Genomic DNA, 112,371 nt, shown 5'->3' with positions numbered 1-112,371 from the left:
GTGGACGGCGCTGTGCGAGCGCGCCGGGGTGAAGGACGCCCGGATCCACGACCTGCGGCACACGGCGGCGACGTGGCTGTACGAGGAGGGGATGGAGCTGAAGGACATCCAGCACGCGCTCCGCCACAGCCGTCTCCAGACGACGTCGGAGGTCTACACGCACTTCACGAAGAAGACCCAGGCGCGCACGGCGACCGTCATGGACGGCGCGCTCAAGCGGCTGAACCTGCCGGGAGTGTGATGCCCGCCCCCATCGGTGTTGACCACGACGAGCATCCACGAACCATCACGGTTGCTACACCCGTTGCTACACCTGAGGCGCTACACTGACCCACAGGGGCAGGACACAAGAAAGTGCCCCCGACCGCTTTCGCAGGTCAAGGGCACTTTCTCCACTGTCTCAAGGTGGTGCACTCGGGAGGACTCGAACCCCCAACCTTCTGATCCGTAGTCAGATGCTCTATCCATTGAGCTACGAGTGCAGGTTGTTCAGTTGTGTGTCGCCCGGTTGGCCTGGCCTCCCTGGCGACGTCTCCGACTCTATCACGGTGCCGGAGGGCCTCGAACCGTTGTGTGCGTGTGCGACCCGTCATGCCGGTCCGTGTCCCCGGTCGCCCCGCGAGGGGCCGGCGGCCCCGGCGCGAGGCGCGTCGGGGCCGCCGGAACGGAAGGGTCGGGCGCGGTGGTCAGCACCCTCCGCCGAGGACCACCCCGTCGACGCGGGAGACGCCGGCGTCGCGCTGTTCGCCCACGCGCCGGTTGACCTCCTCGGGGGCCACGGACTCGCCCTGCTGGTGGTACACCCAGTCGACGTCCTGCACGTAGGTGCTCGGGCCGCCGACGTGGCCGGTCATGTCGATGAACCACTGGTTGAAGTTGATCGACATCGGCGACGACGGGTAGTACTTGCCGCTGTGCTCGGCCACCAGGTGCGTGTCCACGTAGTAGCGGACCACGCCGCCCTCCACCTGGATCACCAGGTCGCGCCAGCCCTCGAAGGAGCGGTTCACCACGTCGCTGACGTTGTCCGCCACCCAGGGATCGCGCTGGTAGGTGTGGTACGAGGTCAGGTACATGGCCTCCGCGGGGGCGCCCCATCCCGAGTTGGGCAGGTACTCGAAGTCGAGCTCGCTGTAGTCCGGGTCGTTGTCGTAGGCCAGCGGGGTGATCGTGTAGAAGGTCTGGAGCACGGTGTCGCCGTCCTGGCCGGAGACCGGGGCGTCGGCGAACCTGACCATGGCGGCGTAGGTGCCCTCGTGGAACTTCTCCTCGCCGAAGGCCAGCTCGGCCTGGCTCGTGCCCGCGGGGGTGCCGTCCGTGGTCGAGGTCAGGCGCAGGACGGAGTTGCCGCCCTCCTGGGCGAAGGAGACGTTGTCGGCGTCCCAGGAGGCGCCGGGCACGCCGGGGCCGCCGTCCCAGCTGCGCACGTTCCAGCCCTGTGCGCGCAGGGCCGGGTCGGTGTGGTCGCCGTAGTCGAAGTCGTCGAAGAACAGGCCGCACGGGGCGGACGCCGTGGACGTCCGCTCGGAGACGGTCTCCACCTGGACGGGGGAGCCCGTCGCGCAGGCCGTGAGGGGGAGTGTGACGGCGCAGGCCAGGGCGATGCCGCCGAAGCGGAGGGGGACGGGCACGGGGGGACTCCTCGGATTCGTGTGGAGGGACCGGGCCGGGGGCGGCCCGGGACGGGACGGGCGGTCAGAGCGGGGCCGGCGTCACGTCGGGGGACACCGGGGGTGGTCCCGGACGCAGGAGGCGAAGCCGTGGGCCCTGCCGTCCTCGGTGTTCCCGTGGAGGACCGCCGCGCAGCGGTCGGCGGTCTCGCGCCGGTGGAACGCCGCGGACGCGGCGACCGGGTGCGCGACGCCGTGGGCGCCGGCCCGGTCGCCGCCGCCGTCGCGGGAACGGCCGACCGTGGCGGGCGGGGTGCCGCCGACGGCGACGGGGGAGCTCCCGCCGGGGAGCGGTCGTCGGTCGATCATGGGGGAGGCCTCACCGGAGGGGCTGTGGAGACGGGCCCAATCTGTCGATCGTGAATCCGCCGCGTCAACCCGGTACGGCGGCCCTTTCGGAGGGTTGCAGTGTCGTCACTGGTGATGACGTTGCCGTGTGGCTGATGTCATAGGACGGTCGGCCGGGTCGTCCCGGACCTCCTCGGCGGCCCGCGCGTTCGGGGCCCCGGCCCGGAACCGGGAGCGTGCCGCGTCCCGATAGTACGCATATGTACATGGAAGTGTTCGCCGGGTCGAGAATCCACGTGCCGGTCGCCCGGCCCGTGCCCGTGTGGGCGCTTCTCGTCCTCTCCCTGACGGGCGGGCTGATCCTCGGTGTGGCCACCATGTCCGCCCGGCTCCTGCTGCCCGGTGCGCCGGGGTGGATCGCGAACCCCGGGACGGTGTGCGCCGTGTGGGCGGCGGCCGCCTTCGCGGTGGGCGCGGTCGGCTGCGGGCACCGCTGGTGGACGTGCGCCCTCGCGGGCGGTCTCACCCAGGCGGGCGCGGTGGCCGGCTGCCACGTCGGCGCCGCGATCCTGCTGTTCGGCGGCCAGATCCTCCACGCGCCCCTGGTGTGGGGAGCGGTCGGGCTGGTCCACGGACCCCTCCTCGGCGTCGCCGGGGCCTGGTGGTGCGGCAGCTCGGGCTGGTGGCGGGCGGGCGCGGGAGCCCTGCTCGGCGCCGCGCTGGGGGCCGCGGGCGCCTTCGAGCTCCTCCACCGGGCGGACCTCCCGTCCGCGCCCGGCACGGCCTGGGCACAGGTGCTGCTCGGGTTGGCGGCGCCCCTCCTCCTGCCGGGCGGCGGGGCGGACCGGCTGCGGTCGCTGGCGGTGCTCGCCGCGCTCGTCCCGCTGGGCGCGGGCCTCCACCTGCTGGCGGGCGCGGCGGCCGCCCCGGTGTGAGGGGGCCGGGCCGCGTCGACGCCCCGGGGCCGGGCGGCGTACCGCCCGGCCCCGGGGCGGCAGGTCAGGAGGAGACGGCCTCCTCGACGGAGGCCGCCCACAGGGAGACGGCCGTGTCGACCTGGTCGCCGTCGACGATCAGCGGCGGGATCATCCGCACGACGTTGCCCGCAGGGCCGCAGGTGAGCAGCAGGAGCCCGTTCCGCGAGGCCGCCTGCTGGGCGCGCAGCGCCGTCGCGGCGTCGGGCGAGCCGTCCGGGGCGGTGAACTCGTTGGCGAGCATCAGCCCCCGGCCGCGCACGTCGCCGATCACCGCGTGGGCCCCGGCCACCTTCTCCAGGCCCTGGCGCAGCCTCTCGCCCATGCGGGCGGAGTTCTCCACCAGGCCCTCCTCCTGGATCACGTCCAGGGTGGCGAGGGCGGCCGCGCAGGACACCGCGTTGCCCCCGTAGGTGCCGCCCTGGGAGCCGGGCCACGCCTTCTCCATGATCTGGGCGGGCGCCGCGATGGCCGACAGCGGGAACCCGCTGGCCAGCCCCTTGGCGGTGATGACGATGTCGGGGCGGATGCCCGAGGGCTCGTGGCCCCAGAACGTCCCGGTCCGGCCGAACCCGGTCTGCACCTCGTCGGCGACCAGCAGGAACCCGTGCTTGTCGGCGCGCTCACGCAGCCCCTGCAGGAACGCGTCCGGTACGGGCACGTAGCCGCCCTCGCCGAGCACGGGCTCGATGAACACCGCCGCCGTGTCCTGCGGGGAGGTCACCGTCGTGAACAGGTAGTCCAGCTCGCGCAGGGCGTGGGCGACCGCGTCGGACTCGGACAGGCCCTGCCGGTAGGCGTACGGGAAGGGGGACACGACCACGCCGGGCACCAGCGGGCCGATGCCGGCGCGGATCTTGACCCCGGACGTGGTCAGGGAGGCGGCCCCCATGGTGCGGCCGTGGAACGAGCCCTGGAAGACGACGGCGTTCTGCCGGCCGGTCGCCTGGCGGGCCAGCCGGAGCGCGGCCTCGACGGCCTCGCTCCCGGAGTTCACGTAGAACAGGCGGTCGACGCCCTCGGGCAGGACCTCGCCGAGGCGCTCGGTGAGTCGCAGCAGGGGGCGGTGCATCACGGTGGTGTACTGGCCGTGGATGAGGGTCGCCACCTGCTCCTGCGCGGCGGCGACGACCCGGGGGTGGCAGTGCCCGGTGCTGGTCACACCGATGCCCGCGGTGAAGTCGAGATAGCGGCGGTCGTCCTCGTCGTAGATGTAGACACCCTCTCCTCGCGCCGCGACTACGGGTGTCGCCTGCTTGAGGACCGGGGAGAGCTCCGCCATGCGTGGCCTCGATTCCGTGGTTCGGGTTCCGTAGGATTGTTGACAATCGACACTGCTATGGAAACATCCGTGCAGTGGCGGTGTCCAGTGGGCGCACGTCGGGCAGTTCTGACCACAGGCCGACCGAAACGGGTGGGCCCGTCGACCGGGGAGTAGTGAACATGTCGGACCAGGAAGCACGGGTCGTCGCGCAGGTGGACAAGAGGCTCTTCGTCGGAGGGGCGTGGCGCGACGCGGACTCCGGGGCCACCTTCGAGGTGGAGGACCCCTCGACCCGCGAGGTGCTCTGCGAGGTCGCGGACGCCGGGAAGGAGGACGCCCTCGCCGCGCTCGACGCGGCGCACCGGGCCCAGCCCTCCTGGGCGCGGACGGCGCCCAGGGAGCGCAGCGAGATCCTGTACCGGGCGTACGGGCTCCTCATGGAGCGCCAGGAGGACCTCGCCGTCCTGATGACCCTGGAGATGGGCAAGCCGCTGGCCGAGGCCAAGGGGGAGATCGCCTACGCGGCGGAGTTCTTCCGCTGGTTCGCGGAGGAGGCCGTCCGCATCGAGGGCGGGTTCTCCACGTCACCCGACGGCAAGGCGCGCTTCCTCATCATGCGGCAGCCCGTCGGGCCCTGCATGCTCATCACCCCGTGGAACTTCCCCATGGCGATGGGCACGCGCAAGATCGGGCCCGCCATCGCGGCCGGGTGCACGATGGTCCTCAAGCCCGCCCACCAGACCCCCCTGTCGGCCCTCGCCCTCGCGGGCGTCCTGACCGAGGCCGGGCTGCCGGAGGGGGTTCTCAGCGTCCTCCCCACCACGGACCCCGGAGCGGTCACCGAGCCCCTGCTGGGCGACGGCCGCATCCGCAAGCTCTCCTTCACGGGTTCGACCGCCGTGGGCAGGAAGCTCCTGGAGCAGAGCGCCGGGCAGGTCCTGCGCACGTCCATGGAGCTGGGCGGCAACGCGCCCTTCCTCGTCTTCGACGACGCCGACCTGGACGCGGCCGTCGATGGGGCGATGCTCGCCAAGATGCGCAACATCGGCGAGGCGTGCACGGCCGCCAACCGCGTCTACGCGCAGTCGGGGATCGCCGAGGAGTTCTCGGAGCGCCTCAGCGCCCGCATGGGCGCGCTGCGCATGGGGCGGGGGGTGGACGAGGGCGTCGACGTGGGCCCGCTCATCGACGACAAGGCCCGCGACAAGGTGCAGCGCCTGGTGGACGACGCGGTCGGACGCGGTGCGAGCGTGCTGGTCGGCGGCGGCCCCGGCGACGGTCCCGGGCACTTCTACCGGCCGACCGTGCTCGCGAACGTCCCCTTCGCCAGCGAGCTGTCCACGACGGAGATCTTCGGTCCGGTGGCCCCGGTGCTCACCTTCGAGACCGAGGAGGAGGTGGTCCGGGCCGCCAACGACACCGAGTTCGGCCTGGTCAGCTACCTCTACACCCGGGACCTCAACCGGGCGCTGCGGGTCAGCGAGGCGTTGGAGACCGGCATGGTCGGCCTCAACCAGGGAGTGGTCTCCAACCCGGCCGCGCCCTTCGGCGGGGTGAAGCACTCCGGCCTGGGCCGCGAGGGCGGCCGCGTGGGCATCGACGAGTTCCTGGACACCAAGTACGTGGGCATCGGCGGCCTCTGACCGGGCGGGGTCCCGCGTCCTGCGCGCGGGACGCGGGGCTCCGGCCGGTGGGCCGCTCGACGCAGCGGGAGGCAGCACGGCGGACGCGAGCCCGGAAGGGCCCGTGGAACACGTCCTAGACCCCGGCCCCCGGCGCGGCCTCCGGCGGCGACGGGAAACCGTCGTGGATGCGCTGGACCGTGTCCACCATGTGCGACTCGATCAGCGCGAGCAGCCGGTCCTCGGCGCCGTCGGCGATGGCGTCGAGGATGCGGTGGTGCTCCTCCAGGAGTTCGCCCGGCTCGGGGTAGACGTGCTGCATCACCGTCAGGCACATGCGGGTCTCCACCAGCAGGGTCTGCGACATGCGCTCCAGGCGGCTGTTGCCCGCACAGCTCACGAGGGTCTGGTGGAACGCCTGGTCCGCGTCGCTCATCGCGTTCCGGTCGCCCCCCGCGGCAGCCCGGGCGAGCCGTTCCACGGCCGGGGTGAGGCGGGCGACCGCCTCACCCCGGTTGCCCCGCATGATCAGCTCGCACGCGGTCCGCTCGACCGCGAGCCTGGCCACGTAGACGTCCCGGACGTCGGCCTGGGTGAGCTCCCGCACGAACAGGCCCCTGTGCCGTTCGCTGCGCAGCAGCCCCTCCTGGACGAGCCGCTGCATCGCCTCGCGCAGGGGGCCGCGGCTCACGCCCAGCTGTCCGGCCAGCTCCGCCTCGCCGAGCTGGTCCCCCGGGGCGAGGGAGCCGTACATGATCGCGGACCGGAGCTGGTCGGCGATCAGTTCGGCGGTGGAGCGACGTGGGACGGGGCTGAGTCGGCCAGGGGCGGGCATGGGCCGCCCTCCTCTCGAGAAACGGGACACAGGGGATGTTGTCGGGCGACGAGGTCGAGGCTAACGGGCCGGCAGGGCGCTCCTGACCGCCCCGGCGCCCACCCGGAACAGGGTTCCGGGCCCGCTCGGCCGCACGGTGTCCGCCCCGGCGAGCCGGAGCCCCTCCCACACGCTCACCTGGTTGGCGGTGAGCACGGTCTTGCCGAGCAGCGCCTCCATGGGCTCGATGAGGTGGGCGCTGTGCAGGGCGGTGTCCGGCACCAGGACGGCGTCGGCACGCGTGTGGTCGTTGGAGATGACGAAGTCCACGGCGTCGTCCGGGCCCAGCCGGCCGACCTCCGCGGCGGTCGCGATGCCGTGGCTGGCCAGGGAGAGCACCGTCACCCCGGCCTCCGTGAGGAACTCCACGAACCGCTGGGCGACGTCGTCGGGGTAGGTGGCGGCGATCGCCACCCTGGAGATCCGCAGCTGGCTCAGGGCGTGCACGAACGCGAAGGACGTGCTCGAGGACGGCACCCCGGCGGCCCGGCGCACCCCCTCGACCTGCTTCCCGGCGCCCTCCCAGCCGAAGACGAAGCTCCCGCTCGTGCACGCCCACACCGCGGAGTCCACCTCCATCGCGGCCAGTTCGCGGGCGCCCTCGGCGAGCACGTCCTCGCCGCCGACGTCGAGCAGGGCGTCGACGCGGTGCGCGTCCTCACGCATGAGGGTGTGCACCAGCGGCAGCTCGACGTCCCCTCCGAGCAGCTCCTCGAAGGCCTTGTAGTCGTCCTCGGCGCTGAATCCGGGATAGAGGAATCCGACGCGTGTCATGGGCTCTCCTTCCTGTGCGGTCGGCCCGGGCGTGTCATGCCGCGCTCGGCGCGGCCACGTCGATCAGGCTCTGTCCCCGGGCCACGGCCTGCCGGTTCGCGGCCTTCATCACCGCCCACATGGTCACCTGGTTGGCGGCGATCACCGGTTTGCCGAGCTCGCGTTCGAGCGGTGCGATGATGTCGTAGGTGAGCACGTTGGTGCAGCTGATGAAGACCGCCTGGGCGTCGGGGCGGTCCACCGCGTGCACCGCCCGGGACACCTCCTCGTAGGTGACCTTCCAGATGTGGCTGAGCAGGCCGAGGCCGACGCTGGAGGTCACCCCGACCGAGTGCTCGGCGAGGTAGGCCAGGAGCCGGTCGGTCACGCTGTCCACGTAGGGCGTGACGACGGCGATCCGGTCGGCCCCGAGCGCGTCGAGGGCCTGGATGAGGGCCCCGGAGGTGGTGACGGCGGCGGGCGCCCCGGCGTCCACCATGGTCCGGTGGAGGCGCCGCTGCCCCTCCGCCCCGTGCACGAAGCTCCCGGAGGCGCAGGCGTAGCCGATGGCCAGCGGTTCGGGGGCGAGCAGGGCCCTGACGGCCGGGTCGACGTTCTCCTCGCGGGACAGGGCCGCGGCCTGGTCGACCGTCACGGGCACGTGGACGTACGGCAGCCGTGTGACGTGCAGTGAGACGTCGTCCGGCGTCCAGCGCCACAGTTCGCGGTCGAGCGCGAAGTCGTAGGGCGCGATGACGCCGACCCCCGACTGCCATGGCGTCCGCGTGGTCGCGGCCAGTTCGACGACGCCGTGCTCGGCGCCGGTGCCGCTCGTGTGGTTCCCCTCGGTACGCATCGGTCACTCACCTCCCGGGATGTGTTGTCGTGTCTTCTCGGATGCGCGGGTCGCGCCGGGTCGGGGGGCCGTGCGGCCCCGCGGAGCGCTCAGCGCTCCAGTCGTTCGTACAGGAGCCGTTCGCCGACGCTTCCGGAGCGCCAGACGTCGTTGCAGGCCTCGGCCATGGCGGGCAGGTTCTCGACGACGGTGGCGAACACGTTGCCGGGCACCCAGCCGACGTCGCCGTTGAGCAGGAGGTTGTTGCGGCCGTAGAACAGTGCGAGGTCGATGACGCCGGGCAGGTCGCCGATCCCCTTGTCCTCCTTGAACGCGCGGTCGAGCATGCCGCCGTCGAAGGAGAAGTAGACGATGTCGCCGGGGATCGGTGTGACGGTGGGGTTCTCCTGGCCGGGCTCGACCTCGGCGAACCTCGGCACCATCGTGTAGACCTCGTTGCGCGCGTACTTGGCGTGCTGGACGGCGTCTCCCTGGGGGAGGGCGTTCCACACGGCCTCGCAGGTGCGCGGCGCGTCCTTGTCGAGGAGTTCGGCCACGCAGGAGACCCCGCGGGCGGGCAGGGTGACGGTCATGTACCTGGGCAATGGGTGAGTCCCTTCGGCGTCTGCCCGGGCCGTCGGCCGGGTACCGGCTGGAACGCTCCGGACAACAGGACTGTTGATTGTCGACAATCTTACGATCAACAAGACCGGCGCGGCAATAGATCCGACTGGTGCGGATGGGGCACGCCTGGTGGGATGTGATGTGAGAGGGGTCGGTATCCGATGGGAACGACTGCTTTGTGGATTGTTGACAATCCTATGTCGGCTCCCTAGCGTTTCCCGTGCAGGGCGATCCTCCCCACCGCAGAAGACCTCTCTGAACCATTGCCGCCGACCGGAGAGCGCACGCCCGTGAACAGTTCCGTCCCTTCCGCGCCCCACCGACCGAGGCTCCTCGTCCTGCACGGGGGCGTCCTGCCGCCCGGACACGCGCGGGTGGACGGCGACCCCCGCCTGGAGGGGGTCGACTACGCCACCGCCGAGGAGCTCCCGGCCAAGCTGCCCGGAGCGCGGGCGCTGCTCGTGTGGGACCTGTTCACGGAGGCACTCGCCTCCGCCTGGGCCGGGGCCGACTCCCTGGAGTGGGTCCACGCGGCGACCACCGGCGTGGACAACCTGATGTTCCCCGGCCTGGTCGACAGCGGCGTCGTGGTCACGAACTCGCGCGGGATCTTCGACGAGCACATCGCCGAGTACGTGCTCGGCCAGGTGATCGCCTTCGCCAAGGACTTCCACCGGACCTGGGACCTCCAGCGCGAGCACCGCTGGGAGCACCGCGAGACCGAGCGCGTGTCGGGCAGCCGCGCCCTCGTGGTCGGCACCGGCCCGATCGGCCGCCACATCGCCCGCAAGCTCTCGGCGGTCGGCATGGACGTGCGCGCCTCCGGCAGCCGCGCCCGCGAGGGCGATCCCGACTTCGGCGCCGTCGTCGAGTCCAGCCTGGCCGAGAGCGGCGCGGACGGCGGCCCCACCCTGCTGGGCGAGCTGCCCCGCGCCGACTACGTGGTGATCGCGGCGCCGCTCACCGACGCCACCCGGGGCCTGGTCGACCGGCGCTTCCTGGGGCTGATGAAGCCCTCGGCCCGACTGGTCAACGTGGCGCGCGGCCCCATCGTGGTGGAGTCCGACCTCGCCGCGGCCCTCGACACCGGGGTCATCGCCGGAGCCGCGCTGGACGTGTTCCGGCGCGAACCGCTCAAGGCGGTCTCCCCGCTCTGGGGACTGCCCGGCTCGGTCGTCTCCCCGCACATGTCCGGCGACGTCGTCGGCTGGCGCGACGACCTCATGGACCTGTTCCTCGACAACCTCGACCGCTACCTCGACGGACGAGAGCTGCTCAACGTCGTCGACAAGAGCCGTGGCTACGTGCCCGGCTGACCCGCATGTGGTGTGACTTGGGAGGCTGAAGTGACGATCCGTTCCGACCGGGCCGAGACCGACGACGCTGGAGCGGAATCCGGGGCTCCGGGGGGAGGGGCCTCGCCCGCCCCCGGGCCGGCCGCCGCGCGCGGCGGCTCCCCGTCCCCGGCCGACCTGTCCGCCGAACAGCTCCTCGAGGCCTACGCCTCCGGGGAGCTCTCCCCGGTGGAGGCCGTCGACGCCGTCCTGGAGCGCATCGAGCGGGACAACCCGGCCCTCAACGCGTTCTGCCTCGTCAGGCCGGAGGAGGCGCGCGAGGCCGCCGCCGCGTCCGCGGAGCGGTGGCGCCGCGGACGGCCGGAGGGGGCGCTGGACGGCGTGCCCACGTCGGTCAAGGACATCCACCTCACCCGGGGCTGGCCCACGCTCAAGGGCTCGGTCACCAGCCCCCAGGACGGGCCGTGGGAGGAGGACTCCCCGGTGGTCGCGCGCCTGCGTGACAACGGGGCCGTGTTCGTCGGCAAGACGACCACCCCCGAACTCGCCTGGAAGGGCGTCACCGACAGCCCCCTCACCGGGGTCACCCGCAACCCGTGGGACCTGTCCACCACCCCGGGCGGCTCCAGCGGCGGTTCCGCCGCCGCCGTCGCGGCGGGGATGGGGCCGCTGGCCACCGGCACGGACGGGGGCGGCTCGATCCGCATCCCGGCGAGCTTCAGCGGGATCTGCGGCATCAAGCCCACCTGGGGGCTGGTCCCCCACTACCCGGCCAGCCCGTTCGGGTCGCTCGCCCACACGGGCCCGATGGCCCGCACGGTGGGCGACACGGCGCTGATGCTGGAGGTCGTGTCCGGCTTCGACGCGCGCGACTGGATGGCGATGCCGACCCCGGAGCCCGGCCTGGGCGACGTGCGCCGCAGCACCGACCCCGCGGAGCTGGTGCGGGGCATGAGGATCGCGTACAGCCCGACCCTGGACGGACTGGACGTGGACCCCGAGGTGGCGCGGGCGGTCGCCGGCGCCGCCGCGGTGTTCGAGTCGCTGGGCGCCCGGGTGGAGGAGGCCGACCCCGGCCTCCCCGGGTCCCTGGACGAGTTCCACGTGCTCTGGTACTCGGGGGCCGCGAAGGCCACGGAGAAGCTCACCGAACGGCAGCGCGACCTCCTCGACCCGGGGCTGCGCGGCATCGTCGAGGAGGGCCTGACCTACTCGGCGCAGGACTACCTCACCGCGATGGCGCTGCGCATGGAGATGGGCGCGCGGATGGGGCGCTTCCACGCCTCCTACGACCTCCTGCTCACGCCGGCCACGCCGATCGCGGCGTTCGAGGCGGGCCTGGAGTCGCCGCCGCACCTGGCGGGGGAGCGGTGGACGTCCTGGGCGGGGTTCAGCTACCCGTTCAACATGACGCAGCAGCCCGCCGCGAGCGTGCCGTGCGGGTTCACGGGGTCGGGACTGCCCGTGGGGCTCCAGGTGGTCGGACCCCGCCACTCCGACGCCCGCGTGCTGGCGGCGTGCCGCGCGTTCGAGCTCGCCCGGCCCTGGGCCGGCCGGAGGCCGTGAGAGCGCGCCCGGAACGGTCCCGGGAGCGGGCCGCGGGGACGCGGCGGCCACCATGTCGCCGAATCTCCGCGGCCGTGGGCGCACCGGTCTTGAACAGGTGCTTTGTTCCACGAGCGGGATGAAATATCCCTTTCCGGGACCTTTGCCCGGGGAGTTCAGTGCCTAAGGGCCCGCGCGAGGGCCCCCTCAGGTATTACCGTCTTCCTCGGAGCGGTGTCCGACGAACGGTGGCGCAGGGATGGGGATGGGTCGATGACGGGCGGTGGAGCCGAGGGTGCTCGGAAGCGGATCAGGGTGTTCCTGGTGGACGACCACGAGGTGGTCCGCCGCGGCGTCGCCGCCCTCCTGGAGACCGAGGAGGACATGTCCGTCGTCGGCGAGGCCGGAACCGCCGAGCAGGCGCTGGCACGCATCCCGGTCGTCGTCCCCGACGTCGCCGTCCTCGACGTGCGGCTCCCCGGCGGATCGGGCGTGCAGGTCTGCCGCGAGATCCGGTCGGACCACCCGGAGATCGCCTGTCTGATGCTGACCTCGTTCGCGGACGAGGACGCCCTGTACGACGCGGTCATGGCCGGGGCGGCGGGATACGTCCTCAAGCAGATCCACGGCGCGGACCTGGTCGGCGCCGTGCGCACCGTCGCCTCGGGCGGCTCGCTGCTGGACTCCGGCAGCACCGGCGCGATGCTCGAACGGCTGCGCGGGGCCCAGGCGGAGCCGGACCCCCTGGCCGAGCTCACCCCGCAGGAGCGGCAGATCCTCGACCTCATCGGCGAGGGCATGACCAACCGGCAGATCGGCGAGCGCCTGTACCTCGCCGAGAAGACCGTCAAGAACTACGTGTCCGCCCTGCTCTCCAAGCTGGACCTGAAGCGCCGCACCCAGGCCGCCGTCCTGGTCGCCGAGCTGAGGGGCCGGCGCTACTAGGGCGTGTTCCGCGGACACCCGCCCTGCTGCGCGTCGCCCCGGCACGCCCCTCGCGGCGTTCTCCTCTGTCGACAGGACCCCGCCCTGACTCCTTCTTCGGCCTTGCGATGAACGCACCGGATGCGCCGCTCGCGACGGGCAGCATCCACGGAACACGCCCTGGGGCGTGGTCCGCGGGTGCTTTCGGCGGGCTCGGCGCTCGCGCCGATCGCCGCGAGCGGTCGCCGCGCCCTCTCCCGTGGGGCGGCGGGCGGCGAAGGCCGGCCCGGGGCCGGCTGTCCGGGCGGGGTCGGCGCGGAGAGAGGCAGCCCTGCGGACGCGGGCCCGGAACGGCCCGCGGACCACGGTCCCGGGGCGTGGTCCGTGCCGCCCCGGGCCGGGGCGGCGCCCCCGGGCCCCGGACGGGTCAGAACTCTTCCGGGGGCAGTGCGCCGCCGGGGACCGGCACCCGCCACACCAGCACGGTCCCACCGGTCTCACCGCGCTCGGCCGTGAACCCGCCGCCCAGTGCCCGGGCCCTCTGGTCCAGGTTGCGCAGCCCGCTCCGCCGCCCCTCCGGGGGCAGGCCGACGCCGTTGTCGGTCACCGTCAGGGTGAGCGCGGCGGCCCCGCCGGCGGCCGGGTCCTCCTCGACCGCCACCGAGACGTGGACCTCCGTGGCTCCCGCGTGCCTCGCCACGTTGGTCAGCCCCTCGCCGAGCACCGCCAGCAGGTGCTCCCCCACGTCGTCCGGCACGGACGCGTCGATCGGCCCGTCCAGGCTCACCCCCGGGTGGCACCCCAGGCTGTGGGCGGTGTTCTCCGCCAGTCTCAGGATGCGCCCGCGCAACGAGGTGTCGCGGCGGCTCGGCGGGTTCTGCAGCGCGAAGATCGTCGAACGGATCTCCCGGATGGTGCCGTCGAGCTCGTCGACGGTGCGCCGCACCCGCTCCTCCACCTCGGGGGAGGCGATCAGCCGCATCGTGCTCATCAGCGTCATCGCCGACGCGAACAGGCGCTGGATCACCACGTCGTGCAGGTCCTTGGCGATCCGGTCGCGCTCCTCCAGCACCACCAGGCGCTCGGTGTCCCTCCGCGCCTCGGCGAGTTCGAGGGCGACCCCGGCCTGGACCGAGAACGAGTGCAGCATGCGGCGTATGGTCGCGGTGAACGGGGGCCGGTCGGACAGCTTGCCCAGCAGCAGCACCCCGCGCGTGTGGCCGGGGGTCCCCAGCGGAACCAGCAGGCCCGGGCCGTAGCCGCGGTGGGTGAGCATCGGGCAGTTCGCGTGGCGCAGGTCCGGGACGGTCCTCGCCTCCCCCGTCTCGTAGACCGCCCCGCACGCGGAGTCGTGGATCTCGACGGGCGTCCCCAGGATCTCCTGCGCGATGGGGCCGTCCGCGATCTCCGCGAACAGGTGGCCGCGGGCGCGCGGGTCGGGCAGCATCACCACGGCCGTGTCCGCCCCGCCGATCTCCCGGGCCTGGGCGGCCAGGTGGGCGAGGACCTCCTCGGTGTCGGCCCCCGAGAGCAGGCGCGTGGTGATCTCCGTGGAGGCCTCCAGCCACCGCTCGCGCAGCCGCGCCTCCTCGTAGAGGCGCGCGTTCTCGATGGCGACCCCGGCCGCCGTGGCCAGGGCGGAGACCATCGCCTCGTCCTCCTCGTCGAACTCCCCGCCGTTGGCCTTCTCGGTGAGGTACAGGTTGCCGAACACCTCGTCCCGCACCTGGATGGGCACGCCGAGGAAGCTCGCCATCTGAGGGTGCCCCTCGGGGAAGCCGCCGAACTCGGGATGGTCCCGCAGGTCCGCGAGGCGCAGCGCGGCGCGCTGGTGCAGAGGGGCGGCCAGGACCCCTCGGCCGTGCGGGAACCGGTTGATCCGCTCGGCCTGCTCCTTGCTGAGGCCGACCGGGATGAACTCGCTGAACCCGCCCTCCTCGTCGACCACGCCGAGGCCGGCGTACCGGGCCCCGGCGAGCTGCGCCGCGGCCTCGGTGAGCCTGCGCAGGACGGTGGCCAGGTCCAGGTCGCCGCCGATGGACAGGACCGCCTGGAGCAGCGAGCGCACCCGCCCCTGGGCGGACAGCCGGGAGTCCAGGGAGTGCACCTCGGTCAGCAGGTCGTCCAGGCTCCGGGCGGACAGGGGGTGGCTCTGGGGGCTCTCGGTCATGTGTTCGTCAACCTCCGCAGAGCCGGTCGGACGGTCTCTGTTGGCAATGCGCGCTTTTCCTCGGGCGTTATGTGTGAATTGTCGTTGGTTTTTCCCCGCTTTGCCACATCTGGCTGATCAGAAGCCTGTTCGGGAGGGTGGGAATTCCTGTGGATTCGGGGCTCCGGTCGTGTAATTCATGCTAACGTCGCGGTCAGTCGACGCACGAAGGTCTTGCCGACCTCGCGTCCGACGGCCCGGACCGTGCCGCCCCCGGCACCGCTCCCGGCACCGGCCCGCCCTCGCGCGTCGGCCCCCGAGTCCCACGGTGGAAGGAACCCCGGTGACTGGAATCCACGGCTCCACGAGCGCCTCAGGCGCCCGTACCGCCGTGCTTCCCGCGCCGGTCCGGCGGGCGCTGCTGCTCGCCGCCCTCCTCTGCGGCCTCATGGTCGCCACCTGGACGGCGGCGTCCGACGCGGCGCGGGCGGACGAGCACTCCCTGGCCACCACCCTGGTCTACCAGGCCGGAACCACCGCCGAGGCGCATACCGGGGAGTACGTCCCGATCGCGCCGACCGGGCTCCGCGCGCCGCTGGCCGGAACCGTCGCCGCGCTCGGGGAGGGCACCGCGCAGGTGGTGTCCGACGCCTCCGCGGCGGTCGCCCCCGGAGCGCAGGACGGGGGAGCCGACGTCGCCCGGCAGGTCCGCGACACCGTCGACGTGGTCACGGACCCCGTGGAGCGGCGCCTCCAGGAGGAGGCCGTGCCGACGCCCCCGGCGGACGGGCAGCGGCCCGGGGCCGGTTCCGACGGCGGAGCCCGCGGCGGGACGGCCGAAGCCGTCGAGGACGACGGCGTGCCCCCGGTGCACGAGGTCCACCCGCCGTCCCTGTCCGCCCACCCGGTCCCCGGGACGGGACAGGACGCCGACCGTGCCGACGGGGCGCCCGCCGCACCCGTCGGGCACGACGCCCCGTCGACCTCCGCCGCTGCCGCCGCGCCCTCCGCCCCCGGTGGGGCGGGCACACCCGGCGGCGCACTCGTCGCGGGCTACCTGACCGCGCACGGGGCCCCGGCCCCGTCCCCCGGCCTGTTCCAGGCCGCCCGGCACGTCCTGCGCTCGGCGCCCGCCGAGTCCGCCGACGAGCCGACCTTCTCGCCCGACTAGCGGCGCGACCCCACGTCCGGCACGTCCGGCGACCTTCCTCTCGGCACGCCCCTCCCAGCCCCGGGCCGCTCCCGCGTCATCACGGTGAGCGACGAACCCGGCACTCTCTGGGGGTTGACGTGAGCCACGCTTCCCGACAGCGGGGTTCACGTCAGCCGTCGGCCAGCCAGACCCACGACTGACGACCGGCAGAGCGCCGCGCGCCCTCCAGGCGCGCCGGGCTCCCCGGCCGGAGAGCTCGAACCGCACGGCGCCCCTCCCCCGCGGGGGAGCGGGGCCACGGACGGCGGGACACGACACCCGCCCCGCCGTCCCCCTGACAACCGCGCACCACCTCGGAAGGACTCACACATGTTCACCACCGCCCGCACCACCGCCAAGACCCTGCTGGTGGCCGCCGGCACCGCCGGCTTCGTCGCCCTCGGGGCCGGAGTCGCCGGGGCGGACACCCTCGGCGGCGTCACGGACGGACTCCAGCTCGGCGACCTGGGCAGCCGGGTGCCCGCACAGCTGACCGAGGGCGTCTCGACCCCCCTGGGCGACCTGGTCAAGGTCCAGCCCGGGAAGATCTCCGCCCAGCCCGACGTCCAGCAGCAGTCCGCCCCCCGGCAGGCCGACCCCCGGGACGTGGTCGGACACGTCGTCGGAGACAACGTCTCGGCGCCCCTGGAGGGGGACGAGAAGAACTCCGCGAACGTCGGCCCGCTCGACCTGGGCGCCGCGACCGGGTCCCTTCCGCTGAGCCAGGGCTCGGACCCGGTGGCCGACCTGGTCGGAGGACTCGGCGTCCTGGAGGGGCTGGGCCTGGGCGGCGGCACCCAGCCGCAGAGCCACGGGGCCTCGACGCTGCCCGTCCGGGGACCGGCGGAGACGGTCGGCGCGGCCGTCTCCGAGGTCGGTGCGACCGCGGAGCAGGGCGTCCACGAGGTCGGGAGCGGCCTGAACGCCCTCGACGCCCCCCTCCCGGGCCGGGGGGCGACCCTCCCCATGGCCGCCTCGGACTCCCCGACCGGCCCCTTCAGCGGTGAGAACACCGACCTGACCGGCGGCAAGGCCGACCTGATCACCGACCTGGTCCTGTCCGACGACGTGGTGCTGCCCATGGCCGGGACGGAGGCGACCGGCGGCGCGGCCGAGGCCCTGCCCGTCGACCTGGCGGGCACCGCCGACCTGGCGGCCTCCACCCTGCCGCAGACCGCGCTGTCCGCGGGCGACCTGGGCCTGCCCGAACTGCCCGCCCCCGGCGAGGTGCTGCCCCTCGCCGCCCCCGAGACGACCGACGCCGTGACCGGCCTGGTCCGCGAGGACGCGCTGGGCAACGACCTGGTCGGGGTGCGGGGCCTGCCCGAGCTGGGGCAGCCGACCTTCGACGCCGGCCAGGTGACCGGCCTGCTGCCCTCCGGGGCCGTCTGACCTCCTCCGGAACGTGCGCCCGCCGGTCGTGGCGGGCGCACAGGGCCTCGGGCGGCGCGCGGGACCGTCCCGCCGACCGAGGCGCCGACGGGACTGTGGGGGTTCCGCGGCGCGTACCGGCGGGACAGGGCGTGTCCCCGCCGCACGAGGTGCCGACCGTGGCCCCGGACGCTCACCGTCCGGGGCCACGCCCCGTCCGGGGCGGGGCCCGCGGGAGCGCCCCGGACGGGGGCGGAGGGGAACGTGCCCGGGGCGCGGAACCGCCCCGCGGCGGGGCCGGCCCCGCGTCCCACGAGCGGAGCGGCCCCCGGGCCGGTGCGGACCGTGCGTCCCACCGGCCCGGGGGCCGCTTCCCGCCGTCCGCCCGGTCCGTCCCCACGCGGAGGCGGACCGGACGGGTTCCTACTCCTCTTCCTCGCCGGTGCCGAAGCCCAGGCCGTCGGCGCACGGGTTGGACGTGGCGTCACGCCCCCCGCCGGGCCGGGCCGACTCGGCGGCGTCCGGGGCGTCGCTCGCCGAGGCCGCGTCCACGGGGGTGGGCGAGGAGTCCGGCGGTTCCTGCGGCGCGGGCGCGTCGTCGGCCGCGAGCAGGGCGGGCAGGGGCCGGTCCTCCCGTACCGCGGCGAACAGCTCCGCGGACTCCTGCTCGTGCCACATCACCCGGTTGGGGTCGAAGGGCGCCTGGTACCAGGGCACGGTGTGGAACTCGATGTCGGACAGGTCCGCGTCGGCCATGGTGACGGCGATCGAGAGCATCCGGTCGAGCGTGAGCTCCTGGTCCGTGGCGCTGTGCTGTGCCACCGCCTGGAGGATGCCGTTGAGCTTGGTCGGGCTGGTCATGACGTCGCTGCTGGTCACCTGGTCGGCCAGGGCGGCGAGGAACATCTGCTGCCGGTCGATGCGGCCGATGTCGCCGCCGTCGCCGATCTCGTAGCGGGCGCGGACGAAGGACAGGGCCTGGTCGCCGTTGAGCGTCTGCTGTCCCGCGTCGAGGTCGAGCCGGGACCGGCGGTCGCTCATCGGCTCGGGGATGCAGATGTCGACGCCGCCGATGGCGTCGACGACGTCCCGGAAGCTCATGAAGCTCAGGTGCACGAAGTGGTCGATGCGGATGTCGGTCAGCGACTCGATGGTGCGGACCACGCACGGCGGGCCGCCGTGGTACATGGCCGCGTTGACCATCCCGAAGTAGCCGTACGTGCCCTCGGTGTTGCCGTAGGCGTCGCACTGGGGCAGTTCGACCAGTGAGTCCCGGGGGAAGCTGATCACGGAGACCCGGTTCTCGGGGGAGATGTGGGCCAGCATGATCGAGTCCGAGCGCTCGCCCTCGAACTCCTGGCTGTACGCGGTGGAGCCCTCCTCGTAGCCGTCGGAACCCATGAAGAGGATGTTGACGGCGTCGCTGATCTTGTCGGGCCGGTCCTCCTCCTTGAGCGCCGTGTCCAGGTCGTGCCGGACCATGCCCGAGCGCAGGAAGTGGTAGTAGCCGTAGGCCGAGGCGACCCCGGCCACCAGGAGGACGGCGAGGACGGCCGCGGTCCACACGGCGATCCGGCGGCCCCGGCGGCGCCCGCGCGGGCCGGGGGGAGGGGAGGGCGCGGTCTCCGCGCCGTCCTCGCCGGCGCCTCCGCCCTCGCCGGCGCCTCCGCCGTCAGGGGCACCGTCGCCGTCCGGGGCGGCGGGGGCCCCGGCTCCGCCGGACCCCTCCGATGCTTCCGGGGCCTCCGCGCCCGCCTCGGCGGCGGGAGCCCCGGAGACGCCCTCGTCGCCGGAGCGCACGTCGCCCCCCGGTCTGCCCGGGGCCGGGTCGGCGGACGCCGGCGCGTTCACCCCGTCGTCGCCGGCCTCCCCGGTCCCGTCCGCTCCGGGCAGACCGGCCGCGGAGGGCTCCGCTCCGGGGCCGGGGTCCGAGCCGGGTGTCTTCTCGGGTGTCTCGTCTGGGGTCTTGTCCGCGCCGGGACCGGCGGAGGAATTCTCGTCAGCGGGCATCGTTGCAATCTCGGTGAGTTCGGACAGCGGGACGTGCCAACGGTCGGACAGGGGACCGAAAGGCCACGAGTCCGTGTCTGGGGGAGGGCGGAGGTCGCGCGGGACACTGGGGCGGGTGGTCGAGCGGCCCGGGGCAGCCCGGACGTCCGGGTGCGGCCCACGGGGCATCGGCCGGACCGTGGGAGGGACGCGGCCGACGACACGGAAACCCGCGTGTGGCAGAGATCCTAGGTGAAGTTCTCTTCGTTTGCGCGCTCGGGATGTCCGCGAGCGGGGCTACTGACCACAATTGCGCAGCACAATTCCTTCGTCGGGTGATGGCCTGCTGGCGCCTTGCGCCCGACTTTCTCATCTGTGCCCGCAAGAATCACTTCTGACCCGCCGTGTACACGGAGGATCAGAGCCTCACGGTGGGATCACACGCAACGAACCGGCTTCTTCGGTCAGTCGTCCCAGAAGGTGCTTTCCTTCTCGGATCCCTCCGCGGCGTCGGCGGATCGGCCGCCCTTGGCGGCGGACTTCGCGGCGGGCTTGGCCGCGGGCTTGGCGGGGGTCGCCTTGGCGGGCTTCCGCGCCGCCGGCTTGGCGCCCGTGTGCCGGGGCCGCGCGGTCACGGCGCTCTTGGCGATGGGCTCGACGGGGCGCGGCGTCTCACCGGAGTGGATGCTCAGCGCCTCCTCCTCGACGGTCAGCATCCTGCGCACGGGGTCGGGGACCTCCGGCAGCCGCTCGGAGCGCAGGTGCGCGCCCAGCACCTCCAGGGCGTGGTCGCACAGCAGCTGTCTGGCCCGTTCGGCCTTGACCCCGCTGAGCTCCTCGATCTCGGGGAGGTTGCGCTCGCGGAGCAGGCGGATGACGTCGCGCAGCCGTTCGCGGGTCTTGCGGTCGGTCATCGACATGACCGTCAGCTCGGCCTCGGCGACGAAGCCCTCCTGGCGGCCGTCGGAGTCGCGCTCGGCGATGAACGCGCTGGTCAGGCTCCGCGCGGAGGAGCGGGAGGAGGTGCGGATGTCGTTGCGCCTGATGTGGCGGGCCTGGAGGCCGGTCACGACGACACTGGTGGCCAGGCTGATTCCGGCTCCCAGCAGGATCAACGCGAGCGGGTTCTCGAGAAGCACGGGAAGGACCTTTCCGGGCGGGGGTCCGCACGGGGTGCGGTCACGGGGCGGTGACTGGGGATGTGCGGGGGCGGGGACCGGTGCTGGGCGACTATTCGCCACATCGGGGGTGATTGTCAAGTGCGAACGCGGGGCGGACGCCCGCCGCCGAGAGCGTCGTCGCAGGTCATGCCGGTGATCGCAGGGTTGGGTGGGGTCGGGCGGGAGGGGCCGGGCGGTGCGGGACCGCAGGGCCCCTCCTTCGGAATGCCCGGTCGCGCGGAGGGCGACACCCTCCGTCCACAGCCTGTGGACAGAGCCCCGCGATCCGGTGTCACCCGGCCAGGAGCTTGTTCACCGACTCCGGCGACAGGATCTCCTCGGTGACCATCGCCGCGCAGCCGCGCACGCCGGCGTCGTCCCACAGGGAGCTGGCCACGACCCGCAACTGCCGGGTGGCCAGGGCCGTGCACTGCTGGAACACCACCTCGCGCACGCCCGCGACCAGGTGGTCGTAGGCCTCCGACAGGTCCCCGCCCAGCACGATCACCTCGGGGTTGAGCAGGTTCACGGCGCCGGCGAGCGCCTCGCCGAGCCGCCGTCCGGCCTCCCTGACGAGGGTCACGGCCACGGGGTCGCCGCCGACGGCCAGGGCCACCAGGTCCTTGAGCGTGTCGGCCCGCCGCCCCCGCTCCGCCGCGAGCTCCAGGAGCCGCCGACCGCCGGCGACCGCCTCCAGGCAGTCGGTGTTGCCGCAGCGGCAGGGCAGGCCCCCGCCGTCGCGCACGGGGATGTGGCCGATCTCCCCGGCGGCGCCCAGGGAGCCGCGCAGCAGGCGCCCCCCCGACAGCAGTCCGGCGCCGATCCCGGTGGAGGCCTTCACGAAGACCATGTCGTCGGGGTGGCCGTGCCCGCCGGCGATGTGCTCGCCCAGGGCCATCACGTTGACGTCGTTGTCGACCGTCACCGGGACCGGGAAGCGCTCGGCGACCAGCGGGGCCAGCGCCACCCCCGCCCACTTGCCCAGGAAGGGTCGGTCGTCGGCGCGCCCCGCGTGGAACTCGACCGTGCCGGGCAGGCCGATGCCCACGCCCCGCACGTCGGCGGGCCCGCGGTCGAGGGAGGCGAGCTGCTCGGACCACACGTCGAGCAGCCAGGGGAGGGTCGCGTCGGGCCCCTTCTCCATGTCGGGGGAGCCGGGCGTCCGGACGAGGACGTCCCCGTTGAGGTCGCACACGGCCGCCTGGCTGCGGGCCATGCCGAGGGCGCTGGTGAGGATCAGCCCGCTGCCGGCGTTGAACTCCAGGAGGGTGGGGGGCCGGCCGCCGCTGGAGACGGCTCCGGTCCCCTCCGTGACGAGGCCGCTCCCGATCAGCTCGGTGACGCGCAGGGCCACGGAGGGGCGGGACAGGCCCGTGACCCGGGCGATCTCGGACCGGCTGGTCGCGGCGCCGGAGCGGATCAGCTCCAGGATGTGGCCGCTGGTGGCAGCAGAGGAAAGGCGTCCGGGGGTTCTGGCCATATCTCATTCAACCATGGGGTTAAGCCTCGAAGACTGGGAGGTTATGTAAAGAAGTGTTCTCAAGTGTGCTTGGTTTTTTACCATAGTCGGGCGTAAGGTCGAAAGTGGCGAACGTCCCCGGACCCCGAGGGCCGTTCCTCCTCCCGCACCGCCCCCCGTCGCAGCACCCCTCTCCGTTCTCCCTCCCCGCAGGAGCAGCCCGAAGATGTCGCAGCAGTCCGCGCCCCGCCCCACCGACCTGGTGGTCTTCGGGGGCACCGGCGACCTGTCCATGCGTAAACTCCTCCCCTCCCTCTACCTGTTGGACCGCGACGGCCACCTGGACGGGGGAACGCGCGTCATCGCCGTCTCGCGCGACGGCCTCACCGACGCCGACCTGCGGGACAAGACCTCCTCGGCGGTCCGCGGCCACCCCGCCGTCCAGGTGGTCGAGCCGGACGTGCTCCGCCGCTTCCTCGACCGCCTCTCCCACGTCACCGTGGACGTCGGCGGAGACCCCTCCGGATGGGCCGCCCTCGCCGCGGCCCTCGACCCGGGCCGCGACCGGGTCTTCTACCTCGCCGTCCCGCCCATGATCTCCGGCGACATCTGCCGCGGGCTGGACGGCGCCGGTCTGGCCACCCCCGGGTCCCGCGTGGTCATGGAGAAGCCCCTGGGACGCGACCTCGCCTCCTCCCGGGCCGTCAACGACGCCGTGGGCGCCGTCTTCGACGAGCAGCGGATCTACCGGATCGACCACTACCTGGGCAAGGAGACCGTGCAGAACCTGCTCGTGCTGCGGTTCGCCAACGTCTTCCTCGAACCCCTGTGGAACTCCCGCTGGATCGACCACGTGCAGATCACCGCCACCGAGACCGTCGGGGTCGGCGGGAGGCGCGGTTACTACGACACCTCCGGCGCCATGCGCGACATGGTGCAGAACCACCTCCTGCAACTGCTCTGCCTCACCGCCATGGAGCCCCCGGCCAGCTACGACCGCGAGGCCGTCCGCGACGAGAAGCTCAAGGTCCTCCAGTCGCTGCGGCCCGTCACCGGCGACCGGGTCGCCGAGGACACCGCCCGGGGGCAGTACGGGCGCGGAACCGTCCAGGGGGCCGAGGTCCACGGCTACCTCGACGAGGCGGGCGGGCCGGCGGTCAGCGACACGGAGACCTTCGTGGCGCTGCGCGCCGAGATCGCGAACTGGCGCTGGGCCGGCGTGCCCTTCTACCTGCGCACCGGCAAGCGCGTGGGCCACGCCCGCTCGGAGATCGTGATCCGCTTCCGGGAGGTGCCGCACACGATCTTCCCCGGCACCGACACGGCCCCCGGCGCGGGCAGCCTCGTCATCCGCCTCCAGCCGGACGAGGGCATACACCTCACCATGCTGGCCAAGACGCCCGGCGCGGGGGCGCTGAGGCTCCGGCCCGTGCCGCTGGAGCTCAGCTTCGCCGACACCTTCTCCACCCGCTCGCCCGAGGCCTACGAGCGGCTGCTGATGGACGTGCTGACGGGGGACTCCACCCTCTTCATGCGCCGCGACGAGGTCGAGGCCGCGTGGCGCTGGGTGGATCCCATCATCGAGGCCTGGAACAGCACGGACACCACCCCCGAGACCTATCCGGCCGGAAGCGCGGGCCCCGAGGGCGCGCACCGGCTCATCGGCCGCACCGGCCGCACGTGGCACGAAGAGGAGCAACCCCGATGACCGCGCACACCCATGGGACGACCGGGTACGGACCCGGAGTCCACCCCGTCGTCGCCGACGTCACCCGCCGCCTGGCCGAGCGCAGCGCCGGGACCCGGTCCGCGTACCTGGCCAGGATCGACGAGGCGACGGGCCGGGGGCCCGCCCGCACCGCACTGGGCTGCGCCAACCTCGCCCACGGGTTCGCCGCCTGCGGCGTCTCCGACAAGCTCGCCCTGGCCGGCGACGTCAAGCCCAACCTGGCCATCGTCTCCTCCTACAACGACATGCTCTCCGCGCACCAGCCGCTGGAGTCCTACCCGGCCCTCATCAAGGCGGCCGTGGCCGAGGCGGGCGGCGTCGCCCAGTTCGCGGGCGGGGTGCCCGCCATGTGCGACGGCATCACCCAGGGCCGTGCGGGCATGGAGCTGTCCCTGTTCAGCAGGGACGTCATCGCGATGGCCACCGCCGTCGCGCTGTCCCACGACATGTTCGACGGCGCCCTCATGCTCGGGGTGTGCGACAAGATCGTGCCGGGCCTGCTGATCGGCGCGCTCTCCTTCGGCCACCTCCCGGTGGCGTTCGTGCCCGCGGGCCCCATGCCCTCCGGCCTGCCCAACAAGGACAAGGCGCGGGTGCGGCAGAAGTTCGCCGAGGGCAAGGCGGACCGACGCGAACTCCTCCAGGCCGAGTCCGCCGCCTACCACTCGCCCGGCACCTGCACCTTCTACGGCACCGCGAACTCCAACCAGATGCTCATGGAGGTCATGGGCCTGCACCTGGCCGGGGCGAGCTTCGAGCAGCCGGGCACCCCCATGCGCGAGGCCCTCACCGCAGAGGTCGGGCGCCGCGTGCTCGGGCAGACCGCCCTCGGGGGCTCCCACAACCCGGTCGGCGTTCAGGTCGACGAGCGGGCCCTGGTGAACGCGGTGGTCGCCCTGCTGGCCACCGGCGGCTCCAGCAACCACACCCTGCACCTGGTGGCCATCGCCCGTGCCGCCGGGATCGAGCTGACCTGGGACGACTTCGCGGACCTGTCCGAGGTGGTGCCGCTGCTCACCCGCATGTACCCCAACGGCGCCGCCGACGTCAACCAGTTCCACGAGGCGGGCGGCATGGCCTACCTGATCGGCACCCTCCTGGACGCCGGCCTGCTCCACGAGGACGTGCAGACCGTCATGGGCGGGGGACTGGGCCGCTACCGGCAGACCCCCCGTCTCGAAGGGACCACCCTGACCTGGGGTGACGGGCCCAAGGAGAGCGGCGACACCACCGTGCTGCGCGGGGTGGAGGACCCCTTCGCGCCGGACGGCGGCCTGCGCATGCTCTCGGGCAACCTGGGCCGCGCCGTCATCAAGACCTCCGCGGTCGCACCGGAGCGCCGCGTCGTCGAGGCCCCCGCCCGGGTCTTCGCCGACCAGGCCGAACTCCAGGACGCCTTCGCCGCGGGCGAGCTCACCGGCGACTTCGTCGCCGTGGTGCGCTTCCAGGGGCCGCGGGCCAACGGCATGCCCGAGCTGCACAAGCTCACCCCGCCGCTGGCGGTGCTCCAGGACCGGGGCCAGAAGGTCGCCCTGGTGACCGACGGGCGCATGTCCGGGGCCTCCGGCAAGGTGCCCGCGGCCATCCACGTCTCCCCCGAGGCGGTCGCGGGCGGCGCCCTCGCGTACGTGCGCGACGGCGACTTGATCAGGCTGGACGCCACCGCGGGCACACTGGAGGTGCTGGCCGACCTCTCCGGGCGCGAGCCCGCGCAGCCCAGCGCCGACTCCTCGACCGGCACCGGCCGGGAGCTGTTCGCCGCCCTGCGCGGCGTGGTCGGACCGGCGGAGGCCGGCGCCGGGGTCTTCTGACCCCCGACCCACGCGGCGGACGGCGGGCGCGCGGAAGGACCGGCCCACCGGTCCGCGGCGCGCCCGCCCCGCCCCGGGCCGCCCGCTCCGGCGCGGGCGGCCGCCGGTGCGCCCGCACCGGACCACGCACCACCACACAGACGGAGACGCACATGACGACGAGCCCCCGTTCGGGCGCGGACATCCTCGACCTCGCCCCGGTGATGCCGGTGGTGGTGGTCTCGGACGCGGAGACCGCCGTGCCGCTGGCCCGCGCCCTGGTCGCCGGCGGCCTGCCCGGTATCGAGGTGACGCTGCGGACCCCGGCCGCGCTGGAGGCCATCGGGCGCATCGCGGCCGAGGTGCCCGAAGCCGTCGTGGGCGCGGGCACCGTGGTCGCCCCCGGACAGGCGCGGGCGGCGGCCGAGGCGGGCGCGCGGTTCCTGGTCAGCCCCGGGTGCACGGCCGACCTCGCCTCGGCCATGGCCGACACCGGCCTGCCCTTCCTGCCGGGGGTGGGCACCGTGTCCGAGGCGATGGCGCTCCTGGAGCGCGGCCTCTCGGCGCTGAAGTTCTTCCCCGCCGAGGCCGCGGGCGGCGCGGCGTTCCTGAAGTCGCTGACGGGTCCCCTGCCCCAGGTGCGCTTCTGCCCGACCGGGGGGATCACCGCGGCGTCGGCCCCCTCCTACCTGGCCCTGTCCAACGTGGGCTGTGTGGGAGGCAGCTGGCTGACCCCCGCCGACCTGGTGTCGGCGGGCGACTGGGGCCGCGTCACCCGCCTGGCCGCGGAGGCCGCGGCCCTCTAGGCGCCCCGGCCGCGGAGGCCGGTGACGACCGCCCCACCCGACACGGGCGACGAGGGCCTTCCGGTTCCGGTGCGGATCGCGACGTCCGCACCGACGCACCGGAAGGCCCTCGACGCCCCGCACCGCCCGCGCCGACGCCCGTCCCACACCCGCCGGACGCCTGGCGCCGGCCCGCCGCGTGGTCGGGGACCGACGGGGGCGGCCCCGCTCGCGGCGCCGCCTACTCCGACCGGTTGAAGCGGACCACGGTGAGCCACACCAGGAGCGCGCCGGCCCCGGCGACGAGTCCGACCTCGGCCGCCCAGGGGATCTGCCAGCCGAACCACGTGATCCCGGGGTTGAACAGCGCCTCGGTCGCGGGGGAGGTGTCGAGGTGGGCGAAGACCGCCTGGCGCATGGGGTCGACGACGTAGGTGATCGGGTTGACCAGGGTGATCGCGGCCAGCCAGGAGGGGAGGTTGCCGATGGGGAACATGGCGCCCGACAACAGGACCAGGGGCGAGATGACGAGCTGGGCCATGCCCATGAACGCCTCGCTGCCCTTGACCGAGACGGCGATGAAGACGCCCATCGCGGAGGCCGTCAGCCCGACCATGAAGGTGAGCCCGAACAGGGTGAGCATCAGCCCCGGTGCGTAGGGGACCCCCGCCAGCCCCGCGACCGCGAGGATCAGGCAGGCCTGGAGGGTGGCGAGGACCGCGCCGGACAGGACCTTGCCCAGGATGAGCGCGGAGCGCTTGGCCGGCGCGACGAGCATGCCCCGCAGGAAGCCGACCTCGCGGTCGGTGACGATGGTCGCGGCCGAGGACACCGCCGTGCCGATGACCGTCATGACGATCACGCCCGGGAACATGACGGCGGTCAGCGGCAGGTCGTCCTCGCCGCGGGGGATGAGCGAGCCGAAGCCCACGCCGATCACGAACAGCCACATCACCGATTGCAGGAGCATCGCCACGCCCCGGCTGACGTCGTGGACGAAGCGGAAGAGGTCGCGCTTGAGCACCACCCTGATCGTGCGCAGGTCGTGACCGAGCCCGAAGGGGGAGGTGGGGGCGGGCCGGAGCCGCGTGGCCGTCATCGGGTGTCCTTCTCGTCAGGGGGGTTGCTCGGGAGGCGAGGGGGCACCCTCTCCCCGTCCGGCCACGGGAGCGGGCGGCGCCCGGGGAGCCTTCCGGCCGGATGCCCCGCGGTCCCCGCCCCGGTGAGCCCGGGGGCGTTCCCGTCGGCGCCGGGGTCGGCCGCCGTCCCCACGTCCGTCACTTCCGTCCACACCGGTGCGGACCCCCTCTCCACGGAGCCGGAGCCCTCCCGGCCGCCCGCCATCCTCGTGAGGAGTCTGGCCCCCGTGCCCGCCCAGGACTCCCGGGAGACGGAATAGTAGTGGAGGTCCCACAGCTGTCCCCGAAAATACACGTGCCCGGGGAGGGTGGCCTCCCTGGGTGTCGCGAAAAGGGCGGACCCGAAATGCATCAGGCTCGCGTCCGTCGTCAGTGCGTATACTTTTCTGAGATCCTCCCAGCGGGTGAAGGCATAGTTCACCAGGAGCATCATGGATTCCGCTCCGACGCCCACCGGAATTCCGTGGGGATCCATGAAGATGCCGATCTTCGCGTGCCCCGCCGGGCTGTGCTCCCGGATCGATGCGAATCCCCGGACCTCGCCGTCCTTTTTCGTCTCGATCTGCAGCACGGTGACTTCTGAATCGTCCACGGCCCTGAACGACGACTCGAAGTTGTCCCGGGACGGAAGGGTCTCCATGCCGAGCTTCAGGAGGAGCTGGTAGAGATCGAGGACGTTCTCCTCGTCGATGGGACGAAAGCGGACACGAGGGGTTTCGAGGTGGGGGGTTGTCATCGTCGGCCGTTGCGTCCTTTCCGCCTGCCGCGGGCTCGGGGCCCGTGGGGGCGACATCCTGGCACGGAAGGACCCGATGCGCACGGGGTCGGTGGGGGCCGTTCTCCCGGGTCGCCTCCCGTCCGCGCCGGAGGGGTGCGTACGGGGTCCGGAACGGTACCGGGTTCCGCCGTGTATTCCTGTCCCGCCGGCGGGACGTGCGCGGGGAATGCCCTCCTTGTCGCCGACGGTATTGCCGGTCTAGGTTCTGGGCGGAACTGTCGGACCATCGAAGAAAGGTGGACGCCATGGCATTGTCCGACGTCTTCTCCCTTCAGGGCATGGACATCGGCCTGGAGGACGAAGTCCTCCTCAACAGCGGACTCAGCTACATCGGCTGCAGCGGCGACGTCATTACCCAGCCGAGTTGACCGCCTGACCGGTATTTGACGGGATTCAACCGGTCGTCCCATCTCGTGATCCCGGTGCGGAGACGGCTTCTGCACGGCCGGACTTCGCACCGGGCGCCGGGCGGAGCCATCTCTTGTGGTCGGCCGTGGTTTCTCCTATCTTCCCTCCCGTAGGTATCCCCCGTGTTTTTCTTTCTCAGGAGGAAAAATGGCCCTTTCCGACGTCCTCGACCTCCAGGCCTTCGAGGTGGCCGTCGACGAGAGCGTGATGCTGAACAGCGGCCTCAGCCTCGTCGGCTGCAGCGGCGACGTGATCACCCAGCCCCAGTAGCCGTTCCTCCGGGAACGCTGTGAGGACCCTCTTCGCAGCGTTCCCCCGCACGCCCGGCCGGTCCGCGACGAACCGGTACGGGAGAGAGGCCGAACGCGATGATCTTTCCCCACCTCGACACGGTCGGCGTGAGGCTTGCCGCCACCGGCACCAGACGGGGCGGGGCGGTGCGCGACGAGCTCGCCGGCCACGGGGTGGACGGCCTTCCCGGCCGCGACGTCTTCGCCGCCCTCTGGCCCGGCAGGTACGACCAGGTGGGAGCCCAGTTCCTCCTGCACGCCCCGGGGTCCGGGCGGGTCGCGGGCTACGCTTCCGTGCACGGCTTCAACTCCCAGGCCCGCCACGGCTGCGGCTCCCTCGTCGCGGACGAGCGGGAACTGGGGCCGGACGGGGCCGCCGACGCCTACGCGCTCACCGTCAACTACGCGTTCTCGATGTGGAACCTGCGCAAGCTCTACCTGTGGACCCTGGACGAGGACCTCGCGGCCCTGCGGCGGACCGGGGCCGAGGTCCGGCTGGAGGGGTCCCTGCCCGAGTACGTCCTCGACGGCGCGGAACTGCGCACGGCCCACGTCTTCGCCGTCTACCGGGAGGCGTGGGAGCGGACCGGCGCGGAGTTCGTGCGGGTCCGCGCGGGCGAGGGGCTCCCCGCCTGACCGCGCGGCCCGGCCCGGGCCCGGAGGCGTCGGAGGGAGAACGCGCCCGGGTCCGTCCCGGACCGGGCGCTCCACCAGCGGAGGAGCGGTGAACGACGATGGCGACGGACGGTTCCGGCCCGGAGGCGATGGTACGCGCGCGCGGCCTGGCCAAGAGCTTCGGCGAGGTCGAGGCGGTCAAGGGGGTCGACCTGGAGGTGGCCCCGGGGGAGCTGTTCGGCCTCCTCGGCCCCAACGGGGCGGGCAAGTCCACGTTGATCGGCATGCTCTCCACCCTGATCACCCCGACGTCGGGGACGGGCTCCATCGCCGGGTTCGACATCGTGCGCGAGCGTCCCGACGTGCGCCGCAGCATCGGTCTGGTGTTCCAGGAGCAGACCCTCGACCGGTACCTGACGGGTTGGTACAACCTCAAGTTCCACGCCGAGATCTACGGCGTCCCGTCCGACGAGGTCGACGGGCGGGTGACCCGGGCGCTCCGGGACGTGGGCCTGTGGGAGGACCGGGAGAGGCTGGCCGGGACCTACTCCGGCGGCATGCGCCGGCGGCTGGAGATCGCACGGGGCCTGCTCCACCGCCCCCGCCTGCTGTTCCTCGACGAGCCGACGGCCGGGCTGGACCCGAGGTCCCGCGAGGCGATCTGGGACCGCGTCCGGGAACTCAACGAGGGCGAGGGCATCACCGTGCTGATGACCACGCACTACCTGGAGGAGGCCGAGAACTGCGGGCGGATCGCCGTCATCGACGGCGGGGAGATCGTGACGGTCGGCAGCCCCGCCGAACTCAAGGCGCAGATCGGCCGGGACCGCGTGGAGATCGTCGCCCGCGACCCGGAGGCCCTCCGGGAGGAGCTGAGCACACGGCTCGGCCTCGCCCCGGTGGTCGAGGGCGACACGGTCTGGTTCACGGTGGCCGGGGGGCGGCGGTTCGTCCCCCGCGTGTTCTCCGAGGTCGACGCGGAGATCACATCGGTCCAGGTCAGATCGCCCTCGCTGGACGACGTCTTCCTGGCGCACACCGGGCGGGGGATCGACAGCCCCGCCCGGGAGGGCCGCGAAGGGGCCGGACCGCTGGTCGGCGGCCCCGGGCGCTGAGTCCGGACCGTGCGCCCGCCGCCGCTGCCGCGGCCCGGGCCGCGTGCCCGCCCCTACTATGTCCGTATGGCTGAGGTAAGCGCGCGTCACGGGTCGTGGTCCTTCGACGGGGCGGCCCTGTGGATCACCCCCGGGCGCAGAGCCCACCCCCTGCGCCGCGGCCTCGGAGTGGTGTCGCTGCCGCTGCCCGCGCTGGCGGGCGTCGTCTTCGAGCCCCGGCGCAGGGGCGGGACGCTCCGGGCCCACCCGCGTCCGGGCGCCGACCCCTTCACCGAGGCGACGGGCGGGCACCTGAGCCGCAGCGGCGACCCCTACCAGCTGCGCGTGGGCAAGGAGAAGGCCCTCGTCGCCGAGTACCTCGCCGAGACCGTCACCGAGGAGATCGCCGCCCTGGCGCCGGGCGACGCGACCGACCCCGACCGCTACCTGGTCGAGGCCCCCGCGGCCCCGGTCCGCGCCGACGCGGGCGACGCCTCGGTCGTCTTCGACGGCGCCCACGTCTACCTGCGGCCCAACTGGAAGGCGGAGTCCGCCAAGCGGGCGGCCGGTCCCCAGCGGCTCGCCCTGGACGAGATCGCCGAGGTCCGGTGGACCTCCGTCGCGAGCGGCGAGGACGGCAGTCTGCGGTTCGTCCCCTTCGGCAGGACCGAGTCGGTCCCGCCCAGGTACGACCCCTTCGCGGTGCACTGGAGCCTGTGGGGAACGGACTACGAGGGCGGGACCACGGCCGTCGTGGCGACGGCCGTCACGGCGCTGCTCCCGCACCCCACCGCACGCGGAAAGGCCGTCGAGGGCGGCCGCGCGTTCCCCGCCCTGCCGTGGCGCCGGACACGGCAGGAGCCGGAGGAGGCCTGACGCCGGTCAGCCGTCGGCGCGCACGGCCACCCACAGGCCGTGGGCGAACGGCTCGATCCGCAGGTGCTCGGCCGTGCAGCCCGCCTTCTCGAAGGCCGCGGCGTACTGCTCCGGCGTGAACAGCGACATCTCCCACCCGTCCGTGGCGTGGCTCAGGCCCTCCTCGGGGTCGGCCACCGCGTAGTGCACGACCATGCGCATCCGGTCGTGCCTGCCCGTGACGCGGGTGGAGTGGGACAGGCGCACGACCGTCCGGCCGCCGTCCTCGACCAGGTCGCGGGAGACGTGCCCCGGTGTGAACCCCTCCGGTCCGACCCAGGGCTCGACCACCAGGACACCGCCCGGGTTCAGGTGGCGCACGAGCCCCTGGACGACGGAGACGAGCTCGTCCCCGGATTCCAGGTGCGGAACGGCGAACATGCACGTGATGACGTCGAACCGGGTGTCCAGCGCGACCTCCCGCAGGTCCGAGCGCCACGTCCGCAGGCCGGGCACCCGGGCGCGGGCCAGCTCCAGCATCTCGTCGGACCCGTCCAGCCCCGCGACCCGGTCGAAGTGCCGGGAGAAGGCGCGCAGGTGCAGCCCCGTGCCGCACGCGGTGTCCAGCAGGGAGTCCGCCGCGGGACTGCGCTCGCGGACCAGTCCGGCGATCAGCGCGGCCTCCGCGTCGTAGTCCTTGCCGCGGTGGATCATGACGGTGTCGTACACGGACGCGTAGCTGCTGTCGTACATCGGATGGGCCTTTCCGTCCGTGGCCGCCGGGGCCGGGGGCGTCCACCGCCCCGGGTCCTGGCGGCCGCCTTGTGTGCACGTGCCGGGGCGCGGTGCGCCCGGGTCGGCGCCGGGACCGCGCGGTCCCGGCGCGGGTCCTCAGCCGGTCCCGTTCCCCGTTGTCGCGGGCGGCTCGGAGAAGAACGGCAGGAAGGGGCTCCCGCCGCCGGAGGCCGCGGCCAGGGCCAGCAGGACGCCGGCGCCGCCGGTGGCGAGGTCCATGGACAGGCGCGGCACCCGTCCGCCGTGGAACGCGGTGTGGCCACGGAAGGGCAGGGCGTACCACTCCAGCTCGCGGACGCGGGAGCGCAGGTCCTCCTCCGCCCCGCCGAGCCGGGCGAGCGCCGCGACCTGCCCGGCCTTGCCGTGGAGCAGGTCCGCCTGCGCGTACAGCAGGGTGTGGCACGACCGGCTCAGTGCGGGAAGGCTCTCCGCGCAGCGCTCGTCGGCCCTGTGCGCCAGGAGTTCCTGGACGACGAGGGCGACGCCGAGCCCCCCGGCGTCGATGTTGGGGAGGGCGCGCGCGCCGCGGTCGCGGACCAGCAGGGCGCCGTCGGGGGAGGTGACGCACTGGTCCAGGTCCAGGTGCAGCGCCCGCACGGCGGCGTCGGTCCAGGCGGTGTCGCCCGTGGCGCGGTACAGCGAGAGCAGGGCCAGGGCCACGCCGCTCCAGCCGCGCATGAGCCCCGCCCGCCCGGCGGCCGGGCCGTCCGCGGAGGCCGACGCGACCGCCTCGGCGAGCCGGCCGCCCAGCTCGGCGGCGCGGACCGCGTACTCGCTCCCCGCGTCCCCCGCGGCGAAGTGCACGAGGTTCGCGCAGACCCCGGCCGTCCCGGAGAAGAGGGAGACGCCCCCGACGGGCTCCCCGGCGTTGCGGTCCAGCAGGTCGGCGGCCTCCTCGCGGTGGCCCAGGTGGTCCAGCGCGTACGCCAGGCCCGCGACCCCGTCGTAGAAGCCCTGCCGGGGGGAGCGCAGGCGGCGCGACGCCGCCAACAGCCACGCCTCGTGCTCCTGCGAGCGCCCCTGCCCGGCACGGTCCAGCGCCCACAGGACCCCGGCCGCGCCGTGGGCCATGCCGTAGCCGCCGGACACGAACTGCTGGAGGTCTCCGGGGAACAGCCGGTCGGTGCGCTCCGGCGTGGCGGACGCCCGGATGCCCGCGGCGACGGCCCGAGGGGTCACCGGGGTCGGCGCCGGGGGAGGGGAGTCCGGGACCAGTTCGCGCTCGATCTCGTCCGCCCACGCCGGGGGCACGGGGAAGAGCTCGCGGAGCACGCCGAGCAGGGCGGACGCCTTCTCCGGGGCGAGCGCGGTGATCCGGGAGAAGGGGAGGAAGACGGACAGGCGCGTCGCGGCGAGGGCGTAGGCGTCGACGGCCGGGCCGGTCCTGGCCGACGCGGAGAAGCCGGGGGCGCCGAGCGGAGCCCGTCGGCCGTCGTCGTCCGCGTCGAAGGCGAGTTCGTAGTCGATGAGGGCGACGTCGTCCTCGGAGTCGACGATGACGTTGTTGGCGTGCAGGTCGCCGAAGACGAGGCCGCGGTCGTGGACGGCGGCGAGGACCGCCTCCAGCCGGCCCAGGATGCGAAGGGCCCGCTCCGTGAAGGCCGCGAGGCTGTCGGCGCCGGGCCGGGCGTCCGTCACACCGGGGTGGTGGACGGCGCCCCACGAGCCCAGGGTGCGGCCCTCCTTGTACTCCTGCACCAGGAACCGGTGGCCGCCCAGCGTGAAGCTCCCGAGGAGCCGGGGGACGCCCGGGACGCCGTCCAGGCGGCGCAGGTTCTCCTCCTCGCGCTCCTGGCGCGCCACCGCGTCCCGCAGGTCCCGGTCCAGGCCCGCGTGCGGACGGGCCTCCTTCAGGACGACCCGGAGGCCGTCCTCCTCCCGGCGGCCCAGGTAGATGCCGCCCCCGTTGGAGAAGTGCAGGGCCTTCTCCACGACGTAGGGCTGGCGCTCCTCGGAGGACCGGGCGGCCAGGTGGGGCCTGAGGACGTCGGGGAGCGCCGCCCAGGACGGGGGCGAGAACGAGGGGACGCGTCGGTCCGGGACGAGGGTGCCGTCCGGCGCGCGCAGCGCGGGGACCCGGGAGCCGTGCGCGTCGAGGCACCACCTCTCCCGGAACGCGCCGTACCTGACGTAGAGGGGGCCCCGGTCCCACCGCAGGTCGCTGAGGACGTACGGTCCGGGACGCCCGCCGACCAGGGCCGAGAGCCCGTGCAGGGTCCGCTCCAGCTCCTCCTCGTCGCGCGGGTAGACGGTCAGGAGCTTGCCGCTGGACGCGCGGGCCGCGTACTTGGCGTTGGCCGCGACGAGGATGTTCCTGTCGAGAAGGTACTTGAAGGCGATCCCGTGCCCGGTGCAGTAGTCCCACACGTCACGGCAGGTCGCGTCCGCGCCGTCCACCGTCGCCGAGACGTGGATCTTCCAGCCCTGCTCGGGCAGCGAGGGGTCCTCGGGGGCGACGACCTGCCAGAGACCGCTCCGTGTGCGCTTCCAGCCGGGCGGCGGCTCCAGCGCGCTCACGGAGAACTCCGCCGGGACCACGAGGGCGTGGCGGGAGCCGTCCGCCAGGCGGCTCGGCTCCTCGAAGAACAGCGGGTCCGCGAGCGTGTACATCTCGAACAGGTCGAGCATGGGCTTCCCTCCGGGAGGCGTGGCGGTACGGGCTCGGCCGCGCGGGGCGCGGCTCACTCGGGCCGGGAGCCCCCGGCGGCGGTCCTGGACCTGGGCCCGCGCGCGATCCTGTCGAGGATGGGAGCGCCGTTGGCGGTCCAGGCGCTCCGGGACACCGAGTAGAAGTGCAGGTCCCACAGCCGGCCCTGGAAGTAGACGTGTCGGGGGAGTGACGCCTCCCGGGGGGTGGACAGGAGTGCCGACCCGAATTGCCCCAGGCTCGCGTCCGTGGTCAGAACGTACACTTTCCTGAGGTAATCCCAATTCGCGAAAGCGTGGTTGACGAGCAGCATCATGGATTCGGCGCCCACGCCCACGGGGAGGCGGTCGGTGCGCATGAAGATTCCCAGTTTCACATGACCGGCCGGGTCGTGCTCGCGGATCGACCCGAAACCGAGGACCTCGCCCGTGCGCCGGAGCCGGATCTCGAATACGTCGACGAATCGGTTGGCCACCGAGTGGTAGGACTCGGAGAAGGCGTCGCGTGAGGGAAGGCTTTCCAGGCCCAGTTCGGTCAGGAGGTCGTAGAGTTTCGTGACGTTCTCCGGCGCGAGGGGGCTGAATCCGACGCGCGGGGTCTCGAGGTGCGGTGTGAGCATGGCGCGACACTCTAGGGGCCGTGCCCCGGCCGCCGGGCCGGGACCGGGCGTCCACGCACGCCCATGCCCGGACGGGATCCGCGGCCGAGCCGGCTCGGGGCCCGGAGGGCCGCCCGGGGCGCAGGTCCCGGCGTCCCGCCGGCGGGACAGCACGTGTGCCGTCCGCGGAACGGGGCGCGGGCGGCTCCCCGCGTCGGCGGCCGGCCGGGGGAGGGGACGGCCGCCGGGGGCCGGGTCGCGGGCTTCTTGTCGCACCGGAGAAATTGCCCTAGGTTCTGAACCGCCGGTATCCGACTGCGCACAGGAAAGGAGCCCAGACATGGTTCACACCGACGTCCTGTCTCTTCAGGAGATGGACACCGTCCTCGACGAGGCTGTTCTGCTGAACAGCGGCATCAGCTACTTCGGTTGTAGCTGATTGTTTTGACGCGCTGTGGAGATGCCAATCTTCACAGCGCTTTTCTCTGCTCTGCCCAGAAGTGTCGGGAGAAGTTGTGCACGAGATCGTTTTCCCCTATCTGGAGACGCGGTCGGCCAGGCTCGCGTCCACCGGCGAGAGGTTCGGGGAGGCGGTCCACGACGAGCTCTCCGGGCTCGGTCTGGCCGGGTTGCCGAGCCGCGACGTCTTCACCTCGCTCTGGCCCAAGCAGTTCGAGGGCGTGGCCGCCCAGTTCTTCGTGGAGGACCCGGCGTCCGGCCGGGTCTGCGGGTACGCCTCCCTGCACTCCCTCAACCCGAACGGGCGCTACGTGAAGTGCGCCCTCGCCCTGGACGCGGCACTGCTCGGGGAGGAGGGCGTGACGGACGCCCACGCCCTCGCCGTCAACTACGCCTTCTCGATGTGGAACATCCGCAAGCTCTACTTCTGGGTGGTCGACAGCGGGCTCCCGGGCCTGCGCGCGACGGGGACGCCGACGCCCAGGGAGGGCACCCTGACCGAGTACCTGCGCGACGGGGAGAGGCTGCGCTCCGTGCGGATCTTCGCCGTCTACCGGGAGGAGTGGGACGCGGCCGGCGCCGTCTACGTACGCGCGGCGGCGGGGGCCGGGTCGGCGTGAGCGCCGTCCGGCACGGGGGCGCGGGGCGGGGGCCGCGATGAGGGTGCTGATCGCGACGCAGGCGGAGAGGACCCACTTCCTGGGGACGGTGCCCCTGGCGTGGGCCCTGAGGGCGGCCGGGCACGAGGTGAGGGTGGCGAGCCAGCCGCACCTGCGGTCCGTGGCCGCAGAGGCGGGACTGCCCTTCGTCCCCGTCGGCAGGGACCACCACTTCGCCAGGGTCAGCCGGAACGGGCTGGCCGACCGGCATCTGGACTTCGACATGGCGGAGGACCGGGACGAGGTCCTCACCTGGGACTACCTGCGCGAGGGCTACGGCAAGGTGGTCACCTGGTGGTGGCGGATGGTGAACGACCCCATGCTGGACGACCTGGTGGCGTTCTGCCGGGAGTGGGGACCCGACCTCGTCGTCTGGGAGCCGTCGACCTACGCGGCCCCCCTCGCCGCCGAGCTGTGCGGCGCCGCGCACGTGCGGCACCTGTGGAGCGTGGACCTGTTCGCCCGGGTCCGGGCGCGGTTCCTGGCGCGGATGGCCGAGCAACCCGGGGCCGAGAGGGAGGATCCCCTGGCCGCCTGGCTGGGGGCGCGCGCCGCCCGGTACGGGGTGGAGTTCTCCGAGACCCTGGTCCACGGACAGGCCACCCTCGAACAGGTCCCCGCGTCCCTGAGGGTGGACACGCCCTCCCACCTGGACTACCTGCCGATGCGCTACGTCCCCTACAACGGCAGGGCCGTGGTCCCCGACTGGCTGCGCACCCCGCCCGGACGCCCCCGCGTCGGGCTCAGCCTCGGCACGAGCGCGAGCCTGAGGCTGGGGGGCTACACGGTCGACGTGGGCGCCCTCCTGGAGGGGCTGGCCGATCTGGACGTGGAGGTCGTCGCCACCCTGCCCGCCCACGAGCAGGCCAAGCTCGGCGCCGTCCCCGCCAACGCCCGCCTGACCGAGTACGTCCCCCTGCACGCACTCGCCCCCACCTGCGCCGCGATGATCACCCACGGCGGCCCCGGCACCGTCCTGACCGCGCTGACCGGCGGGATCCCGCAGCTCCTGGCGCCGCACCCCCGGATGTTCGACATCCCGGTGCTGTCCGGTCTCGTGCGGGACCGGGGCGCCGCCCTGCTCCTGCCCCCCGACCGGGTCACCCCCGAGGCCGTCGCCGACGGCGTCGGCGCCCTCCTGCACGACCCGTCCTTCACCCGCGCCGCACACACCCTGCAACACGACATCGCCGCCATGCCCACACCCGCCGACCTCGCCCACACCCTCACCGGCCTCGCCGGCCGGCGCTGACCGGACCGACCCCTCAGGCCCCGCCGGCGCCCCGGGCGGCGGCGATCCGCTCCAGGGCCGGGACCAGCTGGTCCGGGGCGGGGGCGGACAGGGTCTCGTCACGCATCCGCTCGGCCGCCTCCCTCACCCCGGGACCGTCGAGGACGGCGGCCAGGTGCTGGTCGACCCCCTCGGACAGGGCCGAGGCGAGGGACACCGAGCGCAGGGCGCCCCGCTCCTGGAGCGCGCGCGTGATCAGGCCCCCGTCGAACTGGTCGGCGTTGAGCACGACGAACTGCGGGAGCCCCTCCACCAGGGCGTTGCAGTACGAGTCGAAGCCCCCGCCGTGCACCAGCAGCGAGCACGACCCCATCAGCAGGTGGGCGGCCGCCGAGTCGGCGACCCGGATCTCCGGCGGGAGCACCGGCAGCGCGTCCTCCCAGGAGCGCGGGGAGAGCACGACCGGCTCGGCCTCCAGCTCCATCAGCGCGTCGACCACGTCGACGAACGAGGCGGCGCCCTCCGGGGACTTGCTCCAGGAACCCCAGTCGACGAGCACGCGCCGCCCCTTGGGCTCCTCGCGGGCCCACGCCGGCAGGACCGCGCTCCCCCCGTAGGGCACCGGGCGCACGCTCAGGTGCGTCCCGGTCTCCAGCTCCCGCAGCCGCAGCGCCTCGGGGAGCTGGTGCACGGAGAACTGGCCCAGGACGAGGTCCTCGGAGAAGTCCACGCCGAACGCGGCCGCGGCCTCGGTGAGCCAGGCGGTGAGCGCGTCGGGTACGGCCGGGTCGGGGTCGGCCGCCCGGTAGAGGCCCCGCAGGCGCGCGAAGAGGTCGACGCTCCACAGGAACCGCCCGTGGGCCGCGCCGCACGCCTCGGCGGCGATCGCCCCGGAGTAGGTGCTCGGCTCCCACAGGACCAGGTCCGGCTTCCACTCGCGGCAGAACGCCACGAGGTCCTCCGCCATCGGCTCGTTGACGAGTCTCCACCACCAGGTGACGTGGTCCTCGTAGGCGTCGCGCAGGTTCTCCTCGCCCAGCCGTTCCGGGCGCTCCTCGGAGAGGTCGAAGATGGACTCGCCCGGCTCCTCGCGCCCGTGGGCCACGACCTCGGCGAGGGTGTGGTCGCCCCCGACCGGCACCACGGTCAGGCCCGTCTCGGCGGCCGCCTCGGCCATGGAGGGCTGGGTGGCGATCCGCACCTCGTGTCCGGCGGCACGCAGCGCCCACGCCGTCGGCACCATGCCAAAGAAATAAGCCTTGTCCGCGTATGCCGCGACGACGATTCGCAAGGTGTTCCCCACTTCCGGGATTTCGATGGTCCGATCGGTGAAAGCCGACACCGCTCCTTGACAAGCCCGGCCCGCTGCATGTTCATTGCGGGTGTTGCACTCCGAACCTGTTCTCCTCTTCCGAGCCGGCGTGGCGGTACGGTTGTGTCGATCCCTTCGGAAGAGGTTCTGGGAGCCTAGCACCGGTGCTGGATCCAGGCCGGTGGGCATAGCGCAGCAGTATGTTCGCGCCGTACTTGCCCGGCAATATCGATGTTCGGACCTCTCTGGGAGTCACCATGAAAGGTATTGTGTTGGCGGGTGGCACTGGCAGCCGCCTGTTTCCCGCTGCCCGAAGTATTTCCAAACACCTTTTCCCGGTTTACGACAAGCCGATGTTCTACTACCCGATCTCCGTGCTGATGACGGCTGGAATCCGCGAGATCCTCCTGATCACCAATCCTGAGAGCCTTCCCCTGATCCGTCAGGTGCTCGGCACCGGGAGTTCGCTGGGGATCGAGATCCGGTACGCGACCCAGCCCGAGCCCAAGGGGATCGCCGAGGCGCTGCTCATCGGCCGGGACCACATCCGGGGGAGCCGTAGCGCCCTCGTGCTGGGGGACAACATCTTTCACGGCGAGGGCTTCGGCGGACTGCTCGACCGGGCCGCGACCTCGACGTCCGGGTGCACGCTCTTCGGAACCAGGGTGAGCGACCCCCGGCAGTACGCGGTCGCGGGATTCGGGGACACGGGCAGGTTCGAGAGCCTGGAGGAGAAGCCGGCCGCCCCTCGTTCGGACTGCGCGGTCACGGGCCTCTACTTCTACGACCAGGACGTGGTGGACATCGCCGAGAGCATCGTCCCCTCCGCGCGGGGCGAACTGGAGATCACCGATGTCAACCGCGTCTACCTGGAAAGGGGCCGGGCCGAACTCGTGACCATGGGGAACGAAATAACCTGGCTCGACCTCGGCACCGAGGAATCCCTGTTGGAGGGAAGCCGATACGTTTCCACCACGGCCCGGGGGACCGGTGTCCGGGTCGCCTGTCTTGAGGAGATCGCCTTGCACATGGGCTTCATCGGAGCGGACGAGTGCTATCGGCTCGGGGAAGAGATGCCCAATTCCCGCTATGGCGCGTACGTCATGGAGGCCGCCCGCAGGGCGGCAGGGGTGTGGCAGGGTGCGGGTGTATGAAGATCCTGGTCACCGGTGGCGCCGGATTCATCGGTTCCAATTTCGTCAGACGTGTCCTCGCCGGCTCCTATCCGCGGTACGCGGACGCCGAGATCGTGGTCCTGGACAAGCTGACCTACGCCGGCACGACGGAGAGCCTGGCCTCCGTGGCCGACGACCCGCGCCTGACCTTCGTCCAGGGTGACGTGTGCGACGAACAGCTCGTGCGCGGACTCATGGGCGGGGTGTCCCTCGTGGTGCACTGCGCCGCCGAGACCCACGTGGACCGTTCGATCTCGGACGCCGGCTGCTTCGTCCGCACCAACGTCATGGGCACCTTCCACCTGCTGGACTCGGCACTGGCCGAGAACGTGGAGAACTTCGTCCTGGTCTCCACGGACGAGGTCTACGGGACGCTCGGCTCGGGATCGTGGGTCGAGACCGACCCCCTGGAGCCCAACTCCCCGTACTCGGCCTCCAAGAGCGCCTCCGACCTCCTGGCGCGGTCCTTCCACCGGACCTACGGCATGCGGGTCTGCGTCACCCGGTGCGCCAACAACTACGGGCCGTTCCAGTTCCCGGAGAAGATGATCCCGCTCTTCGTGACCAACCTGCTGGACGGGACGCCGGTGCCCGTCTACGGGGACGGCGGCAACGTCCGCGAGTGGGTCCACGTGGACGACCACTGCGACGCCCTCGCCCTGGCGGCCGAGCACGGTGAGCCCGGCGAGGTCTACAACATCGGCGGATCGGTCGAGAAGCGGAACCTGGAGGTCACCGACGCGCTCCTGGAGCTGCTCGGGCACGACTCCTCGATGGTCCGCTTCGTCGCCGACCGCAAGGGCCACGACCGCCGCTACTCCGTGGACGGGACCAAGGCCGCCGAGCGGCTGGGCTACCGGCCCGCCGTCTCCTTCGAGGAGGGGTTGGCCCGCACCGTCGCCTGGTACACGGAGAACCGCGCGTGGTGGGAACCGCTGAAGAAGCGCCTCTCCCAAGCGGAGGACGGCGGCTGAGGCGTCCCCGCGCCCGGCCCGCCCGTCCCGCCGGCGGGACAACAGACGACGCCGGCGCGGACCCGTACCCCCCCGTCCCGGCCCCGCCCGGGACCCGACCCCCGATCGGATCAGGACTCACGTGTCGGTTGACGAGCTCTCCCCCGGCGACCTCATCACACGGCTCCCCGCGGCGCCCGAACTCTCGGAACGGCCGTGGACGGTGCGCTGGGACGCGCTGGACGAACCCGCGGAACAGGTCCTCGGCCGCCTGCTGCCCCCCGAGACGGCGTTCACCACCTCGGGAAGCACCGGCCGTCCGACCGTCTGGCACCGCACCCGCGAGCAGCTCGTGTCGGAGGCGGGCCTGCTCGCCGCGCTGCTGGAGGACGCCCGCCCCGAGGCGGTCGTGTCCTTCGCGCCGCCGCGGCACCTCTACGGGATGCTCGCCAGCGTGCTCGTGCCCGCCCTCCTCGGCGTGCCCGTCTGGTACGTGCCCCAGTTCGCCCAGCTGCCGCCCACCGACCACCGCCGCTGGGCGGTGATGGCGATCCCGTGGACCTTCCGGATCCTCCTCAGCCGCACGAACTGGATCGACGCGGCCGAACGCCTCGCGTTCGTCCACAGCACGGCGGTGGTCCCGCGCAGCGCGCACGACCTGCTCTCCGCGGCGGGCGACCGCGCGAGCCTGACCGAGATCTTCGGATCGACGGAGACCGGAGGCGTCGCCCACCGCGAGTGGAGCCCCCACAACCCGCCGTGGCACCTGTTCTCCGACGTCGAGTTCGGGCACGGCCCGGACCGCCCCGGGGCGGAGGACCCCCTGGTGGTCCGCAGCCCCCGCATCGCGCGGCCCGGTACGGGGGCCCCGGTCGCGGAGTGCCGGATGGACGACCACGTGGTCCGGCTCGGCGACCGGACCTTCGGGTTCGCGGGACGCCGGACCCGGCTCGTCAACGTCAACGGGCGGCGCCTGGACCTCGACCTCATGGAGGAGAGGCTGGCCGGCGTCCTCGACTGCGAGGACCTGGCGTGCGTCCCGGTGCTCGACCCGCTGACCGGGGAGCACTTCGACCTCCTGATCGTCCCGGCGTCGGCCGGGGCCCCCGACGCGGAGGAGCTCCGGAGGGCGCTCGACCGGATCGAATACCGTCCCCGCAGCGTGCGGACGGTGGAGCGGATCGACCGCTCCGAGACAGGCAAACTTCGGCGCGTGCAGTCCGCGCGCGCCCGCCCCGAAGGAGTGGACAGATGACGCCAACGCCGACCAGCCTGGCCGAGGTCGTCAGCCGGGCCGCGTGGGACGCGCGCATCGGCTGGACCGACGGCGACCTCTCGCGGATGCAGGCCAGCGCCACGACCATGGCCAAGCACCTGGCCGACGGCGCCGACGTCTACGGGGTCACGCGCGGCTTCGGCCCGCTCGTGGCCTTCCCCGCCTCGGAGTCCGCGGGCGAGCAGGGGGACGGACTCATCGCCCACCTCGGCAGCGCGCAGGGGGAACCGCTGTCGCCCGAGGTCAGCCGACTCGTGGTCGCCCTCCGGCTCACGAGCATGCGCCGCGGCTACTCCGCGGTGTCGGTCGACTTCTGGCAGGAGCTCGTCGGGCTGTGGAACCGCGGTTTCACCCCCGTCATCCCGCGTGAGGGCACGGTGAGCGCCAGCGGGGACCTCCAGCCCCTGGCCAGCGCGGCCCTGGCGTTCGCGGGCCAGGGCGAGGCCTGGGTGCGCGAGGACTCCGGCGCCTGGTCGCGCAGACCCGCCGCCGAGGCCCTGGGCCGCCTGGGCGCGTCCCCGGTCCGGTGGAACGCACGCGAGGCCCTGTCCTTCGTCAACGGCAGCGGGGTCAGCCTCGCCGTCACCGTCGACAACCACCGCCAGGTCGAGGACGTGGTCCGCGCGGCGGCGCTGATGACCGCCCGGATGGTGGACCTGCTGGGGGCCAACCCCCAGGCGTACGCGGCGGGGATCGCGGAGGCCCGCGGCCAGAGCGGCCAGGCCGCCGCCGCCGCGTGGATCAGGTCCGGCATCCCCGCCGGAGCCGAGCGCGACGGGGCCAGGCCCCTCCAGGAGCCCTACAGCCTCAGGTGCGCGCCGCAGATCCTCGGCGCGGTGCTCGACCAGCTCGCCGCCGCGGAGCGCATCCTGCTGCGCGAGGCGGTGGGGACCACCGACAACCCCGTCAGCAGCGCGGGAGAGGTCCTGCACGGCGGCAACTTCCACGCGATGCCCGTGGGCCTGTGCTCGGACCAGCTCGGCCTGGCCCTCCAGCAGGTGGCCTACATGGCCGACCGGCAGCTGTCCCTGCTCTGCGGCTCGGACACTAACGGCGGACTCCCGCCGATGCTCACCCCCCGGCCCGGGGCGGGAAGCGGCCTGGCCGGGGTCCAGGTCAGCGCCACCTCGTTCGTCTCGCGGATCCGCCAACTCGTGACCCCCGCCACCCTCACCGCCCTGCCCTGCAACAACGGGAACCAGGACCACGTGCCCATGGCGCTCAACGGCGCGAACTCCCTCGCCCAGGCCCTGGACCTGGCGTGGCTGGTCGTCGGCTCGCTCGGCGTGGGCCTGGCCCAGCTCGCCGCGCTCACCGGCAGGACCGGGGAGACGGGGCTGTGGGGCCGGATCGCCGAGCTGTCCCCGCCGCTGGACCGGGACCGCCCCCTCGCCGCGGAGGTGCGGGCCGTGCGCGACGCCCTCGCGGAGGAGGCCCGCGCCAGGTCCGGCGAGTGGGTGCACCGGGACGCCTGAGACCGGCCGCGCGCGGCGGGCCGACCGCCCGCCGCCCGCCCGGCCCCACCCGCCCCGTCCGCGTCACGGACGGGGGGTTCGCATGTCAGACGGGGCGTACCGCCAGGTCGCACCCCACAGGGAAGGGTTCGCCTTGCAGACGCCAGAACTATGGATCCGGGGCCTCGGTGTGTACCTCCCCGAGACCCGGGTGAGCGTGGAGACCGCCGTGGCCGAGGGACTCACCACGGCGGAGGAGGCGGCCGTCCACGACATGGCCGGCGCCGCCGTCGCGGGCGAGCTCCCCGCCCCGGAGATGGCGCTCCGCAGCGCCCGCGAGGCGTACGGCCAGGCGGGGGCCGACCCCGACGACACGCGCGTCCTCCTCTACACGGACATCTGGCACCAGGGCCCCGACGTCTGGTTCCCGCAGTACCACCTCCAGCACCACCTCGTCCGGGGCGACGTCATCGCGGGGGAGCTGCGCCAGGGGTGCAACGCCCTGTTCACCGCGATGGAGCTGACCGAGCCGCACCTGCGCGGCGCCCCGGAGAGCGCCACCGCCCTCCTCGTCGCGGCCGACAACTTCAGCACCCCGAACGTCGACAGGTGGCGCTCGGGGGCCTTCGTGATGGGAGACGGCGCCTGCGCGGTCCTCCTGGGGCGGGCCCCCGGCCTGGCCCGGGTGCTCTCGGTGGGCTCGATGGTCGTCCCCGAGCTGGAGGAGCTGCACCGGGCGGGGGAGCCCGAGTTCCCCCCGGCGGCCACGACCGGCACCGCACTGGACCTCCGCGCCCGGGGGCGCGCCCTCTCCGAGAAGGGCGAGGAGGACCCGGAGGTGGACCTCGCCTGGTTCACCCTCCAGCAGAAGATGATGCTGCTGGTCGGCCGCACCCTCGCGGAGGCCGGGGTGGGCTTCGGCGACATCGCCCGCGCCACCTTCAGCAACCTGGGCCCGGGAGCGGTGGAGCACCGCTGGATGGACGTCCTCAAGCTCCCCATGGAGAAGTCGACGTGGAGCCACGGCCGGACCATCGGCCACATCGGGGCCGCCGACCCCTTCATCGGGCTGCGCCACCTGCTGGACGAGGGCGGGGTCCGGCCCGGGGACCACGTGGTCCTGGGCGGACTGGGCTCGGGGGTCACGCTCTCCTGTGCCGTGGTGCGGATCGCCGACGCCCCGCCCGGCTCCTGAGACGGGGGAGGCGCCGGAGGCGGGCGGGCCCCGGAGCCCGCGTCCGGAGGACCGGCCGGCGGGCGGCCGCGTGAGGGGGACCGGGGGCCCGCCGGGCCCCCGGTCTCACCACGACCAGGCCTCGGGGGCGGGGCCGCCCTTGCCCACCGGGGGGAACAGGGCGTCGATCCGCTCGGCGGTCTCCGCGTCGATCCCCGTCTCCAGGGCCCGGATCGCGCCGTCGAGCTGGCCCAGGGTGCGCGGTCCGACGATGGTCGAGTTGACCCCCGGGCGCGAGAGCACCCACGCGATCGACAGCTCGGCCGGGTCGCGGCCCACGGAGTCGCAGAGGTCCTCGTAGGCGGCGATCGTGTCCCCGCGCTCGCGCAGCACCTCCATCGCCCGGCTCTTGGCCGTCTTGACGGCGGTGCCCTCGCGGAGCTTGCGGATGGCGCCGCCCAGCAGGCCGCCGTGCAGCGGCGACCAGGTCAGGATCCCGATGCCGTAGGACGCCGCCGCGGGCAGGACCTCCAGCTCCACGTGGCGCGTGACCAGGTTGTACGCGCACTGCTCCGAGACCAGGCCGAGGAAGTTGCGCCGGTTCGCGGCCTCCTGGGCGGAGGCCAGGTGCCAGCCCGCGAAGTTGGAGGAGCCCACGTAGCGCACCTTGCCCTGGTGGACGAGGATCTCCATCGCCTGCCAGACCTCCTCCCATGGCGCGTTGCGGTCCACGTGGTGCATCTGGAAGAGGTCGATCCAGTCCGTGCGCAGCCTGCGCAGCGACTCCTCGCACGAGGCGATGATGTGGCGGGCCGAGAGGCCGCGGTCGTTGGGCCAGTCGCTCATGGGGTTGAAGACCTTGGTCGCCACAATGGAACGGTCGCGGCGCCCCTCGCCCTTGTCGAACCATTCCCCGATGAGTTCCTCGGTCATTCCCTTGTGCACCTGCCACCCGTAGTGGTTGGCGGTGTCGAAGAAGTTGACGCCGTGTTCGAGCGCGCTGTCCATCATCGCGAAACTCTCGTCCCGCGGAGTGTTCACGCCGAAATTCAGCGTTCCCAGGCAGAGGCGGCTGACCTCCAGCGCGGTACGGCCAAGGCGTGTGTACTGCATTCTCTCCCCTGTTTCATGGTGTCTCGCAGAGAAAGCTGGACTCGGGGTCGAACGGAACTCGTGCGGGTGCGCCGGCCGCCGGATGCCGCCGTTATCGCTCCGGAAGGGTCCGGAAAGGGCCTCGTGGAGAAGACTTCCACGTCCGGGCGGACCCCGCGCCGCTATGCTCGCGATCCGGCGGCGCCCGGCGGCGGAGAGGCCGCCCCGGCGCCCGCGGACGAAGGGCACCGTACCCCGCGACACCCGCGCCCCGCCGTCCCCGGAGCCCCTGCTCCCGCCGCCGTGCCGCACCCCACCGCCCGCCCCTCCCGGAACCGGCCTTCCGGCGGTTCCGGCTCCTGTCCGGAGATGCCTCCTTGCGTGTACTGCTCGCCTCCTACGCGGAGAAGACGCACTTCATCGGCATGGTGTCCCTCGCTTGGGCACTGCGCGCCGCCGGACACGAGGTCCGCGTCGCCAGCCAGCCCGAACTGACGGGGTTCCTGGCCCGGGCGGGGCTGTCCGCGGTCGCGGTCGGACGCGACCACCTCCTGAAGAAGCACTTCGAGGTGGTGACCCAGTGGGGTGAGGGAGAGGCGCCGGGGCTGTTCGACGTCGGCGAGGCCTGGGACGACGACCTGCCGTGGGACGAGCTGCGGTGGGGCGCGCGCGACACGGCGGCCTGGTGGTGGCGGATGGTGAACGACCCGATGCTGGACGACCTGGTGTCGTTCTGCCGCGCGTGGAAGCCCGACCTGGTCGTGTGGGAGGCGACCACGTTCGCGGGGGCGATCGCGGCGGAGGCGTGCGGTGCGCCCCACGTGCGGTTCCTGTGGAGCCTGGACCTGTTCGCCGCCATGCGGGTGCAGTACCTGCGACGCATGGCCGAGCAGCCCGAGGCCGACCGCGACGACCCCGTCCGCGCCTGGCTGGAGAACCGCGCCGCGCGCTACGGGGTGGAGTTCTCCGAGGACCTCGTCCGGGGCCGGGCCACCCTGGACTACCTCCCCGACTCCCTGACCCTGTCCGCGCCCACCGGCGCCCGGCGCCTCCCCCTGCGCTACGTCCCCTACAACGGCAGGGCCGTGGTCCCCGACTGGCTGCGCACCCCGCCGACGCGGCCCCGCATCGCGCTGAGCGTGGGAAGCAGCACGACCGAGTGGTTCGGGGGGCACACGTTCTCGCTGGGCGAGGTCCTGCGGGGGCTGGGGGAGCTGGACGCGGAGATCGTCGCGACCCTGCCGCCGGAGGAGGAGGCCGGGCTCGGCCCGCTCCCCGACAACGTGCGGCTGGTGGGCTACGCGCCCCTGCACGTCCTGGCGCCGACCTGCGCGGCCATGATCACGCACTCCGGTCCCGGCACCCTGTGCTCGGGGCTGTCCCACGGGGTGCCCCAACTGCTCGTGCCCGGGCCCCGGCTGGACGCGCCCCTGCTGTCGCGGCTGGTGGAGCGCCAGGGGGCGGGGCTGGTGGTGCTGCCGGAGGACGCCGGGGCCGTGAGCCTGCGGGACACCGCGCGCCGCCTGGTCGAGGACCCCCGACACGCCGCGGCGGCGGCGCGGGTGCGCCGGGAGATGGACGCCATGCCCTCACCCGCCGAGACGGCGCGCGTCCTGGCCGACCTGGTGCGGGAGGGGGCCCTGGGCCCGGCCTGAGCGGGGCGCCGCCGGCGGTTCGGGGGAGCGCCGCCGCGCGCCGGAGGGGCCCCGGCCCCGCACGACCCGCGCGGGGCCCCGTGGCCCGGGGTCGCGCGGGGGGTCAGCGCCGGTGGGCGAGGCCGGTGAGGGTGTGGGCGAGGTCGGCGGGTGTGGGCATGGCGGCCATCTCCTCGCGCAGGGCGTCGGCGGCCCTGGTGTGGCGGGGGTCGTCCAGGAGTGCGCGTACCCCGGCGGCCACGGCGTCGGGGGTGACCCGGTCGGGGTCCAGGACGAGGGCGGCCCCCCGGTCCCGCACCCGGCCCGACAGCAGCACGGTGTCGAACATGTTGACGTTGGGGGCCATGAGCTGGGGGGTGCCGCTGGTGAGGGCGGTCAGGACGGTGCCGGGGCCGCCGTGGGTGACCATGGCGTCGCAGGTGGGGGCGAGTGCGTGCAGGGGGACGTACTCGGTCAGGCGGGTGTTGGCGGGGACGGGGCCCAGGGCGTCCTGCTCGTGGGCGGGCAGGGTCGCCACGACCTCCGCGTCCAGGTCGGCCAACCCCTCCAGCGCGTCCTTGGGCGAGAGCTGGTGCTCCCCGTACCACTCGGCCGCGCTGGTGCCGAGGGTGAGGGCGATGCGGGGGCGTTCGGGCGGGGTGCGCAGCCAGTGGGGGACCACGGCCCTGCCGTTGTAGGGGACGTAGCGCATCGGCAGGTAGGTGAGGTCCTCGGGGGTGGGGACCCTGAGGGAGGCGGGGACCTGCTCGACGGTGGCCTGTCCGTGGACCAGGGTCTCGGAGTACTCGACGCCGTGGCGGGCGGCGCGGGCGCCCAGCCAGTCGGCCAGGGGGTCCTCCCTCTCGGCCGCGGGCTGCTCGGCCATCCGGGCCAGGAAGCGGCGGCGGGTGCGGGCGAAGATGTCGGCGCCCCAGAGGTAGCGCACGTGGGCCGCCCCGCACGCCTGCGCCGCGATCGCGCCGGAGAAGGTGATGGGCTCCCAGACGACGAGGTCGGGCCTCCACTCCCGGCACAGCGCCACCAGGTCCTGCTCCATGGGGTCGTTCACCATCCGCCACCACCACGGGACCGTCAGGCGGTAGCCCTCCAACAGGTAGTCCCAGGTGAGGACCTCGTCCCGGTCCTCCGCCATGTCGAACTCGTCCTCCTCCCCGCCCGTCATCGCGTGGTACTGGCGCATGATCCGGCGCAGGAGGTGGTCCCGGCCGACCGGGACGAAGGGCAGACCCGTCGCCGCCACCGTCGGCCCCAGCGCGGGCTGGCTCGCCACCCGCACCTCGTGCCCCGCTGCCCGCAGCGCCCATGCCAGGGGCACCATCCCCAGGAAGTGGGTTCTCTCCGCCTGCGTCGCGATCAGCACGCGCACGGCCATCGCCTCCGTCCCTGTGTCGTCCGCCGGCCGCGGGAGCGGGCCGGGAGGCCCCCGGCGCCGCGGATCCGTCCCGGCCGCGGCGTATTCTTTCCTGCCGGCCGAACCAATCGGCACGCGACCGGGTTTGCCAAGAGTTGCTTCCGCGCGCATATCATTGCCCACCTGAACCGGCCGGGGCCTCATTTATCTTCGGCGCGGGAGATTGTAGGGAAGTCGTTCGCCCCGCCTCCGACGAGGACTCCCCCGGTGCTGCTCCGTGCGTCCCGCGCGCATGAAGTAGATTCCCAGGCACCGGCCGATCCGCCGGACAGGTGAATGGCCGGATACTGGACCGATCCTTTCTCGTCAAGATCCCTCGGGACCTGTTTTCCCTGTGCCGCCGGGGTGAGAGTCGAATGGAGCTCATATGCGTTTCCTGCTGGATCGGGAGGACATCACCGTCTCGGTCGTCGGCCTGGGATACGTGGGATCGTGCGTCGCCGTCAGCCTGGCCGACAACGGGGTGGACGTCGTCGGCGTCGACGTCGACGCCTCCCTGATCGAGGAGATGGAGGCGGGCCGCTGCCGCCTCAAGGAGCCGGGGCTGCCCGAACTGGTGGCCAAGGGCCGGGGGTCCGGCCGACTGCGCGTCACCACCGACTTCGCCGCGATCTCCGACACGGACGTGGTCGTGATCGCCGTCGGCACCCCGGTCCAGGAGGACGGCACGCTCGTCCGGACGCAGGTCGAGAACGCCGCGACCGAGATCGGGCTGCACCTGCGGGCCGGACAGGTCGTCATCTTCAAGAGCACGGTTCCCCCGGGCACGACCCGCGACCTCGTCGCACCGCTGCTGGAGGGAGGGGGCCTGACCTGCGGCGAGGACTTCGGGCTGGCCTTCTGCCCCGAACGCCTCTCCCAGGGCAGCGCGCTGGCCGAGATCCGTCGGCTCCCCGTGGTCGTCGGCGGCTGGGACGAGCGGTCCGGAGCCGCGGCCGAGCGGTTCTGGCGGGCCGGGCTCGGCGTCGAGACCGTCCCCTGCTCCTCCATCGAGGCCGCCGAGACGGTGAAACTCCTCAACAACTGGTGGATCGACCACAACATCGCCCTGGCCAACGAGCTCGCGCGCTACTGCGCGGCCATCGGGGTGGACGCCATGGAGGTCATCGCGGCGACCAACGAGGTGCCCAAGGGGAGGGGGAGCATCAACGTCCTCTCCCCGGGCGTCGGCGTCGGCGGCTCCTGCCTGACCAAGGACCCCTGGATGCTCTGGCGCTCCGCCCGGGAACGGGGGGTCGACCTCAGCACCGTGGTCACCGCGCGCGAGGCCAACGAGGCGATGCCCGGCTACGTCGCCGGGCTCATCGTGGACGGCCTCGCCGCCCTGGGCACCCCCGCCGACCGGTCGCGGGTGGCCGTGCTGGGGCTGTCCTTCAAGAACAACACCGGCGACCTGAGGTCGACCCCCACCCTGCCCGTGGTCTCCGCGCTCCGCGAGGCCGGGGCCGAGGTGGCGCTCTTCGACCCGCTCGCGGACCCCGACGAGATCCGCAAGGAGTTCGGCGTGGAGCCCTCGTCCGGAGTGGAAGTGGCGGCGTCCGGTGCCGACTGCCTCGCGGTTCTCGCGTGGCACGATGAGTTCGCCGAACTGGACATGGCCGCGCTCCGCGCGCTCACCGCCCCGGGATGCCTGTTCCTGGACGGCCGGGCCCACTTCGACGAGCAGACCGTCGAGTCCCTCACGGGGCTCGGATTCACCTACCGAGGGATAGGACGGTAGACGCCGTGGCGCGTGCCGTAGTGACCGGGGGAAACGGCTTCGTCGGAAGCCACCTCGTCGACCGCCTCCTGCGCAGGGGGGACGAGGTCGTCGTCTTCGACTCGAAGGGGGCGCGGCCCCGACCCGCGCCCTCCTGGACCGAGGTCGAGTACGTCCGGGGCAGCGTCAGCTCCGCGGACCAGCTCTCCGAGGCCATCACGAGCGGGGTGGACGTGGTGTACCACCTCGCCGCCGTCGTGGGGGTGGACCGCTACCTGGAATCCCCCCTCGACGTCATCGACGTCAACTTCACGGGGACCCGCAACGTGCTCGACCAGGCCCAGCGGGTCGGGGCCAAGGTGGTCTTCGCCAGCACCAGCGAGGTGTTCGGCAAGAACCCGGACGTCCCCTGGAAGGAGGACGCCGACCGGATCCTCGGGACGACGTCGGCCAACCGGTGGAGCTACTCCTCCAGCAAGGCGCTGGCCGAGCACCTGACGTTCGGCTACATGCGGGAGCGGGGCCTCAACGCCTCCATCGTCCGCTACTTCAACCTCTACGGGCCGCGCCAGCGCCCGGCCTTCCTCATCAGCCGCAGTGTCCACCGGGCGCTGCGCGGGGAGCCCCCCGTCATCTACGACGAGGGCAGCCAGACCCGGAGCTTCACCTACATCGACGACGCCGTCGACGCCACCATCGAGATCGGCACCCGGCCCGAGGCGGACGGGGAGTGCTTCAACGTCGGCAGCTCGGACGAGGTCACGATCCGCGAGGCGGTCGACCTCGTCGTGGAGCTCACCGGGGGGCGGGTCGGCCTCACGTCGATCGACACCCGGGACAGGTTCGGCGACTCCTACCAGGACCTCGACCGGCGCATCCCCGACGCCGGGAAGATCCTCTCCCTCCTGGGGTGGAAGAGCACCACCTCCCTGCGGGAGGGGGTGGCCCGCACCATCGGGTGGGCCGAGGAGAACCCGTGGTGGCTCGAGCAGCAGGAGAACACCACGGACTGACCCCCGCCCGTCGGGCGGCCGACCACCGGCCGCCCGACGATCCCGGGCCGCCGACCCCCGGCGCGCCCGTCCCACGACGCCCGCGAGGAGTTCAGGTTGGTCCCCACCACCACGTGCCGTGTCTGCCGAGGAACGGTCACCGAGTTCATGGACTTCGGCCGCCAGCCGCTGTCGGACGCCTTCCGCGAGCCCGACGACACCGGCGAGGAGTTCTTCTACCGCCTGGCCGTCGGCGCCTGTCCGGACTGTCAGATGGTGCAGTTGATGGAGGAGGTGCCCAGGGAGCGCATGTTCCACGAGGGGTACCCCTACTACTCCTCGGGCTCCACCGTCATGCGCGCCCACTTCGAGGCCACCGCGGAGAAGCTGCTCGCCGAGCACCTGACCGGGCCCGACCCCTTCGTGGTCGAGCTGGGCTGCAACGACGGCGTCATGCTGGAGACCGTGGCCCGGGCCGGGGTGCGCCACCTCGGGATGGAGCCGTCCGGAGCCGTCTCGGAGGTCGCCCGCTCCAAGGGCGTCCGCGTGCGCAACGCGTTCTTCGAGAAGGAGACCGCGCTGCGCGTCCGCGAGGAGGACGGCCCCGCCGACGTCGTCTACGCCGCCAACACGTTCTGCCACATCCCGTACGTGGACTCGGTCCTGGAGGGGATCGGGGAGCTGCTGGCACCCGACGGGGTGTTCGTCTTCGAGGACCCCTACTTCGGCGACGTCAGCGCGAAGGCGTCCTTCGACCAGTTCTACGACGAGCACTTCTTCCTGTTCACCGCCACCTCCGTGCGCAACATGGCCCGGCGGTTCGGGCTGGACCTGGTCGACGTCGAGCGCCTGCCCACCCACGGCGGGGAGCTGCGCTACACGCTGGCCAAGGAGGGCGCCCGCACCCCCTCGCGGGCCGTGTCCGCGATCCTGGCCGAGGAGGAGGAGCGGGACCTGACCTCGCCGGAGGCGCTGCGCTCCTTCGGCGACCGGGTCAGGGGGAACTGCGAGAGCCTGACGAAGGAGCTGCGCTCCCTCCGCGACCAGGGCAAGCGCGTGGTGGGCTACGGCGCCACCGCCAAGAGCGCGACGGTGCTCAACTTCTGCGGGATCGACGCCGAACTCCTGGAGTTCGTCTGCGACACGACGCCCGCCAAGCAGGGGCGCCTCACCCCCGGCTCCGGCGTCAGGGTCCTCGGACACGAGGCGTTCACGGCCTCCTACCCCGACTACGCGCTCCTCCTGGCGTGGAACCACGCCGAGGAGATCATGGCCAAGGAGGTCGGCTTCCGCGAGGCCGGGGGCCGCTGGATCCAGTACGTCCCGGACGTCAGGATCGAGTGAGGGCCGGCCCAGCGCCCTCTCCCGCCGCGCCGGCCAGGTCCCGGGCGACGTCGGCGGGGGAGGGCATGGCGGCCATCTCCTCGCGCAGCAGCCCCGCCGCCCTCGCGTGGGCGGGATCGCCGAGCAGGCGCAGCACACTCCCACGGACCGTGTCCGGAGAGACCCGTGCCGGGTCCACGACCACCCCCGCCCCCTGCGCGGCCATCAGTGAGGCCAGGAGCGGCTCGTCGTACATGTGGTGCGGTACCGCGGCCTGGGGCACCCCGTGGGCCAGGCCCGACAGGACCGTGCCCGCGCCGCCGTGGGTGATCATGGCGTCGCAGGCGGGGGCGAGGGCGTGCAGGGGGACGTACTCGACCAGGCGCGCGTTGGGCGGCACGGCGCCGAGTTTGGCCTGCTCCGGCGCCGACAGCGTGGCGACGACCTCCACGTCCAGGTCGGCCAGCCCCTCCAGGAGGGTACCCACGTCCACGGTGTGGCCGCCCAGGCGCCGTGTGGCCGTGATGCCGAGGCTGAGCGCGATGCGGGGGCGTTCGGGCGGGGTGCGCAGCCAGTCGGGGACCACGGCCCTGCCGTTGTAGGGGACGTAGCGCAGGGGGAGGCGCCGGGCGCCGGTGGGGACGGGGACGCCCAGGGAGTCGGGGACGGGGTCGAGGGTGGCCCGGCCCCGGACGAGGTCCTCGGAGAACTCCACCCCGTAGCGCGCGGCGCGGTTCTCCAGCCATGCGCGGAGGGGGTCGTCGCGGCCGGCCCCGGGCTGCTCGGCCATGCGCTCCAGGTACTGCACCCGCATGGCGGCGAGCAGGTCCAGGCTCCACAGGAACCGCACGTGGGGCGCACCGCACGCCTGCGCCGCGATCGCCCCGGCGAAGGTCAGGGGTTCCCAGACGACCAGGTCGGGCTTCCACGCGCGGCAGAACGACACCAGGTCGTCCAGCATCGGGTCGTTGACGACCTTCCACCACAGAGGGATGAGCACGTCGCGGTACCCCGCCCGGAGCGCCTCCCACGACGGCGGCTCCGCGGCGGCCACGCCCATCATGTCGAAGTCCGGCCGCATGTCCTCCCCCATCCGCCCCACCCAGCTGATGACCTGGGGGAGCAGGTGGTCCGTGCCCACGCGGACGAAGGGCAGGCCCGTCGCCGCCACGGTGGGGGCCAGTTCGGGCTGGCTGGCGACGCGCACCTCGTGCCCGGCCGCGCGCAGAGCCCACGCGAGGGGCACCATTCCGATGAAGTGAGCCTTCTCGGAGAACGTTGTGAACAAGATACGCATCGGCAATCCTCGCTGTTCTCGGGAAGGGTAGGGGAATCTAATCCGGGTGGCTATTTTTGCCGAGGGCGCGTGTCCGCTTCCCTTGCAATGCCTTATGAGTCGGCGGTCCGGCGGCGAATCGGCGGGAGAAGTTTCGGCCAAAGAAAAGGAATCTGGTCCCACTTGCGTGACGCACCGTGAACAAATTATTGCTCAAGGTGTCTATTATTTGGGGGTTGCTGCTCGCTTGTCTATCTCATACGCTGTGTCCGCGGCCATGCTGGTGGATGTATCAGCGGCGGTGTGCAGGGTTGTTTCAAGCATGAATTCAACCGAGGGGGTACTCAGGTTCAGGCCTTGTTGTCGACCGCTTTGGTCTGTTTCAGGGTAACGCAAACGCGCTGCGCCCGCTGAGTTCCCTGTCGAGGGGTCGGTGTATCCGTGCCGACAGCTCTCCATTTCATGCGTGCTTTCTGCAATCCTGTTTTCGCCGCTTCTACGAGCTTTTGCCTCCGCGGTTCGAAAATCCCCCGCAGTGAGCCCTCTTACCGATGTCAGCCCAATTTTCCCTACGGGAGAATGAACCTGATCCGAGCGTTGATTTCTCTTGCCGAGCGGGAGGGTCGATGAGGGGACCACATGGAAACTATGACGAATCCGGTTCACACGAACGGAAGGACGAAGTCCCGGGGCGGGGTCGAGCACCGGCCCGCCGTGGACCTCGCCGGCCGGAGGACGGGGAGCAGGAACCCGACCCGGCGCACGAGCCTCCACCTTCCCGACGGCATGGCCATGAGCGACTGGGAGCGCTGGGGACAGCACATCTTCGTCATCTCCGACGCCTCTGCCTGGTGGCTGGGGGACTGGTTGATCTACGGCCAGGAGAACTACCCCCACAGGTACAAGCGGGCCATAGAGAACACCTCCCTGGACTACCAGACCCTGCGCAACTACGCGTGGGTCGCCCGGAAGTTCATCCCCGGCCGCCGACGGGAGAAGCTGAGCTTCCAGCACCACGCAGAGGTGTGCGGGCTGCCCGAGGGCGAACAGGAGAAGTGGCTCTCCGAGGCGGAGGCCGGCCGCTGGTCCCGGAACGAACTCCGCCGCCGGATCAAGCTCCACGCCCGGGGCGAGGACGCGGTGCCGGAGACGATGTATGTTCAGGTGGCCATTAATCCCGAACGCCGTAAACAATGGCAGGAAGCAGCGGAGAGCTCGGGTATGAGCCTTCCGGAGTGGGCTTCGGCGACGTTGGACATGGCGGCCAAGAAAATGGTCGAGGTCGGTTGATCCGGGAGCTCTGAACCCGCTCCCCCTCTGCTATGTATGTTACCTCGCCCCGGTCGGAGACCCCTCTCCCCACCGCACCTGCCGGCGGATTGCCCGCCGTACGCGCGGGGCGACACCTTATGCCCACGACCCGGGTGCCCGGTTCTTTCGGCCGTGGAAGACCTGAAAACGGAGGAACACATGACGACCTATGTCTGGGGATACCTGGAGGAGTACGAGAAGGAGAGAGAGGACATCCTCGACGCGGTGGACACCGTGTTCAAGTCGGGGAAGCTCATCTGGGGCCCCTCCCTCGTCGCCTTCGAGCAGGAGTTCGCCGAGTACCACGGGGTCGCGCACTGCGCCGGCGTCGACAACGGCACCAACGCGATCGTCCTCGGCCTGCGCGCCCTCGGGGTGGGCGCGGGCGACGAGGTGATCACGGTGTCGAACACGGCGGCCCCCACGGTCCTGGCCGTCGACCTGGTGGGCGCCAAGCCCGTCTTCGTCGACATCGACCCGGACACCTACCTGATGCGGACCGACCAGGTCGCCGCCGCCATCACCGAGCGCACCCGCTGCATCCTGCCGGTCCACCTCTACGGCCAGTGTGTGGACATGGCCCCGCTGGAGGCCCTCGCCGCCGAGCACGGGCTCGTCGTGCTGGAGGACTGCGCCCAGGCGCACGGCGCCACCCACCACGGGCGGGTCGCCGGATCCATGGGCCACGCCGCCGCGTTCTCCTTCTACCCCACGAAGATCCTGGGGGCCTACGGCCACGCGGGCGCCACCATCACCTCCGACCCCGAGGTCGACGCCAGTCTGCGGCGCCTGCGCTACTACGGCATGGACCAGGAGCGCTACTACGTCGTCACCCCCAACGGCCAGAACAGCAGGCTGGACGAGGTGCACGCCGAGATCCTGCGCCGCAAGCTCGGCCGACTGGACGAGTACGTCGCGGGCCGCAGGGAGGTCGCGCGGATCTACGACGAGGCGCTCGCCGACACGGACCTGGTCCTGCCCGCGACCGCGCCCGGCAACGAGCACGCCTACTACCTCTACGTGGTCCGCCACCCCGAGCGCGACCGGATCATCGAGGAGATGAAGGCGCACGACATCGCCCTCAACATCAGCTACCCCTGGCCCGTCCACACGATGTCCGGCTTCTCCCACCTCGGCTACGAGAAGGGCAGCCTGCCGGTGACCGAGCAGCTGGCCGGCGAGATCTTCTCGCTGCCGATGTACCCCTCCCTGCCGCGCGAGGAGCAGCAGCGGATCATCGAGGCGCTGACCAAGACCCTGGCCAGGCTGTGACCCACGCGGCCGGCGAGGTCCGGTTCCCGCTCCCGGCGTCGGACCCGGAAGCGCCCCTGGAGTCCGACGCCGAGCTGGCCCGGTGGTGGGAGAGCAGGCCGCGGCACCGGATGCTCTCCGTCGGGCGGGTCGGCTTCGACCGCGGCGGCCCCTGGTCCTTCGCCGAGGGGACGGGCGACCTCGTCCACGCCAGCGGGGGCTTCTTCTCCGTCCGGGGCCTGCGGGCCTCCGCCGGGGGGACCTCCTTCCACCAGCCGGTCATCGACCAGCCGGAGATCGGCATCCTGGGCATCCTCGTCAAGGAGTTCGACGGGGTGCCCCACTTCCTGATGCAGGCCAAGTTCGAGCCCGGCAACGTCAACCTCCGCCAGATCTCCCCCACCGTGCAGGCCACGCGCAGCAACTACACGGGGGTTCACGGCGGCCGTCCCACCCCCTACGTGGAGTACTTCCGCGCCCCGCGCGGCGGGCGGGTGCTCGTGGACGTCCTCCAGTCCGAGCAGGGCGAGTGGTTCTGGCGCAAGCACAACCGGAACATCATCGTCCAGGTGGACGAGGACGTCCCCGAGCACGAGGACTACCGGTGGTTCACGCTGCGCCAGATCCAGGACGCGCTGCGCCGGGACAACCTGGTCAACATGGACGCCCGGACCGTGCTGTCCTGCCTCCCCGTGACCCGGGACGGACAGCCGGAACCGGACGACCGCTTCGGCCGGGCGCTCCGGCGCTCCTACGGTGAGGAGTCCCGGCACACGACGACCGCGGTCGTCAGCTGGTTCACCGAGGAGAAGACGGTCGTCGACTACCGGTCGCAGATCCTGCCGCTCTCCGGCGCCGAGGGCTGGCGCCGGACCGGCGACGAGATCACCGCCGGCGACGGCGCCGGTTTCAGGATCATCATGGTCTCCGTCGAGGCCCGCATCCGCGAGGTCTCCTCCTGGGTCCAACCCCTGCTGGCGCCGACCCGGAACGGGTTCGCCGCCTTCCTGGTGCGCGAGATCGACGGTGTCCTCCACGTCCTGGTCCGCGCCCGCGCCGAACCCGGCACCCTCGACCGGGTGGAGATCACGCCCACCGTGCAGTACTCGGCCTCCGCCGCGGCGCTCGGGCGCCCCGAGCCCTTCGCGGACGAGACGGTCTCGCCGCCGGCCCACCGGGTGCGCTACGACGCGCTGCTCTCGGAGGAGGGGGGCCGCTTCCACCACGCCCAGACCAGGTACCGCATCGTCGAGGCGGACCCCGGCCTGCCCGTCGAGGTGCCGCCGGACTTCCTGTGGGTGACCGCCTCCCAGCTCATGCGGCTGGTGCGGCACAGCCACTACCTCAACATCGAGGCGAGAACCCTCCTGGTCTGCCTGCACTCCCTGACCTGAGCCGCGGGCGGCGGCGCCCACTCGTTCGACACTTCCGCACCAAGGGGTCCACAGCCATGCGCGTCCTGATCGTCAGCCAGGCGGAGAAGACCCACCTGCTGGGCCTGATCCCCCAGGCGTGGGCCCTGCGGGCGGCCGGGCACGAGGTGCGGGTAGCCAGCCAGCCGGCGCTGGTCCCGACCATCGCGCGTACCGGGCTGCCCGCGGTCCCCGTGGGCCGCGACCACCTGTTCCACCAGCTGCTGGTCACGCTGAAGGGCCTGGGCTTCGGGGACACCGCGGGCTTCGACATGGCCAGGAGCGACGCGGAGGCAGAGGGGCTGGAGTACCTGTCGGAGGGGTACCGCGAGTTCGTGCGCCTCTGGTGGCACCCGGTCAACGCGCCGATGCTCGACGACCTGACCGACTTCTGCCGCTGGTGGCGTCCGGACCTCGTCCTGTGGGAGCCGACCACCTTCGCGGCCCCCGTCGCCGCCCGCGCGTCGGGGGCCGCGCACGCCCGGGTGCTGTGGGGGCTGGACGTCTTCTCCCGCACGCGGAGCCGGTTCCTGGGCCGTCTGTCCGAACTGCCCGCCGGCGACCGCGAGGACCCCCTCGCGGAGTGGCTGCGGAGTTGTGCCGAGCGTGTGGGAACCGACTTCTCGGAGGAGCTGGTCTCCGGCCAGGCGACCCTGGACCCCTATCCCGCGGGGCTGCGGCTGCCGCCCGCCCCGGGGACGCGCCACCTCCCCCTCAGGTACGTCCCCTACAACGGCACCGCAGTGGTGCCCGACTGGCTGCGCTCCCCGGGGCGGCGCCGGAGGGTCTGCCTGACCCTCGGCTCCGGGACGCCGGAGAGGTTCGACGACCGGTACCGCCTGCCGCTGGGCGAACTCCTGGAGGCGATCGCCGAACTGGACGTGGAGGTCGTCGCCACGCTCTCGGCGGAGCAGACCGCCGGCCTCGGGAGCATCCCCGGCAACGTCCGCGTGGTGGAGCACGTCCCCCTGCACGCCCTCATGCCCAGCTGCTCCGCCGTGGTCCACCACGGGGGAGCGGGGACCTTCTGCACCGCGGTCGCCCACGGCGTCCCGCAGCTCATCCTCCCCGAGTTCGCCATGGCCCAGTACGCGTTCGACGAGTCGCTGCTCGCCGCCAACGTCACGGAGCTGGAGGGCGGGCTGACGCTGGAGGGCACGGACCTGACGGGCAAGGAGGTCACCCGCCAGGTGGGGCGGCTGCTGGACGAGCCCCGCTTCGCCGAGGGAGCCCGGCGCCTGTCGGAGAAGTCCCGGGAGATGCCGAGCCCCGCCGACCTCGTGCCCGTCCTGGAGGACCTGGCGGCCCGGCGCCGGGGGAACTGAGGCGTCGACGGGACCGGTGCTTCCGCCGGGACCGGTGTTTCCGCCGGGACCTATGTGATTCCAGGGGCTCAGGTGACGGTGCCCGTGGTCTCCCCGGCGTCCGTGCGAGCGGGATGCGCCCCCGCACGGAGGACGGGCGGACGGAGAACCCCCGTCCGCCCGCGCCCCGCAGCGGTCACACCTGCTTCGGCGCCACCGCCTGCTCCTGGATCCGCTCCGCGATGAACTGGGTCAGGTCCTCGAAGCTCTCACCGGAGAACTCCGACATGTCCTCCAGGACGGACACGTTGTAGACGTCCTCCAGGGCCAGGACCAGCTGCACGATCGAGAACGAGTCCAGGTCGCTCATCTGCGAGGGCTCGGGGAGGTCGAACTGGGGCTCGTTCGACGTGAACATCAGGACGGTCATCGCCTGGACCTTGATCTGTGCCAGGATCTCGCTCCGGTCAACTGCGGCCATCGGTGCCGAACCTCTTCTCTGGGGTGATGGGGGCGGGCGCTCTCAGTTGCTGCTCGGCGCCTGGGAGAGCCGCTGGACGAACTTGGCGCCGTAGCGCTCCCAGCGCGCGCGCTGGATGACGAAGTGCGAGGCGTCCTCCAAGCCGGGGGAGCGCGGAAGGCCGGCCGCGGGAGGGTCCTCCTCCACGACCATGGTCGGGTGGTTCCGCAGGCCGGTGGCCCTGTCCCCGGCGGACCAGAAGCGCACCTCGTCCACCGGCCAGGCCCTGAACGCGTGGTCCACGGTCAGCACGGTCGCCTCCAGGGCGATGCCGACCGCGTTCGACCCCTCGTCCACGACCACGTCCACCTGGATCCACCGCCTCCCGGTGTCCAGACGGGACAGCGAGCAGAACCCCAGGACGGTACCGTCGGCCGGGGAGACGGCGAAGAACTGCTCCGTGACGTCCGCCGTGTCGCGGGGGAGCGGCCGGACCAGGTCCTCCATTCCGGGGAATTCCCCGACGCCCTTCTCGGCCAGGGCCCGGACGACGCCCTCCGTTTCCAGGCTCCGGGTGGGGGACAACCGGATCCTGCGCGTTTCCACGGGTTTTTCTGTCACGCTCTCCTACCTCGACTCTTTATCGGTTCGCGTCGGTGCCGTCCCCGGCGCACGGTGGGGGACACCCATTCCCGGAACCCGGGGCAAAGGGTGGCGGGGCGCTCGCCGCGTGTCCCGCCAGCGGGACACGCGGGCTCGGTCCACGTACCTTAGTCGCCCTTTCTGTCCCGTTTCCGGCGCGGACGCCCCCGGTCGCGGTCCGGGGCGTCCGCGGTGGCGTCCCGCCCCGCGGGACGGCCCCGGGGAGTGCCGGGCGGAGCGGTCGGAAAGGCCCGTTTCACCAGGCATCCGTCGCCCTCGCGGTCCGGGGCGTCCTGCGTCCGGGAGCCCGGGGGAGCAGCGCCGGAAGGACCGGCGGCACACCGCGGCGGCGTCGGCCGAGCAGGCCCTCCGTCCAGGCCGGCGCCGGGGAGGAGAGGGCTCCCGCAGGGCTTCCGGCGACTGCTGGAGTCATTGGCGGAACCGGCGCCGTGCGGGGAATGGGAGGCTCGGAGGAATCGCCCCCGGGTAAATCGGCACGGATTCCCGGTGAGTGCGCTGTTATCGTGAGGCAGTCCTGGCCACAAAGGTCGGACGGAGTCGCGGCAGGGTCACGGTTTGTTCCGAGTCCCCGGCCGGGATTCCTTTCTCCTGAAAGGTGAAAAAATGGCCGTGAGCGAAGTTCTCGACCTGCAGGTCCTCGAGTCGGAGTCCCTCCTGGAGGAAGGCGTCCTCCTCAACAGCGGCCTCAGCCTCGTGAGCTGCAGCTGACGTCGTCCCCACCGGGCGGTGACGGGCCCCGACCGGGGGACCGCCACCGCCGCCTGAGGAGAGAAGGGTTGCCGCGACCGGTCCTCCGGTCGCGGCAACCCGCCGTTCCGGGCCCGTCCCCTACGCGGTGACGGCGCCGCGGAAGCGCCAGACGCCCAGTGTCAGCAGGACCGCCGCGTACCCCAGGAGCACGCCGATGTGCGGCAGCACGTCCGTGAGGGTCGCCTGGTTGCGGATCAGCTCGCTGAAGGCGTCGTAACCCCACGCGTGCGGGGTGAGGAACGCGATCGTCGCCATCGTCCCGTCGAACGACTCCAGCGGGAGCATGGTCCCCCCGAGCGCCCCGGCGCCGAGGCTGATCCCCACGGCCGCGGCCAACGCGCCTCCCTCGGTCCGGGCGAGGCTGCCGAGCAGGAGCGAGGCTCCGCTGCTGACGAGGCAGAAGGCCGTGACCACCACGGAGGTCGCCAGCAGGTCGCCCCAGTCCACGCCGAACATCAGGGCCGATCCGAACAGGATCAGCAGCGCCTGGGTCAGGGCGATGAGGAACCGGCCCAGGGCCTCGCCCAGCACGATGGACCCCGCCGAAGTGGGCGACGCGTACATGCGCCGCAGCACCCCCGAGCGTCTCGCCTGCACGATGCCCAGGGACGTGGTCAGCGCCGTGATGAAGGTGTAGAGCAGCAGCAGGGGCGGCGCCGCGAGGCTGTGGGAGGAGAGGCCCTCGGGGAAGGTGGCGTCCCCTGAGGTCGTCACCTCCACCTCGATGCCGGGCACCTCGGTCTCCGAGGCGTTCTCCAACCGCTCGTCGAACCCGTCGTCCCGGACGGACCCCGTCACCTGCGCGGTGCTCAGGAGGGAGGACTCCCGGGTCACGACCGAGCGCACCCAGATGCCCACGTCCGCGGCGGCCAGGTCGTCACTGCGAGTGACGAGTTCCAGCTCGGCGCGTTCGCCGGCCCGGATCCGGTCCTCGTAGTCGTCGGGGATGACGAGCCCGGCCTGGACGTCGCCGCCCTCGACGAGGTCGCGCATCTCGCCCTCGTCCATGTGCAGGACGTCGATCCGCTCGTCCTCCTCCAGCGCGTCGACCAGGCGGTCGCCGAGCCCTGCCTGCGACGGGGAGGAGACCGCGAGCACGGGCCGGCCCTCTCCGTACATCAGGCCCATCATGAAGACCATGAGGAAGGGGAGCAGCAGGACGAAGAAGATGTTCGTCCGGTCCCGGAACACGCGACGGAGGTTGAGGACCCCGATGATCAGCGGCTTCATGCGTTCACCATCCGTCCCATACGAAACAGCGCGACGGTGGTGCCCACGAGGCCGAGGGCGAGGAGCACCGCGCACGGAAGGAGGACCACGTCGAGACCTCCCGCGGAGAGTTCGCCCAGTCCGAGGAGGAACCACCGGTGGGGCGTCAGGTAGCTGACGATCGCCAGGCCGTTGAGCTGCGAGATGGGGAACAGCGCCCCGCCGAACACCCCGAGCAGCATCGCCAGGACCGACAGCCAGTTGGCGGCCTGCTCCGAGCTCCGGGCGAAGCTCGCCACGGCCGCGGTGAGGCCGATGACGGCCATCACGCCCGTGAGGATCAGCGCGCCGGCGCCCAGGGGGTCGCCCCAGTCGGCGCCGAAGAAGACCGAGGTCGCGACGGCCAGCACGGCCATGTTCGCGAGGCCGATGACCAGGCCGCTGGTGAGCTTGGCGATCAGGATCGCCCCGCGCGGGATCGGGCTGGCCAGCAGGCGGGCCAGGGTCCCGCCGGCCTTCTCGTCGAAGATGCTCGTGACGCTGAACATCGCCGCGAAGAAGACGAAGAAGAACGCCATCGAGGCGGAGTAGTAGGTGGCGTTGCCCAGCTCCCGCCACTCCAGCTCCGAGTCCTCGGACAGGACGAGGGGCGCCTCGGCGGCCTCGGCCTCCTCCAGGAGGAGGGCCGCGTCCTCGGGGCTCGGCTCCGAGTCGAAGCCCGAAGCGACAGCGAGGCGGATGCGCAGGTGCTCGGTCGCGAAGGCGCGGCCGATCTCCCGGGCGATGTGGGTCGCGACGGGGGCGTCGGCGTCCCCGACGACGGTGAGCACCGCGTCGTCGCCGTCCTCCAGGGACTCGGTGAAGTCCTCCGGGACGAGGAACGCGGCGTCCACGCTGCCGTCCTCGACCAGTGCGCGCGCCTCGTCCTCGGAGTCCGCCGTGGTCAGTTCCAGGACCCCGTCGTCGGCCAGGGGCCGCAGGGCCGCGTCGACGAACTCCCGGCCGAGGGAGCCGGCGTCGCTGTCGACGACGACGTACTCGGAGCCCGTCTGCCGGGAGGTGTCGTCGCCGAGCAGCATGTTGAAGAAGAAGGCCACGCCGAGGGGCAGCAGGAGCCCGAAGACCAGCAGGCTGCCGTCCCGGAGCCGCTGGCGTACGTCCTTGGCCACGATGGCCGCGATCATGGTGAGCGTGTTGGGTCCGTTCGACATCGCTACTCCCGGAGTCCCTTCCCGGTGAGGCTGAGGAAGACGGCCTCGAGGTCCGGTTCCTGGACCTCGACCGACCGGATCCCGGCGCCGGCCCTGGTGAGCGTGTCCAGGATGAGGGGGAGGGCGTCCCTGGCGTTGGAGGTGAGGAGCCGGACCTGCGTCCCCTCGGAGGACACCTCGTCGATCGGCTCCAGCGCGCGCAGGACGTCCAGCACCCTCTCGCCGGGGGCGTCCAGGGTGATCAGGACCGTGTCGTCCTCACCGACCTGCGAGACCAGCTCACGCTGCGTGCCCTCGGCCCGGATCTTCCCGGCCTCGATGATGCCGACGCGGTCGCACAGGCGCTCCGCTTCCTCCATGTAGTGCGTCGTGTAGAGCACCGAGACCCCGCCCCGGGTCAGCGTGTGGACGCTCTCCAGGATGGAGTTTCGGCTCTGCGGGTCCACGCCGACCGTCGGCTCGTCCAGAATGAGGAGCCGGGGACTGTTGAGCAGGCCGAGACCGATATTGAGACGGCGTGCCATTCCGCCCGAGAATTGGGATACGGCCTCACCGGCGCGGTCGGAAAGACCGACCGTTTCCAGGACCTCTTCGGTCTTGGCGCGCGCCTCGGATTTCGACAACCCGTAGAGGCGGGCGAAGAAGCGGAGATTGTCGCGCGCGCTGAGGTCGTGGTAGAGGGCGAGTTCCTGCGGGACGAAGCCGATCAGGGACTTGCTTTTCCTGTTCGTCACGCTGTGCTCGATGCCGTCGACCGTGATCGACCCCGAGTCGCGCTGCAGGATGCCGGTGATCATGCCGATCGTGGTGGACTTGCCCGCCCCGTTCGGGCCCAGGAGGCCGTAGGTCTCACCTTCCTCGATAAAGAAGCTGACATCGTCCACCGCCTGGTTCCTGCCATATCTCTTGCTCACTCCCCTGACTTCCAGAATGGGCACGGGTGCTCCTCAAATTCTCGGTGCCTGCGTAGATCAGCCGGGGCGTGCTGAGTCGGAATCGCGCTTCTCCCCCGCCGTCTCCGGGAGGTTGTTCATGGAGACCTTTCCCGTGCCGCGCCCGGTGCCGGGTCAGTGAACCATAGGAAGGGGCGCGGAGTGATACCGGCGCCATTTCCGCAGGTATTCGCCCCGGGGTCGCGCGGGGGGTCAGCGCCGGTGGGCGAGGCCGGTGAGGGTGTGGGCGAGGTCGGTGGGGGAGGGCATGGCGGCCATCTCCTCGCGCAGGGCGTCGGCGGCCCTGGTGTGGCGGGGGTCGTCCAGGAGTGCGCGTACCCCGGCGGCCACGGCTTCGGGGGTGACCCGCTCGGGGGCCAGCACCCGGGCCGCGCCGAGACCGGCCACGGACGAGGCCAGCAGGGACTCGTCGAACGTGGGCCGGGGGGAGACCAGCTGGGGCGCCCCGTGCGCGAGCCCGGTCAGGACGGTGCCCGTCCCCCCGTGGGTGATCATCGCGGCGCAGGTGGGGGCGAGTGCGTGCAGGGGCACGTACTCGGTCAGGCGGGCGTTGGCGGGGACGGCGCCGAGCTTGGCCTGCTCGTGGGCGGGCAGGGTGGCGACGACCTCCACGTCCAGGTCCGCCAGCCCCTCCAGGACCATGGGCACGTCCACCCCGAACCTGCCCAGCCACGCCGCCGTGCTCGACCCGAGGCTGAGCCCGACGCGGGGGCGTCCGGGCGGGGTGCGCAGCCAGCCGGGGACCACGGCCCTGCCGTTGTAGGGGACGTAGCGCATCGGCAGGTAGTCCAGGTGGGAGGGCGTGTCCACCCTCAGGGACGCGGGGACCTGCTCGACGGTGGCCTGTCCGTGGACCAGGGTCTCGGAGAACTCCACCCCGTACCGGGCGGCGCGGGCGCCCAGCCAGTCGGCCAGGGGATCCTCCCTCTCGGCCCCGGGCTGCTCGGCCATCCGCGCCAGGAACCGCGCGCGCACGGCGCCGAAGACGTCCGCGCCCCAGGGATGGCGCACGTGGGCCGCGCCGCACGCCTGCGCCGCGATCGCGCCGGAGAAGGTGATGGGCTCCCAGACGACGAGGTCGGGCCTCCACTCCCGGCAGAACGCCACCAGGTCGTCGACCATGGGGTCGTTCACCATCCGCCACCACCAGGTGACGACCTGCTTGTAGTCCTCCAGCTCCTCCGCCCAGGGGCGCTGCCCGCGCCCGCTGCCGAAGGCGGAGAAGAGGGGCACCCCACCGCGCAGCCCGTCGAAGGAGGAGCGCGCGGTCAGGTGCCGCCAGAAGCCGTGGTCCCGGCCGACCGGGACGAACGGCAGACCGGTGTGCCGGACGACGGATCCCAGGGCGGGCTGGCTCGCCACCCGCACCTCGTGCCCGGCCGCGCGCAGGGCCCAGGCCACGGGGACCAGGCTCAGGAAGTTCGTCTTCTCTGCCAGGGACGCCACGACGACGCGCACGGTGGGCTCTCCTCGGGTCGCGGCCGACGTCGGCGCTGGGGGTTCGGACGACGCGCGGGGCGTCCCGCGGCGCGGCGCCATGTCTACCAGTTCCGGCCGGGGCGCCACTCGCCCCGAACCGGCCGCCCCGGGTGGACGCGCCGCGTCCCCTCCCCTAGTCTCCGAAGCGCTTCGAGGAGGTGCGGGACGTTGCGTGTGCTGTTGACGGTGGCTGCGGAGAAGCCGCACTTCCTGGGGATGGTGCCCCTGGCGTGGGCGCTGCGGGCCGCGGGGCACGAGGTGCGGGTGGCGAGCCAGCCCGCGCTGGGGCCGACGGTGGCGGCGACGGGTCTGCCCTTCGTCCCGGTCGGCCGGGACCACGGCTTCTGGCGGACGATGAAGGTCTTCGACCTCCACGACACCCTGAACGACGCACCGTTGTTCGGGCGGGTGACCGCTCCCGACGACGAGGTCTCCTGGGACTACCTGTTGGAGGGCTACCGCACGGTCGTGCCGTGGTGGTGGCGGATGGTGAACGACCCCATGGAGCAGGACCTGGTGGCGCTGTGCCGGGAGTGGAGGCCCGACCTCGTCGTGTGGGGATCGGTGAGCTTCGCGGGCGCGATCGCGGCGCAGGCGTGCGGGGCGGCCCACGTGCGCTACCTCTGGGGCGCCGACATCTTCGCCCGCACCCGCCGCCGCTTCCTGGCCCGGATGGCCGAGCAGCCCGCGGCCGGGAGGGAGGACCCCCTGGCCGCCTGGCTGGGGGCGCGCGCCGCCCGGTACGGGGTGGAGTTCTCCGAGACCCTGGTCCACGGACAGGCCACCGTCGAGCAGGTCCCCGCCTCCCTCAGGGTCCCCACCCCCGACGACCTCACCTACCTGCCGATGCGCTACGTCCCCTACAACGGCAGGGCCGTGGTCCCCGGCTGGCTGCGCACCCCGCCCGAACGCCCCCGCATCGCCCTCACCCTCGGCACGACCCTCATGGGCCAGGACAGCGGGGGCAAGGCCCTGTTCCGCGCGCTGCTGGAGGGGTTGGCCGACCTGGACGCGGAGGTCGTGGCGACCCTGCCCGCCCACGAGCAGGACGCCCTGGGCCCCGTCCCCGCCAACACCCGCCTGACCGAGTACGTCCCCCTGCACGCACTCGCCCCCACCTGCGACGCCATGGTCGACCACGGAGGATGGGGAACGGTCCTGACCGGGCTGGCGCACGGCGTTCCGCAGGTGATCGTCCCCAGCTGGTTCGACGACCCGATGCTCGCCGACATGCTCGCCGACGGGGGAGCGGCCGTCACCGTCCCCCACCGGGCGATGACCGCGGAGACGATCAGCCGGTCGGCCTCCCGGCTCCTGGACGACCCGTCCTTCGCCCGGGGGGCCGCGGGCGTGCGCGAGGCGATGGAGGCCCTGCCGTCCCCGGCCGAACTCGCGGACGCGCTCGTGGGACTCGCACGCGGCTGAACCCCGGGCCGGTCTCAGCCGGTGACGGCCTCCGCCGCGCTCCGGCGAACGCGGTCGACGAGGCCGGCCAGCTCCAGGACCGGCGCCGTGTCCACCGGCGCCGCACCGCGGACACCGTCGGCGAAGGCGTCCAGGAGGTTGCGGAACTGGTGGTCCGGCTCCAACAGCAGGTCCTCGGCCCCCGCCCCGGTCCGCAGCTCCAGGGTCGGCCGCAGTGTCTCCGGCGGGGTGAAGGCGCGGTCCAGCCGGACGGCGCCCGCCTCCCCCCAGACCGTGTACTCGTTGCGGTAGTGCAGCCCGAACCCGAACCCCGCCTGCGCCGTCCCGCCGTCCGGGGCGCGCAGCAGGACCGAGCCGCGCACGTCCACACCCGTGCCGGCGCCGTGCTCCAGGACCGCGCCGCTCACCCGGAGTCCGTCGCCCCACAGGAACTGCGCCAGCGCCAGCGGGTACACGCCCACGTCCAGGAGCGCCCCACCGCCCAGCGAGGGGTCGTGCCGGATGTCCCCGGGAGCGCGCTCGGGCACCCCGAACTCGCACATGAGCGCGCGCGGGCGCCCGATCGCGCCCTCCGAGACCAGCCGCCTCAGCTCGTGGTGCTGCCGGTGGTACCGGAAGGCGAAGTTCTCCATGACGGTCAGGCCGCGCCGCCCGGCCTCGGCCAGCAGTTCGGCCGACGCGTCGGGGCCGGCCGTGAGGGGTTTCTCGGAGAGGACGTGCAGACCCGCCGCCAGGGCGCGCCCGACCCACTCGTGCCTCAGGCCGACGGGCAGCGGCACGTACACGGCGTCGAGGTCGTCCCGCGCGAGGAGGTCCGCGTAGCCCGTGACCGCCTCGCCGCCGAAGCGGTCCGCGAACCGGCGCGCCTTGGCGGCGTCCCGGCTGGCGACCGCGACGAGCCGCACCGAGGGCGTCGCCGCGACGGACGGCAGGACGCGCCGCCACGCGATGTCGGCGCAGCCGAGCACCCCGAGCCGCACCGGTGCTCCCGTCCTTCCGAGCGTCGAGGACACACGACCTCCCTCGTGTCGGCCGGCTCCCGAGCGCCGGCTGCCGCGGCCCACTCCGGTCGCGCCGCCGCACATACTGCCAGAGCGCGACGGAGGTGGACACCGCCGTGCCCGGGCCCGGCCCGCCGGGCGCCGGGCGGTCCCCGCTCCTGCCGGAGCGCGCGGGCGCCGGCCCCCGCGCGGCGGGGGGCTTGCACGGAACATGCCCTAGTGTGTCCGGCGCCGTGCCGGGGCGCACAGACCCCGGACGGCCGAGATCCGGTGTCCACGGGGGCGGTCGGCGGCGCTTGCGCCCTCCCGCACCGCCCGCCCAGGAGGGGAGAACCACGCATGGAGACGAGTGACGAGGCCGCGGCCGTGCTCGACGCGGTCCGCGCCTACCACCGGTCCAGGCGGACCGAGCGCGAGTTCGTGCCGGGCGTGACGGAGATCTGGCCGTCCGGCGCCGTCCTGGACGAGGACGACCGGGTGGCGCTCGCCGAGGCCGCCCTCGACATGCGCATCGCGGCGGGCAGGAGCGCGCGCCGGTTCGAGTCGGTGTTCGCCCGGAGGCTCGGGCGCCGCAAGGCCCACCTGACGAACTCGGGGTCCTCCGCCAACCTGCTGGCGCTGTCGTCCCTGACCTCCCACCTGCTGGAGGACGAGCGACTGCGCCCCGGCGACGAGGTCGTCACGGTGGCGGCGGGGTTCCCCACGACCGTCAACCCCATCCTCCAGAACGGGCTCGTGCCCGTGTTCGTGGACATCGACCTGCGCACGTACAACACGACGGCGGAGCGCGTGGAGAGGGCGATCGGCCCCCGCACCCGGGCGATCATGATCGCCCACGCCCTGGGCAACCCCTTCCAGGCCCGGGAGATCGCGCAGATCGCGGAGGACCGGGGCCTGTTCCTCGTCGAGGACAACTGCGACGCGGTGGGCTCGTACTACGACGGGCAGGTGACGGGGTCCTTCGGCGACCTCTCCACGGTCAGCTTCTACCCGGCCCACCACATCACCATGGGGGAGGGCGGGTGCGTTCTGACGTCCAACCTCCTGCTGGCGCGCGTCGTGGAGTCCATGCGCGACTGGGGCCGCGACTGCTGGTGCGAGCCGGGGGAGAGCGACACCTGCCGGAAGCGCTTCAGCTACCAGCTGGGCACCCTGCCGCAGGGGTACGACCACAAGTACACGTTCTCGCACGTCGGCTACAACCTGAAGGGAACCGACCTCCAGGCCGCGCTCGGCCTCACCCAGCTGGAGAAGCTGGACTCCTTCGGGGAGGCCCGGCGGCGCAACTGGCGCCGGATGCGGGAGGGGCTGGACGGAGTGCCCGGCCTGATCCTCCCGGAGGCCACGCCGGGCAGCGACCCGAGCTGGTTCGGATTCGTCGTCACCGTCGATCCGGAGGCGCCGTTCGGCAGGGCGGAGCTCATCCGGTTCCTGGAGTCACGCAGGATCGGCACCCGGCTGCTCTTCGCGGGAAATCTCACCCGCCACCCCGCCTACCTCGACCGCCCGCACCGGGTGGCGGAGAACCTGGACAACAGCGACATCGCCACCGAACAGACGTTCTGGACCGGGGTCTACCCGGGCCTCACGGACGAGATGATCGACTACGTGGTCTCCTCCATCACCGAGTTCGTCAAGGAGCGGGGCGCCGCCGCCCCCTGACCCGGGCCCGCCCGCGGTCGCCGAGGGGGCGGCCGGGCGCAGACCCCGACGGGACGCCCCCGCGCGAAGGGCGCGCCGCGCGGTCGGCGGAAGCCCGGCGGCCCCGGCGCGTCCCGCGATCGGAACGCGCCGGGGCGCGGCTCACACGGACGGCAGGTGCTCGGGCATCCGGAAGTAGATCATCGGGTTGTCCCTGCTGGTGCGCACCGGCTCCCCCAGGCCCAGCTCCTCCTTGAGCTCCAGGAGCGCCGTGTACGGGGCGGGCGCCTTCCGGCGGGACGGCGTGAAGAAGTCCGTGCCCGTCCTCCGCAGCCACGCCAGCACGACCGCCCCCTCGGTCAGCGGCAGGGCCCGCTTGCCGTGGAAGACGTCGTGGACGCTGACCGGGGTCCCGGGCGCGACCCGGGGGAACAGCTCCGACAGGTACCACCGCGCGAACCGGCCGTTGTGGGCCGCGTCCACGAACAGGTAGCCGATCTCCTCCGGAACCCGGGACATGTTCTCCCGGATGTCGCCCTTGTGGAACTCCCAGCGGCCCAGCGACAGCTCGGAGGGCACGTTCGCCACCACGTTGTCCACGATGTCGAAGGAGTGCAGCGTCCCCGTCCCGTTGTCGCGCAGCGCCGACAGGATCCAGGTCGTGGACCAGCCGTGGAACGTGCCCAGCTCCATCACCGTGTCCGGACGGGCCTCGCGCAGGAGCAGGTAGGTGATCTCCGCTTCCAGGTCGTCGAGCTGCGGGGTCATGCGGTCCCGCGTGGCGCGGTGGAACGCGCGCTGCGCGTCGCGCACCTTCGCCAGCGGGTCGCGGTACTCGCGGTACAGGTCCCCGATCAACGACAGGCCGATGTCCCCCATACCGCTCCCCGCTTCGCTCCGTGTGGGTCCGGACCTCACCGTATCGACCCGGGGGACGCCGGGCACCGGAAACCGGGCGCCTTCCCTCCCGGCGGGTCGCGGTCGGCGCCGGCGGGGCCGCACGGCCGTCCGCCCCGTCCGCGGCCCGGCGGCCGGGGCCGGGGGCCGTGCCCGGCGGAACTACACGCCGTCCGCGGAGGAGGACCGGGAGTCCACCAGGACCTGGATCCCGTCCAGGACGCGCTCCAGCCCGAACGCGAAGTCGTGCTCGGCGGGGTAGACGGTCCGGTGCTCCCGCCCGACGGAGCTTCCCACGCGGGAGGCCGTCGGATAGTCGCTGTCCCTGATCAGGGAGGCGAGGACCGGGCCGTGGGCGCGCCACCACTGGCCGTCGGTCATGCCCGACGCCCGCTCGGTCTCGCCGACCGCGACGGCCTGGGCGGCGGCGCCCTCCGCATAGCTGTTGACCAGGCTGACCGTGGAGTCCATCTCTCCGTCGGTCAGGCCGAGGCCGTCGACCGCGGACAGCTCGTACTCGTACTTGGCGACGAGGCTCGGGCCCAGCAGGCGCCCCCGGGAGGCATGGAGCATCCACGGGTGGCGCAGGAACAGGCGCCAGTTCGCGTGCGCGATCGCGCCCAGCCGGTCCCGCCAGCCGTCGGGCCGTCCGCCGTCCGCGTGCAGGCCCGCGTAGGCGGCGTCGAGCATCAGGTCGATCAGCTCGCCCCGGCCCGGGACGTAGGTGTACAGGGACATCGTGCCGACGCCGAGGCGTTCGGCGACCTTGCGCATGGACAGCGCGGCGAGCCCGTCGGCGTCGGCGAGCCCGGAGGCCACGGACACGATCCGGTCCACGCTCAGGTCGGGCTTGTTGCGCCTGCTGGTGGGCTCCTGGGTGCGCCACAGCAGGGCCAGGCTGCGCGCGGGGTCGCCGCTCGTGGTGTGCTGAGTGGACATTGACCGCCCTGCTCTTCCGGTCCGGTGCCCGGTCAGTGTACGGCAGGGCGGTCACGCCGGGCGGTCGCCGGTTCCGGGCCGCCCCCGGGCCCGCGGCACGGTGGCCGGGCTCCCGGTGCGCGGTCCCCGCGAGGGCGTTCAGACCCGGCCGAGGAAGGCGTCCCTGTGCTCCTCGGCCCACGCCGCGAACCCGCGGGCGGGCCGCCCGGTGACCTCCTCGACGGTGAGCAGGGGCCGGGTGCCCACCTCCGGGGGGTCCGCGGCCAGCCGGGCGGCGAAGTCGACGTACTCCTCGTCGTGGCCCAGGGCGCGCAGCCGCCCGGCCTCCTCCTCGGGGCTGATCCGGACCAGCGCGATCTCCCGGCCGGCCGCCCGGGAGAGCACCGCCACCCGCTCCCCGGGGGTCAGCGCCTCCGGGCCGGTGAGGGGGTAGGCGCGGCCGCCGTGTCCGTCCTCGGTGAGGGCGGTGACCGCCACGGAGGCGATGTCCGCCTCGTGCACCAGGGCGCTGGGGTGGGTGCGGGCCTCCCTGACCACGCCCTCCTCGACGACGGACCCGGCCCAGTCGAGGGTGTTGGCCATGAACTCGACCGGGTGCAGGAGCGTCCAGGAGAGGGAGCTCGCGGCCAGGGCCTCCTCGACGGGACCCGGGTGGAAGTCGCACAGGACCGTCACCCGGCGGACCCCCGCCCGTTCGGCGAGCCCGACGATCCGCGGCGCCGTGTCGAGGGGCGCGTAGTCGTCCCCGCCGAACGTGATCAGGTGCAGGCCGACCACCCCCTCCAGGTGGGGGACGAGGCTGTCGGGGTCGGTGAGGTCGCCGCGCACCGCCCGCGCCCCCTCCGGGAGACGGGCGCGACCGGGGTCGCGGGTGAGCGCGCGGACCGGGAGCCCGGCGTCGAGCAGCTGGTCGACGACGTGGCGGCCGACGGTTCCGGTGGCGCCCGCGACGAGGAACGTCATGGCTCTCTCCTCCAGTGGGGGCGGCGGGGTCGTGCCCGCCGTTTACGTATGGCGTACAGTACACCGTACGGAACAAGGCGCGGAAGAGCGGCGGACCACGGCGGCGCGCGGCGGCTCAGGCGGAGGCGGCGGGGCACCCGGCCAGGTGGTCGTCGACCACCCCGACGGCCTGGAGGTAGGAGTACACGATCGTGGTGCCGACGAAGTTGAAGCCGCGCGCCTTGAGGTCCTTGCTGACGCGGTCGGACAGCGGGGTGCTCACCGGGACCTGTGACGGCTCGGTGAAGCGGTTGACCACGGGCTCGCCGTCCACCCAGCCCCACAGGTAGCCGGCGAAGCTGCCGTGCTCCTCGCGCACCCGCTCGAAGGAGCGGGCGTTGCGCACCACCGAGGCCACCTTGAGCCGGTTGCGGACGATGCCGGGGTCCGCGAGGAGCCGGTCGGCGTCCTCCTGGCCGTACCCGGCGATCCGGGCGCGGTCGAAGCCGTGCAGCGCGCGGCGGTAGTTCTCGCGCTTGCCGAGCACCGTGGACCAGGAGAGCCCGGCCTGGGCGCCCTCCAGCACGAGCAGCTCGAACAGGTACGCGTCGTCCCGGGACGGCCTGCCCCACTCCTCGTCGTGGTAGGCCTTCATCAGGTCCGACGCGTTCCGGGCCCAGGCGCAGCGCTGGTCCTGGTCGGGCATGGGAGCTCCTCGGTGTCGACGGCGGTCACCGCATTGTCGCGGAGACCGCCGACCGTCCGGGGGCGGGGCGGTTCCTCCCCGAGAGGCGGAGCCCCCTCCCCGCGCGCGGAAACGGAGCGCCCTGGAAGAGTGTTTCATTTTTCAACTAAAACACCGGCACCAATATTCGCACGAGGGTCGAAAGCCATCCCGAGGGGAGGGGACAGGGTAACGCGTGCGTCACGAAAATCGGCGCAGGTCATAAATCCGCCGAGAATGCGCATCATGTAGCGGTGGCAGGCCGAAACGGTGAGCCGGAGAGGACCTGGTCGTGACGATCGGCGCGGAGACGGAGAACCACCGGGAACCGCCGGTGGGCCAGGAGGAGCAGGCCGTCTACTACGAGGAGCTCGTCACACCCCACTGGACCGGCCCGGCGGGGCGGCGGCGGCCGATCATGCTGGTCCACGGTCCGCAGGGATTCGGCAAATCCCACTTCATCCTGCACAAGGCGCGCGAGCTGGAAAGCATCGGCGTTCCCTACGCCCATATCGACCTCGCGTCCGTCAGATTCCACTCCAGCGTCCCCGAGGTCTTCGCCGCCCTCTCCTCCCACCCCCAGGAGTACGTCGGCACGACCGTCGGCGACACGCCGCAGGCGGGGCTGTTCGGCACCGTGACGCAGAACGTGTGCGCCTCGGAGAACGACACCGTGCTCTTCGCGGGCCGGGCCCCCGACCTCGACGCGTTCCTGGAGTCCCTCGCGTACCGGAGCTGCCTCGACCGGCCCCTCCGCGTGCTGTTCGTCGCCACCGGCCTGACCATCCTGGACGACGGGGAGGCCATGGCCCGGCTGGAGGAGGGGAACACCACGCTGGTCTACGCGTCGGCCATCGACCCCCGCTGGGGGTCCGGGGACCCCTCGGCGGACGCACCCCCCGACTACGCGTCCTTCGTGAACGCCTTCCACGAGTACGGCGCGGACCCCGAAGCCGTCCCCGACGTCGGGGACACCACCGCCTTCAACAACGGATACGCCCTGGTCAACCATGACGCGTTCGCCGTCGCCGCCACCGCGATCCGGATGACCAACAGGATGGACCTCGACGGCGGACCGCCCACGGCGAGCATGGTCGGAGCACAGCTGATGCTGCTCAACAACGCGTACCGCGTCCCCGCCGGGGGCGGAGTCCTCAACTACAGCGACGAGTACGGCGGCGAGGCGGCAGGCAGGTACGTGCCCGTCGTCGAGATGCCCCTGGAGGGCGACCTCCCCCTGCCCGACCCCTACGTCATCGGCGCCCCCGGCGGCCCGTGACCCCGTGTCCGGGCGCGCTCCCCCTCCGCGCCCGCCGGTACCGGAGCGGACCCCGGCGGCCGGACACCGGATCGGGCGCCGGGTCAGCCGTGCCGGCCCGCCCGCCGGTGGGCCGCGTCGTACAGGGCGAGGTACCGGCGCGCTCTCGCCTGTCTGGCACTCGTGAGGGGGAGCAGGCACAGGAAGCCGGTGAACATGAGGACGGTGTGCACACCGGTCGCGAAGCCGTTCAGGTCCTCCTCCAGGAGGGCCCGGGCGGTCACGTAGAGGCCGCCCGCGAGCATCAGGGCGGTGGACGCGACCGACACGGTGACGAGCGCGGACCGCAACGGCGGAGGCAGGAAGGAGGCGTGCGCGACAGTCGCGTCCGACACCGCCCGTGCGACCTGGTTGACGCGGGCATCGGAGCCGATCAGCCCGTGCCGGACGAGGGCCTGCGCGGGACGCAGGTCCTCCGGCGCCGTCCACGGGGGGAGCCGGTCCGGTGGCGGCCAGTGGTTCACCATGGTGTACGCCAGGGCCGAGCCCATGAGCAGTGGAACGGTCACCAGGGCGAGGACGCCGACCGTGTCGGCCCAGGTATGGACCGACCGCGCCCATGCCGCGCCTCTGAGCAGCCCGAAGGGTCCCTCCGCCTCGGCGGCGACGACCATCGTCGCGAAGTTCCCCGCCATGACGGCGAGGGCCGCCCCCACCAGGGCGAACCCGGTGACGCGCCGCCGCCGGTACGCCCGGGCGTAGCCCCCGGCGGTCCGGGTCGGGACCCGGCCCGGCTGCGCGGACGGCGGGGGGTGCGGGGGATGGTGCACAGGGGCCTCCGGGGGGCTTTCGCGGGGAAGTGCGGCCGGTCCGGAGCCGCGCGTGCCCGGGGCCCGGGAGGGAGAACGGGAGCCGTCCCCCCCTGCCTCGGACGTCCGGGCGGGGACCCCGGTTCCCGCAAACCCCGACGGGACAGCGGTTCCGGGCGGGAGCGTGCGCGCCCGGGCGGAACCGGTGTGACAGCGCGGGCCGGTCGCGATAGAACGGCACCGGCATTCCCGGCACACGTGTCCATTCCAGGCACACGGACCGCCAGGCCGACGCGCACGAATCACGAGGAGCCCGAGCCTTGACCGACAACCCGTTCTTCGCTCCCAGTGGTCTGCCCTACCAGCTGCCCGACTTCGCGAGCATCCGCGAGGAGCACTTCCTCCCGGCGTTCGAGCGGGGCATGGCCGAACACCTGGCCGAGGTCGACGCGATCGCGAACGATCCCGAGCCCCCGACCTTCGACAACACGCTCGCGGCCCTGGAGCGGTCCGGCAGGATCCTCCGCCGCGTCGAGGCCGTGTTCCGCACCCTGGCCGGCTCGGACGCGACCGACGGCATCAGGGAGATCGAGAAGGAGATCGCCCCGAGGGCCGCCAACCACCGGGACGCCGTCTCCCTCCACCGCGCCCTGTGGCGGCGGATCGAGCAGGTCACCGCCTCGGGACCGGAGGAGACCCGCCTCCTGGAGCGGTACAGGACCGACTTCGCCGCCGCGGGGGCCGACCTCGCGGAGGAGCAGCAGGCCAGGCTGCGGCAGCTCAACGAGGAGCTCGCCGGCCTCGCCACGGAGTTCGCGCAGAACGTGCTCCGCGCCTCCTCGGAGTCCGCGCTCGTCGTGCACGACCCCGCCCTGCTCGACGGCCTGGACGAGGCCCAGATCAGGGCGGTCGAGAAGGACGGGGAGTACGTGCTCCCCCTGCTCAACTTCACCGTGCAGCCCGCGCTCGCCCAGCTCACCGACCGCGCCACCCGCGAGCGGCTGTACACCCTCAGCACGGAGCGCGCCCCGGAGAACCCCGGTCTCGCCGCGCGGATCGCCGCGCTGCGGGTCGAGCGGGCCAACCTGCTCGGCCACCCCGACCACGCCTCCCTCAAGGTCTCCGACCAGACGGCGAGGACCGTCGGGGCGGTCGAGGAACGGCTCGGTCAGCTGGTCGGCCCCGCCGTCCGCAACGCCGAGAAGGAGGCCGAGGCCCTCGCCGAGCACGCCGGGCACCCCGTCGAACCGTGGGACTGGCCCTTCTACGCCGAGAAGGTCCGACTGGCGCGCCACGACTTCGACAAGGGCGCACTACGGCCCTACTTCGAGCTGGACCGGGTCTACCGGGACGGGGTCCTCCACGCCGCCACCCTCCTCTACGGCGTCACCTTCGCCGAGCGCACGGACCTGCGCGGCTACCACCCCGACGTGCGCGTGTGGGAGGTGTTCGAGGAGGACGGGACCGGGCTCGGGCTGTTCCTGCTCGACCCCTACGCCCGCCCCACCAAGCGCGGCGGGGCCTGGATGCACAACCTGGTCGACCAGTCGTTCCTCCTGGACGAACGGCCCGTGGTGGTCAACAACCTCAACATCACCAAGCCCGCGTCCGGGCCGACGCTGCTCACCCTCGACGAGGTCCGCACGGCCTTCCACGAGTTCGGCCACACCCTGCACGGCCTGTTCTCGGCGGTGCGCTTCCCCCGCTTCTCGGGCACCAGCGTCCCCCGCGACTTCGTCGAGTTCCCCTCCCAGGCCAACGAGATGTGGGCGCACCGGCCGGAGGTCCTCGCCAACTACGCCAGGCACCACGAGACCGGCGAACCCGTGCCCGCCGAGCTCGTCGAGAGGATGGCCGCGGCCACGCGGTTCAACCAGGGCTTCGCGACCGTCGAGTACCTCGCGGCGGCGCTGCTCGACTGGTCCTGGCACCGCATCGGCGCCGGGGAGGACGTGGACCCGGCCGACTTCGAGGAGCGGGCCCTGGAGGCATGGGGCCTCGGCCTGGCGCAGGTGCGTCCCCGCTACCGCACCGCCTACTTCATGCACGTGTTCTCCAACGACTACAGCGCCGGCTACTACTCGTACGTGTGGAGCGAGGTCCTCGCCGCGGAGGCCGTGGAGTGGTTCACCGCCAACGGCGGCCCCACCCGGGAGAACGGTGAGCGCTTCCGGGAGCGGGTGCTCTCGGTCGGCGGGAGCGCCGACCCGATGGAGGCCTTCCGCGGCTTCCTCGGCCGCGAGCCGCGGATGGAGCCCCTGCTGCGCCGCCGCGGCCTGGAGTAGGCGGCGGGACCGGGGGTCCCCCGCCGCGGGGGCCGGAGGCGCCGGGCCGGGGCTCAGGACGCCGACGGCCCCGGCGGCTCCGGCCGGTCCGGAGGGCCCGCCGAGGGCAGGCGCACCGTGAAGACGGTGCCCTCGCCCCGCACGCTCTCCACCGAGACCGACCCGCCGTGCAGCTCCACCAGGCCGCGCACGATGGCCAGCCCCAGGCCGCTGCCGCCGGTGCGCCTGTTGCGCGACTTGTCCGCGCGCCAGAACCGGTCGAACACGTGCGGGAGGTCCTCCCGTGCGATGCCGACCCCCGTGTCCTCCACCTCCACGACGACGTCGCCGCCGGAGCCGTCCCGGAGCGGCCCGCCCGCCGGGCCCGCGGCCCCGCCCGCGCGCCGCACCCGGACGGCGACCGTCCCGGGGGCCGGTGTGTGCCGCAGCGCGTTGCCCACCAGGTTCCCGACGATCTGCCGCAGCCGGGTCCGGTCGACCACGGCCACCGCGTCCTCCGCCTCCACGACCAGCCGCAGCCCCGCCGTCTCCGCCCGCAGGCGCTGGCCGTCCACCACCTGCGCCGCCAGTGCGCCCACGTCGAGCGGCTCCGGGGACAGCCGCAGCTTCCCCGCGTCCGCCAGCGCCAGGTCCTGGAGGTCGTCGATGATGTCCTGGAGCAGGAGCGTCTCGCCGACCAGCATCCCCATGCGCTCCCGGTCCAGGTCCGCGACCCCGTCCTGGGCGGCCTCCAGCCAGCCCCGCAGGTTGCTCAGCGGTGTCCGCAGCTCGTGGGAGACGTCGCTGACCATCGCCTTGCGCTGGTCCTCCAACCGCGCCAGGTGCTCCGACATCTCGTTGAACGCGGCCGCGAGCTGCCCGATCTCCCCCGAGTCGCTCACCTCGACCCGCGCCGTCCCCTGCCCGGCGCGCATGCGCCGCACGGCGTCGGTCAGCGCGCGGACCGGGCGGACGAGGCGGGTCGACACGGCCACGCTCACCACCACCGTCAGCACCAGTACCAGCAGCACCACCCCGGCGACGCGCAGGAGGCCCTCGCGGGACAGGGACAGTCCGGTCTCGGGCTCCTCCGACGGGTCGTCGATGAACAGCAGCGCTGCGGGGGCCACGTAGGGATCGAGCTGTTCGCGGACACCGGAGTCGAGGCAGGCCGAGGTGCGCGCGTCGAACCTCGGGGGCCCGGGAGGGGACGGCTCCTCGGACGGCTGCGGGGCCACGGGGTCGGGGGCGGGGGTGGGCGCCGGGGCCTCCTGTCCCGGGGCGATCGGCGCCTCCGGGAGCCCGGGCGGAGCCGGCCCGACCTCGGGCGCCTCGACCGATCCGCCGTCGGCGGGCTCCTCGCTCGGAACGGCGGGCACGCCCGGGCCGTCCCCGGAGTCCCCGGGCTCCTCCTCCACCGGTTCCCGGGGGGCACGCGCCTCGTCCGCCGCCGCCGACGGGGCCCCGTCCCCCACGGGCTCGGCCACCGGGACCCCGGCGGCGCCGTCCATGCGGAACTCCGCCCCGGGCAGCTCGTCCTCCCCGAGGTCGAGGCAGGAGGCGACCAGGCGGTTCAACTCCGCCAGGGCCTCCCGCTCGCCCCCGGTCGGCTCGTCCAGCGCGTCGAGCCCGCAGTCGGCCCACACGGCGCCGTCCACCGGGTCCCCGGTCACGGAGGGGCGCCCGCTCGGCACGGTCTCCACCTCCGCGGCCAGCCCGTACACCCCGCTCAGGCAGGCCGCCCCGGCCTCCGCGACCTCCAGCAGCCGGGACCGGTCCTCCCGGGACAGGGCGAACGGTCCCACCGCGCGCGGGTCGATGCGCCCCGCGAGGTCGGACGCCAGCGTGACGTCCACCGCCAGCGGGTCGATCACCGAGGACGTGCGGTAGGGGAGCGGCCGGTCGCCGCCCGCCGAGTCCGCCAGCAGGCCGTGGCTCTCGGTCGTCAGGGCGATCCGCCGCCCCGTCTCGTCCGCCAGCTCCTCCACCGTCGGCCCCACCCCGTCCCACGCGGGGTGGGTGGCCGCGTACGCGACGAGGGTGTCGTGGATGCGGGTGTCCACCGCGAGGGTCTCGCCCTGCTGGACGCTGATCGACTCCGACGTCCCCTGCACCGCCAGCCAGGCCGTCGCGGTGATCGAGCAGACCGCCACCAGCACCGAACTGGCCAGGAGGCGCGCCAGCAGGCTGTGCCGCAGGGCTCCCCCGGCCCGGGGGCGCGCCCGGCGGCCGCGGGCCCGCGGGGCGCCCCTATCCCGGCGGCGTGCCATCGCCGGCCCCGACGAGCTTGTAGCCGACGCCGTAGACCGTGACCAGCCGTACCGGCTTGCGGGGGTTCGGCTCCAGCTTCTTCCTCAGGTTCTTCACGTGGACGTCGATCGTGCGCTCGGTGATGAACCGGCTCATGCCGTGGATGTACTCCAGCAGCTGGGCCCGGGTGAGGACCCGCCCCGGCCGGGCGGCCAGCGCGGCGAGCAGCTGGAACTCGGCCGGCGTGCACTCCACCGGCTCGCCGTCCACCCGCACGGCGTGCCGTGACGGGTCCACGGCGACCGGGCCCGCGCGCAGCACCCGGTCCGGACCGTCGGGGTCCCTCCGCGACCGGCGCAGCAGCGTGCGCACCCTCGCCATCAGCTCGCGCGGGCTGTAGGGCTTGGTCACGTAGTCGTCCGCGCCCAGGTCCAGGCCGGTCAGCAGGTCCTCCTCGGTGGAGCGCGCGGTGAGCATCAGCACCGCGACGTCCGACTCCGCGCGGAGCGTGCGGCACGCCTCGAGGCCGCTCATGACCGGCATCATCACGTCCAGGACGACCAGGTCGGGCCGCTCGCGGTGGTGCTCCTCGACCGCGGCGCGCCCGTCGTGCACCACGCGGACGAAGTGGCCCTCGTGCTCCAGGTAGCGACGGATCAGGTCGGCCTGGTTCACGTCGTCCTCCGCGACCAGCACATGCGCGCACACGGCGACCTCCGCTCGGCTCGGTTGGCGGCCGGTCCCGGGGCCGGCCGCGGCTCGATCGTACGTGTCCCCCGCGGGCCCCGGACCGGCGGTTCCGGGCCGCCCCAGGTCACCACACAGGAGACACACGACGGGCACACGGGTTCTTCACATCCGTCCGCGATTCTTCGATCTCGTCCGGAAGGGAAACGGTCCGCCGGACGCCTCCCCGAACGAAGCCGGACGGATTCCATGCGTCGATCCACGCCGCCCCGACGAACCACCGGGGCCCTGCCGTCACTCGCGGCCGCCGCGGCCCTGGCCGCTCTCACGGCCTGCTCGTCCGCACCCGCGTCCGAGGACGCACCCGGGACCGGGGAACCGGCCGCCGGGGCGGGCGGGGACGCCGGCGCCGAGGCGGTCGAGATCGCCACGGTCGTCGGCGGGGAGATCGACGTCCACGCCGAGAAGGAGGGCGCGGAGGCGTCGCAGACCCTCGCGAGCCCCAACGACTTCGGGGTGGACCGCACGTTCCTCGTCGAACGGAACGAGGGCGAGTGGCTGGAGGTGCTCCTCCCGGTCCGGCCCAACGGTTCCACGGGCTGGATCAGGAGCGACGAGGTGGAGCTGTCCACCACCGAGTTCCGCGTCGAGATCGACACGGAGGCCTTCGAGTTCACCGTCCACGACGGAGAGGAGGAGGTGCGCGCCGGGGTGATCGGCACGGGGGCGAACGAGACCCCCACCCCGCCCGGCCGCTACTACTTCACCGAACTGCTCCGGCCCCCGGACCCGGACGGCGACTACGGCGTCTACGCCTTCGGGCTGAGCGGCTTCTCCGAGACGCTGGAGACCTTCGCGGGCGGCCCCGGCCAGCTCGCCGTGCACGGCACCAACGACGAGGACGCCCTGGGACGCCAGGTCAGCCACGGGTGCATCCGGGTCTCCAACGACGACGTCACGTGGATGGCGGAGAACCTGCCGATCGGCACGCCGGTCGAGATCTCCGGCTGACCCCGGCCCGGACCGCCGCGCGGGGCGGTACCCCGCACACACCGAACGACCCGAAGGACCCACCATGCGTCTGAAGACCAGCCTGTTCGCCGCCGGCATCGCGGCGTTCGCCCTGTTCGGCGCCGCCCCGGCGTTCGCCGCCGACGAGCCGGCCGTCCCGCCCTCCCAGAGCGACTGCCCGGCGGTGCCCGTCCCGGCCGATCCCGCCGAGGGCGTGGTCGCCCCCGAGGAGGGCGGGGCCGGCCTGCCGGGGGAGTGCGCCGAGCCCGAGCCCGGTGTCGAGGCCCCCTCCGAGGAGCCGACCCCGGGCGAGGGGGCCTCCGTCGCGCCGGACCCGGTCGCGCCCGAGGCCGCCCCGGCTCCCCCGGTCGAGCAGGACCCGAACTACACGGGCTGACCCCCGTCGGGGCCGCGGGGCGCGAGCCCCGCGGCCCCGTGGCCCTGCAGCCCCGCGGAACACGGTGCCGGGGTGCCGCGGCCGTCGCGCGGCGGCCCCGCACGGGAGCGGCGGACCGGGGGCGCGCCTTCCGCTCCGCCGCTCCACCCGCGTGCGGCGCGCCCCCGTGCCGCGATCCGGGCCCTCGTTTTGCGCAACGGTCCGTGGTGTCTGTAGTCTTGTCACAGCCAGGAGGATTCGCCTAGTCAGGTCTATGGCGCCGCACTGCTAATGCGGTTAGGTGGCAACGCCTTCCGGGGTTCAAATCCCCGATCCTCCGCAGATCACGAGGGGTCCCGCGCTTCGGCGCGGGGCCCTTCGTGCGTGTCTGGTCTCTGTCTTAGTCTCAGTTGCACGCCGGGGCGCCCACGCCGTCCCCGGGCGTCGCTCCCCCCGGCGCCGCGCGCCGCCGCCCCCGGCCGCCTCATGCCAGGAGCGCGACCGACCCCCGCTCCACCAAGCGCACGGGCAGCCGCACGGCGGTGCCGGGGCCCTCCACGAGCAGGTCCATGATCTGTTCCCCCAGGGCCTCGCGCTCCACGGCGATCGTGGTCAGGCCCGGGTCCAGCAGGGCGGAGGTGGGCAGGTCGTCGTGGCCCACGACGCTGACGTCCCGGCCCACGCGCAGGCCCCGGGAGCGGGCGGCGTCGTAGACGGCGGAGCCCAGGTGGTCGGAGTTGACGACGAGGGCGCGGTGGCCCGGGCGCGCCATCATCTCCGAGGACCTGCGGGCCACCGCCTCGTGGTCCAGCGGGCCGCGCACCACGTCCCCGGCCATCCCGTGCTCCGCGCAGCGGCGCAGGAAGGACTCCTCGCGTCCCCAGTCGGCGGCCAGGGCCTCGGGCGCCGTCAGCAGCACGGCCTCGCGGTGCCCCCGCTCCGCCAGGTGCGCCACGGCCAGGGAGACGGCGGCGTCGTCGTCGGGGCCGACCGTGGACAGGCGGCTCGCGGCCCCCTCGCGGTCGGGCTCCGGTGTGCAGTTGAAGGCCACCACCGGGATATGGGTGTGGCGGTCCATCCACTCCAGGAGGCGGCCGCGCCGGCCGATGGGGGCGATGGCGATCCCGGCGACCGCCTCGGCGGCGAGCCTGCGCAGCGCGGCGCCCTCCCGCTCCTGGTCGTAGTCCGAGCTCATGATCAGCAGGAGCGCCCCCTCGCGGTGCGCGGCGGTCTCCATGCCGCGCAGCACGTCCAGGAAGAAGGGGTTGCGCATGTTCCGGATCACCACGCCGTAGGCGGAGCGCCGTCCGGTGCGCAGCGCCCGGGCCCGGCCGTCGGGCTGGTAGTCCAGTTCCTCGGCGACGCGGCGGACCCGCTCCGCGGTCGCCGGGGCCACGCGGCCGGTGCCGTTGAGGGCGAAGCTGGCCTGGGCGACCGAGACCCCCGCCCCGGCCGCGACGTCCCGCAGGGTCGCGCGCTTGGTCGGTTCGGGCATGGCACTCCTCGGGGACGGCGGCCGTGGACTCGAAAAGTACCGTGTGCCCGCAGGGACCGGAACCGGCGCGGGCCTGGTAACGCCGAGCGCTGTTCCTCGGGAGTTCAAGCCGTGGACACCGTTTGCGTCATGGCAGGTCACAGTGCTGATTAATCGTTTAATCACACGATCCGGAACAGCGGTGTCCGACAGGCGCCGCGCCGACCACGGAGATCCCCATGACCCTCGCCCACGGCCGCGGCGTCCTGAGCGCGGCCGCGATCACCGCCGTCCTCGCCCTGACCGCCTGCGGCAACGCCGACCTCCCCCCGGCCCCGGCCACCGGCGACGGCGGCACCGTCATCACCTACAACTCCCCCGCCGAGTGGGGGAACTACGGCGAGGTCCTGGCCGCCTTCACCGAGGAGACCGGGATCCAGGCCCCCAACGACCCGAAGAACTCCGGGCAGGCCCTGGCCGCGCTCCAGGCGGAGAAGGGGGCGCCCGTCGCCGACGTCGCCTACACCGGGATCGCCTTCGCCGGACAGCTCGTGGAGGCCGGCGTCCTCCAGGCCCACGTGCCGGAGGGGGCGGAGGAGGTCCCCGAGGACCTGCGCGACCCCGACGGGAACTGGACGGCCGTCCACACCGGCACGATCGCCTTCATCGTCAACGAGGACCACCTGGACGGCGCACCCGTGCCGGAAGGCTGGGAGGACCTCCTCGACCCCGCCTACGAGGGCAAGGTCGGCTACCTCGACCCCACCCAGGCCGCCGTGGGCTACTCCGCCGCGACGGCGGTCAACCACGCGCTCGGCGGCGACCTCTCCGACTGGGGGCCGGGCCTGGAGTACCTGGCCGAGCTGAAGGACAACGGCGCCTCCACCTCGGCCCAGACCGCCACCGCCAAGGTCGCCCAGGGTGAGATCCCCATCCTCGTCGACACCGACTTCAACGGCTACAAGCTCCGGGACGAGGGCGCGAACGTCAGCGTCGTCATCCCCGAGGAGGGGTCGCTGCAGATCCCCTACATCGTCGGCCTGGTCGAGGGCGCCCCCAACGCCGGGAACGGCAGGGAGCTCCTGGACTTCTACTTCTCCGAGCGGGGCCAGGGCCTCTTCGCGGACGGGTACATGCGCCCGGTGGTCGGCGGGATGCCGGAGGAGCTCGCGGACAAGGTCCTGCCCGAGGCCGACTACGAGCGCGCGATCACCATCGACTACCTCGAACAGGGCGAACGGCAGCAGGAGTTCATCGACATGTACCAGAGCGAGGTCGGCTTCTAGTGGCCCCCGGCACCGCGCGCGTGCGCCTCCGCACGCCGCCCCCGTGGACCGCCGCGCTCCCGGCCCTCGCGGTCATCGGACTGTTCAGCGCCTACCCGGTCGCGGTGCTGGTGGGCAACTCCCTCGGCCTGGGCAGCGCCCCGGCCGACGGGGGACCCACCCTGGAGCACTACGCCGACGCCCTGGCCTCGGCGTCCGTCCGCGAGTCCCTGGCCGCGTCGGCGCTGGTCGCCGGGGCAGCCGTCCTGGCCACGCTCGTGATCGCCGTCCCCGTCGTGCTGCACCAGGCGCGGCAGGACCGCTCCGGGGGCGGAGGCGCCTCCACCGACGCCCTTCTCACCCTGCCGATCGCCCTCCCCGGCATCATCATCGGGTTCTTCGCGATCGTGCTCAACGGCAGGACCGGTCTGCTCGCACCGCTGTGGGAGGGGTTCGCCGGCCTGGCCTACACCCTGCCCGGCCTCCTCGTCGCCTACGTCTACTTCTCGCTGCCCCGCGTCCTGGGGCCGCTGCGCGCCGCCGCGGCCGGGCTGCCGCACTCGCTCACCGAGAGCGCCCGCACCCTGGGCGCCTCCAAGGCGCGTGTCCTGGCCACGGTCACGCTGCCCCTGCTGCTTCCCGCGCTCATCGAGACCGGGGGCACCGCGGCGGCGATCGCCCTGGGCGGGTACGGCACGGTCGCCACGCTCTCCGAGGGCATCCGCCTGCTCCCGCTCGACGTGGCCAACGCACTGACCACCGGCTACCGGCTGGCCGCCTCCTCCACCCTGGCGGTGCTGCTGGCGGCCATGGCCGTCGCGGCGCTGGTCCTCGGACGCGGCCTGGGCCGCCTGGTCGGTCGGGCGGTGGCCTCGTGAACCGCGCCGTCACCCGGGCCGTCTGCGCCTTCGTCCTCATCCCGATCCTGGCGACCCTGGTGGTCGCCACCAGCGTCGACTTCTCGCAGGGGCCCTGGGGCGGGGGGTTCACGCTCGACTGGTTCGCCCACGCCTGGCCCCCGCTCGCCCCCGTCATCGTCCGGAGCCTCGCCGTGGCGGCGCTGGTGGTGGCGGTCAACCTCGTCCTCGCCGGACCCCTGGCCTGGTGGGTGGCCCGCCACCCCTCGCCGCTGACCCGGCTGACGGGATACCTCGTCAACGTCCCCCTGGCCGTGCCGGGCATCGCGCTGAGCGTCGCCCTGGTGAGCGCCTACGCGGCACTGCGCCCCAGCGGGCTGCTGCTGGTCATGGGGCACGTGGTGTTCACGCTGCCCTTCACCCTGGCGGCCCTGGTGCCCGCGCTGGCGGACGAGGAACTGCGCCTCCACGAGGGGGTGGCGCGCAGCCTGGGGGCCGGTTCGGCCAGGGTCCTGGCCACGGTCACCGTCCCCGGCTGCCTCACAGCCCTCACCCAGGCGGTGACGATGGTGTTCGCCCTCTCCTTCGGCGAGTTCAACATCTCCTTCTTCGTCAACCCGCCCGCCACGCCCACCGTGCCGTTCGCCCTGTTCGACTCCTACTCCACACAGCGGCTCGAACCCGCGTCCGCGCAGTCGATCATCTTCATCGCCTTCGTCGCCCCGGTGCTGACGGCCATCGTGCTGGCCCGGCGGCGCGCCCTGAGGAGCACTCCGTGACCGATCCCCGTGAACCCGAGACCGGGGCGCCCGGTCTCACCGTGTCCGACCTGACCATCCGCTACGGCGACACCGAGGCCGTGCGCGGCGTGTCCATGCGGGTGCGGCCCGACGAGACCGTGGCCGTCGTCGGCCCCTCCGGCTGCGGCAAGAGCAGCACCCTGCGCGCGGTGGCGGGGCTCACCCCCGTCGCGGGGGGAGCCATCGGCCTGGGCGGGCGCGACATCACGCACCTGGACCCGGCCCGCCGGGGCGTGGGCCTGGTCCCGCAGGACTACGCGGTGTTCCCGCACATGAGCGTGGCGGGCAACATCGCCTACGGCCTGCGCGCCCGACGGCTCCCGGCGGACCGCAGGCGCCGACGGGTCGCCGAGATGCTGGAGCTGACCCGGCTCACCGACCTGGCGGGACGCCGGCCCGGCCAGCTGTCCGGCGGCCAGCGCCAGCGCGTGGCGCTGGCCCGGGCCCTGGCCGTCGAACCGGACGTCCTCCTCCTGGACGAGCCCCTGGCGGCCCTGGACCCCCAGCTGCGGGGCGGCCTGCGCAGGGAGCTGTCCGCCATGCTCTCCTCCTCGGGGTGCGCCACGCTGATCGTCACGCACGACCAGCGCGAGGCCCTCTCCCTGGGAACGCGGATCGCCCTGATGCGCGAGGGGTCCCTGGTGCAGTTCGGGACCCCCCGAGAACTCTGGGAGGACCCCGCCGACGCCTTCGTCGCGGACTTCCTGGCCGGCGCGGTCCTGCTGGAGGCGGAGCGCACCCCGGACGGGGCCGCGGTACTCGGCGGCCGGTGGAGGATCCCGGCGGATGACCTGGGGACGGGGCCGACCGGGCACGGCCGCACCCGCCTGCTCCTGCGCGACGACAGCCTCACCGTCACCGACCGCGACGACGGGGCCGCGGTGACCGCGAGGGTGGCGCACGCCGAGTTCGTCGGCGACGCCGTCCGCCTCACGGTCGACGCGCACGGCCACGTGTTCGGGGTCCGGGTCCCGCCCGACGCCCGGATCGGCCGCTCCGTGTCGCTGGCGGTCGTCCCCGGCCGCGCCACCCTGCTCGTCCCCGCCCCCTGAGACCGCCAGGTCACCGTACGAAGGAGCAACCGTGCTCGAACTCGAAATCCTCGGATCCAACGCCACGGCGCCCACGGCGGAGGGCCCCGCCTCCTGCTACCTGCTGCACACCGGCGACGGCGTCCTGCTGGTCGACGCCGGCCCGGGGTCCCTGCTGGCCTACTGCGCGCGCTACGGGCTCGACCGGTTGCGCGGGATCGTGGTGACGCACCTGCACGCCGACCACAGCCTGGACCTCATGGCCTGGGCCTACCGGTGGACCTTCCCCGAGGTCCTGCCGCGCATCCCCCTGTACTACCCGGCGGGGGAGGCCCCGCGCCTGGCCGCCTTCGACGCGGTCTTCGGCATCCCGACGCTGCCCACGATGAACAGCCCGATCGCCCAGTCCTTCGAGCCCCGGGAGATGGCCATGGACGGGACGACCCGCTACGAGGCGGCCGGGACGTCCTTCCGCTCCTTCCGGGCCCACCACAGCGTCCCCTCGGCCGCGCTCCGCTTCGAGGACCCCGACGGCAGGGTGGTCTCCTTCTCCTCCGACACGGGGTACTGCGAGGCCGTCGTGCGCGCGGCCGAGGGCGCCGACCTGTTCGTGTGCGAGGCGACCTACCTGGAGGCCGACGACCAGGCGTTGAACGGCCACGGCCACCTCACCGCCGCGATGGCCGGGGACCTGGCGGCCGAGGCCGGGGCCGGGCACCTGGTCCTCACCCACTTCGCCGACCCCGGCATGTGGGAGGAGGGCAGGAGGCACGCGGCCCGCGGCTTCCCCGGCGAGGTGAGCGTGGCCAGGCCCGGCAGCCGCTTCTGAGGGGAGGGCCGGGCGGGCGAGGCCCGACCCGCCCCCGGCCGGGCGGTCCTTCCGGATCCTTCGGAGCGGGCAGCCGAAACCTTCCGCCACGGCGGGGAGCAAGCCACGGAAACGGTGCGGAAACAGGAGCCCGACCAGCGGGTTCCGTCCCCGGGCGGTCCCTGCGGGCGGCGCGCGGGTAGCCACGGCTGTATGACCACGACACAGACTCAGCAGGACGCGGGCCCCGTCACCACGCGCATCGTCGACCACTACGACGGCCGCAGGCGGGCCTGGGTGAAGGAGGCGGTCAGGCTGCTGCACGCCGACGCCACGCGGTCGGCGGACACGCACGTCTTCCAGTTCCCGCTCCCCGTCGAGTGGGGCATCGACCTCTACGTCAAGGACGAGTCCGTCCACCCCTCCGGGAGCCTGAAGCACCGCATGGCGCGCGCGCTGTTCCTGCACGCGCTGTGCACCGGGTGGATCGAGCCGGGAACGCACGTGTTCGAGGCCTCCAGCGGTTCCACAGCGGTCTCCGAGGCCTACTTCGCGCAGCTCCTCGGCCTGAAGTTCACGGCCGTGGTGCCCAAGAACACCAGCCGGGAGAAGGTCGACCTCATCAGGGCCTACGGGGGAGAGGTCAAGGACCCCGGGCCCGACGGGGACATCGAGAAGGAGGCCGCCCGCCTGGCAGCGGAGACCCCCAAGGGCCACTTCATGGACCAGTTCACCTACGCCGAGCGCGCCTACGACTACCGGGACGACCACAACGTCGCGGCGACGATCTTCCGGCAGATCGCCGAGGAGCGCCACCCCGACCCCAAGTGGATCGTCATCGGGGCGGGCACCGGGGGCACGGGCACGACGATCGGCCGCCACATCCGCTTCAGCCGGCGCGACACCCGGGTGTGCGTCGTCGACCCGCAGAACTCGGCGTTCTTCCCCAACTGGGTCGCCAACCAGGGCCGCCCCAAGAGCCAGTGGCCCAAGGACCCCTCGTCCTGGATCAAGGGGGAGCCCTCACGCATCGAGGGCATCGGGCGGCCCGCGGTCGAGCCCTCCTTCCTGCCCGCGGTCGTCGACCGGATGGTCTCGGTGCCCGACGCCGCCTCGATCGCGGCCATGCGCCTGCTCCTGTCGCGCCTGCGCCACCGCGCGGGACCCTCCACGGGCACCAACCTGTGGGGCACGCTGCGGATCGTCGCCGAGATGCTCTCCGACGGGGAGAAGGGCAGCGTCGTCATGCTCATGTGCGACCAGGGCGAGCGGTACATGCACAACTACTACGACGACACGTGGGTCGCGCAGACGCTCGAGCTGGACCTGAAGCCGTACACCAAGGCGCTGGAGGACTTCCTCGCGAGCGGGCGCTGGAACGAACCCGTGCCGGCGGCCGTCCCCGGGGCCCGGGAGGCCTGAACGCGGGGCGCCGGCGGGAGTCCGCCGACCCCCGCCGACCCGGGCCGCCCCCGACGATCGTCGGGGGCGGCCCCCGTCGGCCGACACTGTCGGCGCCACACCGCGCCTTCCTAGCGTGGGACCCCAGAGGTCCGACGAGGGAAGGCGCCATGGACAAGCAGACCGTCACACCGGAGGTCACCGCTCTCGAAGCGGTCGACCTCGTCAAGAGGTTCGGCGAGGGCGAGACGGCGGTGACCGCGGTGGCCGGGGTGAGCCTCCGTTTCTCCCCCGGCGAGTTCGTCGCCGTCATGGGGCCCTCCGGCTCCGGGAAATCCACCCTCATGAACCTGCTGGCCGGGCTGGACACGCCCACCTCGGGGAGGGTGCTGGTCGAGGGGACGGACCTCGCCGGCCTGGACGACCGGAGGCTGACCCGGCTGCGGCGCGAGCGCATCGGCTTCGTCTTCCAGGCGTTCAACCTGATGCCGGCCCTGACGGCGGAGCAGAACATCCTGCTGCCGCTCAAGCTCTCCGGCCGCTCCCCGGACCGGGCGTTCTTCGACGAGATCGTGGACTCCCTGCGCCTCCGGGACCGGCTCGGACACCGACCCTCCGAGATGTCGGGAGGCCAGCAGCAGCGCGTCGCGGTCGCCCGCGCCCTGCTGACCGGGCCCGCGGTGGTCTTCGCGGACGAGCCGACCGGCGCCCTCGACGTCTCCACCGGCCGCGAACTCCTCGGCCGGCTGCGCGAGGCGAGCACCCGGCTCGGACAGACGGTCGTCATGGTCACCCACGACCCGGTCGCCGCCACCTACGCCGACCGGGTGCTGCTGCTGTCCGACGGCGCTCTCCACGGCACGCTGGAACGGCCGACCACCGACGGGGTACTGGCCGCCATGGCCCGGACGGAGGCCTGATGCTCGGCTACGCCTGGGCGCAGATCGCCGCCCACCCCGCCCGACTGGCCTCGGTCCTGTCGGCGATCGTGCTCGGCACGCTGTTCCTGGCGGCCACCGCTGTGCTCGCCGCGACCTCGTCCGCCGGCCTGCGCGTCGTCGCCGCGGCCCCGCTGTCGGCCGCCGACGTGATCGTGGACCGCGACCCGGAGGCGGCCGATCCCGGCGCCGGGTGGCCCGAACAGGTGGCCGAGCACCCCGGCGTCACGGCCACGGCCCCCCTCCACGCGGGCACCGTCCAGCTCGTCACGGACGAGATCCGCGCCACCGCCAACCTCCACAGCGTCTCCGACCGGGACGAACTCCGGTGGTTCGAACTGGCGGAGGGGGAGTGGCCCGCGAACGCCGCCGAGATGGTGGCCGACGCACCGACCCTCGACTCCGCGGGGCTCGCCGTGGGCGACACCGTGAGCCTTCTCGTGGGCGACGGGGAAACGACCGACATGACCGTCGTCGGCGCGGCCGACATCGGGTTCCGGCCGCTGACCGGGGTCCAGTACCAGTTCTACACGTCGGAGGACTTCTTCGCCGGGGAGAGCCCGCTGAGCGTCACGGCCGACGTCGCCGACGGGACCTCTCCGGAGGCGGTGGTCGAGAGCCTGGGAGCCGACCTGCCCGACGACCTCCAGCCGATGACGGCGGAGGAGCAGTCCCGGCTGGCGGCGGACCGGTTCGCGGGCGGCGCCCAGCAGTTGGAACTCCTCCTGCTCGTGTTCGCCCTCATCGCCCTGCTCGCGGCCGGCCTGGTCATCGCCAACACGTTCGCCATCCTGCTCTCCCAGCGGCGCCGCGACACCGCGCTCCTCAGGCTGGTGGGCGCGGAGCGGTCCCAGGTGCGCGACCTGGTCCTCGCCGAGGCGCTGATCGTCGGCTCCATCGGTTCGGCGGTCGGTGTGGTCGCGGGCGTGGGCGCGGGGTACGCGGGCGCTTCGCTGATGGGACTGACCGGGGGCGGCCTGCACGTCGGTGTCCCGGCCCTGGCCGGGGCGTTCCTGACGGGTGTGGCCACCACCGTGTGCGCCGCGTGGTTCCCCGCCCGCAAGGCCGCCGGGACCGCACCGGTCGAGGCGCTGCGCTCGGCTCCGCTCCGGAACGGGGTCCGCTTCGGACCCGTCCACGCGGTGGGGCTCGCCGTGGCGGCCACCGGTGCGGCGGCGATGGTGTTCGGCATGCTCGCCGAGAACCTGCCCGTGGCCGTCGCAGGCGGTTCCGCGGGCGCCGTCGGCCTCCTCCTGGTCCTGCGCTACGCGATCTCCCGCCTCATCGGAGGGGCCGACCGCCTGCTGCGTCTCGGGGGAGGCGTCTGCGAGCTGGCGGGGGCCGACCTCCGGCGCAACACGGGCAGGGCGGCCACGGCCACCCTCACCCTGGTGCTCGGGCTCGGGCTGATCACGGCCCTGGCCACGGCCGCGAGCACAGGGCGGGCCACCATCGACGGCGATCTCGACGACCGGTTCCCCGTGGACGTGAGCGCGCGGGCGGACAGCGGTTCGGTCTCCGCCGAGACGGTCGGCATGGTCCGCGGCATCGAGGGCCTGGACCTGGTCGAGGCGCCGCGCACCGAACGGGTGGACGTCGCCGGGCTGGGGGAGATCACCCTGGTGGGGGTCTCCCCGGAACTGGCCCGGGCCGCCGGGGCCGAGGACCTGGCCGAGGACGGCGCCGGAGCCCCGGCCATGCTGGTGTCCGCGGACCAGCTGAACGCGCTCGGCGCCGTGCGGGGGGAGACCGTCGACCTGTCCGTCGCCGGCGAGGCGCACCGCTTCACGCTGTACGCGTCCGAACTCGCCACCTCCTCCGGGGCCGCGAGCCCCGTGGTGCGGGAGGAGGTCCTGGACGCGGTCGTCCCGGGCGACGAGCGGGGCATGGTCTGGGGCACGGCCGCCGAGGGGGCTGACTACGACGCCCTCGCCGAGCAGATGAGCCGGGTGGCCGGGGCGGACCCCGGGATCACGCTGAGCGGAGCCCTCAGCGAGCGGAGCGGCCTCACCGACGTCCTCGACGTCCTCGTCAACCTGTCGCTGGCGATGCTCCTGGTCACGGTGGTCATCTCCGCCCTCGGCGTGGCCAACACCCTGAGCCTGTCCGTCCTGGAGAGGACGCGGGAACTCGCCCTGCTGCGGGCACTGGGGCTCACCAAGGGGGGCATGAGGGGCATGCTCGCGGTGGAGGCCACGGTCATCGCCGTCCTGGGCGCCCTGCTGGGCCTCGTGATCGGCGTCCCCTACGGGTTGGTCGGGGTGAACGCGGTCGTCGGGGGGACCGCGCCCCTCGTGGTCGCGGTTCCCTGGGCGCAACTGGCACTCGTCCTCGCGGCCGCCGTGGTCGTCGGGCTCGCGGCGACCCTGGCCCCCTCCCGGCGGGCGGCGCGGATCGCCCCGGCCGAGGGGCTGGGCGTCGAATGACCGGCGCCGGGGTCCCGCCCCCCGGGGGGGCGGGACCCCGGCGGGCCCCTCAGCCGCCGTCCCGGAGGGGGCCGGGGACGTTCCCGGAGCGGTCGACCAGGCCCGCCTCGTGCGCCAGAACCGCCGCCTCCACGCGGTTGCGGACCCCCAGGCGCTTGAGGACGGTGCTGACGTGGCCCTTCACCGTGCCCTCCACGAGGAAGAGCCGGCGGCCGATCTCGGCGTTGGACAGCCCGGCGCCGAGCAGGGCCAGGACCTCGCGCTCGCGTCGGGTCAGGCCGCTCACCCGCCCGCCGGCCGCGAGGCGCTCCGCTGCCCGGCCGCGGTCCAGTTCGTCCAGGACCCGCCGCGCCACCCGCGGGGAGAGGAACGCGCCGCCCTCGGCGACGGCCCTGACCCCCAGGATCAGTTCGCGGGGGTCGCCCGTCTTGAGGAGGAACCCGTCGGCCCCTCCGGCGAGGGCCCGGACCACGTACTCCTCCTCGCCGAAGGTGGTCAGGACGACCACTCCCGTCCCCGGTGCGACGCGCCGCATCTCGGCCGCCGCGTCCAGCCCGTCCATCACCGGCATGCGGATGTCGACCAGGACGACGTCGGGGCGGTACGCGCGCACCATCTCGACGCCCTCCCGCCCGTCGGCGGCCTCCGCCACCACCTCGATCCCCGGGTCGGCGGCGAGGATCGCGCGCACGCCCGCGCGGATCATCGCCTCGTCGTCCACCAGCAGGACCCGCACCGCGGCCGACGGCCTCCCCCTCACCACGTCACCACCTCGGCCGACACGAGCGTCTCGGAGTCGAAGCACAGCCGGTACCGGTCGTGTTCGTCGAACACGTTCGGGCTCGACCTGTACAGGCCGCAGTCCAGGCCCGGACGGGCCCCGCCCGCCTCCCCGGCGAGCGGCCCCCCGTCCAGCCGGCCCTCGGGCAGGACCGCCTCCACCTCGGCCCGGTCCTGGCCGGGGCGCAACCGCTCGAAGACCTCGGGGTCCAGGGCGGCGGTCGAGGCGCGGTACGCGGTGAGCGCGAGGACCAGCGCGTATCCCACGAGGGCCGCCGCCGGGGGCGTGCCCGCGACCAGGCCCAGCGCCCACGCGGTGCGTCGGCGGGCCCGCCGGTGGGTGTCCGGTCGAGGGGCCTCCGTGCCCCCGTCCCGCGACCCCGGCGCTTCGGGGCGCGGCCGGCCGTGCAGCGGCAGGCGGGCCGTCACCGCCCAGCCGCGCCCCTCCGGCCCGGCGTGGAAGGCGCCTCCGACGAGCCTGACCCGTTCGCGAAGGCTCACCAGCCCGGTTCCGCCACCCACCCCGTGGACTCGTGGGGTCCCCTCCTCGGGCGCGGATCCGACGACGCGGACCCGTACCTCGCCGTCCCCCGTCGAGACCCCGACCCGCACGGCCGCCCCCGGGGCGTGCCGGGCGGCGTTGGTCAGGCCCTCCTGGACCACCCGGTGCACGGCCCTGTCCACCAGCACGGGCAGTGTTCGCGCGTGTTCCTCCTGGCTCAGCTCCACGTCCATCCCGGACGCCCTGGCACGCTCCACCAGGGCGGTGAGGCTGTCGTCCGCCGGGCGGAGGGGGGCCGCCCCGCCGTCGACCCGCAGCACCCCGAGCGCCTCCGCCAGGCGGTCGGCCGCACGCGCCGCGGCCTCGCGGAGTTCGGCCGCCTCCGCGCGCCGCCGCCCGGACAGGTCCTCCGCCATCTCCAGGGCGCCGGCGCGCAGCGACAGCAGGCTGAGCTCGTGGCCCACGGCGTCGTGGAGGTCGCCGGCGATGCGGGAGCGCTCGCGCATCCGGGCGCGTTCGGCGACGAGCCGGGCCCCGTCCTCCAGGATCCGGGCCCGCTCCCAGCCCGCCTCCTCCAGGGCGGCGGCGTTGCGCAGGTACAGGCCCACCAGCCAGGGCAGGGGGACGGCGAACAGCATGAGCGCGCCACCGGTGATCCACAGTCCGAGGGGCTGGCCGGACCACAGGAGCCATCCCGCCCCGGCCGCCACGGCGGCCGCGTACACGGCGACCGCGGGACGCGGGTCCGGGGACAGGCGGCCGGTGAGCAGCACGGGCAGCGGGAGGAGGAGGAACAGGAGGGGCCAGGCGGGAGCCGCCGCGGCCGTGAGGACCGAGCACGCCAGGGCGGTGTGTCCGGGAGGGATCGCTGCCGGGGAGGTTCTCATATCTCGGAAGGTAACGCCCGACGCCGGTCCCGTCATCTGACGAAAGTCGGGTACGCGCCGTGCGGGGCCGCCGGGGCCGGGCCCTCGGGGGGCGGGGGAGGGGGAAGCGGAGTCGCGGCGGGGCGCCGTCCGTGTCCGGGGCGCCCGGCCCGCCCTCCGGCGGGCCGGGCGGTCGCGCTCGCGGCCGTCCTCGGGCGCGACGTCCCCGGTCAGGCCCTCAGCGGCGTGAAGTCGCGCGAGGCGACGAACCCGGGCCGGCGCTCCCGCGCGGCGAACGGCTCGACCAGAGCGTTCTCCACACTGTTGAACACCACGAAGATGTTCGAGCGCGGGTACGGGGTGATGTTGTTCCCTGATCCGTGCATGCTGTTGCAGTCGAACCACAGCGCCGACCCGCTCGGGCCGGTGAACTGCTCGATCCCGTGGCGCCGGGCCAGCTCGGCGATGTCCTCCTCCTGCGGGACGCCGACCTTCTGGGCCTTCAGCGAGGACCTGTAGTTGTCGTCCGGCGTGCGGCCCAGACACGGGACGAACGTCCGGTGGGCGCCCGGCATCAGCATCAGCCCGCCGTTGAACGGATGGTTGTCGGTCAACCCGATGGACATGCTGACGGCCGCCATGTCGGCCATGCCGTCCTCGGCGTGCCAGGTCTCGAAGTCCGAGTGCCAGTAGAAGCCGGTGCCCCGGAAGCCGGGCATGAAGTTGACCCGGCTCTGGTGCACGTAGACCTCGGAGCCGAGGATCTGGCGCGCCCTGTCGAGGATCCGGGGTTCCCGGATCAGACGGGCGATGCGATCGCTCAACAGGTGGGCGTCGAACACCGAGCGGACCTCCTCGGAGGCGGGCTCGATGATCGTGCGCTCGTCGGAGCGGATCGCCGGGTCGTCGGTCATCGCCTTGAGCTCGTCCAGGCAGGAGCCGACCTCCTGGTCGGACAGCAGGTCCCGCTGGATGTGGAATCCGTTGCGGGTGTGTTCGGCGAGCTCTTCGGCGGAGGCCGGTCCCTCCTGTGCGCCGGATCGGACGGTCGGTTCGTCGCTGGTGATCCACTTCCGGTCGGAACCGGACTCGACGCGTGTCGGATATCGATCTTGGATGTGGACGTCTACCAGGGTCATGGGACGCCTCTCCTTTCTCGGTGCCCGTCGTTTTTCCTCGTCGGCGGACGGTTGCGGTCCGGGGCGCCTCGCGCCCGGCCACGGCCCCCGGGCCCGGCGGAACCGGATTCCGCCGCGATCGGCCGGAGGCGCGGTCGGCGCGGTGTCGCGGGGCCGTCCGGGACTCCTGCGCGGTGCGGTTCCTCGTGGGGCGCCGACGTCGGCCCGGGCCGACGACACCGTCGACCCCCTCCGGGGCCGGCGGTGGCCGGTCCGTGGCCGCCGGCGCCCCGCAACGGGAACCGGGCCGCGCGGGCGCCCTCCGCCGGTCCGCAGTTCCACCCGCCGGACCAGGCCATGCCCGCCGGGAACGCCGATAATCATGCCGGAGGGTGTCGGTGGTTTCTCCCAGGGTGACCGGAAGATCCGATCACGGTGTCATGCCGACTCTGCCGTATCGGCCCTGTTCGCGGGCGCCGTCCGGCACTGCCTGCGAATTTCCTCCCGGCGTCCGTCCGGACGGGCGCGTGGGGCCCGGGGCGCGCCCCCTCGGGTCTGTGCCGCTCCGCCTCCGGGGAGGGCGGGACGGGGCCGCGGGAGGTCTGCCCGCCGTGCGGCCGGTGTCCGCGGGTCAGTTGACGGCGCGCTCGATGACGAGGTCGGCGTCGCGTCGCAGCTTGTCCACGGCCCGGGACAGGGTGCTCTTCACGGTGCCGAGCGTGACGCCCATCCGGGCGGCGATCTGCACCTCGGTGAGGTCGTCGTAGTAGCGGAGGACGACCGTGGTGCGCTGGCGGTCGGGGAGGCGTTCGATGGCCCGCCCGACCACGTCGGCGAGGTCGCTGCGCCAGGTGGGGTCGTCCACGCGCTGCTCGGGGATGTCGTCGGTGGGGTAGACGTCCAGCCGTTTGCGGCGCCACTCGGAGATCTGCGTGTTGACCATCGCCCGGCGCACGTATCCGTCGCGGGCCTTCGGGTCGGCGATCCGCTCCCAGGAGAGGAAGGTCTTCACGAGGGCGGCCTGGAGCAGGTCCTCGGCGTCGGCGAGGTTGTTGGTGAGGGAGCGGGCCATCCGCAGCAGGGCTGGGCCGCGCTCGGCCACGTAGCGGCTGAACTCGTCGTACCTGGGGGTCCGGGTAGTTCCTGTCACGCCGACCACCGACTCTCACAGGCGCTGCGTGCTGCTTTGTCATGCTTTCTTCCCCTCACTGTCACACAGCGAACGCAAATCTCCGGGCACCTGTGCTCCATGTGCCGGTCAACGGCACGCCATGGAGGGACGGTCCCGTCGGGCGGCGGCCCCGGACCGGACCCCCGAACACGCCGGGGGCGCCGCGGGAGGCCGGTCGCGCGCGGTCGGCCGCCGGGCGCCGCCCCGGCCGGTGTGCGGGGGAGGGGTCCCCGGTGGCGCGAGGGCGGGGCGGCGCGCAGACTCTTGGTCATTTTTGTGGATCTATCGGTGTGTATCGGGTCTATCTGCGACTTTGCAGCCACAAGCTGTACTCAAGCGGCTGCATGCGGTCATCATGGTGGATGGTCCGCATGGGGCACTGCCCCGGACGCACCGGCTTCCGGAAGGTCGCCGCGAGCAATGGCCGGGACATGCGGACCACCCGAACAGGTGCGTGTCGGCGTGTGGCCGGTGGCCGGCGGTTCCGATCGGGACAATGGGCAGAGAGTGACGAGTCGGGTGACAAGGGGGCGCAGACGACATGTCAGTGATGACGGACAGCGGAAGGGACCGCAGAAGGTTCACCGCGGCGGTGCTCGGCCCCGAGACCGCGCTCGAACCCACACCGTTGGGCGACCGCGTCGTGCGCGGCGTGGTCGTCGGCGCCACCACGCACATGCTCTGCCTGGCCACGCCCCGGGGCGAGGAACGGTTCCTGTACGACCGCGCCACCGCGTTCTGGCGCGGGGGCGAGGTCCGGCCCGACGACCTGAGGGACGGCGACGACGCCGTGGTGCTCTGCTCACGGGACGGCCGCCTCGTCGCCGAACGCGTGTGGGCCCAGGCCGCCCGGGCGACCGGCGTCATCGTCGGCCGCGAGGGCGAGACCCTGGAGATCGACCCCGGACACGGCCGTCCCCGCACGACCGTGGTCCTCCCCTACCGCACCTCGGGCCGCATCGCCGTCCGCCACCCGCGCCTGGAACCCGGCTACGTCTTCGACGCCGTCGGGGTCTGGCGCGAAGGGGCCGTGTGGGCCGCCCGACCCGCCACGACGCAGCCGCCCTACCCGCTCAGCGCCACACCGCCGAGGCCGCCCACACCCCGCCACTCCACCACGCTCAGCGGCATCGCCACCTGGTACGACCCCGCCTGGGGGCGCTCGTCCCACCTGGACCCGCGCGCACGCGTCGACGGCCTCGCCTATCCGGCCCTCGACCCCGTCGGCCACGACGCGGAGTGCGACCGGCGCACCTCCTGCGTGCCGCTTCCGCTGCTGTCCGCCGGTGCGACGCCGAACCTGCGTAACGACTGCACGAGGGACACGGCCGTGCTCCCCGTCGTGGACTGCGCCGCCGCCGACAGCTGGCTGTGCGACCTGTGCCCCGCCTGCGGGGGGCAGGGGGCGGGACGGATCGCCTCCCTCACCATGACCGCGTTCGTCGCGCTCGGGGGGCTTCTGGAGGACGGCTGCTTCAACGCGACCATGACGGTCCACAACGGGGAGGGATGACCATGCTGCCGGAGATCGTGGAGGCGGTCCGCGAGGTCCAGCTGCCGCTGCTGGCGGTGCTGCTCCTGCTCGGCGCCGCGAGCAAGACCACCGGACAGGCCGCCGGCTCGGGACTGGCCGTCCTGGTGCCCGAGCGCCTGCGCCGTCCGGCCACCGTCGGGACCGGCCTCCTGGAGGTCGCGCTCGCCGTCGGACTGGTGGCCCTCACCGGCCTCGCGGGCGACGCCGTGCGCCTGCTCACCGCCGTCGTGTTCGCCGCCTCGGTGGTGGTGCTGGTCCTGGCGCGCAGGCGCGACCCGGAGGCGGGCTGCGGCTGCTTCGGCGGGCTGAGCCGCGCCCCCATCGGCTGGCGCACGCTCACCCGGGCCGGGCTCCTGTCCGCCGCCGCCCTGGCCACGACGGGCCTGGAACCCGCCGGGTGGCAGGCGGCCCTCGCCCCCACCGCGCTGCACGGCTGGGTCCTGGGCGCGGAACTGCTGCTCCTCGCGGCCCTCAGCCCCGAACTGCGCGAGGTGGCGGCCCGGACCCTCCACCGGGAGCCGTGCGAGCTGCGCGAGGTCCCGATGCGCCGTACGGTGCGCAGACTGCGCCGCAGCGACGTGTGGCGCACCAACGGGAACGTGATGATCAAGGCCGAGCCCGACGACGTGTGGAGGCACGGCTGCTGGCGGTTCCTGCGCTACGACGGGATGCGCCACGGGCGGCGTGTGGACGTCGTGTACGCGGTCAGGACCGGCGGGCGCCGCCGTACCGGCGTGCGCGCGGTGCTCGTCGACCGGGGGAGCGGAGCGGTGGTCGCCTCCTTCGGCGCCGTGACCGGCCTCGAACTGGTCGGGCCGCCGCGCAGGCTCCCCCGGCCGCGCCAGGCGGCCAGGCGGGACGCCGAGCGGCACGACGCGGCCCGGGCCGCGGAGACGCTCCGGGCGGCGCGTGAGCACCCGGCCAGGCTGATGCCCGACCACTCGCGCGACGCCGACACCGGCCAGCCGGTGTGACGGGTTCCCGCACGGGACCGGCCCACGCCGGACCGGTTCCGTGCGGCCCCCGCTGGGAACCGGGCGTCCGGGCGCCGGCGCGCCGCCCGCCGGGGCAGGGCCGGACCACGGGGTCCCGGGCGGGCCGCCGCGGTGCGGCCGGGACCCTCAGCCCAGCATCTGGTCCTGGCGTTCCACGGCGGCCTGACTGAACTCGACGAGCATCTCCTCGTAGTCCTCCAGCGCGCCCTGGCCGAGGATCGACGTGGTGCCCACCAGGCCGCCGTTGCGGTACATGATGCTGAACATGCGGCTGTCCTCCTCCGCGGAGCTCACCTCGATGGCGTAGGCGCGGGACTCGTCGCCGATCTCCGGGACCTCCTCCAGGTCGCTCACCCCGTAGTCGGACGTGGTCCCGTCCTCGTAGGTGGCGGTGTACGCGGCGCAGCTCTCCGGCGGCCTCGCGGCGAGCGCCTCGGCGGCGGTGCCCTCGTCCAGCTGGACCAGCATGTGCGACACCGCGCCCTCGGACCACTCGTAGGCGGCCACGGAGGCGGGCGCCCCCTGCACCCCGTCCAGGTCCCCCCAGCGGTTCGAGGCGTCCAGGCACTCGGGTTTGTCCAGCTCGGTGGTGGCCCGGACCTCGGCGCTGTACCGCACTGTGACAAGCTCGGAGTAGGTGCCGCTCTCACTGCCCTCGGGAACGAGGGTGGCGTCGCGGACGTGCAGCGGGTGCGCGTCGTACAGGGCGGCGGCGGCCTCGGCGTTGGGATCGTCTCCCCCCTCGGCCCCGCCACCGCACGCACCGAGCATGACCACCACGGGTAGGACCATGGGAAGAGCCAATGGCCGGACGTGTGCCCGCCCTCCCCGCGGGCGGGGGTTCTGACCAGCCGGAATCCGAACTGAGCCGGCGGGGCAGGGACGCAAACGCATGGTGCTATCTCCTCGTTTGTGCGATATTTCCGCTGGGTGCGGTGATCGGCCCGGGCGCGAGATCGCTGAGCGTGTCGCGGGGTTAGCACAAAGTATTGAGGAAGGACAATGGTGTCGGAGTCGAAATCGCCATATCTGCGGTCGGTGCTGGAGAGCATCCCCCCGTACAAGCCGGGCAGGAAGGTCGTCGGCCCCGAAGGCCGGTCCGTCAAGCTCTCCTCCAACGAGAGCCCCTACGGCCCCCTCCCCTCGGTGCGTGAGGCCATCACGAGGGCGGCCGCCGAGCTGAACCGCTACCCCGACCCGGGCGCCGAGGAGCTCACCTCCCGTCTCGCGCGGCGCCTGGACGTCCCCGAGGAGCACCTCGCCCTCGGCGCGGGCTCCGTCGGCATGCTCCAGCAGCTCCTGGAGGCGGTCGGCGAGCCCGGGGCCGAGGTCGTCTACGCCTGGCGGTCCTTCGAGGCCTACCCGCTGCTCGCCGGGCTCGCCGGGGTCACCCCCGTGCAGGTCCCGCTGAAGGACGAGGCGCACGACCTCGACGCCATGGCGGACGCGGTCACCCCGGCCACCCGCATGGTGATCGTCTGCAACCCCAACAACCCGACCGGCACCACGGTCCGCGAGGACGAGCTGGTCGCCTTCCTGAACCGGATCCCGGACAGCGTGCTGGTGATCCTGGACGAGGCGTACCTGGAGTACGTGCGCGACCCCCGCGTGCCCGACGGCGTCGACCTCTACCGGGACCGGCCCAACGTCGCCGTGCTGCGCACGTTCTCCAAGGCCTACGGCCTGGCCGCGGTGCGCCTGGGCTACCTGGTCGGCCACCCGCCGGTGGTCGGCGCGGTCCGCAAGACCCTCGTGCCGTTCGCCGTGAACCACCTCGCCCAGGCCGCGGGGATCGCCTCCCTCGACGCCGAGGACGAGCTCATGGAGCGGGTGGCGGCCACCGTCGCGGAGCGCGACCGCGTCCGCGACGCGCTCGTCGCCTCCGGGTGGACCGTGCCGCCGACCGAGGCCAACTTCGTGTGGCTGCGGCTGGACGCGGACACGCTCGGCTTCGCCGCCGCGTGCGCGGAGGCGGGCGTCTCGGTGCGCCCGTTCGCGGGCGAGGGCGCCCGCGTGAGCCTCGGCACCCCCGAGGAGAACGACGCGTTCCTGGCCGTGGCCACCTCCTACGCCGAGCGCCGCTAGGGAACGCGCGGGGCGCCCCGGCGGCGGTGCCCGTCCGGCCGGGGTGTCCGGCGCACGGCCGCCCGTGCGGCCGTGCGCCGCGATGCCGGGACGCGGTGCGCGCCCCCGGGAGTGGGGGCCGCCTCGTCGTCCATGCGCGGGAGTCCGGCATCGGGGAGCGGGATTGTCACCGGATTGTCCACAGCCTGTGGACGGGGATGGCGGGGGCGGGCCGGAGAGGGGTAGCGTCGATTCGGGGGACCCACGGCTCCCCGTGGCTGCTGTGCGGCACCCCCATGTTCCACGCTCCCACCGGGCCGTTCCGCGGGCAACGCCCCTCCGCTGCCTGTGGAGAACCGGGCCGGGCCGCTTCCGGCGGATCCCGTACGCGGTCCGCCACGTCTCCGGAAAACCTGGTCGACCCGCTGCCCGTCACCGCAAACCTGGCGGCCCGGTCGCCCCAGACGCTTCCACGGGCCCCGATCGGCTCGCCCCGGGGCTTGTTCCCCACCGGCCCCCGCGGTCACTCCACAGGGCGGCCCCGGGGAGCTCCACAGTCCCTCACGGCCGGGTCCGTGCCCTCGCCCGGTCGTCCACAGGGCCCTCGCCCAGGGTGACCTCAGGGGCCTCGCCCGTTCGTCCACCGGAGCTTCGACAGGTCGCCCCCGCAGCACCGGGGCAGCACCCGGTCTCGGTCCCCGCCCCCCGGCGGTCGCCCCCGCAGCACCGGGGCAGCACCCGGTCTCGGTCCCCGCCCCCCGGCGGTCGCCCCCGCAGCACCGGGGCAGTACGCGGGCGGGGGCGGTCCCGTTGGGAACCGCCCCCGCCCGCGTACGTGTGGCGCCTGTCCGCCCACCGCCTACTTGCCCGCCGCGTCCTTGTCCAGCTTCTCCACGATCAGCCTGTAGAGCTGGCGCGGGCGGCCGGGCTGGAGGGTGCGGTTGGGGGGCAGCGGCCATGCCAGCCCCTCCTCGACGAGGGTGCGCAGCAGCCGGCGCGCGGTCCGGGAGGTGACGCCGAGCATGCGCCCGGCGTTCTCCGCGTCGACGACCAGCGGGCCGTCCTCCTCGGCGATCTTCTCCGAGAGCCGAATCAACGTCTCGCGGCCCTTGGTGCGCAGCGGTTCGGAGGACTGCCGTGCGGGCGCGCGCTGGGCGGGGACCAGGGAACGACCCTCACGGTCCACCGCGAAGCTCTGACGGGACGCCTGAGCGCGGTTCAGGGCGGCCCGGGCGTGCGCCTCGGCGTCCTGGGTGGTGCGCCCCATGCCGATCCCGACCTCGATCGCGATCCCCAGCTCCGCCTTGATGCGCTCCACGAACGGCGGCTGCCGGAACCCCTCGGTCGCGGTCACGAGCGATCCCCGCGTGGCGGTCACCATGAACGAATGGTCGTCCAGGCGGTGGGCCGTGGCGTTGATCCGGTGGGCCTCCTGGAGGAGGAGCCGGTGCAGCGACAGCCGCAGCTCCTCGCGCCAGTACCGGGGGGTCGACCGCCGGGACGAGTCCCGCAGCGTGGGCACGTCCACCACCACGACACCCAGCTGGGCCTCCTCCAGCCGGTGGTGCGCCCCCAGCAGGCCCGCGGTCTGGAGGGCGCTGCGCACGCCGGCGTTGGTCGGCCGCAACCGGATCACGGGGACGCCGATGGCCTCCAGCCGTTCGGCGACACCGCGCACGCAGGTGATCGCCATGCGGGTGGCCTTGCGCCGCCACAGCCCCTCGTGGAAGGACGTGAGCTGCGCGGTGTTCGTGAGCTCCTCGTGCACGTGGATGCCGTCCACGGGCAGGTCGACCTCGGAGTAGGCCTCGACCACGTCGGCGCGGCTGAGCACGTCGAGGCTGGCTCTGGTCGGGTCGTACCGGTCGTCCAGGGTCGCCCGCAGCAGGGCCTCGTGCAGGCTGGCCCCGCCGAGCGGCACGAAGGTGGCGGGCATCGTGAGAACCCCGGCCTTGCGCGCGAACTCGTACGGGACAGGGCTGGCGAACAGGTAGGCGTCGATCGCCGAACCCAGCCTGACGACCTTGTCCGTCGCCTCTTGCTCATCTCGGTACGCGGCTGCGATGAGTCTGGCGTTGAGGGGCCCAGTGGACCCCGGGCCCATGAGCATGACCCGTTCGACCACCTCATGGGGCCCTATGACGCCGATCGTCAAATCGCCAGTACGCTGGGCACTCACCTCGGGTTGCTCCCCGCTACCATTCCACGCTCTTCACTATGTGCGCCCACTGGTTTCCCGACCCGATCTCTGTCACGGCATGATTGCCGAGATCGTACCCATTGTGCGGGGCCAAAGAAGATCGTTTTCGATATCAACGCCGAAAGCCCGGGTGGGAGGCAAGCCCCCACCCCGGCTTGAACTGCGCTTTCGGCTCCCTACGAGACGACGACGCGCTCCACGTCCGCGCCGAGAGCAGCGAGCCTCGTCGCGAACTGGGCGTGACCGCGGTCAACCAGGTATCCGGGCGCCACGATTGTCTCACCTTCCGCGACCAGTCCGGCGAGGACCAGGGCCGCGCCGGTGCGCAGGTCGTGGGCGATGACCTCGGCCCCGCGCAGGTTGGTCGGCCCGTGCACGATGGCGCGGGTGCCCTCGACCTCGATCTTCGCGCCCATCTTGTTGAGCTCGTCGGCCAGGGCGAACCGGCCGTCGTAGATGGCCTCGTGGATGTAGCTCTCGCCCTCGGCCAGGGTGGCCAGGGCCATCAGCGGCGACTGGAGGTCGGTCGCGAAGCCCGGGAACGGCGAGGTGACGGCGTTGATCGGGCGCAGCGGCACGGAGGGGTCCCTCTGCACGTGCAGGACCGCGCCCTCCTGGGAGAAGCCCACGCCCATCTGCTCGAGCTTCCAGCGGGCCACGCCCAGGTGGTCCAGGTGGGCGCCCACCAGGCTGACCTCGCCGCCGGTGGCGGCGACGGTCATCGCGAACACGCCGGCGTCGATGCGGTCCGACATGATGGTGTGCTCGACCGCGGTGAGCTCCTCGACGCCCTCGACGGTGATGAGCCCGGTGCCGCCACCGCTGATCCTGGCGCCCATGGCGCTCAGGAAGTTGATGACGTCGATGACCTCGGGCTCGAGGGCCGCGTGCTCGATCACCGTGGTGCCCGGCGCCAGGACGGCGGCCATGAGCAGGTTCTCGGTACCGGTGTGGGACGGCGTGTCCAGGTAGAGGCGGCCACCGCGGAGGTTGCTGGCCTCCACGTTGATGTGGTTGCGCTCGAGGTCCTCGGTGACCTCCGCGCCCAGGCGCGCGAAGCCCCGGTAGTGGAAGTCGAGGTTGCGGCTGCCCAGGTTGCAACCGCCGACGCCCTCGATGCGGGCGCGGCCGGTGCGGTGCATCAGCGCGGGAACGAAGAGCACGGAGCCGCGGAAGCGGGCCGCGATCTCGGCGGGCAGGACGGCGCGCTCGGGGTCGTTGAGACGGGACGCGTCGATGACGACGGTGCGCTCGGCCTCGTGGAACTCGACCTTGGCGCCCACGTGTTCGGCGAGCTCAAGCGCGCGGTAGACGTCCTCGATGACGGGCACGTTCCGCAGCACGGTACGGCCCTTGGCCGCGAGTAGAGCGGCCCCGATCATCGGCAGGACGGCGTTCTTCGCGCCTTGGATGAACGCCGTTCCACTGAGGGGGCGTCCGCCGCGGACGCGGTAACGAACCTCCTGGCCCATGCTCATGTGCTCCTTTGTGAGGCAGATGTGAAAAAAGGTCACCCTCGTCGGGTTTCGCCTATGTGCGTTTTAGACGCGGGTTTCCCCTGGAACGTTGCGACCATCTTGCGCGTGACCTGCGCGGCCGGTGAAGCCGGTGCTCGCGACGACTCTATAGCACCCACCCGCGTGTACCGGCACAGAACGTGGTATACCCGCCGGACGTGGATGGGGACCGGTCAAACAGCCAAAGAGGTATTCGGCCCAAGGGAAAGACCAGGGATGCCGCGCGCGTGGCAGGACGCCGGCGGGACGCCGCGCACAACGTGACCACCATACGTGGTCCCCGACGTGAAACGCCTGCCGCGTGCGCCGAATCACTACCGGTTCCCGGCCCGGGGACCGGGCTTCCGGCCGGTCAGCCGCTCATGGATCTCCGTGTAGCGGTTCAGCGTGCGTTCCACCACGTGCTCCGGAAGCGGGGGCGGCGGGGTCTCCGAGGCCCGGTCCCACCCCGACTCGGGCGAGGCCAGCCAGTCCCGCAGGACCTGCTTGTCGAAGGAGGTCTGCGGGCGTCCGGGGGCCCACTCGTCCGCCGGCCAGTACCGAGAGGAGTCGGGGGTGAACACCTCGTCGGCCAGCACCAGGGCGCCGTCGGCGTCCCGGCCGAACTCGAACTTGGTGTCGGCGAGGATGACGCCGCGCTCCCGCGCCAGCTCCCGGCCGCGCCGGTACACGCGCAGGGTGAGGTCGCGCAGCTCGGCGGCGAGTGCGGCTCCGTGCCGGTCGGCCACGACCTCGAACGACACGTTCTCGTCGTGGTCGCCGACCTCGGCCTTGGTGGCCGGGGTGAAGACCGGCTCGGGGAGCTCGGAGCCGTCGACGAGGCCGTCGGGGAGGGCGACGCCGCACACCGTGCCGTCGACCCGGTACTCGGCGAGGCCGGAACCGGTCAGGTAGCCGCGCGCCACGCACTCCACCGGCACCATGTCCAACCTGCGGCACACCAGTGTCCTCCCGTCCCAGTCGGCGGGCGCTCCCGCCGGCGGGACGTCGGACAGGACGTGGTTGGGCACCAGGTCCCCCAGCTGGTCGAACCACCACAGGGACAGCTGGGTGAGCAGGCGCCCCTTGCCCGGGATCTCGGTGGGCAGCACCCAGTCGTACGCCGACACGCGGTCGCTGGCCACCATCACCAGGCTGCCGTCCGCCGCCGCGTACAGGTCGCGCACCTTGCCGGTGTGCAGGTGGGTGAGCCCCTCGACCCGGACGGGCTCGGGGGTGACGACGAAGCCGCTCATGTGGGTTCTCCGGTCCTTGCTACAGCTCGGCGGCGGCGCGCTCGGCGATGTCGGTGCGGTGGAACGAGCCGCGGAGCTCGATCCGCGACGCGGCCTCGTACGCCCGCTCGCGCGCCTGGCGGAGGTCGGCGCCGGTGCCGACCACGTTGAGGACCCGGCCCCCGCTCGCCTTGACGCCGACGGTGCCCTCCCACGCGGTGCCGGCGTGCAGCACGTACGCGCCCTCCAGCGCGTTGGCCGCGTCCAGGCCGCCGATCAGGTCGCCCTTGACCGGGTCGCCCGGGTAGTTCTCCGCGGCGACCACGACGGTGACCGCCGCGCCCGGCTTCCACTGGAGGGAGCCGATGCCGCCCAGCCCGGCCGTGTCGGTGGCCTGGAGGACCGCGCCGATCGGGGTGGCGAGCCGGTCCAGGACCACCTGCGTCTCCGGGTCGCCGAACCGCGCGTTGAACTCGACCACGCGCGGGCCGCCCGACGTGAGCGCCAGACCCACGTAGAGGAGGCCCTGGTAGCGCGTGCCGCGCCGGTTCATCTCCGCGAGGGTCGGCCGCACGACCGACTCCATCACCTCGTCCACGAGGCCCTGCGGCGCCCACGGCAGCGGGGCGTAGGCGCCCATGCCGCCGGTGTTGGGCCCCTGGTCGCCGTCGTAGGCGCGCTTGAAGTCCTGTGCGGGAAGCAGCGGCAGCGCGTGCACACCGTCGCTCAGCACGAAGAGGGACACCTCGGGGCCGTCGAGGAACTCCTCGATGACCACGCGTCCGCACTCCCGGGCGTGCCGCTCGGCGAGGGCGCGGTCGTCCGTCACCACGACGCCCTTGCCCGCGGCGAGGCCGTCGTCCTTGACCACGTACGGGGCGCCGAACTCGTCCAGGGCGTCGGAGACCTGGCCCGCGGACCGGCACACGCGCGCCTTGGCGGTGGGCACCCCCGCCGCCTCCATGACCTCCTTGGCGAACGCCTTGGAGCCCTCCAGCTTCGCGGCCGCCCGGTCGGGCCCGAACACGGGGATGCCGCGGTCGCGCAGGGCGTCGGCCACACCGGCGACCAGCGGGGCCTCCGGGCCGATGACGACCAGCTCGGCGCGGATGCGCGCGGCCAGCTCCGTCACGGCGAGACCGTCGGTCACGTTGATGACGTGGTTCTCGGCCAGTTCGGAGATGCCCGGGTTGCCGGGCGCACTGTGGATGCCGGTGACACCCGGGTCCAGGGAGAGGGCGCGGACGAGGGCGTGCTCGCGGCCTCCGCCGCCGAGAACGAGGGCTTTCACTGCAGGGGGCCTCTTCGTGTTGAAGGCGGACGGGCGGGGGTCAGACCAGGGAGCGCAGCTGGAGGGTCTCGTCGCGCCCGGGACCGACACCGATGGCGGAGACGGGCGCTCCGGCCATCTCCTCCAGGGTACGCACGTAGACCTGTGCGTTCTTGGGGAGTTCGTCGAACTCGCGGACTCCGGTGATGTCCTCGGACCAGCCGTCGAGGTACTCGTAGACCGGCACGGCGTGGTGGAAGTCGGTCTGGGTCATCGGGATCTCGTCGTGGCGGACCCCGTCGACCTCGTAGGCGACGCACACGGGGATGCGCTCCAGGCCGGTGAGCACGTCGAGCTTGGTGAGGAAGAAGTCGGTGATGCCGTTGATGCGGGTGGCGTAGCGCGCGATGGGGGCGTCGAACCAGCCGCAGCGGCGGTTGCGCCCGGTGGTCACGCCGTACTCGCCGCCCTGGGTCCGCAGCCACTCGCCCTGCTCGTCGAGCAGCTCCGTGGGGAAGGGGCCGGAGCCGACACGGGTCGTGTAGGCCTTGAGGATGCCCACGACCTTGGTGATGCGGGTGGGGCCGATGCCCGAACCGGCGGCCGCGCCGCCCGAGGTGGGGGAGGAGGAGGTCACGAAGGGGTAGGTGCCGTGGTCGATGTCCAGCAGCGTGCCCTGGGAGCCCTCCAGGTAGACGGTCTTGCCCTCGTCGAGCGCCTTGTTGAGGATCAGCGAGGTGTCGGCGACGTACGGGCGCAGCCGCTCGGCGTAGCCGAGGTACTCCTCGATGATCGGCTCGGCCTCCAGGCCGCGCCGGTTGTACACCTTGGTGAGCAGCTGGTTCTTGTCGTGCAGGGCCAGCTCGATCTTCTTGCGCAGGATCGAGGGGTCGAACATGTCCTGGACGCGCACGCCCTGGCGGGAGACCTTGTCGGCGTAGGTCGGGCCGATGCCGCGACCGGTGGTGCCGATCTTGCCCTTGCCGAGGAAGCGCTCGCTGACCTTGTCGAGGGCCCGGTGGTAGGGCATGATCAGGTGCGCGTTGGCGGAGATGAGCAGGCGGGACGTGTCCACGCCGCGCTCGTCGAGGCCGCGGAGCTCCTCCAGGAGGACGCCCGGGTCGATGACGACGCCGTTGGCGATGACCGGTACCACGTTGGGGGAGAGGATCCCGGACGGGAGCAGGTGGAGGGCGTACTTCTTGTCGCCGATGACCACCGTGTGGCCGGCGTTGTTGCCGCCCTGGTACCGCACCACGTAGTCCACGCGGTCGCCGACGAGGTCGGTCGCCTTGCCCTTGCCCTCGTCGCCCCACTGGGCACCCACGAGCGTGATCGCCGGCATCTGGATCTCTACCTTTTCGCTCGACACCTGACCGGGGTTCCCACCCCGAACATGGATGAACCCCTGGCGCAAGGCAGCGACAGGGGCCGTTGCGTATTGAGCGTACACGACCTGCGCATCCGGGTTAAGTGGGGCGCCGGGGCGTCTGCGCCACACCGGCCCGGGACCCGCGGGAGGGCGGGGGGAGCCGTCCGGGACCCGATCCCGGGCCCGCGCGTGGAGGGCGGCGGGTCCGGCCCGCGCCGGGGAGCGGGCCGGACCCCTGCGCGGCCCCCGGCGCGGGGCCCGGGGCCGTCGGGCCCCTCAGCCGGAGGCGGGCGCCGCGAGGACCCGCAGCAGGCTGGTGAAGCTGGCCTCCGCGTGGCCGGCGGCCATGCCCCGGCGCGAGAGCGCGAGGACGGCCGACGGCAGGACGGTGTCCACCCCGGCCTCCTCGGCGGTGGCGACGACGTGCTCGACGCTGGCGACCTCCATGGAGAGCCGTTCCGCGTCTCCGGAGTGGTCCCCGGCGTCGATCCGGGGCGCGTAGAACCGGAACACGGCGGCCAGGGAGTCCGTCTCGGTGTGGGGGAGCAGGTCCTCGGCGCCGATGCCGTGGGCCCTGGCGACGGCGAGGGTCTGGAGCCAGCCGAGCACGGAGGTCCAGAAGAAGGTCATCCCGAGCTGGTAGTACAGCGCGGCCAGTCCCGGGTCCTCGCCGAGGTGGGTGGCGGCGGTGAGGACCTCCAGGGTCTCCCGGTGGCGGTGGAACACCTCGCCGGGTCCGCTGTAGAACGTGGAGGACCCGGGCGAGCCGATGCCCGAGGGGTCGGACCGGACGCCGCCGGTCAGGTGGTGCGCGCCGTGCCCGGAGAGCCAGCGCGCCGCCTCCCTGGCCCGCTCGGGGGTGTCGGAGCCCAGGTTGACGAGGATCCGGCCGGGGAGGGCGGCGGTCGCGGGCGCGAGGAGGGCGCGCATCGCGGCGTGGTCGGTGAGGCTGAGCACGACGACCTCGTTCGCGGCCAGCGCCTCCTCGACGCCGGCGGCCCGCGTCGCGCCCCTGGCCACCAGTCCGTCCGCCCGCGCGGCCGTGCGGTTCCACACGGTGACCGGGCGTCCGCTGTCGAGGAACGCCCCGGCCATGGCCCGGCCCATCGGGCCCAGGCCGATGACGGTCACGCCCGCCGGGTCCTGCTGGGTTCCCATTGTGCCTCCTTCTAGAATGAACGTTCTATCTAGCGAGCAGAACATAGCACAGCTCTAGAACGAGCGTTCTATTCGGTAGGGTGGCGGGCGTGAGCACCGATGAGCGGCGTGGGAGCGGCGAGGAACGGGACGCCGGGCCCGGCACCCGTGAACGGATCGTCGTGGCGACGTCGCGGCTGATGCAGCGGCAGGGCTACTCCGGCACCGGGGTCAAACAGATCGCGGCGGAGGCCGCCGCGACGCCCGGCTCGGTGTACCACTTCTTCCCCGGCGGGAAGAAGGAGCTGGCGGTCGCCGCGATCCGGCACGGGGAGAGGGAGTTCGCGGACGAGCTGGACCGGTGCCTGACGGCCGCCGGGGACCCGGCCGAGGGCATCGTCGCCTGTGTGCGGGCGCTGGCCGAGGGGATGCGCGATTCCGGCTGGGAGGACGGGTGCCCCGTCGCCTCCACCGCCCTGGGGGTGACGGGCGGCGTGCCCGAGATCCGGCGGGCCGCGGACGCGGCCTTCGCGCACTGGCGCCGGCTGGTGTTCGAGAGGCTGCGGGACCACGGCATCGCCGAGGACGACGCGGCGGATCTGGCGTACACCGTGATCAGCACGGTGGAGGGCGCCGAGATGGCGGCGCAGGTGGCGCGCGACGGGGCTCCCCTGCGGATCGCCGGAGTCCATCTGGCCCGGCTGATCGGCCTCTACGCCTCCGGCCCGCGGGCCTGAGCGGGGTGTGGCCGG

Annotated in this window: 97 protein-coding genes and 2 tRNA genes (1 of these 99 running past the window's edge); 52 read left to right on the top strand and 47 right to left on the bottom strand. The window is 73.2% G+C overall.

Annotated elements, in window-relative coordinates; genetic code table 11:
* Window positions 1–241, top strand: the 3' end of a protein-coding gene (locus ACQPYD_RS31960) for a tyrosine-type recombinase/integrase (RefSeq protein WP_433699073.1). It extends 1,016 nt beyond the left edge of the window; 241 of the gene's 1,257 nt are visible here — the last part of the coding sequence; its start codon lies beyond the left edge, outside the window; it ends in the stop codon at window positions 239–241.
* Window positions 242–406: 165 nt separating this feature from the next.
* On the opposite strand, the gene ACQPYD_RS31955 is transcribed toward ACQPYD_RS31960, so the two are convergent.
* From ACQPYD_RS31955 to ACQPYD_RS31945, 3 genes are all read right to left on the bottom strand, one after another.
* Window positions 407–482 (bottom strand) — tRNA-Arg (locus ACQPYD_RS31955).
* Between the two features lie 204 nt (window positions 483–686).
* Window positions 687–1,631, bottom strand: a complete 945-nt coding sequence (locus tag ACQPYD_RS31950; RefSeq protein WP_433699072.1) for a glycoside hydrolase family 16 protein — start codon at window positions 1,629–1,631, stop codon at window positions 687–689.
* An 81-nt stretch (window positions 1,632–1,712) separates the two neighbouring features.
* On the bottom strand, window positions 1,713–1,979 hold the full coding sequence (locus tag ACQPYD_RS31945) for a hypothetical protein (protein WP_433699071.1): 267 nt from the start codon (window positions 1,977–1,979) through the stop codon (window positions 1,713–1,715).
* A 239-nt stretch (window positions 1,980–2,218) separates the two neighbouring features.
* Here ACQPYD_RS31945 and ACQPYD_RS31940 point away from each other — a divergent pair, with 239 nt between their 5' ends.
* Window positions 2,219–2,893 (top strand): DUF6518 family protein, encoded by a 675-nt coding sequence (locus tag ACQPYD_RS31940; RefSeq protein ID WP_433699070.1) that lies wholly within the window; start codon window positions 2,219–2,221, stop codon window positions 2,891–2,893.
* Between the two features lie 64 nt (window positions 2,894–2,957).
* Here ACQPYD_RS31940 and ACQPYD_RS31935 read toward each other — a convergent pair whose 3' ends face one another.
* A complete protein-coding gene (locus ACQPYD_RS31935; RefSeq protein WP_433699069.1) occupies window positions 2,958–4,214 on the bottom strand; it encodes an aspartate aminotransferase family protein in 1,257 nt (418 codons plus the stop codon).
* 161 nt (window positions 4,215–4,375) lie between these two features.
* Between ACQPYD_RS31935 and ACQPYD_RS31930 the strand changes: the two genes are divergently transcribed.
* Window positions 4,376–5,839 carry an NAD-dependent succinate-semialdehyde dehydrogenase gene (locus ACQPYD_RS31930; protein ID WP_433699068.1) on the top strand — a complete coding sequence of 488 codons (1,464 nt, stop codon included), beginning with the start codon at window positions 4,376–4,378 and terminating at the stop codon, window positions 5,837–5,839.
* Window positions 5,840–5,954: 115 nt separating this feature from the next.
* Here ACQPYD_RS31930 and ACQPYD_RS31925 read toward each other — a convergent pair whose 3' ends face one another.
* From ACQPYD_RS31925 to ACQPYD_RS31910, 4 genes are all read right to left on the bottom strand, one after another.
* Complete coding sequence (locus tag ACQPYD_RS31925; protein WP_433699067.1) at window positions 5,955–6,653, bottom strand: GntR family transcriptional regulator; 699 nt, start codon at window positions 6,651–6,653, stop codon at window positions 5,955–5,957.
* A 60-nt stretch (window positions 6,654–6,713) separates the two neighbouring features.
* Window positions 6,714–7,466 carry a maleate cis-trans isomerase family protein gene (locus ACQPYD_RS31920; protein WP_267947249.1) on the bottom strand — a complete coding sequence of 251 codons (753 nt, stop codon included), beginning with the start codon at window positions 7,464–7,466 and terminating at the stop codon, window positions 6,714–6,716.
* 34 nt (window positions 7,467–7,500) lie between these two features.
* The gene (locus tag ACQPYD_RS31915) at window positions 7,501–8,301 is read right to left on the bottom strand and encodes a maleate cis-trans isomerase family protein (protein WP_433699066.1); all 801 of its coding nucleotides are present in this window, start codon (window positions 8,299–8,301) and stop codon (window positions 7,501–7,503) included.
* An 89-nt stretch (window positions 8,302–8,390) separates the two neighbouring features.
* A complete protein-coding gene (locus tag ACQPYD_RS31910) occupies window positions 8,391–8,873 on the bottom strand; it encodes a DUF3830 family protein (RefSeq protein WP_330161541.1) in 483 nt (160 codons plus the stop codon).
* Window positions 8,874–9,194: 321 nt separating this feature from the next.
* Between ACQPYD_RS31910 and ACQPYD_RS31905 the strand changes: the two genes are divergently transcribed.
* From ACQPYD_RS31905 to ACQPYD_RS31895, 3 genes are all read left to right on the top strand, one after another.
* Window positions 9,195–10,220 carry a D-2-hydroxyacid dehydrogenase gene (locus ACQPYD_RS31905; protein ID WP_433699065.1) on the top strand — a complete coding sequence of 342 codons (1,026 nt, stop codon included), beginning with the start codon at window positions 9,195–9,197 and terminating at the stop codon, window positions 10,218–10,220.
* A 30-nt stretch (window positions 10,221–10,250) separates the two neighbouring features.
* Window positions 10,251–11,765: an amidase gene (locus ACQPYD_RS31900; protein WP_433699064.1), complete on the top strand. Its 1,515-nt coding sequence runs from the start codon at window positions 10,251–10,253 to the stop codon at window positions 11,763–11,765.
* 252 nt (window positions 11,766–12,017) lie between these two features.
* Entirely contained in the window at window positions 12,018–12,689 is a 672-nt protein-coding gene (locus ACQPYD_RS31895) for a response regulator (RefSeq protein WP_433699063.1), read from the top strand.
* Between the two features lie 406 nt (window positions 12,690–13,095).
* Here the strand turns inward: ACQPYD_RS31895 and ACQPYD_RS31890 are convergent, their stop codons facing one another.
* On the bottom strand, window positions 13,096–14,838 hold the full coding sequence (locus tag ACQPYD_RS31890) for a sensor histidine kinase (RefSeq protein ID WP_433699062.1): 1,743 nt from the start codon (window positions 14,836–14,838) through the stop codon (window positions 13,096–13,098).
* Between the two features lie 322 nt (window positions 14,839–15,160).
* Between ACQPYD_RS31890 and ACQPYD_RS31885 the strand changes: the two genes are divergently transcribed.
* The gene (locus ACQPYD_RS31885; protein WP_433699061.1) at window positions 15,161–15,988 is read left to right on the top strand and encodes a hypothetical protein; all 828 of its coding nucleotides are present in this window, start codon (window positions 15,161–15,163) and stop codon (window positions 15,986–15,988) included.
* A 351-nt stretch (window positions 15,989–16,339) separates the two neighbouring features.
* Entirely contained in the window at window positions 16,340–17,401 is a 1,062-nt protein-coding gene (locus ACQPYD_RS31880; protein ID WP_433699060.1) for a hypothetical protein, read from the top strand.
* A gap of 402 nt (window positions 17,402–17,803) precedes the next feature.
* Here the strand turns inward: ACQPYD_RS31880 and ACQPYD_RS31875 are convergent, their stop codons facing one another.
* The 3 genes from ACQPYD_RS31875 to ACQPYD_RS31865 all read right to left on the bottom strand — a co-directional run bounded on the left by ACQPYD_RS31875 (window position 17,804) and on the right by ACQPYD_RS31865 (window position 22,009).
* Entirely contained in the window at window positions 17,804–19,390 is a 1,587-nt protein-coding gene (locus tag ACQPYD_RS31875; protein ID WP_433699059.1) for an LCP family protein, read from the bottom strand.
* Window positions 19,391–19,833: 443 nt separating this feature from the next.
* On the bottom strand, window positions 19,834–20,508 hold the full coding sequence (locus ACQPYD_RS31870; protein WP_433699058.1) for a hypothetical protein: 675 nt from the start codon (window positions 20,506–20,508) through the stop codon (window positions 19,834–19,836).
* Window positions 20,509–20,821: 313 nt separating this feature from the next.
* Entirely contained in the window at window positions 20,822–22,009 is a 1,188-nt protein-coding gene (locus tag ACQPYD_RS31865) for an ROK family transcriptional regulator (RefSeq protein ID WP_433699057.1), read from the bottom strand.
* 205 nt (window positions 22,010–22,214) lie between these two features.
* Here ACQPYD_RS31865 and zwf point away from each other — a divergent pair, with 205 nt between their 5' ends.
* The 3 genes from zwf (at window position 22,215) to eda (ending at window position 26,313) form a co-directional block, all read left to right on the top strand.
* Entirely contained in the window at window positions 22,215–23,696 is a 1,482-nt protein-coding gene (gene zwf / locus ACQPYD_RS31860) for a glucose-6-phosphate dehydrogenase (protein ID WP_433699056.1), read from the top strand.
* The gene (gene edd / locus ACQPYD_RS31855) at window positions 23,693–25,528 is read left to right on the top strand and encodes a phosphogluconate dehydratase (RefSeq protein ID WP_433699055.1); all 1,836 of its coding nucleotides are present in this window, start codon (window positions 23,693–23,695) and stop codon (window positions 25,526–25,528) included. The genes zwf and edd overlap by 4 nt, the downstream gene beginning before the upstream one ends.
* A gap of 152 nt (window positions 25,529–25,680) precedes the next feature.
* The gene (gene eda, locus ACQPYD_RS31850) at window positions 25,681–26,313 is read left to right on the top strand and encodes a bifunctional 4-hydroxy-2-oxoglutarate aldolase/2-dehydro-3-deoxy-phosphogluconate aldolase (RefSeq protein ID WP_433699054.1); all 633 of its coding nucleotides are present in this window, start codon (window positions 25,681–25,683) and stop codon (window positions 26,311–26,313) included.
* Between the two features lie 220 nt (window positions 26,314–26,533).
* Here the strand turns inward: eda and ACQPYD_RS31845 are convergent, their stop codons facing one another.
* On the bottom strand, window positions 26,534–27,391 hold the full coding sequence (locus tag ACQPYD_RS31845) for an ABC transporter permease (RefSeq protein WP_433699053.1): 858 nt from the start codon (window positions 27,389–27,391) through the stop codon (window positions 26,534–26,536).
* Entirely contained in the window at window positions 27,388–28,251 is an 864-nt protein-coding gene (locus ACQPYD_RS31840) for a GNAT family N-acetyltransferase (RefSeq protein WP_433699052.1), read from the bottom strand. Before ACQPYD_RS31840 ends, ACQPYD_RS31845 begins: the two co-directional genes overlap by 4 nt.
* 203 nt (window positions 28,252–28,454) lie before the next feature.
* On the opposite strand from ACQPYD_RS31840, the gene ACQPYD_RS31835 reads away from it, so the two are divergent.
* The 5 genes from ACQPYD_RS31835 (at window position 28,455) to ACQPYD_RS31815 (ending at window position 31,492) form a co-directional block, all read left to right on the top strand.
* The gene (locus ACQPYD_RS31835) at window positions 28,455–28,577 is read left to right on the top strand and encodes a SapB/AmfS family lantipeptide (RefSeq protein ID WP_433699051.1); all 123 of its coding nucleotides are present in this window, start codon (window positions 28,455–28,457) and stop codon (window positions 28,575–28,577) included.
* A 187-nt stretch (window positions 28,578–28,764) separates the two neighbouring features.
* Window positions 28,765–28,887 (top strand): SapB/AmfS family lantipeptide, encoded by a 123-nt coding sequence (locus ACQPYD_RS31830; RefSeq protein ID WP_433699050.1) that lies wholly within the window; start codon window positions 28,765–28,767, stop codon window positions 28,885–28,887.
* Between the two features lie 98 nt (window positions 28,888–28,985).
* Complete coding sequence (locus tag ACQPYD_RS31825; RefSeq protein WP_433699049.1) at window positions 28,986–29,543, top strand: N-acetyltransferase; 558 nt, start codon at window positions 28,986–28,988, stop codon at window positions 29,541–29,543.
* A 98-nt stretch (window positions 29,544–29,641) separates the two neighbouring features.
* On the top strand, window positions 29,642–30,637 hold the full coding sequence (locus tag ACQPYD_RS31820) for an ATP-binding cassette domain-containing protein (RefSeq protein ID WP_433699048.1): 996 nt from the start codon (window positions 29,642–29,644) through the stop codon (window positions 30,635–30,637).
* 66 nt (window positions 30,638–30,703) lie between these two features.
* Entirely contained in the window at window positions 30,704–31,492 is a 789-nt protein-coding gene (locus ACQPYD_RS31815) for a DUF4429 domain-containing protein (RefSeq protein WP_433699047.1), read from the top strand.
* Window positions 31,493–31,498: 6 nt separating this feature from the next.
* Here the strand turns inward: ACQPYD_RS31815 and ACQPYD_RS31810 are convergent, their stop codons facing one another.
* The 3 genes from ACQPYD_RS31810 to ACQPYD_RS31800 form a co-directional block, all read right to left on the bottom strand.
* A complete protein-coding gene (locus tag ACQPYD_RS31810; protein ID WP_433699046.1) occupies window positions 31,499–32,224 on the bottom strand; it encodes a class I SAM-dependent DNA methyltransferase in 726 nt (241 codons plus the stop codon).
* A 138-nt stretch (window positions 32,225–32,362) separates the two neighbouring features.
* Window positions 32,363–34,894, bottom strand: a complete 2,532-nt coding sequence (gene lanKC / locus ACQPYD_RS31805; RefSeq protein ID WP_433699045.1) for a class III lanthionine synthetase LanKC — start codon at window positions 34,892–34,894, stop codon at window positions 32,363–32,365.
* Window positions 34,895–34,947: 53 nt separating this feature from the next.
* Complete coding sequence (locus ACQPYD_RS31800; RefSeq protein ID WP_433699044.1) at window positions 34,948–35,532, bottom strand: GNAT family N-acetyltransferase; 585 nt, start codon at window positions 35,530–35,532, stop codon at window positions 34,948–34,950.
* Window positions 35,533–35,851: 319 nt separating this feature from the next.
* Between ACQPYD_RS31800 and ACQPYD_RS31795 the strand changes: the two genes are divergently transcribed.
* The 3 genes from ACQPYD_RS31795 to ACQPYD_RS31785 all read left to right on the top strand — a co-directional run bounded on the left by ACQPYD_RS31795 (window position 35,852) and on the right by ACQPYD_RS31785 (window position 37,881).
* Entirely contained in the window at window positions 35,852–35,950 is a 99-nt protein-coding gene (locus tag ACQPYD_RS31795; protein WP_267947225.1) for a SapB/AmfS family lantipeptide, read from the top strand.
* 76 nt (window positions 35,951–36,026) lie between these two features.
* The gene (locus ACQPYD_RS31790) at window positions 36,027–36,590 is read left to right on the top strand and encodes an N-acetyltransferase (protein ID WP_433699043.1); all 564 of its coding nucleotides are present in this window, start codon (window positions 36,027–36,029) and stop codon (window positions 36,588–36,590) included.
* 37 nt (window positions 36,591–36,627) lie between these two features.
* The gene (locus ACQPYD_RS31785) at window positions 36,628–37,881 is read left to right on the top strand and encodes an activator-dependent family glycosyltransferase (protein ID WP_433699042.1); all 1,254 of its coding nucleotides are present in this window, start codon (window positions 36,628–36,630) and stop codon (window positions 37,879–37,881) included.
* Between the two features lie 13 nt (window positions 37,882–37,894).
* Here ACQPYD_RS31785 and ACQPYD_RS31780 read toward each other — a convergent pair whose 3' ends face one another.
* The gene (locus ACQPYD_RS31780; protein WP_433699041.1) at window positions 37,895–39,103 is read right to left on the bottom strand and encodes a nucleotide disphospho-sugar-binding domain-containing protein; all 1,209 of its coding nucleotides are present in this window, start codon (window positions 39,101–39,103) and stop codon (window positions 37,895–37,897) included.
* Window positions 39,104–39,429: 326 nt separating this feature from the next.
* On the opposite strand from ACQPYD_RS31780, the gene rfbA reads away from it, so the two are divergent.
* The 5 genes from rfbA to ACQPYD_RS31755 all read left to right on the top strand — a co-directional run bounded on the left by rfbA (window position 39,430) and on the right by ACQPYD_RS31755 (window position 45,225).
* Entirely contained in the window at window positions 39,430–40,326 is an 897-nt protein-coding gene (rfbA, locus tag ACQPYD_RS31775) for a glucose-1-phosphate thymidylyltransferase RfbA (protein WP_433702195.1), read from the top strand.
* Window positions 40,323–41,321: a dTDP-glucose 4,6-dehydratase gene (gene rfbB / locus ACQPYD_RS31770; protein WP_433699040.1), complete on the top strand. Its 999-nt coding sequence runs from the start codon at window positions 40,323–40,325 to the stop codon at window positions 41,319–41,321. Before rfbA ends, rfbB begins: the two co-directional genes overlap by 4 nt.
* Window positions 41,322–41,442: 121 nt before the next feature.
* Window positions 41,443–42,555, top strand: a complete 1,113-nt coding sequence (locus ACQPYD_RS31765; RefSeq protein ID WP_433699039.1) for an AMP-binding protein — start codon at window positions 41,443–41,445, stop codon at window positions 42,553–42,555.
* Window positions 42,552–44,051: an aromatic amino acid lyase gene (locus tag ACQPYD_RS31760; protein WP_433699038.1), complete on the top strand. Its 1,500-nt coding sequence runs from the start codon at window positions 42,552–42,554 to the stop codon at window positions 44,049–44,051. The genes ACQPYD_RS31765 and ACQPYD_RS31760 overlap by 4 nt, the downstream gene beginning before the upstream one ends.
* A gap of 133 nt (window positions 44,052–44,184) precedes the next feature.
* Window positions 44,185–45,225, top strand: coding sequence for a ketoacyl-ACP synthase III family protein (locus ACQPYD_RS31755; RefSeq protein WP_433699037.1), 1,041 nt, complete (start codon window positions 44,185–44,187; stop codon window positions 45,223–45,225).
* A gap of 105 nt (window positions 45,226–45,330) precedes the next feature.
* Here ACQPYD_RS31755 and ACQPYD_RS31750 read toward each other — a convergent pair whose 3' ends face one another.
* The gene (locus tag ACQPYD_RS31750) at window positions 45,331–46,317 is read right to left on the bottom strand and encodes an aldo/keto reductase (protein WP_267947217.1); all 987 of its coding nucleotides are present in this window, start codon (window positions 46,315–46,317) and stop codon (window positions 45,331–45,333) included.
* A gap of 356 nt (window positions 46,318–46,673) precedes the next feature.
* Between ACQPYD_RS31750 and ACQPYD_RS31745 the strand changes: the two genes are divergently transcribed.
* Window positions 46,674–47,951: an activator-dependent family glycosyltransferase gene (locus tag ACQPYD_RS31745; protein ID WP_433699036.1), complete on the top strand. Its 1,278-nt coding sequence runs from the start codon at window positions 46,674–46,676 to the stop codon at window positions 47,949–47,951.
* A gap of 103 nt (window positions 47,952–48,054) precedes the next feature.
* Here the strand turns inward: ACQPYD_RS31745 and ACQPYD_RS31740 are convergent, their stop codons facing one another.
* The gene (locus ACQPYD_RS31740) at window positions 48,055–49,317 is read right to left on the bottom strand and encodes an activator-dependent family glycosyltransferase (protein ID WP_433702194.1); all 1,263 of its coding nucleotides are present in this window, start codon (window positions 49,315–49,317) and stop codon (window positions 48,055–48,057) included.
* A gap of 412 nt (window positions 49,318–49,729) precedes the next feature.
* Here ACQPYD_RS31740 and ACQPYD_RS31735 point away from each other — a divergent pair, with 412 nt between their 5' ends.
* From ACQPYD_RS31735 to ACQPYD_RS31725, 3 genes are all read left to right on the top strand, one after another.
* Window positions 49,730–51,082, top strand: coding sequence for a nucleotide sugar dehydrogenase (locus tag ACQPYD_RS31735; RefSeq protein WP_433699035.1), 1,353 nt, complete (start codon window positions 49,730–49,732; stop codon window positions 51,080–51,082).
* Between the two features lie 5 nt (window positions 51,083–51,087).
* A complete protein-coding gene (locus ACQPYD_RS31730; protein WP_433699034.1) occupies window positions 51,088–52,074 on the top strand; it encodes an NAD-dependent epimerase/dehydratase family protein in 987 nt (328 codons plus the stop codon).
* Between the two features lie 147 nt (window positions 52,075–52,221).
* Window positions 52,222–53,397, top strand: a complete 1,176-nt coding sequence (locus tag ACQPYD_RS31725; RefSeq protein ID WP_433702193.1) for a methyltransferase domain-containing protein — start codon at window positions 52,222–52,224, stop codon at window positions 53,395–53,397.
* Here the strand turns inward: ACQPYD_RS31725 and ACQPYD_RS31720 are convergent.
* Window positions 53,384–54,673 carry an activator-dependent family glycosyltransferase gene (locus ACQPYD_RS31720; protein ID WP_433699033.1) on the bottom strand — a complete coding sequence of 430 codons (1,290 nt, stop codon included), beginning with the start codon at window positions 54,671–54,673 and terminating at the stop codon, window positions 53,384–53,386. The genes ACQPYD_RS31725 and ACQPYD_RS31720 overlap by 14 nt on opposite strands.
* Before the next feature lie 627 nt (window positions 54,674–55,300).
* On the opposite strand from ACQPYD_RS31720, the gene ACQPYD_RS31715 reads away from it, so the two are divergent.
* The 4 genes from ACQPYD_RS31715 to ACQPYD_RS31700 all read left to right on the top strand — a co-directional run bounded on the left by ACQPYD_RS31715 (window position 55,301) and on the right by ACQPYD_RS31700 (window position 59,951).
* A complete protein-coding gene (locus tag ACQPYD_RS31715; protein WP_433699032.1) occupies window positions 55,301–55,942 on the top strand; it encodes an LmbU family transcriptional regulator in 642 nt (213 codons plus the stop codon).
* A 180-nt stretch (window positions 55,943–56,122) separates the two neighbouring features.
* Window positions 56,123–57,235: a DegT/DnrJ/EryC1/StrS family aminotransferase gene (locus ACQPYD_RS31710; RefSeq protein ID WP_433699031.1), complete on the top strand. Its 1,113-nt coding sequence runs from the start codon at window positions 56,123–56,125 to the stop codon at window positions 57,233–57,235.
* Window positions 57,232–58,608: an NDP-hexose 2,3-dehydratase family protein gene (locus ACQPYD_RS31705; protein WP_433699030.1), complete on the top strand. Its 1,377-nt coding sequence runs from the start codon at window positions 57,232–57,234 to the stop codon at window positions 58,606–58,608. Before ACQPYD_RS31710 ends, ACQPYD_RS31705 begins: the two co-directional genes overlap by 4 nt.
* Window positions 58,609–58,664: 56 nt before the next feature.
* Window positions 58,665–59,951 carry an activator-dependent family glycosyltransferase gene (locus tag ACQPYD_RS31700; protein ID WP_433699029.1) on the top strand — a complete coding sequence of 429 codons (1,287 nt, stop codon included), beginning with the start codon at window positions 58,665–58,667 and terminating at the stop codon, window positions 59,949–59,951.
* 175 nt (window positions 59,952–60,126) lie between these two features.
* On the opposite strand, the gene ACQPYD_RS31695 is transcribed toward ACQPYD_RS31700, so the two are convergent.
* Both ACQPYD_RS31695 and ACQPYD_RS31690 read right to left on the bottom strand, forming a co-directional pair.
* On the bottom strand, window positions 60,127–60,411 hold the full coding sequence (locus ACQPYD_RS31695; RefSeq protein WP_433699028.1) for a hypothetical protein: 285 nt from the start codon (window positions 60,409–60,411) through the stop codon (window positions 60,127–60,129).
* Between the two features lie 42 nt (window positions 60,412–60,453).
* Complete coding sequence (locus tag ACQPYD_RS31690; RefSeq protein ID WP_433699027.1) at window positions 60,454–61,011, bottom strand: GNAT family N-acetyltransferase; 558 nt, start codon at window positions 61,009–61,011, stop codon at window positions 60,454–60,456.
* Window positions 61,012–61,656: 645 nt separating this feature from the next.
* On the opposite strand from ACQPYD_RS31690, the gene ACQPYD_RS31685 reads away from it, so the two are divergent.
* Entirely contained in the window at window positions 61,657–61,761 is a 105-nt protein-coding gene (locus ACQPYD_RS31685; RefSeq protein ID WP_267947205.1) for a SapB/AmfS family lantipeptide, read from the top strand.
* Window positions 61,762–61,881: 120 nt separating this feature from the next.
* On the opposite strand, the gene ACQPYD_RS31680 is transcribed toward ACQPYD_RS31685, so the two are convergent.
* The 4 genes from ACQPYD_RS31680 to ACQPYD_RS31665 all read right to left on the bottom strand — a co-directional run bounded on the left by ACQPYD_RS31680 (window position 61,882) and on the right by ACQPYD_RS31665 (window position 66,634).
* Window positions 61,882–63,033 carry an ABC transporter permease gene (locus ACQPYD_RS31680; protein ID WP_433699026.1) on the bottom strand — a complete coding sequence of 384 codons (1,152 nt, stop codon included), beginning with the start codon at window positions 63,031–63,033 and terminating at the stop codon, window positions 61,882–61,884.
* A complete protein-coding gene (locus tag ACQPYD_RS31675; RefSeq protein ID WP_433699025.1) occupies window positions 63,030–64,223 on the bottom strand; it encodes an ABC transporter permease subunit in 1,194 nt (397 codons plus the stop codon). Before ACQPYD_RS31675 ends, ACQPYD_RS31680 begins: the two co-directional genes overlap by 4 nt.
* A gap of 2 nt (window positions 64,224–64,225) precedes the next feature.
* A complete protein-coding gene (locus ACQPYD_RS31670; RefSeq protein WP_433699024.1) occupies window positions 64,226–65,161 on the bottom strand; it encodes an ATP-binding cassette domain-containing protein in 936 nt (311 codons plus the stop codon).
* A gap of 207 nt (window positions 65,162–65,368) precedes the next feature.
* A complete protein-coding gene (locus ACQPYD_RS31665) occupies window positions 65,369–66,634 on the bottom strand; it encodes an activator-dependent family glycosyltransferase (RefSeq protein ID WP_433699023.1) in 1,266 nt (421 codons plus the stop codon).
* Between the two features lie 189 nt (window positions 66,635–66,823).
* Between ACQPYD_RS31665 and ACQPYD_RS31660 the strand changes: the two genes are divergently transcribed.
* Window positions 66,824–68,080, top strand: coding sequence for an activator-dependent family glycosyltransferase (locus ACQPYD_RS31660; RefSeq protein ID WP_433699022.1), 1,257 nt, complete (start codon window positions 66,824–66,826; stop codon window positions 68,078–68,080).
* Between the two features lie 14 nt (window positions 68,081–68,094).
* On the opposite strand, the gene ACQPYD_RS31655 is transcribed toward ACQPYD_RS31660, so the two are convergent.
* Entirely contained in the window at window positions 68,095–69,093 is a 999-nt protein-coding gene (locus tag ACQPYD_RS31655) for a Gfo/Idh/MocA family protein (RefSeq protein ID WP_433699021.1), read from the bottom strand.
* A 327-nt stretch (window positions 69,094–69,420) separates the two neighbouring features.
* Here ACQPYD_RS31655 and rfbH point away from each other — a divergent pair, with 327 nt between their 5' ends.
* Window positions 69,421–70,743, top strand: coding sequence for a lipopolysaccharide biosynthesis protein RfbH (gene rfbH, locus ACQPYD_RS31650; protein ID WP_433699020.1), 1,323 nt, complete (start codon window positions 69,421–69,423; stop codon window positions 70,741–70,743).
* Between the two features lie 141 nt (window positions 70,744–70,884).
* Here rfbH and ACQPYD_RS31645 read toward each other — a convergent pair whose 3' ends face one another.
* The 4 genes from ACQPYD_RS31645 to ACQPYD_RS31630 all read right to left on the bottom strand — a co-directional run bounded on the left by ACQPYD_RS31645 (window position 70,885) and on the right by ACQPYD_RS31630 (window position 74,206).
* Entirely contained in the window at window positions 70,885–71,601 is a 717-nt protein-coding gene (locus ACQPYD_RS31645; RefSeq protein ID WP_433699019.1) for a class I SAM-dependent methyltransferase, read from the bottom strand.
* A gap of 180 nt (window positions 71,602–71,781) precedes the next feature.
* On the bottom strand, window positions 71,782–72,558 hold the full coding sequence (locus ACQPYD_RS31640) for a TetR/AcrR family transcriptional regulator (protein WP_433699018.1): 777 nt from the start codon (window positions 72,556–72,558) through the stop codon (window positions 71,782–71,784).
* Between the two features lie 138 nt (window positions 72,559–72,696).
* Window positions 72,697–73,521, bottom strand: a complete 825-nt coding sequence (locus ACQPYD_RS31635) for an SDR family oxidoreductase (protein ID WP_433699017.1) — start codon at window positions 73,519–73,521, stop codon at window positions 72,697–72,699.
* A gap of 115 nt (window positions 73,522–73,636) precedes the next feature.
* Window positions 73,637–74,206, bottom strand: coding sequence for a DNA-3-methyladenine glycosylase I (locus tag ACQPYD_RS31630; protein ID WP_433699016.1), 570 nt, complete (start codon window positions 74,204–74,206; stop codon window positions 73,637–73,639).
* Window positions 74,207–74,516: 310 nt separating this feature from the next.
* Here ACQPYD_RS31630 and ACQPYD_RS31625 point away from each other — a divergent pair, with 310 nt between their 5' ends.
* Complete coding sequence (locus tag ACQPYD_RS31625) at window positions 74,517–75,503, top strand: ATP-binding protein (RefSeq protein ID WP_433699015.1); 987 nt, start codon at window positions 74,517–74,519, stop codon at window positions 75,501–75,503.
* 83 nt (window positions 75,504–75,586) lie between these two features.
* Here ACQPYD_RS31625 and ACQPYD_RS31620 read toward each other — a convergent pair whose 3' ends face one another.
* Window positions 75,587–76,312, bottom strand: a complete 726-nt coding sequence (locus ACQPYD_RS31620; RefSeq protein WP_433699014.1) for a hypothetical protein — start codon at window positions 76,310–76,312, stop codon at window positions 75,587–75,589.
* A 299-nt stretch (window positions 76,313–76,611) separates the two neighbouring features.
* Between ACQPYD_RS31620 and ACQPYD_RS31615 the strand changes: the two genes are divergently transcribed.
* Window positions 76,612–78,576, top strand: a complete 1,965-nt coding sequence (locus ACQPYD_RS31615) for a M3 family metallopeptidase (protein WP_433699013.1) — start codon at window positions 76,612–76,614, stop codon at window positions 78,574–78,576.
* Window positions 78,577–78,629: 53 nt separating this feature from the next.
* Here ACQPYD_RS31615 and ACQPYD_RS31610 read toward each other — a convergent pair whose 3' ends face one another.
* Both ACQPYD_RS31610 and ACQPYD_RS31605 read right to left on the bottom strand, forming a co-directional pair.
* Window positions 78,630–80,825, bottom strand: a complete 2,196-nt coding sequence (locus ACQPYD_RS31610) for an ATP-binding protein (protein ID WP_433699012.1) — start codon at window positions 80,823–80,825, stop codon at window positions 78,630–78,632.
* Window positions 80,806–81,513, bottom strand: a complete 708-nt coding sequence (locus tag ACQPYD_RS31605; protein WP_433699011.1) for a response regulator transcription factor — start codon at window positions 81,511–81,513, stop codon at window positions 80,806–80,808. The genes ACQPYD_RS31610 and ACQPYD_RS31605 overlap by 20 nt, the downstream gene beginning before the upstream one ends.
* 228 nt (window positions 81,514–81,741) lie before the next feature.
* On the opposite strand from ACQPYD_RS31605, the gene ACQPYD_RS31600 reads away from it, so the two are divergent.
* From ACQPYD_RS31600 to ACQPYD_RS31590, 3 genes are all read left to right on the top strand, one after another.
* Complete coding sequence (locus ACQPYD_RS31600) at window positions 81,742–82,503, top strand: L,D-transpeptidase (RefSeq protein ID WP_433699010.1); 762 nt, start codon at window positions 81,742–81,744, stop codon at window positions 82,501–82,503.
* Window positions 82,504–82,567: 64 nt separating this feature from the next.
* On the top strand, window positions 82,568–82,900 hold the full coding sequence (locus ACQPYD_RS31595; RefSeq protein WP_433699009.1) for a hypothetical protein: 333 nt from the start codon (window positions 82,568–82,570) through the stop codon (window positions 82,898–82,900).
* Window positions 82,901–83,130: 230 nt separating this feature from the next.
* A tRNA-Ser gene (locus ACQPYD_RS31590) sits at window positions 83,131–83,219 on the top strand.
* 144 nt (window positions 83,220–83,363) lie between these two features.
* Here ACQPYD_RS31590 and ACQPYD_RS31585 read toward each other — a convergent pair.
* On the bottom strand, window positions 83,364–84,374 hold the full coding sequence (locus ACQPYD_RS31585) for a LacI family DNA-binding transcriptional regulator (protein ID WP_433699008.1): 1,011 nt from the start codon (window positions 84,372–84,374) through the stop codon (window positions 83,364–83,366).
* Between the two features lie 218 nt (window positions 84,375–84,592).
* Between ACQPYD_RS31585 and ACQPYD_RS31580 the strand changes: the two genes are divergently transcribed.
* From ACQPYD_RS31580 to ACQPYD_RS31545, 8 genes are all read left to right on the top strand, one after another.
* Window positions 84,593–85,639, top strand: coding sequence for an extracellular solute-binding protein (locus tag ACQPYD_RS31580; RefSeq protein WP_433699007.1), 1,047 nt, complete (start codon window positions 84,593–84,595; stop codon window positions 85,637–85,639).
* Window positions 85,639–86,496, top strand: a complete 858-nt coding sequence (locus ACQPYD_RS31575; protein WP_433699006.1) for an ABC transporter permease subunit — start codon at window positions 85,639–85,641, stop codon at window positions 86,494–86,496. The genes ACQPYD_RS31580 and ACQPYD_RS31575 overlap by 1 nt, the downstream gene beginning before the upstream one ends.
* The gene (locus ACQPYD_RS31570; RefSeq protein ID WP_344181021.1) at window positions 86,493–87,254 is read left to right on the top strand and encodes an ABC transporter permease; all 762 of its coding nucleotides are present in this window, start codon (window positions 86,493–86,495) and stop codon (window positions 87,252–87,254) included. The genes ACQPYD_RS31575 and ACQPYD_RS31570 overlap by 4 nt, the downstream gene beginning before the upstream one ends.
* Window positions 87,251–88,327, top strand: a complete 1,077-nt coding sequence (locus tag ACQPYD_RS31565; protein WP_433699005.1) for an ABC transporter ATP-binding protein — start codon at window positions 87,251–87,253, stop codon at window positions 88,325–88,327. Before ACQPYD_RS31570 ends, ACQPYD_RS31565 begins: the two co-directional genes overlap by 4 nt.
* A gap of 31 nt (window positions 88,328–88,358) precedes the next feature.
* Complete coding sequence (locus tag ACQPYD_RS31560; protein WP_433699004.1) at window positions 88,359–89,135, top strand: MBL fold metallo-hydrolase; 777 nt, start codon at window positions 88,359–88,361, stop codon at window positions 89,133–89,135.
* 192 nt (window positions 89,136–89,327) lie between these two features.
* Window positions 89,328–90,536: a PLP-dependent cysteine synthase family protein gene (locus ACQPYD_RS31555; RefSeq protein WP_433699003.1), complete on the top strand. Its 1,209-nt coding sequence runs from the start codon at window positions 89,328–89,330 to the stop codon at window positions 90,534–90,536.
* A gap of 149 nt (window positions 90,537–90,685) precedes the next feature.
* The gene (locus ACQPYD_RS31550; RefSeq protein ID WP_433699002.1) at window positions 90,686–91,435 is read left to right on the top strand and encodes an ABC transporter ATP-binding protein; all 750 of its coding nucleotides are present in this window, start codon (window positions 90,686–90,688) and stop codon (window positions 91,433–91,435) included.
* Entirely contained in the window at window positions 91,435–93,879 is a 2,445-nt protein-coding gene (locus tag ACQPYD_RS31545) for an FtsX-like permease family protein (RefSeq protein ID WP_433699001.1), read from the top strand. The genes ACQPYD_RS31550 and ACQPYD_RS31545 overlap by 1 nt, the downstream gene beginning before the upstream one ends.
* Before the next feature lie 49 nt (window positions 93,880–93,928).
* On the opposite strand, the gene ACQPYD_RS31540 is transcribed toward ACQPYD_RS31545, so the two are convergent.
* The 4 genes from ACQPYD_RS31540 to ACQPYD_RS31525 form a co-directional block, all read right to left on the bottom strand.
* On the bottom strand, window positions 93,929–94,642 hold the full coding sequence (locus ACQPYD_RS31540) for a response regulator (RefSeq protein WP_433699000.1): 714 nt from the start codon (window positions 94,640–94,642) through the stop codon (window positions 93,929–93,931).
* Window positions 94,636–96,048 carry a sensor histidine kinase gene (locus ACQPYD_RS31535; protein ID WP_433698999.1) on the bottom strand — a complete coding sequence of 471 codons (1,413 nt, stop codon included), beginning with the start codon at window positions 96,046–96,048 and terminating at the stop codon, window positions 94,636–94,638. The genes ACQPYD_RS31540 and ACQPYD_RS31535 overlap by 7 nt, the downstream gene beginning before the upstream one ends.
* Window positions 96,049–96,257: 209 nt before the next feature.
* Complete coding sequence (gene thpD, locus ACQPYD_RS31530; protein WP_433698998.1) at window positions 96,258–97,166, bottom strand: ectoine hydroxylase; 909 nt, start codon at window positions 97,164–97,166, stop codon at window positions 96,258–96,260.
* A 610-nt stretch (window positions 97,167–97,776) separates the two neighbouring features.
* Window positions 97,777–98,304, bottom strand: a complete 528-nt coding sequence (locus ACQPYD_RS31525; protein WP_330159334.1) for a SigE family RNA polymerase sigma factor — start codon at window positions 98,302–98,304, stop codon at window positions 97,777–97,779.
* A gap of 553 nt (window positions 98,305–98,857) precedes the next feature.
* Here ACQPYD_RS31525 and ACQPYD_RS31520 point away from each other — a divergent pair.
* Together ACQPYD_RS31520 and ACQPYD_RS31515 are read left to right on the top strand one after the other, a co-directional pair.
* Entirely contained in the window at window positions 98,858–99,829 is a 972-nt protein-coding gene (locus tag ACQPYD_RS31520) for a hypothetical protein (RefSeq protein WP_433698997.1), read from the top strand.
* A gap of 2 nt (window positions 99,830–99,831) precedes the next feature.
* The gene (locus ACQPYD_RS31515) at window positions 99,832–100,824 is read left to right on the top strand and encodes a MauE/DoxX family redox-associated membrane protein (protein WP_433702192.1); all 993 of its coding nucleotides are present in this window, start codon (window positions 99,832–99,834) and stop codon (window positions 100,822–100,824) included.
* 147 nt (window positions 100,825–100,971) lie between these two features.
* Here the strand turns inward: ACQPYD_RS31515 and ACQPYD_RS31510 are convergent, their stop codons facing one another.
* On the bottom strand, window positions 100,972–101,637 hold the full coding sequence (locus ACQPYD_RS31510) for a hypothetical protein (RefSeq protein ID WP_433698996.1): 666 nt from the start codon (window positions 101,635–101,637) through the stop codon (window positions 100,972–100,974).
* Window positions 101,638–101,847: 210 nt separating this feature from the next.
* Here ACQPYD_RS31510 and hisC point away from each other — a divergent pair, with 210 nt between their 5' ends.
* Window positions 101,848–102,930 (top strand): histidinol-phosphate transaminase, encoded by a 1,083-nt coding sequence (hisC, locus tag ACQPYD_RS31505; RefSeq protein WP_433698995.1) that lies wholly within the window; start codon window positions 101,848–101,850, stop codon window positions 102,928–102,930.
* Window positions 102,931–103,768: 838 nt separating this feature from the next.
* Here the strand turns inward: hisC and ACQPYD_RS31500 are convergent.
* From ACQPYD_RS31500 to ACQPYD_RS31475, 6 genes are all read right to left on the bottom strand, one after another.
* Window positions 103,769–105,034 carry a transcriptional regulator gene (locus ACQPYD_RS31500; protein ID WP_378553683.1) on the bottom strand — a complete coding sequence of 422 codons (1,266 nt, stop codon included), beginning with the start codon at window positions 105,032–105,034 and terminating at the stop codon, window positions 103,769–103,771.
* Window positions 105,035–105,285: 251 nt separating this feature from the next.
* Complete coding sequence (gene murA / locus ACQPYD_RS31495) at window positions 105,286–106,581, bottom strand: UDP-N-acetylglucosamine 1-carboxyvinyltransferase (RefSeq protein ID WP_433702191.1); 1,296 nt, start codon at window positions 106,579–106,581, stop codon at window positions 105,286–105,288.
* Between the two features lie 359 nt (window positions 106,582–106,940).
* Window positions 106,941–107,861 carry a phosphoribosylaminoimidazolesuccinocarboxamide synthase gene (locus tag ACQPYD_RS31490; RefSeq protein ID WP_433698994.1) on the bottom strand — a complete coding sequence of 307 codons (921 nt, stop codon included), beginning with the start codon at window positions 107,859–107,861 and terminating at the stop codon, window positions 106,941–106,943.
* A 19-nt stretch (window positions 107,862–107,880) separates the two neighbouring features.
* Window positions 107,881–109,131 (bottom strand): phosphoribosylamine--glycine ligase, encoded by a 1,251-nt coding sequence (gene purD, locus ACQPYD_RS31485; protein WP_433698993.1) that lies wholly within the window; start codon window positions 109,129–109,131, stop codon window positions 107,881–107,883.
* Between the two features lie 40 nt (window positions 109,132–109,171).
* Window positions 109,172–110,455: an adenylosuccinate synthase gene (locus ACQPYD_RS31480; protein ID WP_267947167.1), complete on the bottom strand. Its 1,284-nt coding sequence runs from the start codon at window positions 110,453–110,455 to the stop codon at window positions 109,172–109,174.
* A gap of 303 nt (window positions 110,456–110,758) precedes the next feature.
* A complete protein-coding gene (locus ACQPYD_RS31475; RefSeq protein ID WP_433698992.1) occupies window positions 110,759–111,640 on the bottom strand; it encodes an NAD(P)-dependent oxidoreductase in 882 nt (293 codons plus the stop codon).
* An 89-nt stretch (window positions 111,641–111,729) separates the two neighbouring features.
* Between ACQPYD_RS31475 and ACQPYD_RS31470 the strand changes: the two genes are divergently transcribed.
* Window positions 111,730–112,356: a TetR/AcrR family transcriptional regulator gene (locus tag ACQPYD_RS31470; RefSeq protein WP_433698991.1), complete on the top strand. Its 627-nt coding sequence runs from the start codon at window positions 111,730–111,732 to the stop codon at window positions 112,354–112,356.
* The last annotated feature ends 15 nt before the right edge of the window (window positions 112,357–112,371 follow it).

It is taken from the genome of Nocardiopsis sp. CA-288880, from assembly GCF_050955985.1.
GTDB lineage: Bacteria > Actinomycetota > Actinomycetes > Streptosporangiales > Streptosporangiaceae > Nocardiopsis > Nocardiopsis tropica.
The sequence above is the reverse complement of the archived record's forward strand: the minus strand, read 5'-3'. Positions and strand labels throughout refer to the sequence as shown.

What these genes read in the sequence shown, in the direction of transcription:
- ACQPYD_RS31945 (WP_433699071.1), bottom strand. Translation starts at nt 1,979, where the DNA reads ATGATCGACCGACGACCGCTCCCCGGCGGGAGCTCCCCCGTCGCCGTC.
- ACQPYD_RS31940 (WP_433699070.1), top strand. Translation starts at nt 2,219, where the DNA reads ATGTACATGGAAGTGTTCGCCGGGTCGAGAATCCACGTGCCGGTCGCC.
- ACQPYD_RS31935 (WP_433699069.1), bottom strand. Translation starts at nt 4,214, where the DNA reads ATGGCGGAGCTCTCCCCGGTCCTCAAGCAGGCGACACCCGTAGTCGCG.
- ACQPYD_RS31930 (WP_433699068.1), top strand. Translation starts at nt 4,376, where the DNA reads ATGTCGGACCAGGAAGCACGGGTCGTCGCGCAGGTGGACAAGAGGCTC.
- ACQPYD_RS31925 (WP_433699067.1), bottom strand. Translation starts at nt 6,653, where the DNA reads ATGCCCGCCCCTGGCCGACTCAGCCCCGTCCCACGTCGCTCCACCGCC.
- ACQPYD_RS31920 (WP_267947249.1), bottom strand. Translation starts at nt 7,466, where the DNA reads ATGACACGCGTCGGATTCCTCTATCCCGGATTCAGCGCCGAGGACGAC.
- ACQPYD_RS31915 (WP_433699066.1), bottom strand. Translation starts at nt 8,301, where the DNA reads ATGCGTACCGAGGGGAACCACACGAGCGGCACCGGCGCCGAGCACGGC.
- ACQPYD_RS31910 (WP_330161541.1), bottom strand. Translation starts at nt 8,873, where the DNA reads ATGACCGTCACCCTGCCCGCCCGCGGGGTCTCCTGCGTGGCCGAACTC.
- ACQPYD_RS31895 (WP_433699063.1), top strand. Translation starts at nt 12,018, where the DNA reads ATGACGGGCGGTGGAGCCGAGGGTGCTCGGAAGCGGATCAGGGTGTTC.
- ACQPYD_RS31890 (WP_433699062.1), bottom strand. Translation starts at nt 14,838, where the DNA reads ATGACCGAGAGCCCCCAGAGCCACCCCCTGTCCGCCCGGAGCCTGGAC.
- ACQPYD_RS31880 (WP_433699060.1), top strand. Translation starts at nt 16,340, where the DNA reads ATGTTCACCACCGCCCGCACCACCGCCAAGACCCTGCTGGTGGCCGCC.
- ACQPYD_RS31875 (WP_433699059.1), bottom strand. Translation starts at nt 19,390, where the DNA reads ATGCCCGCTGACGAGAATTCCTCCGCCGGTCCCGGCGCGGACAAGACC.
- ACQPYD_RS31865 (WP_433699057.1), bottom strand. Translation starts at nt 22,009, where the DNA reads ATGGCCAGAACCCCCGGACGCCTTTCCTCTGCTGCCACCAGCGGCCAC.
- zwf (WP_433699056.1), top strand. Translation starts at nt 22,215, where the DNA reads ATGTCGCAGCAGTCCGCGCCCCGCCCCACCGACCTGGTGGTCTTCGGG.
- edd (WP_433699055.1), top strand. Translation starts at nt 23,693, where the DNA reads ATGACCGCGCACACCCATGGGACGACCGGGTACGGACCCGGAGTCCAC.
- eda (WP_433699054.1), top strand. Translation starts at nt 25,681, where the DNA reads ATGACGACGAGCCCCCGTTCGGGCGCGGACATCCTCGACCTCGCCCCG.
- ACQPYD_RS31845 (WP_433699053.1), bottom strand. Translation starts at nt 27,391, where the DNA reads ATGACGGCCACGCGGCTCCGGCCCGCCCCCACCTCCCCCTTCGGGCTC.
- ACQPYD_RS31835 (WP_433699051.1), top strand. Translation starts at nt 28,455, where the DNA reads ATGGCATTGTCCGACGTCTTCTCCCTTCAGGGCATGGACATCGGCCTG.
- ACQPYD_RS31830 (WP_433699050.1), top strand. Translation starts at nt 28,765, where the DNA reads ATGGCCCTTTCCGACGTCCTCGACCTCCAGGCCTTCGAGGTGGCCGTC.
- ACQPYD_RS31825 (WP_433699049.1), top strand. Translation starts at nt 28,986, where the DNA reads ATGATCTTTCCCCACCTCGACACGGTCGGCGTGAGGCTTGCCGCCACC.
- ACQPYD_RS31820 (WP_433699048.1), top strand. Translation starts at nt 29,642, where the DNA reads ATGGCGACGGACGGTTCCGGCCCGGAGGCGATGGTACGCGCGCGCGGC.
- ACQPYD_RS31815 (WP_433699047.1), top strand. Translation starts at nt 30,704, where the DNA reads ATGGCTGAGGTAAGCGCGCGTCACGGGTCGTGGTCCTTCGACGGGGCG.
- ACQPYD_RS31810 (WP_433699046.1), bottom strand. Translation starts at nt 32,224, where the DNA reads ATGTACGACAGCAGCTACGCGTCCGTGTACGACACCGTCATGATCCAC.
- lanKC (WP_433699045.1), bottom strand. Translation starts at nt 34,894, where the DNA reads ATGCTCGACCTGTTCGAGATGTACACGCTCGCGGACCCGCTGTTCTTC.
- ACQPYD_RS31800 (WP_433699044.1), bottom strand. Translation starts at nt 35,532, where the DNA reads ATGCTCACACCGCACCTCGAGACCCCGCGCGTCGGATTCAGCCCCCTC.
- ACQPYD_RS31795 (WP_267947225.1), top strand. Translation starts at nt 35,852, where the DNA reads ATGGTTCACACCGACGTCCTGTCTCTTCAGGAGATGGACACCGTCCTC.
- ACQPYD_RS31785 (WP_433699042.1), top strand. Translation starts at nt 36,628, where the DNA reads ATGAGGGTGCTGATCGCGACGCAGGCGGAGAGGACCCACTTCCTGGGG.
- ACQPYD_RS31780 (WP_433699041.1), bottom strand. Translation starts at nt 39,103, where the DNA reads ATGGTGCCGACGGCGTGGGCGCTGCGTGCCGCCGGACACGAGGTGCGG.
- rfbA (WP_433702195.1), top strand. Translation starts at nt 39,430, where the DNA reads ATGAAAGGTATTGTGTTGGCGGGTGGCACTGGCAGCCGCCTGTTTCCC.
- rfbB (WP_433699040.1), top strand. Translation starts at nt 40,323, where the DNA reads ATGAAGATCCTGGTCACCGGTGGCGCCGGATTCATCGGTTCCAATTTC.
- ACQPYD_RS31760 (WP_433699038.1), top strand. Translation starts at nt 42,552, where the DNA reads ATGACGCCAACGCCGACCAGCCTGGCCGAGGTCGTCAGCCGGGCCGCG.
- ACQPYD_RS31750 (WP_267947217.1), bottom strand. Translation starts at nt 46,317, where the DNA reads ATGCAGTACACACGCCTTGGCCGTACCGCGCTGGAGGTCAGCCGCCTC.
- ACQPYD_RS31735 (WP_433699035.1), top strand. Translation starts at nt 49,730, where the DNA reads ATGCGTTTCCTGCTGGATCGGGAGGACATCACCGTCTCGGTCGTCGGC.
- ACQPYD_RS31725 (WP_433702193.1), top strand. Translation starts at nt 52,222, where the DNA reads ATGGACTTCGGCCGCCAGCCGCTGTCGGACGCCTTCCGCGAGCCCGAC.
- ACQPYD_RS31720 (WP_433699033.1), bottom strand. Translation starts at nt 54,673, where the DNA reads ATGCGTATCTTGTTCACAACGTTCTCCGAGAAGGCTCACTTCATCGGA.
- ACQPYD_RS31715 (WP_433699032.1), top strand. Translation starts at nt 55,301, where the DNA reads ATGACGAATCCGGTTCACACGAACGGAAGGACGAAGTCCCGGGGCGGG.
- ACQPYD_RS31710 (WP_433699031.1), top strand. Translation starts at nt 56,123, where the DNA reads ATGACGACCTATGTCTGGGGATACCTGGAGGAGTACGAGAAGGAGAGA.
- ACQPYD_RS31700 (WP_433699029.1), top strand. Translation starts at nt 58,665, where the DNA reads ATGCGCGTCCTGATCGTCAGCCAGGCGGAGAAGACCCACCTGCTGGGC.
- ACQPYD_RS31695 (WP_433699028.1), bottom strand. Translation starts at nt 60,411, where the DNA reads ATGGCCGCAGTTGACCGGAGCGAGATCCTGGCACAGATCAAGGTCCAG.
- ACQPYD_RS31685 (WP_267947205.1), top strand. Translation starts at nt 61,657, where the DNA reads ATGGCCGTGAGCGAAGTTCTCGACCTGCAGGTCCTCGAGTCGGAGTCC.
- ACQPYD_RS31680 (WP_433699026.1), bottom strand. Translation starts at nt 63,033, where the DNA reads ATGAAGCCGCTGATCATCGGGGTCCTCAACCTCCGTCGCGTGTTCCGG.
- ACQPYD_RS31675 (WP_433699025.1), bottom strand. Translation starts at nt 64,223, where the DNA reads ATGTCGAACGGACCCAACACGCTCACCATGATCGCGGCCATCGTGGCC.
- rfbH (WP_433699020.1), top strand. Translation starts at nt 69,421, where the DNA reads ATGGAGACGAGTGACGAGGCCGCGGCCGTGCTCGACGCGGTCCGCGCC.
- ACQPYD_RS31645 (WP_433699019.1), bottom strand. Translation starts at nt 71,601, where the DNA reads ATGGGGGACATCGGCCTGTCGTTGATCGGGGACCTGTACCGCGAGTAC.
- ACQPYD_RS31640 (WP_433699018.1), bottom strand. Translation starts at nt 72,558, where the DNA reads ATGTCCACTCAGCACACCACGAGCGGCGACCCCGCGCGCAGCCTGGCC.
- ACQPYD_RS31635 (WP_433699017.1), bottom strand. Translation starts at nt 73,521, where the DNA reads ATGACGTTCCTCGTCGCGGGCGCCACCGGAACCGTCGGCCGCCACGTC.
- ACQPYD_RS31630 (WP_433699016.1), bottom strand. Translation starts at nt 74,206, where the DNA reads ATGCCCGACCAGGACCAGCGCTGCGCCTGGGCCCGGAACGCGTCGGAC.
- ACQPYD_RS31610 (WP_433699012.1), bottom strand. Translation starts at nt 80,825, where the DNA reads ATGGCACGCCGCCGGGATAGGGGCGCCCCGCGGGCCCGCGGCCGCCGG.
- ACQPYD_RS31600 (WP_433699010.1), top strand. Translation starts at nt 81,742, where the DNA reads ATGCGTCGATCCACGCCGCCCCGACGAACCACCGGGGCCCTGCCGTCA.
- ACQPYD_RS31595 (WP_433699009.1), top strand. Translation starts at nt 82,568, where the DNA reads ATGCGTCTGAAGACCAGCCTGTTCGCCGCCGGCATCGCGGCGTTCGCC.
- ACQPYD_RS31585 (WP_433699008.1), bottom strand. Translation starts at nt 84,374, where the DNA reads ATGCCCGAACCGACCAAGCGCGCGACCCTGCGGGACGTCGCGGCCGGG.
- ACQPYD_RS31580 (WP_433699007.1), top strand. Translation starts at nt 84,593, where the DNA reads ATGACCCTCGCCCACGGCCGCGGCGTCCTGAGCGCGGCCGCGATCACC.
- ACQPYD_RS31555 (WP_433699003.1), top strand. Translation starts at nt 89,328, where the DNA reads ATGACCACGACACAGACTCAGCAGGACGCGGGCCCCGTCACCACGCGC.
- ACQPYD_RS31550 (WP_433699002.1), top strand. Translation starts at nt 90,686, where the DNA reads ATGGACAAGCAGACCGTCACACCGGAGGTCACCGCTCTCGAAGCGGTC.
- ACQPYD_RS31545 (WP_433699001.1), top strand. Translation starts at nt 91,435, where the DNA reads ATGCTCGGCTACGCCTGGGCGCAGATCGCCGCCCACCCCGCCCGACTG.
- ACQPYD_RS31535 (WP_433698999.1), bottom strand. Translation starts at nt 96,048, where the DNA reads ATGAGAACCTCCCCGGCAGCGATCCCTCCCGGACACACCGCCCTGGCG.
- thpD (WP_433698998.1), bottom strand. Translation starts at nt 97,166, where the DNA reads ATGACCCTGGTAGACGTCCACATCCAAGATCGATATCCGACACGCGTC.
- ACQPYD_RS31520 (WP_433698997.1), top strand. Translation starts at nt 98,858, where the DNA reads ATGTCAGTGATGACGGACAGCGGAAGGGACCGCAGAAGGTTCACCGCG.
- ACQPYD_RS31515 (WP_433702192.1), top strand. Translation starts at nt 99,832, where the DNA reads ATGCTGCCGGAGATCGTGGAGGCGGTCCGCGAGGTCCAGCTGCCGCTG.
- ACQPYD_RS31510 (WP_433698996.1), bottom strand. Translation starts at nt 101,637, where the DNA reads ATGGTCCTACCCGTGGTGGTCATGCTCGGTGCGTGCGGTGGCGGGGCC.
- hisC (WP_433698995.1), top strand. Translation starts at nt 101,848, where the DNA reads ATGGTGTCGGAGTCGAAATCGCCATATCTGCGGTCGGTGCTGGAGAGC.
- murA (WP_433702191.1), bottom strand. Translation starts at nt 106,581, where the DNA reads ATGGGCCAGGAGGTTCGTTACCGCGTCCGCGGCGGACGCCCCCTCAGT.
- ACQPYD_RS31490 (WP_433698994.1), bottom strand. Translation starts at nt 107,861, where the DNA reads ATGAGCGGCTTCGTCGTCACCCCCGAGCCCGTCCGGGTCGAGGGGCTC.
- ACQPYD_RS31480 (WP_267947167.1), bottom strand. Translation starts at nt 110,455, where the DNA reads ATGCCGGCGATCACGCTCGTGGGTGCCCAGTGGGGCGACGAGGGCAAG.
- ACQPYD_RS31475 (WP_433698992.1), bottom strand. Translation starts at nt 111,640, where the DNA reads ATGGGAACCCAGCAGGACCCGGCGGGCGTGACCGTCATCGGCCTGGGC.